Annotated in this window: 85 protein-coding genes, 7 tRNA genes, 8 pseudogenes and 1 riboswitch; of the genes and pseudogenes, 48 read left to right on the top strand and 52 right to left on the bottom strand. The window is 52.1% G+C overall.

Annotation, left to right across the window (positions count from 1 at the left end):
• Positions 1–415 precede the first annotated feature (415 nt).
• The 8 genes from Q3O12_RS00770 to tldD all read right to left on the bottom strand — a co-directional run bounded on the left by Q3O12_RS00770 (position 416) and on the right by tldD (position 7,857).
• On the bottom strand, positions 416–640 hold the full coding sequence (locus Q3O12_RS00770; protein WP_002218191.1) for a SlyX family protein: 225 nt from the start codon (positions 638–640) through the stop codon (positions 416–418).
• Positions 641–2,029 (bottom strand): Na+/H+ antiporter family protein, encoded by a 1,389-nt coding sequence (locus tag Q3O12_RS00765; protein WP_002218192.1) that lies wholly within the window; start codon positions 2,027–2,029, stop codon positions 641–643.
• Between the two features lie 85 nt (positions 2,030–2,114).
• Positions 2,115–2,936 carry a peptide chain release factor N(5)-glutamine methyltransferase gene (gene prmC, locus Q3O12_RS00760; RefSeq protein ID WP_301668878.1) on the bottom strand — a complete coding sequence of 274 codons (822 nt, stop codon included), beginning with the start codon at positions 2,934–2,936 and terminating at the stop codon, positions 2,115–2,117.
• Positions 2,937–3,246: 310 nt separating this feature from the next.
• Positions 3,247–4,101: an amino acid ABC transporter substrate-binding protein gene (locus Q3O12_RS00755; protein WP_118812300.1), complete on the bottom strand. Its 855-nt coding sequence runs from the start codon at positions 4,099–4,101 to the stop codon at positions 3,247–3,249.
• Positions 4,102–4,174: 73 nt separating this feature from the next.
• The gene (locus Q3O12_RS00750) at positions 4,175–4,906 is read right to left on the bottom strand and encodes an amino acid ABC transporter ATP-binding protein (protein WP_096108957.1); all 732 of its coding nucleotides are present in this window, start codon (positions 4,904–4,906) and stop codon (positions 4,175–4,177) included.
• A 1-nt stretch (position 4,907) separates the two neighbouring features.
• Positions 4,908–5,576, bottom strand: coding sequence for an amino acid ABC transporter permease (locus Q3O12_RS00745; RefSeq protein WP_301668877.1), 669 nt, complete (start codon positions 5,574–5,576; stop codon positions 4,908–4,910).
• On the bottom strand, positions 5,566–6,225 hold the full coding sequence (locus Q3O12_RS00740) for an amino acid ABC transporter permease (RefSeq protein ID WP_301668876.1): 660 nt from the start codon (positions 6,223–6,225) through the stop codon (positions 5,566–5,568). Before Q3O12_RS00740 ends, Q3O12_RS00745 begins: the two co-directional genes overlap by 11 nt.
• A 147-nt stretch (positions 6,226–6,372) precedes the next feature.
• Entirely contained in the window at positions 6,373–7,857 is a 1,485-nt protein-coding gene (gene tldD / locus Q3O12_RS00735) for a metalloprotease TldD (RefSeq protein WP_301668875.1), read from the bottom strand.
• Between the two features lie 74 nt (positions 7,858–7,931).
• Positions 7,932–8,036, top strand: a riboswitch (TPP riboswitch).
• 158 nt (positions 8,037–8,194) lie between these two features.
• Here tldD and Q3O12_RS00730 point away from each other — a divergent pair.
• From Q3O12_RS00730 to Q3O12_RS00705, 6 genes are all read left to right on the top strand, one after another.
• Positions 8,195–9,295, top strand: a complete 1,101-nt coding sequence (locus tag Q3O12_RS00730) for an FAD-dependent oxidoreductase (protein ID WP_301668874.1) — start codon at positions 8,195–8,197, stop codon at positions 9,293–9,295.
• A 20-nt stretch (positions 9,296–9,315) separates the two neighbouring features.
• The gene (gene thiE / locus Q3O12_RS00725) at positions 9,316–9,939 is read left to right on the top strand and encodes a thiamine phosphate synthase (protein ID WP_301668873.1); all 624 of its coding nucleotides are present in this window, start codon (positions 9,316–9,318) and stop codon (positions 9,937–9,939) included.
• 135 nt (positions 9,940–10,074) lie between these two features.
• Positions 10,075–10,722, top strand: coding sequence for a DUF4304 domain-containing protein (locus Q3O12_RS00720; protein ID WP_301668872.1), 648 nt, complete (start codon positions 10,075–10,077; stop codon positions 10,720–10,722).
• A 114-nt stretch (positions 10,723–10,836) separates the two neighbouring features.
• A complete protein-coding gene (gene thiS, locus Q3O12_RS00715) occupies positions 10,837–11,031 on the top strand; it encodes a sulfur carrier protein ThiS (RefSeq protein ID WP_003684673.1) in 195 nt (64 codons plus the stop codon).
• A 78-nt stretch (positions 11,032–11,109) separates the two neighbouring features.
• Positions 11,110–11,907: a thiazole synthase gene (locus Q3O12_RS00710; RefSeq protein WP_301668882.1), complete on the top strand. Its 798-nt coding sequence runs from the start codon at positions 11,110–11,112 to the stop codon at positions 11,905–11,907.
• Complete coding sequence (locus Q3O12_RS00705) at positions 11,895–12,338, top strand: hypothetical protein (protein WP_301668869.1); 444 nt, start codon at positions 11,895–11,897, stop codon at positions 12,336–12,338. The genes Q3O12_RS00710 and Q3O12_RS00705 overlap by 13 nt, the downstream gene beginning before the upstream one ends.
• Before the next feature lie 300 nt (positions 12,339–12,638).
• Here Q3O12_RS00705 and Q3O12_RS00700 read toward each other — a convergent pair whose 3' ends face one another.
• From Q3O12_RS00700 to Q3O12_RS00675, 6 genes are all read right to left on the bottom strand, one after another.
• Complete coding sequence (locus Q3O12_RS00700; RefSeq protein ID WP_301668868.1) at positions 12,639–13,472, bottom strand: SPOR domain-containing protein; 834 nt, start codon at positions 13,470–13,472, stop codon at positions 12,639–12,641.
• Between the two features lie 112 nt (positions 13,473–13,584).
• Complete coding sequence (locus Q3O12_RS00695; protein WP_301668867.1) at positions 13,585–15,363, bottom strand: bifunctional biotin--[acetyl-CoA-carboxylase] ligase/type III pantothenate kinase; 1,779 nt, start codon at positions 15,361–15,363, stop codon at positions 13,585–13,587.
• Positions 15,360–15,866 carry a D-glycero-beta-D-manno-heptose 1-phosphate adenylyltransferase gene (gene rfaE2 / locus Q3O12_RS00690; RefSeq protein WP_301668866.1) on the bottom strand — a complete coding sequence of 169 codons (507 nt, stop codon included), beginning with the start codon at positions 15,864–15,866 and terminating at the stop codon, positions 15,360–15,362. Before rfaE2 ends, Q3O12_RS00695 begins: the two co-directional genes overlap by 4 nt.
• 212 nt (positions 15,867–16,078) lie before the next feature.
• Positions 16,079–16,154: transfer RNA gene (locus Q3O12_RS00685), tRNA-His, on the bottom strand.
• Between the two features lie 27 nt (positions 16,155–16,181).
• Positions 16,182–16,258 (bottom strand) — tRNA-Arg (locus tag Q3O12_RS00680).
• A 24-nt stretch (positions 16,259–16,282) separates the two neighbouring features.
• Positions 16,283–16,360, bottom strand: a tRNA-Pro gene (locus Q3O12_RS00675).
• Between the two features lie 222 nt (positions 16,361–16,582).
• Here Q3O12_RS00675 and folD point away from each other — a divergent pair.
• The gene (folD, locus tag Q3O12_RS00670; RefSeq protein WP_301668865.1) at positions 16,583–17,437 is read left to right on the top strand and encodes a bifunctional methylenetetrahydrofolate dehydrogenase/methenyltetrahydrofolate cyclohydrolase FolD; all 855 of its coding nucleotides are present in this window, start codon (positions 16,583–16,585) and stop codon (positions 17,435–17,437) included.
• Between the two features lie 61 nt (positions 17,438–17,498).
• Here folD and Q3O12_RS00665 read toward each other — a convergent pair whose 3' ends face one another.
• Positions 17,499–18,080, bottom strand: a complete 582-nt coding sequence (locus tag Q3O12_RS00665) for an RDD family protein (RefSeq protein ID WP_301668864.1) — start codon at positions 18,078–18,080, stop codon at positions 17,499–17,501.
• 176 nt (positions 18,081–18,256) lie between these two features.
• Here Q3O12_RS00665 and asd point away from each other — a divergent pair, with 176 nt between their 5' ends.
• On the top strand, positions 18,257–19,372 hold the full coding sequence (asd, locus tag Q3O12_RS00660) for an aspartate-semialdehyde dehydrogenase (protein WP_301668863.1): 1,116 nt from the start codon (positions 18,257–18,259) through the stop codon (positions 19,370–19,372).
• Positions 19,373–19,465: 93 nt separating this feature from the next.
• On the opposite strand, the gene Q3O12_RS00655 is transcribed toward asd, so the two are convergent.
• From Q3O12_RS00655 to obgE, 9 genes are read right to left on the bottom strand one after another with little or no spacing between them, the layout of a single operon-like run.
• Positions 19,466–19,996, bottom strand: a complete 531-nt coding sequence (locus tag Q3O12_RS00655; RefSeq protein WP_114935822.1) for an alpha/beta hydrolase — start codon at positions 19,994–19,996, stop codon at positions 19,466–19,468.
• A 10-nt stretch (positions 19,997–20,006) separates the two neighbouring features.
• Positions 20,007–20,351, bottom strand: a complete 345-nt coding sequence (locus Q3O12_RS00650; RefSeq protein ID WP_301668862.1) for a hypothetical protein — start codon at positions 20,349–20,351, stop codon at positions 20,007–20,009.
• Entirely contained in the window at positions 20,338–21,117 is a 780-nt protein-coding gene (locus tag Q3O12_RS00645) for an exodeoxyribonuclease III (protein ID WP_002219971.1), read from the bottom strand. Before Q3O12_RS00645 ends, Q3O12_RS00650 begins: the two co-directional genes overlap by 14 nt.
• Positions 21,118–21,132: 15 nt before the next feature.
• Positions 21,133–21,285, bottom strand: a complete 153-nt coding sequence (locus Q3O12_RS00640; RefSeq protein WP_301668861.1) for a hypothetical protein — start codon at positions 21,283–21,285, stop codon at positions 21,133–21,135.
• Between the two features lie 16 nt (positions 21,286–21,301).
• Positions 21,302–21,520, bottom strand: a complete 219-nt coding sequence (locus Q3O12_RS00635; protein WP_070583538.1) for a hypothetical protein — start codon at positions 21,518–21,520, stop codon at positions 21,302–21,304.
• Between the two features lie 30 nt (positions 21,521–21,550).
• Positions 21,551–22,972 (bottom strand): cysteine--tRNA ligase, encoded by a 1,422-nt coding sequence (cysS, locus tag Q3O12_RS00630; RefSeq protein ID WP_301668860.1) that lies wholly within the window; start codon positions 22,970–22,972, stop codon positions 21,551–21,553.
• A gap of 15 nt (positions 22,973–22,987) precedes the next feature.
• Entirely contained in the window at positions 22,988–24,040 is a 1,053-nt protein-coding gene (locus tag Q3O12_RS00625) for a HaeII family restriction endonuclease (protein WP_301668858.1), read from the bottom strand.
• Positions 24,037–24,984 carry a DNA cytosine methyltransferase gene (locus tag Q3O12_RS00620; protein ID WP_301668856.1) on the bottom strand — a complete coding sequence of 316 codons (948 nt, stop codon included), beginning with the start codon at positions 24,982–24,984 and terminating at the stop codon, positions 24,037–24,039. Before Q3O12_RS00620 ends, Q3O12_RS00625 begins: the two co-directional genes overlap by 4 nt.
• A gap of 53 nt (positions 24,985–25,037) precedes the next feature.
• Complete coding sequence (gene obgE / locus Q3O12_RS00615; protein ID WP_301668855.1) at positions 25,038–26,192, bottom strand: GTPase ObgE; 1,155 nt, start codon at positions 26,190–26,192, stop codon at positions 25,038–25,040.
• A gap of 279 nt (positions 26,193–26,471) precedes the next feature.
• On the opposite strand from obgE, the gene Q3O12_RS00610 reads away from it, so the two are divergent.
• A complete protein-coding gene (locus Q3O12_RS00610) occupies positions 26,472–27,002 on the top strand; it encodes a cytochrome b (protein WP_118792993.1) in 531 nt (176 codons plus the stop codon).
• A 34-nt stretch (positions 27,003–27,036) separates the two neighbouring features.
• Here the strand turns inward: Q3O12_RS00610 and rsmI are convergent, their stop codons facing one another.
• Positions 27,037–27,912 carry a 16S rRNA (cytidine(1402)-2'-O)-methyltransferase gene (rsmI, locus tag Q3O12_RS00605; protein WP_118792992.1) on the bottom strand — a complete coding sequence of 292 codons (876 nt, stop codon included), beginning with the start codon at positions 27,910–27,912 and terminating at the stop codon, positions 27,037–27,039.
• Positions 27,913–27,958: 46 nt separating this feature from the next.
• Here rsmI and Q3O12_RS00600 point away from each other — a divergent pair, with 46 nt between their 5' ends.
• The 7 genes and pseudogenes from Q3O12_RS00600 to Q3O12_RS00570 all read left to right on the top strand — a co-directional run bounded on the left by Q3O12_RS00600 (position 27,959) and on the right by Q3O12_RS00570 (position 32,076).
• Positions 27,959–28,306 carry a YraN family protein gene (locus tag Q3O12_RS00600; protein ID WP_118792991.1) on the top strand — a complete coding sequence of 116 codons (348 nt, stop codon included), beginning with the start codon at positions 27,959–27,961 and terminating at the stop codon, positions 28,304–28,306.
• Positions 28,307–28,310: 4 nt separating this feature from the next.
• Positions 28,311–28,904 (top strand): phosphoheptose isomerase, encoded by a 594-nt coding sequence (locus tag Q3O12_RS00595; RefSeq protein WP_301668853.1) that lies wholly within the window; start codon positions 28,311–28,313, stop codon positions 28,902–28,904.
• Positions 28,905–28,967: 63 nt separating this feature from the next.
• Entirely contained in the window at positions 28,968–29,576 is a 609-nt protein-coding gene (locus tag Q3O12_RS00590) for a BON domain-containing protein (RefSeq protein ID WP_301668852.1), read from the top strand.
• A 5-nt stretch (positions 29,577–29,581) separates the two neighbouring features.
• A pseudogene (locus Q3O12_RS00585) lies at positions 29,582–30,201 on the top strand (hypothetical protein).
• Between the two features lie 39 nt (positions 30,202–30,240).
• On the top strand, positions 30,241–31,020 hold the full coding sequence (gene map / locus Q3O12_RS00580; protein ID WP_118792988.1) for a type I methionyl aminopeptidase: 780 nt from the start codon (positions 30,241–30,243) through the stop codon (positions 31,018–31,020).
• A gap of 144 nt (positions 31,021–31,164) precedes the next feature.
• Positions 31,165–31,464 carry a helix-turn-helix domain-containing protein gene (locus tag Q3O12_RS00575; protein ID WP_247838838.1) on the top strand — a complete coding sequence of 100 codons (300 nt, stop codon included), beginning with the start codon at positions 31,165–31,167 and terminating at the stop codon, positions 31,462–31,464.
• A 237-nt stretch (positions 31,465–31,701) separates the two neighbouring features.
• Positions 31,702–32,076, top strand: a complete 375-nt coding sequence (locus Q3O12_RS00570; protein WP_002225721.1) for an ACP-like domain-containing protein — start codon at positions 31,702–31,704, stop codon at positions 32,074–32,076.
• Positions 32,077–32,264: 188 nt separating this feature from the next.
• Here Q3O12_RS00570 and Q3O12_RS00565 read toward each other — a convergent pair whose 3' ends face one another.
• The 3 genes from Q3O12_RS00565 to Q3O12_RS00555 all read right to left on the bottom strand — a co-directional run bounded on the left by Q3O12_RS00565 (position 32,265) and on the right by Q3O12_RS00555 (position 35,348).
• Complete coding sequence (locus tag Q3O12_RS00565; protein ID WP_118792987.1) at positions 32,265–33,731, bottom strand: malate:quinone oxidoreductase; 1,467 nt, start codon at positions 33,729–33,731, stop codon at positions 32,265–32,267.
• 384 nt (positions 33,732–34,115) lie between these two features.
• Complete coding sequence (locus tag Q3O12_RS00560; protein ID WP_301668849.1) at positions 34,116–34,706, bottom strand: GNAT family N-acetyltransferase; 591 nt, start codon at positions 34,704–34,706, stop codon at positions 34,116–34,118.
• Between the two features lie 60 nt (positions 34,707–34,766).
• The gene (locus Q3O12_RS00555; protein WP_301668848.1) at positions 34,767–35,348 is read right to left on the bottom strand and encodes a 5-formyltetrahydrofolate cyclo-ligase; all 582 of its coding nucleotides are present in this window, start codon (positions 35,346–35,348) and stop codon (positions 34,767–34,769) included.
• Positions 35,349–35,425: 77 nt separating this feature from the next.
• Between Q3O12_RS00555 and Q3O12_RS00550 the strand changes: the two genes are divergently transcribed.
• From Q3O12_RS00550 to tsf, 3 genes are all read left to right on the top strand, one after another.
• On the top strand, positions 35,426–35,659 hold the full coding sequence (locus tag Q3O12_RS00550; protein ID WP_101066498.1) for a hypothetical protein: 234 nt from the start codon (positions 35,426–35,428) through the stop codon (positions 35,657–35,659).
• Between the two features lie 175 nt (positions 35,660–35,834).
• Positions 35,835–36,563 carry a 30S ribosomal protein S2 gene (rpsB, locus tag Q3O12_RS00545; protein ID WP_002230071.1) on the top strand — a complete coding sequence of 243 codons (729 nt, stop codon included), beginning with the start codon at positions 35,835–35,837 and terminating at the stop codon, positions 36,561–36,563.
• 128 nt (positions 36,564–36,691) lie between these two features.
• Complete coding sequence (tsf, locus tag Q3O12_RS00540; RefSeq protein WP_003753294.1) at positions 36,692–37,546, top strand: translation elongation factor Ts; 855 nt, start codon at positions 36,692–36,694, stop codon at positions 37,544–37,546.
• 126 nt (positions 37,547–37,672) lie between these two features.
• Here the strand turns inward: tsf and Q3O12_RS00535 are convergent.
• A pseudogene (locus Q3O12_RS00535) lies at positions 37,673–37,780 on the bottom strand (IS5/IS1182 family transposase); the annotation flags it as partial.
• Between the two features lie 95 nt (positions 37,781–37,875).
• On the opposite strand from Q3O12_RS00535, the gene pyrH reads away from it, so the two are divergent.
• The 11 genes and pseudogenes from pyrH to Q3O12_RS00475 all read left to right on the top strand — a co-directional run bounded on the left by pyrH (position 37,876) and on the right by Q3O12_RS00475 (position 44,560).
• Positions 37,876–38,595: a UMP kinase gene (gene pyrH, locus Q3O12_RS00530; RefSeq protein ID WP_002233257.1), complete on the top strand. Its 720-nt coding sequence runs from the start codon at positions 37,876–37,878 to the stop codon at positions 38,593–38,595.
• Between the two features lie 232 nt (positions 38,596–38,827).
• Positions 38,828–38,986, top strand: a pseudogene (locus Q3O12_RS00525) (IS5/IS1182 family transposase); the annotation flags it as partial.
• Positions 38,987–39,243: 257 nt separating this feature from the next.
• Positions 39,244–40,206: an adhesin MafA gene (gene mafA / locus Q3O12_RS00515; protein WP_301668847.1), complete on the top strand. Its 963-nt coding sequence runs from the start codon at positions 39,244–39,246 to the stop codon at positions 40,204–40,206.
• A gap of 39 nt (positions 40,207–40,245) precedes the next feature.
• Positions 40,246–41,781, top strand: a complete 1,536-nt coding sequence (locus Q3O12_RS00510; protein WP_301668845.1) for a MafB family polymorphic toxin — start codon at positions 40,246–40,248, stop codon at positions 41,779–41,781.
• Between the two features lie 3 nt (positions 41,782–41,784).
• Positions 41,785–42,195 carry a hypothetical protein gene (locus Q3O12_RS00505; RefSeq protein WP_002224186.1) on the top strand — a complete coding sequence of 137 codons (411 nt, stop codon included), beginning with the start codon at positions 41,785–41,787 and terminating at the stop codon, positions 42,193–42,195.
• A 339-nt stretch (positions 42,196–42,534) separates the two neighbouring features.
• A pseudogene (locus Q3O12_RS00500) lies at positions 42,535–42,873 on the top strand (MafB family polymorphic toxin); the annotation flags it as partial.
• On the top strand, positions 42,853–43,146 hold the full coding sequence (locus Q3O12_RS00495) for a hypothetical protein (RefSeq protein WP_002254397.1): 294 nt from the start codon (positions 42,853–42,855) through the stop codon (positions 43,144–43,146). The pseudogene Q3O12_RS00500 and the gene Q3O12_RS00495, both read left to right, overlap by 21 nt.
• Positions 43,147–43,148: 2 nt before the next feature.
• Positions 43,149–43,466, top strand: coding sequence for a hypothetical protein (locus Q3O12_RS00490; RefSeq protein WP_002215112.1), 318 nt, complete (start codon positions 43,149–43,151; stop codon positions 43,464–43,466).
• Between the two features lie 69 nt (positions 43,467–43,535).
• Positions 43,536–43,871: pseudogene (locus Q3O12_RS00485) on the top strand (MafB family polymorphic toxin); the annotation flags it as partial.
• Positions 43,845–44,207 carry a MafB protein gene (locus tag Q3O12_RS00480; RefSeq protein WP_250314972.1) on the top strand — a complete coding sequence of 121 codons (363 nt, stop codon included), beginning with the start codon at positions 43,845–43,847 and terminating at the stop codon, positions 44,205–44,207. The pseudogene Q3O12_RS00485 and the gene Q3O12_RS00480, both read left to right, overlap by 27 nt.
• A complete protein-coding gene (locus Q3O12_RS00475; RefSeq protein ID WP_002257027.1) occupies positions 44,204–44,560 on the top strand; it encodes a DNA mimic protein DMP12 in 357 nt (118 codons plus the stop codon). Before Q3O12_RS00480 ends, Q3O12_RS00475 begins: the two co-directional genes overlap by 4 nt.
• Before the next feature lie 154 nt (positions 44,561–44,714).
• On the opposite strand, the gene Q3O12_RS00470 is transcribed toward Q3O12_RS00475, so the two are convergent.
• The 3 genes from Q3O12_RS00470 to Q3O12_RS00460 all read right to left on the bottom strand — a co-directional run bounded on the left by Q3O12_RS00470 (position 44,715) and on the right by Q3O12_RS00460 (position 48,360).
• Entirely contained in the window at positions 44,715–45,254 is a 540-nt protein-coding gene (locus Q3O12_RS00470; protein ID WP_301668834.1) for an SMI1/KNR4 family protein, read from the bottom strand.
• A gap of 532 nt (positions 45,255–45,786) precedes the next feature.
• Positions 45,787–47,994 (bottom strand): DNA helicase II, encoded by a 2,208-nt coding sequence (gene uvrD / locus Q3O12_RS00465; RefSeq protein ID WP_301668833.1) that lies wholly within the window; start codon positions 47,992–47,994, stop codon positions 45,787–45,789.
• Between the two features lie 120 nt (positions 47,995–48,114).
• Positions 48,115–48,360 carry a helix-turn-helix domain-containing protein gene (locus Q3O12_RS00460; RefSeq protein ID WP_003753308.1) on the bottom strand — a complete coding sequence of 82 codons (246 nt, stop codon included), beginning with the start codon at positions 48,358–48,360 and terminating at the stop codon, positions 48,115–48,117.
• A 146-nt stretch (positions 48,361–48,506) separates the two neighbouring features.
• On the opposite strand from Q3O12_RS00460, the gene Q3O12_RS00455 reads away from it, so the two are divergent.
• Positions 48,507–48,740: a YgdI/YgdR family lipoprotein gene (locus Q3O12_RS00455; protein WP_301666837.1), complete on the top strand. Its 234-nt coding sequence runs from the start codon at positions 48,507–48,509 to the stop codon at positions 48,738–48,740.
• 627 nt (positions 48,741–49,367) lie between these two features.
• Here the strand turns inward: Q3O12_RS00455 and Q3O12_RS00450 are convergent.
• The 4 genes from Q3O12_RS00450 to Q3O12_RS00435 all read right to left on the bottom strand — a co-directional run bounded on the left by Q3O12_RS00450 (position 49,368) and on the right by Q3O12_RS00435 (position 54,035).
• The gene (locus Q3O12_RS00450; protein ID WP_301668832.1) at positions 49,368–49,787 is read right to left on the bottom strand and encodes a hypothetical protein; all 420 of its coding nucleotides are present in this window, start codon (positions 49,785–49,787) and stop codon (positions 49,368–49,370) included.
• A gap of 329 nt (positions 49,788–50,116) precedes the next feature.
• Positions 50,117–52,909, bottom strand: a complete 2,793-nt coding sequence (gene polA, locus Q3O12_RS00445; protein ID WP_301668831.1) for a DNA polymerase I — start codon at positions 52,907–52,909, stop codon at positions 50,117–50,119.
• Positions 52,910–53,013: 104 nt separating this feature from the next.
• On the bottom strand, positions 53,014–53,472 hold the full coding sequence (locus tag Q3O12_RS00440; RefSeq protein WP_301668830.1) for a DUF2247 family protein: 459 nt from the start codon (positions 53,470–53,472) through the stop codon (positions 53,014–53,016).
• A gap of 209 nt (positions 53,473–53,681) precedes the next feature.
• A complete protein-coding gene (locus Q3O12_RS00435; RefSeq protein WP_301668829.1) occupies positions 53,682–54,035 on the bottom strand; it encodes a hypothetical protein in 354 nt (117 codons plus the stop codon).
• 121 nt (positions 54,036–54,156) lie between these two features.
• Here Q3O12_RS00435 and Q3O12_RS00430 point away from each other — a divergent pair.
• From Q3O12_RS00430 to Q3O12_RS00420, 3 genes and pseudogenes are all read left to right on the top strand, one after another.
• Positions 54,157–54,261, top strand: a pseudogene (locus Q3O12_RS00430) (IS1595 family transposase); the annotation flags it as partial.
• Positions 54,262–54,348: 87 nt separating this feature from the next.
• A complete protein-coding gene (locus tag Q3O12_RS00425) occupies positions 54,349–55,182 on the top strand; it encodes a DUF4198 domain-containing protein (RefSeq protein ID WP_301668828.1) in 834 nt (277 codons plus the stop codon).
• A 153-nt stretch (positions 55,183–55,335) separates the two neighbouring features.
• Positions 55,336–55,887 (top strand): annotated as a pseudogene (locus Q3O12_RS00420) (IS1595 family transposase); the annotation flags it as partial.
• Between the two features lie 330 nt (positions 55,888–56,217).
• Here Q3O12_RS00420 and Q3O12_RS00415 read toward each other — a convergent pair.
• Positions 56,218–57,222 (bottom strand): quinone-dependent dihydroorotate dehydrogenase, encoded by a 1,005-nt coding sequence (locus Q3O12_RS00415; protein ID WP_301668827.1) that lies wholly within the window; start codon positions 57,220–57,222, stop codon positions 56,218–56,220.
• A gap of 230 nt (positions 57,223–57,452) precedes the next feature.
• On the opposite strand from Q3O12_RS00415, the gene acpP reads away from it, so the two are divergent.
• The 4 genes from acpP to Q3O12_RS00395 all read left to right on the top strand — a co-directional run bounded on the left by acpP (position 57,453) and on the right by Q3O12_RS00395 (position 60,601).
• Positions 57,453–57,689 (top strand): acyl carrier protein, encoded by a 237-nt coding sequence (gene acpP, locus Q3O12_RS00410; protein WP_002215574.1) that lies wholly within the window; start codon positions 57,453–57,455, stop codon positions 57,687–57,689.
• A 155-nt stretch (positions 57,690–57,844) separates the two neighbouring features.
• Complete coding sequence (fabF, locus tag Q3O12_RS00405) at positions 57,845–59,092, top strand: beta-ketoacyl-ACP synthase II (protein ID WP_301668826.1); 1,248 nt, start codon at positions 57,845–57,847, stop codon at positions 59,090–59,092.
• Positions 59,093–59,119: 27 nt separating this feature from the next.
• Entirely contained in the window at positions 59,120–59,335 is a 216-nt protein-coding gene (locus tag Q3O12_RS00400; protein WP_003753348.1) for a hypothetical protein, read from the top strand.
• Positions 59,336–59,473: 138 nt separating this feature from the next.
• Positions 59,474–60,601 carry a glycosyltransferase family 4 protein gene (locus Q3O12_RS00395; RefSeq protein ID WP_301668825.1) on the top strand — a complete coding sequence of 376 codons (1,128 nt, stop codon included), beginning with the start codon at positions 59,474–59,476 and terminating at the stop codon, positions 60,599–60,601.
• A 637-nt stretch (positions 60,602–61,238) separates the two neighbouring features.
• On the opposite strand, the pseudogene Q3O12_RS00390 reads toward Q3O12_RS00395, so the two are convergent.
• A pseudogene (locus tag Q3O12_RS00390) lies at positions 61,239–61,754 on the bottom strand (bile acid:sodium symporter family protein); the annotation flags it as partial.
• A gap of 277 nt (positions 61,755–62,031) precedes the next feature.
• On the opposite strand from Q3O12_RS00390, the gene Q3O12_RS00385 reads away from it, so the two are divergent.
• Positions 62,032–63,246, top strand: a complete 1,215-nt coding sequence (locus tag Q3O12_RS00385; RefSeq protein WP_301668823.1) for an MFS transporter — start codon at positions 62,032–62,034, stop codon at positions 63,244–63,246.
• 22 nt (positions 63,247–63,268) lie between these two features.
• Here the strand turns inward: Q3O12_RS00385 and Q3O12_RS00380 are convergent, their stop codons facing one another.
• The 6 genes from Q3O12_RS00380 to Q3O12_RS00355 form a co-directional block, all read right to left on the bottom strand.
• The gene (locus Q3O12_RS00380) at positions 63,269–63,553 is read right to left on the bottom strand and encodes a hypothetical protein (RefSeq protein ID WP_301668821.1); all 285 of its coding nucleotides are present in this window, start codon (positions 63,551–63,553) and stop codon (positions 63,269–63,271) included.
• A 4-nt stretch (positions 63,554–63,557) separates the two neighbouring features.
• Positions 63,558–63,634, bottom strand: a tRNA-Asp gene (locus tag Q3O12_RS00375).
• A 32-nt stretch (positions 63,635–63,666) separates the two neighbouring features.
• Positions 63,667–63,742 (bottom strand) — tRNA-Val (locus Q3O12_RS00370).
• Between the two features lie 39 nt (positions 63,743–63,781).
• A tRNA-Asp gene (locus Q3O12_RS00365) sits at positions 63,782–63,858 on the bottom strand.
• 32 nt (positions 63,859–63,890) lie between these two features.
• Positions 63,891–63,966: transfer RNA gene (locus Q3O12_RS00360), tRNA-Val, on the bottom strand.
• 69 nt (positions 63,967–64,035) lie between these two features.
• Positions 64,036–66,015: a monovalent cation:proton antiporter family protein gene (locus tag Q3O12_RS00355; RefSeq protein ID WP_301668820.1), complete on the bottom strand. Its 1,980-nt coding sequence runs from the start codon at positions 66,013–66,015 to the stop codon at positions 64,036–64,038.
• A gap of 148 nt (positions 66,016–66,163) precedes the next feature.
• On the opposite strand from Q3O12_RS00355, the gene Q3O12_RS00350 reads away from it, so the two are divergent.
• A complete protein-coding gene (locus Q3O12_RS00350) occupies positions 66,164–67,003 on the top strand; it encodes an RnfABCDGE type electron transport complex subunit B (protein WP_301668819.1) in 840 nt (279 codons plus the stop codon).
• A gap of 199 nt (positions 67,004–67,202) precedes the next feature.
• On the top strand, positions 67,203–68,234 hold the full coding sequence (gap, locus tag Q3O12_RS00345) for a type I glyceraldehyde-3-phosphate dehydrogenase (RefSeq protein ID WP_002226927.1): 1,032 nt from the start codon (positions 67,203–67,205) through the stop codon (positions 68,232–68,234).
• Positions 68,235–68,377: 143 nt separating this feature from the next.
• Here the strand turns inward: gap and aat are convergent, their stop codons facing one another.
• The gene (aat, locus tag Q3O12_RS00340; protein ID WP_301668817.1) at positions 68,378–69,103 is read right to left on the bottom strand and encodes a leucyl/phenylalanyl-tRNA--protein transferase; all 726 of its coding nucleotides are present in this window, start codon (positions 69,101–69,103) and stop codon (positions 68,378–68,380) included.
• Between the two features lie 69 nt (positions 69,104–69,172).
• Positions 69,173–69,607 (bottom strand): ferric iron uptake transcriptional regulator, encoded by a 435-nt coding sequence (fur, locus tag Q3O12_RS00335; RefSeq protein WP_002218609.1) that lies wholly within the window; start codon positions 69,605–69,607, stop codon positions 69,173–69,175.
• A gap of 218 nt (positions 69,608–69,825) precedes the next feature.
• Between fur and Q3O12_RS00330 the strand changes: the two genes are divergently transcribed.
• On the top strand, positions 69,826–70,203 hold the full coding sequence (locus Q3O12_RS00330; protein ID WP_301668816.1) for an outer membrane protein assembly factor BamE: 378 nt from the start codon (positions 69,826–69,828) through the stop codon (positions 70,201–70,203).
• Positions 70,204–70,212: 9 nt separating this feature from the next.
• Positions 70,213–71,025 carry a 4-hydroxy-tetrahydrodipicolinate reductase gene (gene dapB, locus Q3O12_RS00325; protein ID WP_301668815.1) on the top strand — a complete coding sequence of 271 codons (813 nt, stop codon included), beginning with the start codon at positions 70,213–70,215 and terminating at the stop codon, positions 71,023–71,025.
• A gap of 113 nt (positions 71,026–71,138) precedes the next feature.
• On the opposite strand, the gene Q3O12_RS00320 is transcribed toward dapB, so the two are convergent.
• Positions 71,139–71,549 (bottom strand): hypothetical protein, encoded by a 411-nt coding sequence (locus tag Q3O12_RS00320; protein WP_301668813.1) that lies wholly within the window; start codon positions 71,547–71,549, stop codon positions 71,139–71,141.
• Between the two features lie 223 nt (positions 71,550–71,772).
• Between Q3O12_RS00320 and Q3O12_RS00315 the strand changes: the two genes are divergently transcribed.
• Positions 71,773–72,162, top strand: coding sequence for a DUF596 domain-containing protein (locus Q3O12_RS00315; RefSeq protein WP_301668812.1), 390 nt, complete (start codon positions 71,773–71,775; stop codon positions 72,160–72,162).
• A gap of 43 nt (positions 72,163–72,205) precedes the next feature.
• On the opposite strand, the gene Q3O12_RS00310 is transcribed toward Q3O12_RS00315, so the two are convergent.
• The 3 genes from Q3O12_RS00310 to Q3O12_RS00300 all read right to left on the bottom strand — a co-directional run bounded on the left by Q3O12_RS00310 (position 72,206) and on the right by Q3O12_RS00300 (position 74,584).
• Complete coding sequence (locus Q3O12_RS00310) at positions 72,206–72,364, bottom strand: hypothetical protein (RefSeq protein WP_301668810.1); 159 nt, start codon at positions 72,362–72,364, stop codon at positions 72,206–72,208.
• 7 nt (positions 72,365–72,371) lie between these two features.
• Positions 72,372–73,526: a lipid-A-disaccharide synthase gene (gene lpxB / locus Q3O12_RS00305; protein WP_301668809.1), complete on the bottom strand. Its 1,155-nt coding sequence runs from the start codon at positions 73,524–73,526 to the stop codon at positions 72,372–72,374.
• 65 nt (positions 73,527–73,591) lie between these two features.
• A complete protein-coding gene (locus Q3O12_RS00300) occupies positions 73,592–74,584 on the bottom strand; it encodes an RluA family pseudouridine synthase (protein WP_301668808.1) in 993 nt (330 codons plus the stop codon).
• A gap of 492 nt (positions 74,585–75,076) precedes the next feature.
• On the opposite strand from Q3O12_RS00300, the gene Q3O12_RS00295 reads away from it, so the two are divergent.
• A complete protein-coding gene (locus tag Q3O12_RS00295; RefSeq protein WP_301668807.1) occupies positions 75,077–77,824 on the top strand; it encodes an Rne/Rng family ribonuclease in 2,748 nt (915 codons plus the stop codon).
• Positions 77,825–78,431: 607 nt separating this feature from the next.
• Here the strand turns inward: Q3O12_RS00295 and pdxA are convergent.
• Positions 78,432–79,424, bottom strand: coding sequence for a 4-hydroxythreonine-4-phosphate dehydrogenase PdxA (pdxA, locus tag Q3O12_RS00290; RefSeq protein WP_301668806.1), 993 nt, complete (start codon positions 79,422–79,424; stop codon positions 78,432–78,434).
• A gap of 159 nt (positions 79,425–79,583) precedes the next feature.
• On the opposite strand from pdxA, the gene Q3O12_RS00285 reads away from it, so the two are divergent.
• From Q3O12_RS00285 to rnhB, 3 genes are all read left to right on the top strand, one after another.
• Entirely contained in the window at positions 79,584–81,011 is a 1,428-nt protein-coding gene (locus tag Q3O12_RS00285) for an alanine/glycine:cation symporter family protein (RefSeq protein WP_301668805.1), read from the top strand.
• A gap of 239 nt (positions 81,012–81,250) precedes the next feature.
• Complete coding sequence (mnmG, locus tag Q3O12_RS00280; protein ID WP_301668879.1) at positions 81,251–83,146, top strand: tRNA uridine-5-carboxymethylaminomethyl(34) synthesis enzyme MnmG; 1,896 nt, start codon at positions 81,251–81,253, stop codon at positions 83,144–83,146.
• A 68-nt stretch (positions 83,147–83,214) separates the two neighbouring features.
• Positions 83,215–83,799, top strand: coding sequence for a ribonuclease HII (gene rnhB / locus Q3O12_RS00275; protein WP_301668804.1), 585 nt, complete (start codon positions 83,215–83,217; stop codon positions 83,797–83,799).
• Positions 83,800–84,161: 362 nt separating this feature from the next.
• On the opposite strand, the gene Q3O12_RS00270 is transcribed toward rnhB, so the two are convergent.
• Positions 84,162–84,533 carry a hypothetical protein gene (locus Q3O12_RS00270; RefSeq protein ID WP_301668802.1) on the bottom strand — a complete coding sequence of 124 codons (372 nt, stop codon included), beginning with the start codon at positions 84,531–84,533 and terminating at the stop codon, positions 84,162–84,164.
• Positions 84,534–84,772 lie beyond the last annotated feature (239 nt).

Raw genomic sequence — 84,772 nt, 5'->3', positions numbered from 1 at the left:
CATTGAGTAAGACGTTTTCCCCGTAATGTGTTTGGCCGTCTGTCCCCTTTGGGTTCGGACGGCTTTTTTTTTGGCTGTGTTTGAATACCCGGTTGGTTTTATCTGTTTGCAGCGGGGGAAGCCGCTTATTTCCGTTCGGGCGGAAAACGGTTCCATCGGATAAAAGGCATTTTGTCCGACTGATTAAAGTTATAGTGGATTAACAAAAACCAGTACAGCTTTGGCTCGCCTTAGCTCAAAAAGAACGATTCTCTAAGGTGCTGAAGCACCAAGTGAATCGGTTCCGTACTATCTGTACTGTCTGCGGCTTTGTCGCCTTGTCCTGATTTTTGTTAATCCACTATATATCTTAGGTTTGCATCGTCGGAATATTCAAACACAGCTTTTTTTAAGGAAATCCGGATACGGCGGCGCATCAATAATGCGGCGGAATCTCGTCGCGCAGGGAATACGGCTCTTGCGCGTCGGGATTCCTGTCCTGCATTTTTTGATACAGCAGCCTCAACTGAGCCTGCTGCAAATCCAGCGTCTGCCGCAATTCCGCCACCATCGCGTTCAGGCCGGCGATTACGTCCTCCTGAAGCGCGGATTGGATTTCCAGCTCTGTGATGCGGTGTTCCAACTCTTGAACCGCGTCCATTTACAGCACCATCGCGGCAATCCAGCCGGCAATCAGCAGCGGGATGTTGTAGTGGATGAAGGTCGGGATAACGGAATCGCGGATGTGGTCGTGCTGCCCGTCGGCGTTCAGCCCCATCGTCGGACCCAGCGTGGAATCGGACGCAGGCGAACCGGCATCGCCCAACGCCCCCGCCGTGCCGACAATGGCGACGGTGGCAAGCGGCGAAAAGCCCAAACCGACACACAAAGGCACATAAATCGCGGCAATAATCGGCAAAGTGGAAAAGGACGAACCGATACCCATCGTTACCAAAAGCCCCACCACCAGCATCGCCAATGCCGCCATACCTTTGCTGTTGCCGAATATCGCCATACTGCTTTCCACCAGCGGCTGAATATGCCCGGTCGCATTCATCACGGCGGCAAAACCCTGCGCGGCAATCATAATGAAGCCGACCATCGCCATCATCTTGATGCCTTCGCCGAACACGTCGTTTGCCTTGTCGCGGTTGATGACGCCCAACATCATAAATACGGCGAAACCGAGCATCGCGCCCAATACCAGCGAGTCTTCATACATCAACTGTATGGCAAAGCATACGGCAATGGCGGCGGCAGCGGCCAGGCTGCGGTAGGCGGACGGCTGCGGACGGTTTGCCGCATCGGCGTTGCCCGCCGTATCGGCATTGTTGCTTTGGTACAGGCGCGGTTTGCGGTAGTGGACAAACGCCAGCAGGAGTCCGGCCAGCATTCCCAACGCGGGAATCGCCATTGCCGCCATTACGTTGATGTTTTTCACATCAAGCTGCGGCGCGGCGGAATGAATGTTGCCCAACAGGATTTCGTTCAAAAAAATCGCACCGAAGCCGTAAGGCAGGAACATATAAGTCGTAACCAGCCCGAAAGTGATGACGCACGCAATCAGGCGGCGGTCGATTTTCAGGCGGTTGAACACCAAAAGCAGCGGCGGAACAATCATCGGGATAAAGGCGATGTGGATAGGTATGATGTTCTGACTCATAATGCCCATCACAAGGATGATGGAAAGCAGCAGCCACTTGACCGCGCCCTCGCCCGAACGCACGCTGTCGGGCATACCGCCCCGGTTCAGCTTGCGGACGACCGCGCCGGCAAGCTGCTGCGGCAGGCCGGAATGGGTAATCGCCATTGCAAACGCGCCGAGCATCGCATAAGAAAGCGCAATCTTCGCACCGCCTTCCAAACCTTTGTTGAACACGGGGATAATCCCCGCCTGACTGACCTGTCCCGCCGCATCGGCAATGTTTTGCAGCGGCATACCCGCCACCGCGCCGCCGACAAACGCGCCGACCGTCAGGCTCAATACCACGTGCACGCGCGACAGCGACAGCACCAGCATAACGATTACGGCAACTACGACTGCATTCATTGTTTATCGCTCCAAACCTATAAATGTTTACATATCGAAACACATCATAACCCAATAACGGGAAACCCGCCAATTTTGCAAACAATTATTTCAAATGCTTCATATACTTCCCCAGCGTAACCCTGTCCAAACCCGCCAAGTCCGGCAGGGTTTCCACTCCTGAAAAACCATTCTCCGCCAACACGCCGCGCACCGCCGCGCCCTGATCGAAACCGTGTTCCAACAACAAAAAACCGCCCTCCGCCAAACGGTCGGGCGCGCCTTGCGCCAAGGTGCGGATGCAGCTTAGGCCGTCTGAAAAGTCGGTCAGCGCGATTTGCGGCTCAAACCGCAAATCGCCTTGCGACAAATGTTTATCGCCGTTTTCGATATAGGGCGGGTTGGACACGATGATGTCCCATTTCCCTTCAGACGGCATATCGGTGTCGAACCACGAACCGTATGCAAATTCGACCCGCGCGCCCAAATCTGCCGCATTTTTCCGCGCCGTTTCAAGGGCGGGCGGGCTGATGTCGGATGCGCGCACAAACGCATCGGGGCGTTCGAGCGCGACGGTTACGGCAACCGCGCCGCTGCCCGTCCCAAAATCCCACACGCGCCCGTTTTCGGGCAGGCGCGCCAATACGGCTTCGACCAAGTGTTCGGTTTCGGGGCGCGGAATCAGCACGCTCGGATTGACTGTAAAGCGTCTGCCATAAAATTCGCGCACACCTAAAATATAGGCAACCGGCTCGCCGTTCAGACGGCGTTGCGCCAGCCTGTCCGCCCGCTGTCGGACTTCGTCCGGCATTTCTTCCCCGCCCCGCGTCAACAACTGCACGCGCGTATATTCCGAAGCATATTGCAGCAGCATTCTTGCTTCATTTTTGGGCAGTTTTGACAAGCCCAACCATTTATCAAACGTCATTTTTCGTCCCGTCTGCCGCTGATGCGGCTCGAACATTTTTTCCGGCTTTGCGGCACGCTGATTCAAAAAATATCATTTTGCATTGAAATTATATAATAAAGAAAAACACCTTATCGCCGTTTCAATACCGTAGGAATTTATCCGAATCACAAAAGCCCGTCCGCCGTCATTCCGCGCAAGCGGCAACAACGGAATAAATAAAAAACAATGACATAGTTGGTTTTCCTTTGAATTTGCGATATTTGCGGCGGCTGAAAAAAAATCCGCACCCGCCTTCAAATGCGGATACGGATTTTCTTGTCAGACAAACTTATTCGGCCAACAATGCTTCCGGTTTGACTTTTTCGCCATACACGGGCAACAGGGTTTTTTCATAGGCGGCTTTCAGACGGCCGTCTTTTTTCATGGCGGCGATTTCGCCGTTGACCCAGTTCAAGAGATCAGCGTTGCCTTTTTGAACGGCGGGTGCGATAAATTCGGCAGGGCCGAGGTTGCCGATGGCAACTTCAAAGTTCGGGTTTTCTTTTGCCCATGCCCACAGCAGGGCGTTGTCGTGGGCGAGTGCCGCGCCGCGTCCGTCTTTCAGCGCGTCGAAGGTTTCGGTGTTTTGGTCGAATTTCAATAATTTGACTTCGGGATGGTTTTTGGTGAAGAAAGCGTCGGCGGTCGTGCCTTTATTGACCAGCAAGGTTTGGTCTTTCAGTTGCGCGATGTCGGTAATCGGTTTGCCTTTGGGGGAAACCACGCCCAACGCCACTTTCATATAGGGGTCGGCGAAATCGACGGCTTCAGCGCGTTCGGGGGTTTTGGTGAAGTTGGCGAGGATGAGGTCGACTTTACCGGAACGGACGTATTCAACGCGGTTTGCGGCCTCGGTTAAGACAAATTCGACTTTGTCAGGGCTGCCGAGCAGGTCTTTTGCCAGGTCTTTGGCGATTTCAACGTCAAAGCCTTGGTTTTTGCCGTTGGCATCAACATAGCCGAACGGGGGCTTGTCGCCGAATACGCCGATGCGGATTACGCCTTTTTCTTTGATGGCGGCAACGGTTGCCGCACCGCTGCTTTGTGAAGATTGGGCATCGCCGGAGCCGCCCCCGCAGGCGGTCAGTCCGACGGCGATGGCGGCGGAAGCCAAAAGGGCTTTGAGTTTGGCGTTCAGTTTCATTGGGAATCTCCTTTTTGAATGTTTGCTTGGGATGAAATGCCGTCTGAAAGGGGTTCGGACGGTTTGCGGTAAATCAGTAGTCCATACCTGCCAGAAATTGGCGGGCGCGTTCGCTTTTTGGTGCGGAGAAGAAGGTTTCGGGGTCGGACGATTCAACGATGCCGCCTTTGTCCATAAAGACGATGCGGTCGGCAACTTTGCGGGCGAACCCCATTTCGTGGGTTACGATGAGCATACTCATCCCTTCGCGGGCGAGTTCCAAAACCACTTCCAAGACTTCGCGCACCATTTCGGGATCGAGTGCGGCGGTGATTTCGTCCAGCAGGATGACTTCCGGATTCAGACACAGGGCGCGGACAATAGCGATGCGTTGTTTCTGGCCGCCGGAGAGTTCGCGCGGATAGGCGTTTTTGCGGTCGGACAAACCGACGCGTTCCAATAATTTGTCGGCTTGAGCCTCTGCTTCGGCGCGGTTGCGGTTTTGTACTTTTACCGGACCTAAGAGGATGTTTTCGATGACGGTCATATGGGCAAACAGTTCGTAGCTTTGAAAGACCATACCGACTTTTTGCCGGGCGGTTTGCCAGGAAACGTCTTTGCCGAATTCGCCGACGCCGTCCATCACGATGCTGCCGCCCTGGTGCGGCTCCAAACCGTTGACGCAGCGCAGGAGGGTGGATTTGCCGCAGCCGGACGGGCCCAACAACACAATCACTTCGCCTTTTTCCAAGTCCAAGTCTAAGGATTGGATGGCGGTTACGCCGCCGTATTGTTTGTGCAGCTTGCGGATGCTCAGTAAAGCCATATCAGTGTTCCCATTTTTGTTCCAGCTTTGCCGCCAGCAGCGACAGTGGCCAACAGCATAAAAAATACAGCATAAAAATCAGTCCATAAACCCAAAATGAAGCATTGGGCTGCGTCAGCAGCGAGTTTTCAATAATTTGCTGCCCCACTTTGACCACTTCAATCACGCCGATAAGCGAGGCGAGCGAGCTGGTTTTGATCATGCGCGTAAACAGATTGACGGCGCCGGGTAATACGCGGCGGATACTTTGCGGCAGCTCGATGTAGCGGAATACCTGCCCGCGGCTCAAGCCGAGCGCAAGACCCGATTCGACCTGGTGTTTTTCAATCGATTCCAGTGCGCCGCGCACCAAGTCGCCCATTTCGGCAACGCCCCACAGGGAAAATACCCAGACGCAGACCCAAAATCCGCCGATGTGGATGCCCGTCCAGGCGGACAGTCCGAAATACAGTCCGAACAGCCACACCAAAATCGGCACGATGCGGATGGTTTCGAGATAAAACCGTCCGATAAAGCGGATGAGCCGGTTGCGCGAACGCAAAACCAAGCCGAACAGCGTACCCAATACGCAGGAAGCGGCAACGGAGGCCAGGGAAATCTGCGCCGTCAGCAACAGGCCTTCGCCCAAGCGTACCGCGTTTTGTCCTTCAAACAGCCAGTCAAACACCATATTTTGCACTCCGTACGCGGTTTTCGGCCCAGCGCGCCAGAAGCGAAACGGGCAGAAGGATGATCAGGTAGCTGGCAAACAGCAGGAACAAGGCTTCGTTGGTTTTGTAGTCCATGCCGATGATGTCTTTGGTAACGAACAACAATTCCGCAATGCCGACCGCGCTGACGATAGATGTTTCTTTCATCAAAAACAATACGTTTGCGCCGATAGCGGGAACGGCGACCGCCCATGCCTGAGGCAATTCGACATAGCGGAACACTTGAAAGCGGCTCAAACCGATGGCCTTGCCCGCTTCGATCTGCCCTTTGGGGACGGCCAGAATACCGGCGCGGATGGCTTCCGCCATGTAGCTTGCGCCCAAGAAAACCAGTGCGATTACGCCGCAGGTGAAACCATCCCATTTAATGCCCATTTTCGGCAGGCCGTAATACAGGAAAAACAATTGGATCAGCAAGGGCGTATTGCGCGACAGCTCGATATAGGCGCGCGCCAATGCGTAGAAGGGGCGGATGCGGTATGCCGTTACCACGGCAACGGGCAGGCCGAACAGCAACGACAAAACAACGCCGTAAACGGACAATTCCAACGTCAGCTTTGCCGCATCGGCGAATTTGGGTACGGCATCGATTAAATAAGGCCAGTTCATCAGAATCAGAAATCAGCTTAACGAAAGGCGGTATTTTAATGAACTTGTAAGATAATGTTAAAGAATGCTTAGGAATATCAAACATCGGAAAAAAGAATAAGGCGATGCCGTCTGAAGCCTTCAGACGGCATCGTGCCGGATTCCGCGTCAGATTGCGCTGCCGCCGACGGTCAGTCCGGCATCAATCCGCAAAGTCGGCTGCCCCACGCCGACAGGGACGCTCTGGCCTTCTTTGCCGCACACGCCGACACCGCTGTCCAACGCGGTATCGTTGCCTATCATCGAAACGTGTTTCAGCACTTCGGGGCCGTTGCCGATAATGGTCGCGCCTTTGACAGGATATTGCAGCCTGCCGCCTTCGACCCACCACGCTTCGGACGCGCTGAAGACAAATTTGCCGCTGGTAATGTCCACCTGTCCGCCGCCGAAGTTGACGGCGTAAATGCCCTTGTCGATGGACGCGATGATTTCGTCGGGTTCGTAGCCGCCGTTTTCCATAAAGGTGTTGGTCATGCGCGGCATCGGGACGGAGGCGTAGCTTTCGCGGCGGCCGTTGCCGGTCGATTGCGTACCTGTCAGGCGGGCGTTGGTTTCGTCCTGCATATAGCCGACCAAGATACCGTCTTCAATCAATATGGTACGGCGTGTTTCGTTGCCTTCGTCGTCGATATTGAGCGAACCGCGTCTGTCGGCAATGTCTCCTTGGTCAACGACGGTAACGCCTTTGGCGGCAACGCGCTCGCCGATTCTGCCTGAAAAGACGCTGGTTCCCTTGCGGTTGAAATCGCCTTCCAAACCGTGTCCGACCGCTTCGTGCAGCAACACGCCCGGCCAGCCGTTGCCCAAAACGACGGTCATTTCTCCGGCGGGTGCGGGGCGGGATTCGAGGTTGGTGAGTGCCTGTTTGACGGCGGCATCGACAAACTGCCGCACCAAGTTTTCATCGAAATAAGCCAAATCGTAGCGTCCGCCGCCGCCCGCGCTGCCCTGTTCGCGGCGTTCGCCCTGTTTGGCGATGACGGTAACGTTCAGGCGCACCATCGGGCGGATGTCCGCGGCGTGTTTGCCATCGAGTCGGGCGATGTACACCATGTCGTATTCGCAGGTCAAACCGGCCATCACTTGCACGATGCGCGGATCGGCGGCTTTGGCGATTGCTTCCACTTTGTTCAACAGCGCGACTTTGGCGGCGGAATCAAGGCTGGCAATAGGATCCATCGCCATATGTACAGGCTTGCCGTAGGCAGGTGTCGGCACTTTGACGCTGGCCTCGCCACCGGCCGCACCAATCACGCGCACGGCTTTGGCAGAGCGGTTGATCGAATCGATACACAGGCTGTCGGCGTAGGCAAAAGCAGTTTTATCGCCCGAAACGGCGCGCACGCCCACGCCCTGATCGATTTGGAAGCTGCCCGATTTGACGATGCCCTCTTCCAAATGCCAGCTTTCATAAGCAGTGCGCTGGCAGTAGATGTCGGCATAATCGACGTGGTGCGCGCCGATGATGCACAGGCTTTTGGCGAGCAGTTCGGGGGAAAGGCGGTTGGCTTCGAGCAGCCGTGCCTGTACGGCGGAATAGGTCGGATGCATAGTGTCGGCGCATAAAAAATCAGGGGCTTGATTATACGGCATTTGTTATGGAAATGCGCCGTGCCGCCGAAAATGTAAGAATTTTGCCAACGCACGTTGCTTTGTGTAAACTTAAAGCTTTCTTGTCGGAGTGCCGCCCATCGGGCGGCTGAGATTGCGAAAGCAGAATCCGTAGAACCTGTCGGGGTAATGCCTGCGTAGGAAACAAAATCTCCCCGCCCTTTCGGGCTTCCGTTCCCTTTTCCGCACTTCCCCGCCCCATTTTCATGTTTTTTTAAGGACTTGATATGTCGGGCAATGCCTCACAACAACCCTCACCCACCGCAACGGCGGCACGCCTTTTTTCCGACAAATCGCGATACCTGCAAAGGAACCCGTCATGACCCGTATCGCCGTCCTCGGCGGCGGCCTTTCCGGAAGGCTGACCGCATTGCAGCTTGCAGAACAAGGTTACCAGATTGCACTTTTCGACAAAGGCAGCCGCCGGGGCGAACACGCCGCCGCCTATGTTGCCGCCGCGATGCTCGCGCCTGCTGCGGAAGCGGTTGAGGCAACGCCCGAAGTCATCAAACTGGGCAGGCAGAGCATTCCGCTTTGGCGCAACATCAGAGGCCGTCTGAAAACGCCTGCCATGATGCAGGAAAACGGCAGCCTGATTGTGTGGCACGGGCAGGACAAACCTTTATCCAGCGAGTTCGTCCGCCATCTCAAACGCGGCGGCGTGGCGGATGACGAAATCGTCCGTTGGCGCGTAGATGAAATCGCCGAACGCGAACCGCAACTCGGCGGACGTTTTTCAGACGGCATCTACCTGCCGACCGAAGGCCAGCTCGACGGGCGGCAAATATTGTCTGCACTTGCCGACGCTTTGGACGAACTGAACGTCCCTTGCCATTGGGAACACGAATGCGCCCCCGAAGACCTGCAAGCCCAATACGACTGGCTGATCGACTGCCGCGGCTACGGCGCAAAAACCGCGTGGAACCAATCCCCCGAACACACCAGCACCTTGCGCGGCATACGCGGCGAAGTGGCGCGGGTTTACACACCCGAAATCACGCTCAACCGCCCCGTGCGTCTGCTGCACCCGCGTTATCCGCTTTACATCGCCCCGAAAGAAAACCACGTCTTCGTCATCGGCGCGACCCAAATCGAAAGCGAAAGCCAAGCTCCTGCCAGCGTGCGTTCAGGGTTGGAACTTTTATCCGCACTCTATGCCGTCCACCCCGCCTTCGGCGAAGCCGACATCCTCGAAATCGCCACCGGCCTGCGCCCCACGCTCAATCACCACAACCCCGAAATCCGTTACAGCCGCGAACGCCGCCTCATCGAAATCAACGGTCTGTTCCGCCACGGCTTTATGATTTCCCCGGCCGTAACCGCCGCCGCTGTCAGATTGGCGGTGGCACTGTTTGACGGAAAAGACGCGCCCGAACGTGATGAAGAAAGCGGTTTGGCGTATATCCGAAGACAAGATTAAAGCCGTCTGAAAGGAACCCCATGACCTTCCCACCCGTGAAATCTCCGCTCAAATTCTACACCGTTGTTCCCACCGCCGATTGGGTGGAGCGCATGGTCAAAGCAGGTGCCGATACCGTGCAACTGCGCTGCAAAACCCTGCACGGCGATGAATTGAAACGTGAAATCGCCCGCTGCGTCGCCGCCTGTCAGGGCAGCCGTACGCAGCTTTTCATCAACGACCACTGGCGCGAGGCAATCGAAGCGGGCGCATACGGCGTGCATCTCGGGCAGGAAGATATGGACACCGCCGACCTTGCCGCCATCGCCGCCGCCGGTTTGCGCTTGGGTTTGAGTACGCACTCCGTCGCCGAACTCGACCGCGCCCTGTCCGTACACCCCAGCTACGTCGCCAGCGGCGCGATTTTCCCGACCACGACCAAGCAAATGCCCACCGCCCCGCAAGGCTTGGACAAACTGCGCGAATATGTGAAACAGGCAGGCGGCACGCCCGTCGTCGCCATTGGCGGCATCGATTTGAACAATGCTGAAGAGGTATTGGCAACCGGCGTTTCCTCACTCGCCGTCGTCCGTGCCGTGACCGAAGCGGCAAATCCCGAAGCGGTGGTTAAAGCATTTCAGGCTTTGTGGAATAAAAATAAATAAGATCGTCTGAAAATAATAAAGTCTAAAACCAGACGTACCAGATAATATATTTACAGAGGAATTTATTTTTTATTTTATTCATTTTTATCATATTTTAAAATTTTAAAAAGATACATAAGGAGCAATTTGATAACAATGAAACCAAGAGAGTTATGTGAAAAAGCATGGCAAGAAATAGCAAGTAAATTTCCTGATTTTAAGATAATTTCTAAAGGGCAGAAATTAAAGAGAGTATCTAAAAACAGGGATATTACATTTGAAATCTATTTTCAGGCTGATAGGCACAATTATCAATGTAGCGTGCAATTTATTCCACATATCGCCATTTACTCAAAAGATATGAAAAAGGCAAATATCAATAATGGTTTTATATATGGCGGAGAGTTGGGGAGCTTGATAAATAGAAAACCTTGGATTTGGTGGCAGTTAGCAGGAGCAAGCTATAAATATACGGTAGAGGATGTTAGCAAACTTATAAGGGAGCATATAATACCGTTATTTGACGATTTTGAGGACACAGAAACCAATATTGAAAAAATTATAAATGAGGATATGAATGACTATAATTTATTGTATTACATCTATTATTTTAGCGAAAAAGCTAAGGCGCAGCAGTATTTTAATAAAATAATCAAAAAAGACAAATTAAGAAAAAAGTATATTGGTTTTTATAATTCTTTGAATGAATTACCAAAGGAAAGCATTTCATTAGACATATGTGAATTTAATGGAGCTACTATGATTAAATTTGCCTATATTAATGGGATTGAAATAGAAAAATAATAAATAATTGAACATAAAAATATTAATGGACACAAATGTTGCAGGTTCGCTTGCAACCTAACATTTACAAAGGTCGTCTGAAAACCTCTATAAACACCGAAATATCGAGAAACCATGAACATCATCTTAAACGGCGAACCCGCCGAACTTCACGGCACGACCGTTGCCGACCTCATCGCCCAAACCGCGCCGCAAAAGCCTTTTGCCGTGGCGGTGAATACCGGATTTGTCGCCAAAGGCGCGTATGCGGAAACGGTTTTGAACGAAAACGACAAAGTCGACATCGTCCGCCCCGTCGTCGGCGGCTGAATGCCGTCTGAAACCCCAAAGGCACGCCTCCGGCTTTCAGACGGCATCGCGCCCGACAACCATATCAAGGAACCCATTATGCTCACCCTGTACGGCGAAACTTTCCCTTCACGGCTGCTGCTCGGTACGGCTGCCTACCCGACCCCCGAAATCCTCAAACAATCCATCCAAACCGCCCAGCCTGCGATGATTACCGTCTCGCTGCGCCGCGCGGGAAGCGGCGGCGAGGCGCACGGTCAGGGGTTTTGGTCGCTGCTTCAAGAAACCGGCGTTCCCGTCCTGCCGAACACGGCAGGCTGCCAAAGCGTGCAGGAAGCGGTAACGACGGCGCAGATGGCGCGCGAAGTGTTTGAAACCGATTGGATTAAGCTCGAACTCATCGGCGACGACGACACCTTGCAGCCGGATGTGTTCCAGCTTGTCGAAGCGGCGGAAATCCTGATTAAAGACGGCTTCAAAGTGCTGCCTTATTGCACCGAAGACCTGATTGCCTGCCGCCGCCTGCTTGACGCGGGCTGTCAGGCGTTGATGCCGTGGGCGGCCCCGATCGGCACGGGTTTGGGCGCGGTTCACTCCTACGCGCTGAAAGTCCTGCGCGAACGCCTGCCCGACACGCCGCTGATTATCGATGCGGGCTTGGGTTTGCCCTCGCAGGCGGCGCAAGTGATGGAATGGGGTTTTGACGGCGTATTGTTAAACACCGCCGTTTCCCGTAGCGGCGATCCGGTCAATATGGCGCGCGCCTTCGCACTCGCCGTCGAATCCGGACGGCTGGCATTTGAAGCCGAACCGGTCGAGGCTCGCACCAAAGCGCAAGCCAGCACGCCGACAGTCGGACAGCCGTTTTGGCATTCGGCGGAATATTGGAAAGGGTAGCGAAATGCCGTCTGAAGGCTTCAGACGGCATCGCGGCCCAAAACGGCGGCGGCCTGAAACGGACAAACCGCCATTCCCCGGCATCACGGCTTTATCGTGAAGAACAGGGAAACCGGCCGGAAAACCTTGCCGCCCACCCCGACACCGCAACCAACGAAACACCCGGCCTCCACGGTGTGCAGGCTGCCACGCAAGCCCCAAGTACAACAACAGAAGAAGCGTTTTGTCGTTTGAATACATTTAAAGCATCCGTAAGCCTTTATCCGCAACAGTTTCACCGCTTTTGCATCCCCGAATCCACGCTCAAACATCCCCGAATGACAACCCTGTCCGCGCCAAATCGGACGGATGTTCAAACACGGGCAACCTTATTTCCGTCAGGCACGAAGCCCCCGGCTATGCCTGCACCCCCGATTTGTCCGGCACAATGAAAGTTTGCCGACCCGAATCACAAACATCGGTAAATAGTTTAATTTGTTTATTTTTCATCGCATTACAAAAAATCCGCATTTATTTTTAAATTTTTATTGATAATTATTATTATTAGCGTATAATTAAAACCACTCGGAAGTCGTCAATTCCGAACCATTAAACACTGTATTCCCTCATCATTCACTTTCACACTTGGAGTCGGCATATACGAGACATACATTCCCTTTTTATATATCAGATACTCAAAACCGAAACGCCAAACCCACCTTTACGGTGGGTTTGGCGTTTTTGGTCTGCACTTATTTGCAGGATTTGAGGTTCAGTTTGCCGTATGGGGACGTGATTTTACGGATTTCGTCCGCATCGGCGGCATTCACGCCGGTAAACAAAACCGTCATACGCGACACGCTCAAAGAATCGTCCTGCCGGCCGGTTTCCGCAGCGCGTTCGACAATATGCGCCCCACCGAATCCTGCGCCGGCAAGCCGGTTTTGCAGGGCTTGGGCATTTTCCCGGCTGTTGCCGACACCCAAACTCAATGCGCCGTCAAACGGTATGGGGTTGAAACCTTTGGCAGACAGCTCCGCCGCCTGTTCTTCGGCATTGCCGGAAATGGGCAGGACGACGCGGTAGGTTTTATAGGTTTTATCGGCAGGTTTGGCTTTGGCGGTACGTTTTTCGACGCTCCTGCTGGCGACGTGCGACCATTTGCCCAAAAGCCCTTTGATGCGGTGGTAGTCGTCTTCGTCCATCGTGAGGCTTGCCTGCGCAGCGCATGAGGTATCCGCCGTACTGTTTTCACGTTCCGCCTGCGCCTTTTCGGCGGCGAGTTTTTCGCGGCGGGCTTTTTCCTCGCGCTGTTTTTTCTCCTTCAGTTTTTTCTGTTCCGCTTCTTTTTGCAGGCGCAACTGTTCCGCCTGTTCTTCGGTCAGGATGTCGCCCGGTTTGAGCAGTGCGGCCGTATCCTCCCCGGATGCCGCCGCATTGCCGGCGGCGGGCGTTGCAGGGGGTGTGTTTTCGGTAGCCCGGTTCTCCGGCACGCCGCCCGCCGCTTTAACGGCCAATTTATAGCCCACCGTGCCGCCGAATACGGCAATATTGAGTACCGCCAAAAGGGTGAAGAGCCATTTCATCAGAATTTCCTCAATGTTTGAAACCCCGCCCGCCCGGGCGGCAGTCTGTCGGGCGGCAGAATCCGGATGGATTCGGACGGATGCCGCCCCGTGTTGAAAAAGGGCATATTTTCTAAGCGTGTTCCGATTCCCCGCCTTCGGCGGCAATCAGGTTCAGCAGCCCGTGGATGACGAGGTTGTCCGCCACGCGCACGGTATTTTCCGCCAAAAATGCAGGCGGCAGGGCTTCTGCAACTTTCGCCGCGCCGCCGCCGGTAATGATGACATCGACAGGCTTGTCCTCGCCGTTTTTTTCTTTCAGACGGCAGTGCATCATCATAACCGAACCGCAAACCGCGTCCATCATACCGCTTGCAATGGCGTTGCTTGTGGTGGTCGGGAAAGGGTAACGCTTGCCGGCGGGGCGGTTGAGGTTGGCGGTTCGGACGGCGAGCGATTCTTTCATCAGGTGGAAGCCGGGCATGATGGTTCCGCCGAGATAATGTCCGTCATCGGTGAGCGCGTCAACCGTTACCGCAGTGCCGCAGCTGACGACGACGCAGGCGTTGCGGCTGAAGCGGCGGCTGCCCAATGCGTTAAACCAACGGTCGGAACCGTGTTCTTCGGGATGACGGTAGTGGTTGCGTATGCCTAAAGCCTGAGCGGAAGACGGCAGCCATTCGATTTTTCGGGCGAGCTGTTCCTGAACCTGTGCCTTTTTGGATTCTCCGCACACGGCGCAACCGACGATGCGGACATTTCCATCCGCCTTTTCCGCCCACTCCGCGCCCAAAGGCGACAAATCGCGGTACGGCGCGCTGCCGACGGTTGCGAACGTGCCGTTTTCCACCCACGCCCACTTGAGCCGGCTGTTCCCTCCGTCCAACAGCAAAAAACGTTCCGGTTCCCGCTTCCTCGGAACAGAGACCGGCCTATCGTCGGGCCGCAGGCTGATTTCGCCGCTGACTACGGTTTGCCTGCCGTCTCCGGTATCCAGATGCAATATACCCTTCTCGTCCACACCGCTGACCGTACCTTCGCAAACGGTTTCGCCGTTGCGCAAAAGCAATACTGCCTTGCCGTGATCGCGGTTGGCAGCCTGATATTCCGCCACAAAAGGCGCAAATCCATCCCGCGCATATTGCACCAACACCGCGTCCAGTTCCGCCAACAACGTTTCCAGCAGCACGGCGGCATCGGCATTGCCCCGCCGCGATGCCGTCTGAAACAGCGATTGCACCGACGCGGCGTTTTCCACTTCCTTGGGCAGCACGAAATTGATGCCGATACCGACCACGGCAACCGTTTTGCCGCCCGTCCTGACCGTTTCAATCAGAATGCCGCCCAATTTGTCGCGTCCGACGACCAAATCGTTTGGCCACTTGATTTGCGTTTCCAAACCCAAACGCAACAAGGCGCGCCGGCACGCCACTGCCGCAACAGGCGACAGCGAACCCAACTCATACTGCGGCCGGTCAAACACCCAGCCGAAACTGAACATCAGACACTCGCCCAAACGGTGCGACCACTTCCGCCCCTGCCGCCCCCTGCCCTTACTTTGCAGGTGGGTCACGCATACGGTTTTGTGCGCCTTGTCCGGCGCAATCCGCGCCAATTCCAGTATCTCGTCGTTGCTGGACGCGCACTCATGTTTCAATGCCGTCTGAAAACCCGACCGTTCCCCCAACGCGCGCAAACCTTCGGCATCGAAAACCGCCAAGGGGCGCACCAACCGCCAATAGCCGTCGTGTTGGCGCAATAGCCCCCGTATATGCGCCGGCATCTGCTGCCAAAAACCGTTCAACTGCTGCGGCTTCATATCCGCCACACGCGCCAGTTGCGAGACGTGTTGCGGCAAACCGTCGGCAAGCTCCGCTAACACCCGCCAGTGCGAAGGCTTCAAAACCGTCATTTTCCACCCTCGGCAGCACGGATTTTCGCCAAAGTCTTCGTCGTCGAAGTCTGGTGCAGAAACGGAATTGAAAACACCTGACCGCCGCGTGCCAACGTTTCTGCCGCACCGACAATCTTATCCACGGCCCAATCGCCGCCCTTGACCAAAATCTCAGGTTTGACCGCCTCGATCAACGCCGCCGGCGTATCCTCGTCAAACCAAGTAACCAAATCCACACTTTCCAAAGCGGCGGCAACGGCGGCACGGTTCTCCAAAGGATTGACCGGGCGGTCGCCGCCCTTGCCCAAACGCCGCACCGAAGCATCGGTATTCAACGCCAGCACCAACGCCGCCCCCGCCGAACGCGCCTGCGCCAGATAAGTAACATGACCGCGATGGAGGATGTCGAAACAGCCGTTGGTAAACACCAGCGGGCGCGGCAACAACGCCAAACGCGCCGCCAACGCCTCGGGCGGACAGATTTTCGATTCAAAATCAGGGACAGACCAACCGTCAACCATCAAAGCCTCCGACAAAAACCATAAAAGACAGAAAAACCCACATGATACAGAAGCATATGCGAAAGGCAAAGCCGGCGGCGCAAATGCCGTCTGAAGCGGTTTCCGTATGACCGGCCCGGCTTTCAGACGGCATACCGCCGCACCAATATGACTGATGCAAATAATAAGCACAAATGGAAAAAGACCTGTACCGAAAAGTACAGGTCTTTATCTGGGGTGGCTGATGGGGCTCGAACCCACGACAACCGGAATCACAATCCGGGGCTCTACCAACTGAGCTACAGCCACCATAAAAACGGCTTTCAATCAAATTCTTGGCACGCCCGACAGGAATCGAACCTGTAACCCCCGACTTAGAAGGTCGGTGCTCTATCCGGTTGAGCTACGGGCGCTCATGCCGATTCGTGCTGATTGATTGGTCGGGGCGGTGGGATTCGAACTCACGACCCTCTGCTCCCAAAGCAGATGCGCTAACCGGGCTGCGCTACGCCCCGACTTGAAGTATTGAATTGTACATACGGACGAAAAACACGTCAACGCTTATTTTTAAAATCCTAATAAAACCTATGTAGTATTTTGATTTGTAAAAATATTTAACCAGATTCAAAACCCAAGTCCTATTTCCAGATAAATTTATTTTCGGCATCCTGCTGTAAAAATATACGGAAAATGCGATAATTTTTAGCAATTTCTACCTGTTTAATAAAAGGACGGACATGTCGGCACAATTAATCAACGGTAAAGAAGTTTCACAAAAGCGTTTGGAAGCTGTAGCCGAAGCTGTGGCGAAACGCCAACGCGACAGCCTGCATACGCCTTGCCTGGCCGTGGTTTTGGTCGGCGGCGACCCTGCCAGCGCGGTTTATGTCCGCAACAAGAAAACCGCCTGCCAAAAATGCGGCATCAAATCGCTGTCTTACGAGCTGCCCGAATCAACATCGCAGGAAGAACTGCTGGCACTGGTCGACCGCCTGAATGCCGATTCCGAAGTGGACGGTATTCTGGTTCAGCTGCCCCTGCCGAAACACCTCGACAGCCAGGCGGTTTTGGAACGTATTTCGCCGGATAAGGACGTGGACGGCTTCCATCCTTACAATGTCGGCAGGCTGGCGGTCAAAATGCCGCTGATGCGCCCGTGTACGCCCAAGGGCGTGATGACGCTTTTGGAAGCTTACGGCATCGATCCGAAGGGAAAAAAAGCGGTCGTGGTCGGCGCGTCGAATATCGTCGGCCGCCCGCAGGCTTTGGAACTGCTGCTGGCGCGCGCAACGGTAACGGTCTGCCACAGTGCGACCGAAAATCTTGCCGATGAAATTGCCGCCGCCGATATTTTGGTAGTCGGCGTGGGCATTCCGAACTTTGTCAAAGGCGGGTGGATCAAACCCGGCGCGGTCGTTATCGATGTGGGCATCAACCGTTTGGACGACGGCAGCCTGTGCGGCGACGTGGAATTTGAAACGGCAAAAGAACGGGCGGCAATGATTACGCCCGTTCCCGGCGGCGTGGGTCCGATGACGATTGCCACATTGATGGAAAACACTTTGCACGCGGCTTCGCTGCACGATGCTTGAGCGGTTCTGAAGATAAAAATGCCGTCTGAAAGGCTTTCAGACGGCATTTTGCCGTGTCCGTTTATTTGGGCAGCTTGACGACAACCGTATCCGCCATCATGTCATAAAGCGTGCGGCGGTCGCGTTTGACCATAAAGAGCAGGACAAAGTTGGCAAGGAATGCCAGCAGGTTGATGGCGTTTTCCCCGTTGTCACCTACTGCAAGACCGATAACGACGGCAATAATGGCAACCAAAACCGACCACGCGATTTCGCGTACCAAAACCGTACCGACAAAACCCGGATTGCGGCCGTCGGTTTTCAACACGCGGATTCTCATGATTTTCTTACCCAATGACTGCCCGTCCCTGCTCATATAGTAGATTTGAACGACGGTATAAACCAAAATGCCTGCCAGTCCGACCCAAAAGGAAGTCATACCCAAAAGCAGCCCGAATATTTCCTCACTACCGACAATCCTGCCTTCATTCTTGATGGCGAAGACAATCAGACCGGCAAACGGCACCAGCAGAATCAAAAAGGTAAACAATTGGTTCAGCAGCGCGGCAAGTATCCGGTCGCCTGCGCCGGCAATTCCGACTTCAATTTCCTGCCCGTTGCGGTTGTCGGATACCGCGTCGGTGTAATCGTTTTTTTCTTCCATATCCGTTCCTGATAATCGTTCTTAAACAGATGGCATTCTACCGCCCTACTGCTGCAAACGCCAATCCCAAAAAGAAAATTCGATAAAGAACTTTACATTTTCCCAATACGGCGTTAAAACGCTTCCTTTACGCCATACATAATTTTATTAACGATTTTTCCTCAAGGAGCAACACAATGAAAGTAGGTTTCGTCGGCTGGCGCGGTATGGTCGGTTCGGTTTTGATGCAGCGTATGAAAGAAGAAAACGACTTCGCCCACATTCCCGAAGCGTTTTTCTTTACCACTTCCAACGTCGGCGGCGCGGCACCCGATTTCGGTCAGGCGGCTAAAACATTATTGGATGCCAACAATGTTGCCGAACTCGCCAAAATGGACATCATCGTAACCTGCCAAGGCGGCGATTACACCAAATCCGTGTTCCAAGCCCTGCGCGACAGCGGCTGGAACGGCTACTGGGTTGACGCGGCATCTTCTCTGCGCATGAAAGACGACGCGATTATCGTCCTCGACCCTGTCAACCGCAACGTCATCGACAACGGCCTCAAAAACGGCGTGAAAAACTACATCGGCGGCAACTGCACCGTCTCCCTGATGCTGATGGCACTGGGCGGCCTGTTCCAAAACGATTTGGTCGAATGGGCAACCAGCATGACCTATCAAGCCGCTTCCGGCGCGGGCGCGAAAAACATGCGCGAACTCATCAGCGGTATGGGCGCGGTTCACGCCCAAGTGGCGGACGAGCTTGCCGATCCTGCCGGCTCGATTCTCGACATCGACCGCAAAGTATCCGATTTCCTGCGCAGCGAAGACTATCCGAAAGCCAATTTCGGCGTACCGCTCGCCGGCAGCCTGATTCCGTGGATCGACGTGGACTTGGGCAACGGCCAGTCCAAAGAAGAATGGAAAGGCGGCGCGGAAACCAACAAAATCCTCGGCCGCAGCGGCAATCCGACCGTAATCGACGGCTTGTGCGTCCGCATCGGCTCTATGCGCTGCCACAGCCAAGCCATCACCCTGAAGCTGAAAAGAGACCTGCCCGTTTCCGAAATCGAAGCGATTTTGGCAGGCGCGAACGACTGGGTGAAAGTCATCCCCAACGAAAAAGAAGCCAGCATCCACGAGCTGACTCCTGCAAAAGTTACCGGCACGCTGTCCGTCCCCGTCGGACGCATCCGCAAACTGGGTATGGGCGGCGAATACATCAGCGCGTTCACCGTCGGCGACCAACTTTTGTGGGGCGCGGCCGAACCGCTGCGCCGCGTGCTGCGTATCGTGTTGGGCAGCCTGTAAGCCGGATTTGAATAAAAAATGCCGTCTGAAGCCTGTTTCAGACGGCATTTTCCTTGCAACCCCGGTTGACCGAAATTCCGATAAGGCAAGCGTTCACGCCAGCAACATTTCCTGCATCAGCTTCATACCCCACTGCCAGCCGCCGAGCATACCGTTCAAGCTGCCCGAATGCGGGGAAACCAACAGGCGCGCGTTCCACAAATCTGCCTGTTTTTGCGCCCAACCGTGCGGCACGCCGCCGTGTTCGGACACCACCAATGCGGCACGGCAAGGACAGCGGACGCGCCGGAAGGTGTGTTCCGCATCGTCGGAGAAAATATCGGGACGCTGCGGTACAAGGATGATGTTGGCAATTTTCTTCCGGGTCAGGATATCTGCCCGATACAGCCACGCCAAGAATGCGGCCGCGCCCGCTCCGTGTGCGACAACGGCGATATGCCTGCCCTGTATCCGTTCGAATGCCGTCTGAAGCGCGGTTTGCCACGCTTCCGTGCTGCTGTTTGCGGATGCTTCGGACATCTGCACGACGGGATAACTGACCGCCCAACGGTCTATCCACATCTGATCTTCTCCGGCATCGCGTATCAGCCAAAGCGTCAAATCTTCGAGTTCAAAACCCTGCATACCGCCCCGCCTATTTGAGCAGGTCCCGGAGGGTAAAGGCGATGAGCAGCGAAGCGGGTACGCTCAATATGGCGCACACGGCAAGGCAGGCAAGAACGTTTGCCAACAGCCGCCAGCCTTTCCAACTCAAACATTTGGCCGCAATCAGCAGGCAGGGCAGGCAGATCAGCAGCCATACCAACGCCCATATCGGGTTTGCCTTGGTCGGCGCAAGCCAGCCCTGCATCCGCGCCAGCATAAATATCGCCCACACCAACATGGGCAGGATAAACGCAGCGACAACCCATGCCGCGCCTATTCCCGTGTTTCCGTCCACATTCCAATCATATTTACCCAAAACTTTATTCGGCAGCATAGTCATACTCCACGACCAGCGGCGCATGGTCGGAAAATTTTTCGTCTTTATAAACGTGTGCGGACACGGCTTTGGCGGCAAGTTCGGGCGTAACCATCTGATAATCGATGCGCCACCCGACATCTTTCGCATACGCCTGCCCGCGGTTGCTCCACCATGTATAACCCGGATTATCGGGATAGAGCGTACGCCACATATCCGTCCAGCCCAGCGTATGGATAACCTTGCCTATCCACTCGCGCTCTTCGGGCAGGAAGCCCGAATTTTTCTGATTGCCTTTCCAGTTTTTCAGGTCGATGTTTTGGTGGGCGATGTTCCAGTCGCCGCAAACGACAATGTCGCGTCCTTCGTTTTTCATCGCTTCGAGCATAGGGTAAAACGCATCGAGGAAACGGTATTTCACCTGCTGGCGTTCTTCCGCGCTGCTGCCGCTGGGCAAATAAAGCGAAATGACGCTCAACCTGCCGAAATCGCAACGCACAAACCGCCCTTCCCTGTCGAATTCTTCAATGCCCATGCCGATTTGCACATTGTCGGGTTTGCGTTTGCTGTACACCGCCACACCGCTGTAACCGCGCTTCTCGGCACAATGCCAATAGCCGTGCATCCCGTGCGGATTTTTCATATCGGCAGACAAATCAGCCTCCTGCGCTTTGAGTTCCTGCACGCAGACAATGTCCGCGCCCGATGCGGCGATATATTCATAAAATCCCTTTTTGTAGGCGGAGCGGATGCCGTTGACGTTGGCGGAAATGATTTTAAGCATAATAAAAATAAGTTCTCACAATGTTCCCATACACAAAGCGACACCTGGTGCGGCACCTGGTGCGCCGCCCGGCATTTCCCATTCAACCCTGCCTGCTGAAAACGGTGGGGCTTCAAGCGGGAAATGCCGTCTGAAAACGGAAAAAGGGCAAAAGGCGGTACTTTTCACAAAAACACCTCTTATCTTATTCTCCATAATCTAGTAATTTATTTAATAAGTCATCCAATTCTTTATCATTTAATCCAATTTCATAGAGTACTCTATGCAAACTATAAATCCATCTATTAAAATTATTTTGCTTATTATTGATAATATTAGATATTTTTTTTATTTCCAGAAAGTCTTCCGGGTTAAATCCAAGATCTTTTAATCTGATTTTAATATTATTAATAATATCTTCCATGTTTATTACTTTTGCCCTTTCCGATACAGTTCAACCGCGCCGCCAAGTCGTGCCGCCGGCGTTGTCTTCCAAAATGATTTTGTGTTCGTTCAGAAGGTCGCGGATGCGGTCGGACTCCGCCCAGTTTTTATCCGCGCGCGCCTGTTTGCGGCGGGCGATCAAGTCTTCGATTTCTTCGTTGGAGAGGCCGTCTGAAACCGCCCCGCCTTGCAGGAACTCGGTCGGATCGCGTTGCAGCAGGCCGATGATACCGCCCAAGGCTTTCAGGCAACCGGCGAGGTGCGCATCATTGGTTTTGTTCACCTCACCTGCCAGTTCGAACAACACGGCAACCGCTTCGACCGTGCCGAAATCGTCGTTCATGGCGGCGTAGAAGCGGCGGGTGTAGTCGTTGGCGTTTTCGGACAAATCAAACTCAGCCGCCGGTGTGTTTTTCAAGGTGGTGTACAGACGGGTCAACGCGCCTTTTGCGTCGTCCAGATGCGCGTCGGAGTAATTCAGCGGGCTGCGGTAGTGGGCGCGCAGGATGAAGAAGCGCACGACTTCCGGGTCGTATTGTTTCAACACTTCGCGGATGGTGAAGAAGTTGCCCAACGATTTGGACATTTTTTCGCCGTCCACACGGATGAAGCCGTTGTGCAGCCAGTATTTGACGTGGCTGGCGATGCTTTGCCCGTGGTGGGTTTGCGCGTAGTCGTGGCCGCAGGTATGCCCCGTCGCGCCGACGCTTTGGGCGATTTCGTTTTCATGGTGCGGAAATTGCAAGTCCGCTCCGCCGCCGTGGATATCGAAAGTATCGCCGAACAGGTTTTCGCTCATCGCGGAACATTCGATGTGCCAACCCGGACGGCCGTTACCCCAAGGGCTTTCCCATGCAGGTTCGCCTGCTTTGGCTGCTTTCCACAACACAAAATCAAGCGGATCGCGTTTGAAACCATCGACTTCCACACGCTCGCCTGCACGCAGGTCATCCAACGATTTGCCCGACAATTGTCCGTAAGCGGTAAACTCGCGCACGGCATAGTAAACGTCGCCGTTGGCGGCAGGATAAGCCTTGCCGTTTTGAATCAGGGTTTCAATCATGGCAATCATTTGCGGGATATTTTCCGTTGCCTTCGGCTCGATGTCGGGACGCAACACGCCCAAAGCATCGGCATCTTCGTGCATAGCCTGAATGAAACGCGCGGTCAGTTCGCCGATGGTTTCGCCGTTTTCAGCCGCACGCGCGATGATTTTGTCGTCGATGTCGGTAATGTTGCGCACATAAGTGAGCGGATAACCGCACTCGCGCAGCCAACGGGCAATCATGTCGAACACAACCATCACGCGGGCATGGCCCAAGTGGCAATAGTCATAAACGGTCATACCGCAAACGTACATACGCACGTTTTTAGGGTCGATGGGAGTGAAGGGTTCTTTTTGACGGGTAAGGGTGTTGTAGATGGTGGTCATATTCATCAAGTAAGTTTAGAAATGAGTAACAGTAATGTCATATCCGCGATTTTGGGCGAAATCTAAAAATTCATTGGCTTCATTAACAGCAGGAAATTCACGCATAATTTCAGTTTTAATATTTTCCAACAACGCTTCTGCAATCGGATATTGGCCTCTCAATGCTTTTTCGTACCAACTTATCAAATCATCCTCGGTTACGATGTTTTGAATTCGGCTTTTCCAGCCTATTTGCGTCAGTAATGAAACAATCACCGATTGTTCTGCCTTTTTGCAGACAATGACAATTCTATCTGCGCTAATGGAGGATACAATATCTTCTGCCAACTCTTCGTCTAAAGAGAGATGTTTGACCTGTATGGCCAATCCGAAGTTAGACCACATATCCAACCCTCTATCGGCAGCATTGGTTACGCCTACACGATGGATTTTTGCAGGAAGTTTTAAATGCCCATTTTTCGGCATAGTGATGATTTTTTCGGCAAAATCTTGATATTCCTCCCATAAAAACAGGTTTTCCTTAGCAAAATCAATTGAAACCGTTATGCCTAATTCTGAAACCAATGCATCAAACAACGCATAAACAACGATTTCATATATCTTGTCTATACTTCTTTTCAATCCCGGCTCGAGCCAAAATAAATTTAGAAATTCAGACAGTTGGAAGGAGTATCTGTCTGTATTGCCGACATAAGCCAATGCTTCGCTCATTTGGGAAAAACGATTGAAAAACTGTTGATAAATGTACGATTCTACCCCGCCGTCCGACTGTCTGTTTAATGTTCCCAATACCGCTAGTTTTTCAGGCGGCATTGCATTTTTTTCAAACAGATTATCTTGGAATTTTGCCGATGAAGTAGAAATCCGCCCTAAAAACCGACGGCAGATTTCATCCCTCCAGCGTTTAGATTGGTTGCGGTAAGTATCTAAATTTAAAAAATCCAACTGTTTTATACAACGGTCATGATATAAAATTTCTGCAATTTGAATGGGTTTATAAAGGTGGATACGGGATTTTTTGATAATGCCGTCCAATGCTTCTTTAGCTTGTTGTTCTTCAAACGTCATCCCGCCTCCAATAAATCCAATTGCCCTTTTTGTTCGACCTTGCCGGAAAGAGAAGCGAGCATATTTTCCGCGATGGCTTCTATTACAGGGACGGATACAGAATTTCCGGCGACTTTCCTGACTTGCGAGTAGGGGATATTGATTTCAAAATCATCGGGAAAACCTTGTAATCTTAACATTTCCCTTCCTGTTAGCCTTCTTACTCCGTTTACCACCAAATAATTGTAACTCCCCCCGGCCCTTAAGGCACAGGAATATGGAAGTGCGGAAACATTCCCGCCAATATTTTCATGCCAAATTGATGGAGTGGGAGGGGCTTTTTTTAAGGCTGCCAAACGTTTTTGTTTCAAGGCATCTGATAAAAAATAGTTTGGTTCAACATCTCGGTCGTTTTCCAACAGTTCGCCCAATGGCCGATATTGGTTTATGGGTTCGGGAAAGTAAAAAGGGATGCCGTCTGAAAAACCCACAATATAAATTCTCTCGCGTTTTTGCGGCAATCCGAAATCCAAAGTATTTAAAACCTTAAAATAAACCGTATAACCAAGCTGTTTAAGGGTTTCTAAAATAATACGGAAAGTCCTGCCCGAATCGTGCGTAGTCAGCCGCTTAACGTTTTCCAGAAGAAAAGCCTTCGGCTGTTTGGTTTTCAGGATTTCGGCAATATTGAAAAACAATGTTCCGCGCGTATCTTCAAATCCCAATCCCTTACCTGCGATACTGAAAGGTTGGCACGGAAATCCCGCAAGCAGAATATCATGATCGGGAATATCTGAAGGATCGATGCTGTTAATGTCGCCAAAAGGTTTTTCTCCAAAGTTTGCTTCATACATTTGTCGGGCATATTTGTCCCATTCCGATGAGAATACATTGGTGCACCCGTATTTTTCAAAGCCTAGGCGTATTCCGCCAATGCCTGAAAATAAATCTATTGTTTTATACATAGCACATCTCTGCAGAATGAGCCGCCTGAAAACTTTCAGACGGCATTGTCCTTTTACTCCGGCTTAAACACGCCCGTATCCGTTTTCGGCTGCTGTTCGATAATTTCAACATTTGCCGCCGCTTTCTCCGCTTCGGCTTTCTCGGCTTCAATGCGTTTTTTCTCAGTCAGGTATTGGTTGATTTGGTGTACCAATTCCTGCGTGCCTTGGTGGGTCAGTGCGCTGATTTGGAAAAGGCGCGGGGTTTCCATATCGAATTGGAAACGGTCGTCCGGTTCGGGGTAGTCCCAGCCGACGGCTTCGAGGAAGGCGGCTGTTCGCGCCCGGGCTTCTTCTTCGTCGAGCATATCAAGTTTGTTCAGCACCAGCCAGCGCGGTTTGCCGTAGAGTTCTTCGTCGTATTTGCGCAATTCGTTGATGATGGCGAGGGCTTCTTCGGCGGGGCTGACGGTTTCGTCGAAAGGGGCCAAATCGACAACGTGCAACAATAATCCTGTGCGCGACAGGTGTTTGAGGAAGCGGTGTCCCAAGCCTGCGCCTTCTGCCGCGCCTTCAATCAGGCCGGGGATGTCGGCCATGACGAAGCTGTGGTTTTCGTCGATGCGCACGACGCCCAAGTTTGGATGCAGGGTGGTGAAGGGGTAGTTGGCGATTTTGGGACGTGCGGCGGATACGGCGGTAATCAGGGTGGATTTACCGGCGTTGGGCATGCCTAACAAGCCGACGTCGGCGAGGACTTTAAGCTCGAGTTGCAGGGAACGGGTTTCACCTTCTTCGCCGGGTGTGGATTGTTTGGGTGCGCGGTTGACGGACGATTTAAAGTGGATGTTGCCCAATCCGCCTTTGCCGCCTTTGGCAAGGCAAACGCGCTGTCCGTGGTAGGTGAGATCGGCGACGATTTCATCGGTATCGAGGTCGCGGATGAGGGTGCCGACGGGCATTTTGAGGACGATGTCGTCCGCACCTGCGCCGTAACGGTCGGAACCGTGGCCTTTTTCGCCGTTTTTGGCCTGGTAGCGTTTGACGAAGCGGTATTCGACGAGGGTGTTGGTGTTTTCGTCGGCTTCTGCCCAGACGCTGCCGCCTTTGCCGCCGTCGCCGCCGTCGGGACCGCCGCGCGGTACGAATTTTTCGCGGCGGAAACTGGTTGCACCATTACCGCCTTTGCCTGCGGCGACTTCGATTTTTGCTTCGTCGATAAATTTCATTCAATGCTCTTGTTTGTTGGTTTCAAATAAGGTTCCAGACGGATTGCCGTGTGTTTTGATGCCGTCTGAACAGAATTTCGGACGCTATTATAAGGGATAAGCGGTATTTCAACACGCCGTACCAAAACTATTTGTTCCGCCCATCTTAATGAATTTTTAAGCAAATCTTCAGCCTGCAAACAAAATATATCCAACTTCTTTGGTACAATCGCGCCTTTTTGACATTCCGACCCGACGGAATGTCCGTTCAAACCGTTACATTATGATAAGGATTTTTTTATGAATACAAACCAACCTGCCGTTTACGACCCGTTGACACGAGCGCTGCACTGGCTGACCGTTGCCGGTTTCATCGGCATTCTGACCACCATTGTCCTGTGGACGATTTACGAAGAGGCGGAATGGGCGGGCAGCCTGTTCGGCCTGCACAAATCTTTCGGCTTCCTCACGCTGACGGTGATTGCATTGCGCATCGTGTGGGCGGTTGCCAACCGCGCCAAGCGTCCGCAAAGCGACAGCAAGGCTGCGGCGGCAGGACACGGCATTCTGTACCTGCTCATGCTTGCCGTTCCCGTTATCGGCATGATCCGCCAATACGGCAGCGGCCGCGGCCCGTTGAAAGTGTTCGGCGTTGAAGTGATACAGGGTTCGTCGGAAAAAATCGAGTGGATGGCAAACTTGGGCAACACGTTCCACGGCAATTTGGGCTGGCTGCTGTTTGCCGCCGTCGTCGGACACGTCGCCATGGTCGTCGTCCACCGTATTCAGGGCAGAGATGTTCTGTACCGTATGACGGGACGCGTACGCTGATTGCCTCCCTCTTACGATGCCGGCTTGTCCGGCATCATTTGTTTTTCCATGACAGAGCCAGATCGTACAAAGCTTTTTTTCCCTCGCCCGTGATTTTGGCAGCAAGCTCCGCCGCCTGCTTAGTCGGTAGTTCGGCAGCAAGGATGTTCATCACATTTTGCGCGGATTCGGACAAGCCTTCGTGTTTTTCATCCTGCGCCGGATAAAGCACCAACACCATTTCGCCGCGCGATTGGTTGCCGTCTGCCGCCAATGCCGTCTGAAGCTCCCCGGGCGTGCCGCTCAAAAACGTTTCAAACGTTTTCGTGATTTCGCGCGCCAGCATTAATCGGCGTTCGGGGAACAATTCCGCCATATCGGCAAGCGTCGCCCCGATGCGGTGCGGCGTTTCAAACATGACGATAGGAAATGCCGCCCGCACCCATTTGGCAAACAGTTTCCTACGTTCGCCCGATTTCGGCGGTACAAAACCGTTGAAATAAAAATCGGATTCCGCCACACCAGCCACACTCAAAGCCGCCATCACCGCGCTTGCGCCGACAACAGGGACAACTTTAAACCCGGCCTCGCGCACGCGGCGGGCGAGTTTCGCGCCCGGGTCGCACACGGCCGGCGTACCCGCATCGGAAACCTGCGCCACAACCATGCCGTCTGAAAGATAGCCGATAATCTTGTCTGCCATCTGCCGTTCGTTGTGTTCGCGCACGCTGACGAGTTTGCCCTGAATGCCGTACGCGCTCAAAAGCTGCGCGGTAACGCGCGTATCTTCGGCACAGATGATATCCGCCTTTTGCAATACCGCCAAAGCGCGCAGGGTAATGTCCGCCAAATTGCCGATGGGCGTGGCAACCACGTATAATGTCCCTCCGACGACGCTGTCGGAGGCTTTCTGCAAGTGTTTCTGAAACATAAAAAATGCCGTCTGAAAAACAGACATTATAAAGGTTAAACCGATTATGCGCTTAAACCATAAACAGGGTGCGGCAGGGGAAGATGCCGCGCTTGCCTTTCTCCAATCCCAAGGCTGCACGCTGCTTGCCCGCAACTGGCACTGCGCCTACGGAGAAATCGACCTGATTGTCAAAAACGGCGGCATGGTTCTGTTTGTTGAAGTAAAATACCGCAAAAATCGGCAATTCGGCGGTGCCGCATACAGCATTTCCCCATCCAAATTATTGAAACTGCAACGAAGTGTAGAGTATTATCTGCAACAGAACAGGTTGACAAACGTACCGTGCCGCCTCGATGCGGTACTCATCGAAGGAAACCGCCCGCCCGAGTGGATAAAGAATATTACAGGTTGACGATATGACGACATTACCAGAACGCGTTGCCGCCCATTTTGCCGAAAGCATCCGTGCCAAGCAAGAAGCCGAAAAAGTACTGGTCGAGCCGACCGTACAGGCTGCCGAGCTGATGCTGCAATGTCTGATGAATGACGGCAAAATCCTGGCCTGCGGCAACGGCGGTTCGGCTGCCGACGCGCAGCACTTCGCCGCCGAAATGACCGGCCGTTTTGAAAAAGAACGTATGGAACTCGCCGCCGTCGCCCTGACCACAGACACCTCCGCGCTGACCGCCATCGGCAACGACTACGGCTTCGACCACGTCTTCAGCAAACAGGTACGCGCCCTCGGACGCGCCGGCGACGTATTGGTCGGCATCTCCACTTCCGGCAATTCCGCCAACGTCATCGAAGCCGTCAAAGCCGCACACGAACGCGATATGCACGTCATCGCCCTGACCGGCCGCGACGGCGGCAAAATCGCCGCGATGCTCAAAGACACCGACGTACTGCTCAACGTCCCCTATCCGCGCACCGCCCGCATTCAGGAAAACCACATCCTGCTGATACACGCCATATGCGACTGTATCGACTCCGTACTGCTGGAAGGAATGTAACCCTTTTCAGACGGCATGGCGCAAAGCAATGCCGTCTGAAACGCCCAAGAAAGGAAGCCCCCGATGAAACCCAAACCGCACACCGTCCGCATCCTGACCGCCGCCATTTTCAGCCTTGCCCTTAGCGGCTGCGTCAGCGCAGTAATCGGCGGGGCGGCGGTCGGCGCGAAATCCGCCGTCGACCGCCGAACCACCGGCGCGCAAACCGACGACAACGTTATGGCGTTGCGTATCGAAACCACCGCCCGTTCCTACCTGCGCCAAAACAACCAAACCAAAGGCTACACGCCCCAAATCTCCGTCGTCGGCTACAACCGCCACCTGCTGCTGCTCGGACAAGTCGCCACCGAAGGCGAAAAACAGTTCGTCGGTCAGATTGCGCGTGCCGAACAGGCAGCCGAAGGCGTGTACAACTACATTACCGTCGCCTCCCTGCCGCGCACCGTCGGCGACATCGCCGGCGACACTTGGAACACGTCCAAAGTCCGTGCCACGCTGCTGGGCATCAGCCCCGCCACACAGGCGCGCGTCAAAATCGTTACCTACGGCAACGTAACCTACATCATGGGCATCCTTACCCCCGAAGAACAGGCTCTGGTTACCCAAAAAGTCAGCACCACCGTCGGTGTACAAAAAGTCATCACCCTCTACCAAAACTACGTCCAACGCTGATACCCATGCCGTCTGAACCGCCTTCAGACGGCATTGTCCGACACCACGCACAAGCAAAATGACAAAAAAACCGAACAAACCCTTCAGGCTGACCCCCAAACTCCTGATACGCGCCGTATTGCTCATCTGTATTACCGCCATCGGCGCATTGGCAGTAGGTATCGTCAGCACATTCAACCCGAACGGCGACAAAACCCTCCAAACCGAACCGCAACACACCGACAGCCCCCACGAAACCGAATTCTGGCTGCCAAACGGCGCAGTCGGACAAGGCGCAGCCCGTCCCGAACCGGCTCCGTCCGAACCCGAAAGTGCGGACGGCGAAAACGAAAGCGGCGGCAAACCGCCCCTTCCCGCCCCTGCCAAAAAAAACCGTGCCAAACCGCGCCCTTCGGATGCGTCCCGGGCAGCCGATCCGTTAACCGGCACCGGAACACAAGCCGAAAACACACTCAAAGAAACCCCCGTACTGCCCACAAACGTCCCTCGTCCCGAACCCCGAAAAGAAACACCCGAAAAACAGGCGCAGCCCAAAGAAACACCCAAAGAAAACCATACCAAACCGGACACCCCGAAAAACACGCCGGCCAAACCCCATAAAGAGATTCTCGACAACCTCTTCTGACCCGGCACGGCAGGCACACCCGCAATCCAAGGAAGCATTATGAACGGCATCATCATCAAAACCCCCGAAGAAATCGAAAAAATGCGCGAACTCGGCCGCCTCGTTGCCGAAGCCCTCGACTACATCGGACAATTCGTCAAACCCGGCGTAACCACTAACGAAATCGACAAACTCGTTTACGACTACCACGTCAACGTCCAAGGCGGCTACCCCGCCCCCCTGCACTACGGCAACCCGCCCTACCCCAAATCCTGCTGCACCTCCGTCAACCACGTCATCTGCCACGGCATTCCCGACGACAAGCCGCTCAAAGAAGGCGACATCATCAACATCGACCTGACCATCAAAAAAGACGGTTTCCACGGCGACTCCAGCCGTATGTTTACCGTCGGCAAAGTCTCCCCCATCGCCCAACGGCTGATCGACGTAACCCACGCCTCTATGATGGCGGGCATCGAAGCCGTCAAACCCGGCGCGACGCTGGGCGACGTAGGCTACGCCTGCCAACAGGTTGCCGAAAACGCCGGCTATTCCGTCGTACAGGAATTTTGCGGCCACGGCATCGGGCGCGGTTTCCACGAAGCCCCGCAAGTCCTGCACTACGGAAAAAAAGGACAGGGCCCCGTTCTAAAACCGGGTATGATTTTCACCGTCGAACCGATGATCAACCAAGGCAAACGCCACCTGCGTATCCTCAACGACGGCTGGACGGTCGTAACCAAAGACCGCTCCCTCTCCGCCCAATGGGAACACGAAGTTTTGGTTACCGAAACCGGCTACGAAATCCTCACCGTCAGCCCCACCTCCGGCAAACCCTAACCCCCCTATAAAAACAAACAATGTCGTCTGAAAGAAACGGCAGATATAATATGCAATATAAAAACAGGCTTGACTCGACACATTACAAAAATAAAGCAAATTAAAATTTACGTGGCAACCAAACAAACTTTAAAAGGAATTCCCATGAAAGTATTTGAAGAGATTGAAGACATTAAAGAAATCCGCAAAAAAACCGGTCTTAACCAGATAGACTTCTGGGGCAAGGTCGGCGTTACCCAATCCGGAGGCTCGCGCTACGAAACCGGCCGCAAGATGCCCAAACCCGTACGCGAACTGCTCCGCCTCGTCCATATCGAATGCCTCGATTTAGCAAAAGTCAACAAAAAAGATATGGAAATCGCCGCCCTGTTGAAAAAACACCATCCCGACCTGTATGCCGAATTGTCCAAACAGACCAAGTCTGAAAGAAAAAAACAAGGTTAAACCGCAACCTCCGGATGTCCGGAGGTTTTTTATTTCCGAAGAACGCAAACAATGCCGTCTGAAACACCGGACAGGCTGCCGTACCCCGCCTGCCGCCCCTGCATCAAACCGCCGAACCGCCCGAACCTGCCTTTTTACAAACTTTATCCAATTTCCTGTTTATTTCAAGATACGCCGACATTAAAATGTCAAATAGCCCGAAACGGGCAAACTCCACATCTATCCAAAGGAATAAAAATGAAACTTCTGACCACCGCAATCCTGTCTTCCGCAATCGCGCTCAGCAGTATGGCTGCCGCCGCCGGCACGGACAACCCCACCGTTGCCAAAAAAACCGTCAGCTACGTCTGCCAGCAAGGTAAAAAAGTCAAAGTAACCTACGGCTTCAACAAACAGGGTCTGACCACATACGCCTCCGCCGTCATCAACGGCAAACGCGTGCAAATGCCTGTCAATTTGGACAAATCCGACAATGTGGAAACATTCTACGGCAAAGAAGGCGGTTATGTTTTGGGTACCGGCGTGATGGATGGCAAATCCTACCGCAAACAGCCCATTATGATTACCGCACCTGACAACCAAATCGTCTTCAAAGACTGTTCCCCACGTTAATCAGGCAACAAAAAACAGCGTTTTCAGAAATGAAAACGCTGTTTTTTTGACCCTTTCCCCATTACTCGCAAAGGGGAAAACGATTACCTGCCCCGTGTATCAAAACCTGCCCCGCCGGATGAAGGGCATAACCGGCAGGGGCGACACCAACACCATATGGGGATACGGCTTTTCTTGAAAGATTCGGCTTAAATATCCAACACTTTCGCGGTATAGGCGATAATTTCATCCGCCCTTTCAGGATTTTCATTCAACTTGATGCCGTAACCCGGTACCAGCTCTTTCAGACGGCCTTCCCAAGACGGGGCGCGCTCGGGGAAGCATTGGTGCATAAGGCGGATCATCAGCGGCACGGCGGTCGATGCGCCCGGTGAGGCACCCAACAGTGCGGCAAGCGAGCCGTCGGCGTGGGCGACAATCTCCGTACCAAACTGGAGCACACCGCCTTTTTCGGAGTCTTTTTTAATGATTTGGACGCGTTGCCCTGCGGTGATGAGTTCCCAGTCGTCGGGGTTTGCCTCGGGGTAGTATTCCAGTAGGGAGGCGAAGCGTTCTTCTTTGGTTTTACGCAATTCGCCCAGCAGGTATTTGGTCAGCGGCATATTCGCCCAGCCGGCGCGCAGCATAGGATAGAGGTTGTCCATATGGATGGACAGCGGCAAATCCATAAGCGAGCCTTGCTTGAGGAAGTTGGAACGGAAGCCTGCGTAAGGGCCGAACATAAGGTGGCGTTTGCCGTCCACGTTGCGTGTGTCGAGGTGCGGGACGGACATCGGCGGCGCACCGACGGAAGCCTGCCCGTACACTTTGGCGTTGTGTTGTTCGGCGGTTTCGGGGTTGCTGTTGCGGAAGAACAGGCCGGACACGGGGAAGCCGCCGTAGCCTTTGCCTTCGGGGATGCCGGATTTTTGCAGCAGGGTCAGCGCGCCGCCGCCCGCGCCGAGGAAGAGGAAGCGGGTGCGGAGGGTGAGCTGCCCGTCGGGGTTGCGGGTATCGGCGGTTTTGAGCACCCACGCGCCGTCGGATTCGCGTTTGATGTCTTCGACGTGGCGGTTGAACTCTGTTTTTACGCCCTTGCCCTGCAAATATTTCACCATCTGGCGCGTCAGCCGTCCGAAATCGACATCCGTGCCTTCGGCGGAGTAGTTGGCGGCGACGGGTTGGTTTTCGTCCCGTCCGCGCATAATCAGCGGAGCCCAATCGGAAATTTTGTTCCGATCGGTGGAAAATTCCATATTTTCAAAAAGTTTCTGCGTTTTAAACACATCATAGCGTTTTTGCAGGTAACGGCAGTGGTCTTCATTCATCACCAAAGACATATGCGGCACGGCATTGATGAAGGAATTGTCTTCCAACTTGCCTTCCGCGACCAGCGTCGCCCAAAACTGGCGGCTGACATGAAACTGTTCGGCAATATTGAGGGCGCGCGCCGGATCGATAATCCCATTTGCACCCAGCGGCGCATAGTTCAATTCGCACAGCGCGGAATGCCCCGTGCCTGCGTTGTTCCACGCGTTTGACGATTCCAACGCCACGTCTTCCAAGCGTTCAATCAGGGTGATTTCCCAAGACGGTTCGAGTTCTTTGAGCAAAACGCCCAAAGTCGCGCTCATAATGCCGCCGCCCACCAAGACAACGTCTGTCGCTTCAGCCATGGTTTACTCCTAAAAAAACAGGCATCTTCTGCCCTTATGGTTATTTGCCGTACTACAAACGCCTGAATCGCAAAAGCAGGGGAAACCGGCAATGGTGTGTGTCCGAGTACGCCGTTTCGGGGTTGGAATGCGTTGCAGGTATGGCTTCCGACACCGCTTCAGGGGCTTGTAATATGTTATCGTGAATGTAGTGGATTTTACTGGGAAATGCAAAGATTTTCTGTCGCCCGCCAAGCCGGAGAACTGCGAAATGAAAAATAAAAATAGTTATTTATCCATATATATCAAATTTTTAATAGATAAAAAATCAAAATTGTTTATATATTAATTTTTAAAAGATTGTCAGCATATTGCGTTAAGTTTTTTAAATTTGAAAATACTGCCTCACACCTGCACGCCATACCCTGCCAACCTGCCGGTCAGGATTTCCCTGTTTTTGCACCAATCTTCCCTCAGCATGCTGTATACAACCGTATCGCGCACACTGCCGTCTTTGCGGAGCATGTGCATACGCAGCACGCCGTCTTTTTCCGCACCCAACCGTTCGATGGCACGTTGCGAGGCAAGGTTCAGAATATCCGTGCGCCATCCCACGCAACAGCAAGCCAAAACATCGAATGCATAATCCAACAACATGATTTTGCAACAGGTGTTTATCCGTGTCCGCCGTGCCGATGCCGCATACCATGTGAATCCGATATCCAAACGCGGAATCTGCGGTTCAAAATGATAATACGCCGTTGTCCCGACCACCCTGCCTGCCTCTTCATCGACAACAGCAAACGCCAAACGCGTTGCCAATGCTGTCCCGATATAGTCTGCCACCCTATCCGGATGAGGCGCGGACGTTACCCCCGACTTCCAAACCTCCCCATCGCAAACCGCCTCGCGCAAACCCGTTTCATGATGCACATCCAACGGTTCGAGACGAACGCCGCCCAACGACAAGACCGGCAGTATTATCCTTTCCGACATCCTTTTCTCCCAATATTCCGCCTTCAGACGGCATTTCCGTTCAAAATGCCGTCTGAACGGCTAAAAACACAATATCCCCGCCTCCGACACAAAACCGTCCAGCGGCAGGTCGTGCGCCTCGCGCGGCAGCGTGCCGACCAGTTGGCAGGCAAAGCCTACGCCCACGGTTTTTGCCTGCAAACGGTATTTCATCGCCGCAAGCGTCGCATCATAATAGCCGCCTGCCTGCCCCAAGCGGTAGCCTTCGCGGTCTATGCCGACAAGCGGGACGAGCAATACCGACAAACCGTGCACGCGGATTTTGCGCCCTGCAAACTGCGGCACGTTCAACTTCGCCCTGCCCCGTATGCGCTCCCGTTCCATTCCGCTTTCAGGATACGGCGTAAACCACATCCGCCGCGAACGCGGTTCGATATAAGGCAGATAAAGTTTTACACCGCGTTTTTGCGCGACACGGACAAAGCCGTCCAAACGCAATTCCTTGCCCATCGGCCAATACACGCCGATTTTCCGCCCTTTTTTAATATAACGTTTGAGCAGGCGGTTGATTTTTACCGTTGCCGCCGCCCGCACGTCCCGCCCCATTTGCGAACGCCGCCCGCGCAATTCGCGGCGCAGGGCGCGTTTTTCCTCATTCCTCATTTCAGACGGCCTTTCAGGATTACGGTAGAATGTTGCGATTATAACGATTTTGTTAACATTCAAACAGGACGCACACAATGTGGCACATCGTCGCCATCGGCTATCTTTTTGTTGCCGTTATGTATTCCGCCGCGCAGCCGAGTATTGCGCGCGCCTTGATTTATTTGGTTTTTTGGGCAGTGTTGCCCACCGTATTCACGGTCTTCGTTGTAACCGTCCGCCGCCGCAACCGCCTGATGAGACAGCAGGAACAGGCAGAATTCGAACAGCAGCGCGCACAACGGCAAAAAGACAGTGGCACAAAACCCTGAATCCCTTTTCAGACGGCATCTTATCCGCTATAATTCGTTAGTTTTCCATTTCGGAAACACGCTTTTATTTTTTAAACTTATGCCCACTTTCGCCGAAGGGTGCTTGACAATAGGCTCCGCCTATCAAGTTCTATGCGATTGAATGTGTGCTCTTTAACCCTTTCAAGGAAATAACATGTCTCAAATTACTATGCGTCAGATGATTGAAGCCGGTGTCCACTTCGGTCACCAAACCCGTTTCTGGAACCCGAAAATGGCTCAATACATTTTCGGTGCGCGCAACAAAATCCATATCGTAAACTTGGAAAAAACCCTGCCGATGTTCCAAGAGGCGCAAGAAGCCGTACGCCGTCTGGTTGCCAACAAAGGTACAGTATTGTTCGTAGGTACCAAACGCCAAGCCCGCGACATCATCCGCGAAGAAGCTACCCGTGCCGGTATGCCTTTCGTTGATTACCGTTGGTTGGGTGGTATGCTGACTAACTACAAAACCGTTAAGCAATCCATCAAACGCCTGGAAGAAAAAACTGCTGCCTTGGAAAACGCTGCCGAAGGCGGTTTCAACAAAAAAGAAATTCTGGAAATGCAACGCGACGTTGAAAAACTGGAACGTTCTTTGGGCGGTATCAAAAACATGAAAGGCCTGCCTGACGCGATTTTCGTTATCGATACCGGCTACCAAAAAGGTACTCTGGTTGAGGCTGAAAAACTGGGCATCCCTGTTATCGCCGTAGTCGATACCAACAACAGCCCTGACGGCGTGAAATACGTTATCCCTGGTAACGATGACTCCGCCAAAGCCATCCGCCTGTACTGCCGCGGCATCGCTGACGCAGTTTTGGAAGGCAAAAACCAAGCACTGCAAGAAACTGTAGCCGCTGCCCAAGAAGCTGCTGCCGAGTAATTCGGTATACAGAAGAGGGGCGTTATGCCCCTTTTCTCAAATATGCCGTCTGAACGTCCGTTCGCGGCACACGATTCCCGAATGCGGAAAATCCTTTCCGTATTTCCCAAAAATCTAGGAGATTCAAAATGGCAGAAATTACTGCAAAAATGGTCGCCGATCTGCGCGCCGCTACCGGCTTGGGCATGATGGAATGCAAAAAAGCCTTGGTTGAAGCTGAAGGCAACTTCGACAAAGCCGAAGAAATCCTGCGTATTAAATCTGGTGCGAAAGCCGGTAAACTGGCTGGCCGTACTGCTGCCGAAGGCGTATTGGCTTACGCGATCAACGGCAATGTCGGCGCATTGGTCGAAGTAAACTGCGAAACCGACTTCGTTGCTAAAGACGCGGGCTTCGTAGAATTTGCCAACTTCGTTGCTAAAACCGCTGCCGAGAAAAAACCGGCTTCTGTTGAAGAACTGAGCGCACTGGTTGAAGCAGAACGTAAAGCCATCATCGCTAAATTGGGCGAGAACATGTCTGTTCGCCGCTTCCAAGTGATCGACACTGCCAACCAACTGGTTGCCTACATCCACGGTGCTTTGGCTACCGAAGGCGTATTGGTTGAGTACAAAGGCTCTGAAGACGTAGCACGCAAAATCGGTATGCACATCGTTGCCGCTAAACCACAATGCGTAAGCGAAGCCGAAGTAGATGCTGAAACTGTTGAAAAAGAACGCCACATCTACACCGAGCAAGCTATCGCTTCCGGCAAACCTGCCGACATCGCCGCTAAAATGGTTGAAGGCCGTATCCGCAAATTCTTGGCCGAAATCACTCTGAACGGCCAAGCATTCGTGATGAACCCTGACCAAACTGTTGCCCAATTCGCTAAAGAAAACGGCACTGAAGTGATCAGCTTCGTACGCTACAAAGTAGGCGACGGTATCGAGAAAGCCGTTGTTGACTACGCAGCCGAAGTTGCTGCCGCTGCTAAAGTGTAATGTAAGGCACTTATGAAAAAGAAAGCACCTGGATTCCAAACGAATCAGGGTGCTTTTTTTTGAGAAAACCGTTTACGGTACCTATTTTAAGACGACCGAATATTCAGGCCGTCTGAAAACAAAACAATATAGTGGATTAAATTTAAACCAGTACAGCGTTGCCTCGCCTTGCCGTACTATTTGTACTGTCTGCGGCTTCGTCGCCTTGTCCTGATTTAAATTTAATCCACTATAACAGAACGACACACCATATCATTGTAATTCCGACCGTTTGAAAATTCAGACGGCCCAAACTCCGACCGACGACATTCAAGAAAGCAAGGTATCCCATGACACAGCAAATCAAATACAAACGCGTATTACTGAAACTCTCCGGCGAATCCCTGATGGGTTCCGATCCGTTCGGCATCAATCACGACACCATCGTTCAAACTGTCGGCGAAATTGCCGAAGTCGTTAAAATGGGCGTGCAAGTCGGCATCGTTGTCGGCGGCGGTAACATTTTCCGCGGCGTATCTGCACAAGCAGGCAGCATGGACCGCGCCACTGCCGACTACATGGGCATGATGGCAACCGTGATGAACGCGTTGGCACTCAAAGACGCATTTGAAACCTTGGGCATCAAAGCGCGCGTACAATCCGCACTGTCTATGCAGCAAATCGCTGAAACTTACGCCCGCCCTAAAGCCATCCAATACCTTGAAGAAGGCAAAGTTGTGATTTTCGCCGCCGGTACCGGTAACCCGTTCTTTACGACCGACACTGCCGCCGCATTGCGCGGCGCAGAAATGAACTGCGACGTGATGCTCAAAGCCACCAACGTCGACGGCGTGTACACCGCAGACCCAAAAAAAGACCCGTCCGCAACACGCTACGAAACCATTACTTTTGACGAAGCCTTGAACAAAAATCTCAAAGTCATGGACGCCACCGCTTTCGCCCTTTGCCGCGAACGCAAACTCAATATTGTCGTCTTCGGCATCGCCAAAGAAGGCTCGCTCAAACGTGTAGTAACCGGTGAAAACGAAGGCACGCTGGTTCACTGCTGATTGCCCATAAGGCCGGCAGATATAGTCGCATATGGGCTTCAGACGGCCATTTATTATATGGAGATTAACAAGCCTAGAGCCATCCTGCCTTATACATCAATTTTTCATATGCCGACTATATTGCCTTCCATTTGAAAATGCCGTCTGAACAATGTTCAGACGGCATTTTTCCTTTCAGTGGGCAAACCGCCTTGCAGCAGGCGGACAAAATCGGCATAAGGGCAACGCCGTACTCATTACCCGCACCGATTTCAACCTGTTTTGCCGTTTTGACGAACCAAGCATCCCCGATTACAGCACCTTATGCCGTTACCGCAACCGGTTGGCGCAAGGCGACACCCTGTCCGAACTGCCGGGACTGATTAACCGGCAACTGACCGAAAAAAGCCTATAGTGGATTAAATTTAAACCAGTACAGCGTTGCCTCGCCTTGCCGTACTATTTGTACTGTCTGCGGCTTCGTCGCCTTGTCCTGATTTAAATTTAATCCACTATAAAATACACCGCCGCCATTGCAACCGCAAATCCCGCTATGTGCGGGCAGCCTATTGAAAACCAAACCACAAAACCAGTAAAGAAATATTTTATTTAATTTATGATTTATTTACAATCTTGATACAATTTGTCTTTCATCAAAGGAGAAAATCTATGCAAGCACGGCTGCTGATACCTATTCTTTTTTCAGTTTTTATTTTATCCGCCTGCGGGACACTGACAGGTATTCCATCGCATGGCGGAGGTAAACGCTTCGCGGTTGAACAAGAACTTGTGGCCGCTTCTGCCAGAGCTGCTGTTAAAGACATGGATTTACAGGCATTACACGGACGAAAAGTTGCATTGTACATTGCCACTATGGGCGACCAAGGTTCAGGCAGTTTGACAGGGGGTCGCTACTCCATTGATGCACTGCTTCGCGGCGAATACATAAACAGCCCTGCCGTCCGTACCGATTACACCTATCCACGTTACGAAACCACCGCTGAAACAACATCAGGCGGTTTGACAGGTTTAACCACTTCTTTATCTACACTTAATGCCCCTGCACTCTCGCGCACCCAATCAGACGGTAGCGGAAGTAGGAGCAGTCTGGGCTTAAATATTGGCGGGATGGGGGATTATCGAAATGAAACCTTGACGACTAACCCGCGCGATACTGCCTTTCTTTCCCACTTGGTACAGACCGTATTTTTCCTGCGCGGCATAGACGTTGTTTCTCCTGCCAATGCCGATACAGATGTGTTTATTAACATCGACGTATTCGGAACGATACGCAACAGAACCGAAATGCACCTATACAATGCCGAAACACTGAAAGCCCAAACAAAACTGGAATATTTCGCAGTAGACAGAACCAATAAAAAATTGCTCATCAAACCAAAAACCAATGCGTTTGAAGCTGCCTATAAAGAAAATTACGCATTGTGGATGGGACCGTATAAAGTAAGCAAAGGAATTAAACCGACAGAAGGATTAATGGTCGATTTCTCCGATATCCAACCATACGGCAATCATACGGGTAACTCTGCCCCATCCGTAGAGACTGATAACAGTCATGAGGGGTATGGATACAGCGATGAAGTAGTGCGACAACATAGACAAGGGCAACCTTAATTCACACTACCATAACCGCTTGCTACCAAGGAAAACAAAATGAAATTGCCTATTCAAAAATTCATGATGCTGTTTGCAGCAGCAATATCGTTGCTGCAAATCCCCATTAGTCATGCGAACGGTTTGGATGCCCGTTTACGCGATGATATGCAGGCAAAACACTACGAACCGGGTGGTAAATACCATCTGTTTGGTAATGGTCGCGGCAGTGTTAAAAATCGGGTTTACGCCGTCCAAACATTTGATGCAACTGCGGTCGGCCCCATACTGCCTATTACACACGAACGGACAGGATTTGAAGGTGTTATCGGCTATGAAACCCATTTTTCAGGACACGGACACGAAGTACACAGTCCGTTCGATCATCATGATTCAAAAAGCACTTCTGATTTCAGCGGCGGTGTAGACGGCGGTTTTACTGTTTACCAACTTCATCGAACAGGGTCGGAAATTCATCCCGTAGACGGATATGACGGGCCTCAAGGCGGCGATTATCCGGAACCACAAGGGGCAAGGGATATATACAGCTACTATGTCAAAGGAACTTCAACAAAAACAAAGATTAATATTGTTCCTCAAGCCCCATTTTCAGACCGTTGGCTAAAAGAAAATGCCGGTGCCGCCTCTGGTTTTCTCAGCCGTGTGGATGAAGCAGGAAAACTGATATGGGAAAGCGACCCCAATAAAAATTGGTGGGCTAACCGTATGGATGATGTTCGCGGCATCGTCCAAGGTGCGGTTAATCCTTTTTTAATGGGTTTTCAAGGAGTAGGGATTGGGGCAATTACAGACAGTGCGGTAAGCCCGGTCACAGATACAGCCGCGCAGCAGACTCTACAAGGTATTAATCATTTAGGAAATTTAAGTCCCGAAGCACAACTTGCTGCCGCAAGCCTATTACAGGACAGTGCTTTTGCGGTAAAAGACGGCATCAATTCCGCCAGACAATGGGCTGATGCCCATCCGAATATAACTGCAACAGCCCAAACTGCCCTTGCCGTAGCAGAGGCCGCAGGTACGGTTTGGAGAGGTAAAAAAGTAGAACTTAACCCGACTAAATGGGATTGGGTTAAAAATACTGGTTATAAAAAACCTGCTGCCCGCCATATGCAGACTTTAGATGGGGAGATGGCTGGTGGGAATAAGCCAGCGAAGCAAGCTACTCCTAATGGCAAAGCTGGCGTTTCTACACAACAATCTTTGCAAAATAGTCTCGTTCCACAAAAAAATTATACGCATACTACCTATAATGGTGGATCAGCTATTACAGATGGCAAATATATTACTGACCCTCTCAGTATGGTACGACACAAACCTGATGCATCTAGTCTAGACAAGATAGATAGCAAAAGTTTATTTAAATCAGATGTTGATGCGGAAAAAGCTACATTAGATGCTGCTAGATATGCAGATAAACATAATTTATGGGATAGTCAAAATAAGGCAAAAGTTCCAACGAACGACGTAGTTGGCTATACAGACGGAAAACCGACACATATAATTAACATTTATCGTAGAAAGCCGAATAAAGATGGGATTAGACCTGTGCATGGAACACCAGGTAAGGAACGTTGATTTATGAAAATTTATAATTTAGATAATATTATAACTTCATCAGCATTGAGTCTGTATAAATCCACTTGGGTTAAGTTAGATTTAATATCTTGTGCTAAATTTATCATAGAAGGAACGGATTTTACTTTTGATTGGGATGAAGGAATTGAAAATTGGATAGTTTTTTTTCATAAAAACAAAGTTATTGGTTATTTGTGTGCAAAATTACCTTTTGCTATATTAGACAACGAACAATTAAAAAATCAGCTATATCACAAATATCCTCATGTATTAACCTTACAAATTAAAAATATTGAAACTGAAAAAATATCTTTAAATGTAAACATTTGTAGATTAACGTTATGCCCATCATTTCATGATGAACATGATACGCTTGTTTGTTCAGTGCAAGATTTTTATGTAAATACTGTTTAACTAGCAAGCGCAGGCTGGATTAAAACCTAATTCATTGATAAAAAACATAAAACAAGCATCCTGAAATTTTTCAGGCTGCTTTTTTGTTGGGTTTAGTAACCCAATCTACTCGCTGAAAATTAGCAGAGGACGTAAATGGCTATTTATGACTTAAACGAAATCGTAACCCGTGCTGCATTAGGTACATATAAAGGAAAATGGCGAAACATGGATTTTGAGCAAGTTCTACAAAACATTGTTCAGCAACCGTAGGTCGGATTCTCGAATCCGACATTTTTCAACAGCGTTTTTTCGGAAACGATAAACGCGTCAAATATTTTTGTCGGATACAAATATCCGACCTACATCTCTGCGCAGCAAACTTTACAAGATATTAATGAATTAGGAAATTTAAGTCCGGAAGCACAACTTGCTGCCGCGAGCCTATTACAGGACAGTGCTTTTGCGGTAAAAGACGGTATCAATTCCGCCAGACAATGGGCTGATGCCCATCCGAATATAACTGCAACAGCCCAAACTGCTCTTGCCGTAGCAGAGGCCGCAGGTACGGTTTGGAGAGGTAAAAAAGTAGAACTTAACCCGACCAAATGGGATTGGGTTAAAAATACCGGCTATAAAAAACCTGCTGCCCGCCATATGCAGACGTTGGACGGTGAGATGGCAGGAGGAAACAAGCCAGTTGTTAAATCTATCAGACCAACTACGCGAGATGAATTACGTCAAGCATTGCAAGAACAAGGTTTTAGACGTACTGGTTCAGATGCGGCTCAATATGAAACATGGAAAGGTCCTGATGGCGTGAAAATAGATATTCGTCCAAATGGAGAGGTTATAAGAACCCAAAGAGTGCCGCGAACCGATGGTGTACAGGGAAAATATCCGCAACGACAAGATTATGAAGGCAATCCATTGCCAAATAATCATCATCATTCTGGATACTTTGTCAAATGAAAATGAAAAAAAATATTTTTCACAATGTAAGCCTTTATGAAATAATCTTTTCCGATAATGGAAATACCCTTACATTATCTTTTACAGATACAATTGAAGGTAATTATTTCGGATATATCAAATGCAGTAATATTTTGAATTTTAAATTAGATACAAATAATTTCGTAGATTATGAGGATAAGGAAGATAGCTTGTTTCCCTTGTTTATACCCGAAATAGAGCTATATAAATACCAATTTTATAGTGAAATTATTATTGATGTAGGGATTATTATAAAAATATCTGCTGAAACAATTAATTTTGAGCCACTGGGAAAATAGTAACTGCTTTCCCAGCAGCCGTAGCAACTGTATTTTTACCCGACGGGGTAAAAATACAGTTGCTACATCTCTGCGCAGCAGACTCTACAAGGTATTAATAATTCAGGAAAATTAAGCCCGGAAGCACAGCTTGCTGCCGCGAGCCTATTACAGGACAGTGCTTTTGCGGTAAAAGACGGTATCAATTCCGCCAGACAATGGGCTGATGCCCATCCGAATATAACTGCAACAGCCCAAACTGCTCTTGCCGTAGCAGAGGCCGCAGGTACGGTTTGGAGAGGTAAAAAAGTAGAACTTAACCCGACCAAATGGGATTGGGTTAAAAATACCGGCTATAAAAAACCTGCTGCCCGCCATATGCAGACTGTAGATGGGGAGATGGCAGGTGGGAATAAACCTATTAAATCTTTACCAAACAGCACCGCTGAAAAAAGAAAACAAAGTTTTGAGAAGTTTAGTAGTAACTGGAGTTCAGCAAGTTTTGATTCAGTGCACAAAACACTAACTCCCAATACACCTGGTATTTTAAGTCCTGATAAAGTTAAAACTCGATACACTAGTTTAGATGGAAAAATTACAATTATAAAAGATAACGAAAACAACTATTTTAGAATCTATGATAGTTCACGAAAACAGTATCTCGATTCAAATGGTAATGTTGTGAAAACCGGTAATTTACAAGGTAAGCAAGCAAAAGATTATTTACAACAACAAACTCATATCAGGAACTTAGACAAATGAATGAACACAACCTGTTAATTTTCTGTTTAAAAGACAATGTTTCAATTAGTGAATATACTGAAATGGTTGATTGGGCTTATAAAAACATTCAATCTGAAACAGTTGTAGAAATCACGGAAAATCAAATTATTGAATATCAAAATCGTGGATTATGGGGGCTTGTTTCTGAAATTACCGATAATTGGTTATTTGGACCAAGTGAGGGGGATTGGCTAATAGATAAGGAAAGTATTTTGGCTGTAAAAGAAAAATTACAAAATTCAGATTTTTCTACAGAGCCCTTAGTGAAAAATATTATTCATGTACTTGAATATGCTATAAAAAATGAAAAAACAGTAATTTTTCATTTTTGAAACTAAATAATAATGTCAATGCTGTCGGGGACAGTTTTTCTTTGCAAAGGTCTTGGATGGCACGTTCCTACAAACCGTTTTCCTTACAGATTCAACCGGTTATCTGTTATTCCGCCCGTTTTCCTTTGATGATTCCGGTTTTTCAACCGCCGTTTTATATTTCTTCGTCAATAAACTCATCTTCATGCCGCAAGTTGCGGATAAAGGTTTCAAAATCAGGGGCAAGTTCGACTATTTCAAAATCCGATTCTTGTTCGACAAACACCACTTTCGGCTCGCCGTCTTTGCCGCACGCCCGATAGTCTAAGGCAAACAGGGCATGACCGCCTGACGGGTCGTTGGCAAAATACACACCGATGGGCGGATATTCCCATTCTTCCAGCCAAAGTTTTTGCCCTGTTTCGCCGCACAAACTCCCTTCTTTTTCAAAACCGATTCCCGATACCTCGCAAATTTGCACATGATTTTCCGCCCACGAATTTCTCTGCGTGGTCGAAAAGCAGTTTTTGACAAATATCCCGCCGTTTTGTACTGCCATCAATTCAATAAAACTTTGCGGCAATTTATAGCCTAGCTCACTTTCTACGGCAGCCAAAATTTCAGGGGTAAACGGGGCTTCTTTGTAATTTTCATCCGCCCAACTGTCGGATTCCCATACGGAGGACAAATCAAAATCTTTAAAAACTTGGGACATAATGTTCTTCCTTATTGATTTCAGCTATAAACAGGGGGTTGGGTATTCATACCCGGCTTTTACCGTCCGTCATTCCCACGCAGGTGGGAATCTAGGACGTGGAATCTAAAGAAACCTTTTATCCGATAAGTTTCCGTGCCGAAAGGTCTGGATTCCCGCCTGTGCGGGAATGACGGCGGAGGTTTCGGCAAAATTTGTTGTTACCGGATTCAGACGGTCTTTTGCCTTGTCCTTGCTACAGTTTTTTTCCGTAGGTCGAATTCTCGAATCCGACATTTTCCAACAGCGGTTTTTCGGAAACGATAGACGTGTCAAATGTTTTTTTGTCGGATACGAATATCCGACCTACATCTCTATTTGCTCCGTATGTGTACATTGTAGCGTGGGCTTCATCCACGATAATGACGGCTAAAAATGCCGTCTGAAATTTTGGGCTTGATTCATAGGAAAAGCCCACGCTACGGGTTTCTATTCTCTCCTGCTAAGGTTTTTGCCGTAGGTCGGATACGAATATCCGGCCTGCATTTCAAATTTACATCGCTTCCAATTTTGCAAACTTGGTATCCAACTCTTTCACGCCTTGTTTGCCGAAGTTGATGGTCAGTCGGGCGGATTCGCCTTTGTCCACGGCATCGATGATGACGCCGGTGCCGAATTTGGCGTGGCGGACGTTTTGTCCGATACGGAAGCCTGCGTAGGTTTGCGGCTGTTTGTAGTCGTCGATGATTTTGTCTTTGAACGTGGCGGTTTGGCGCGTGTTGCCGTAGCTATCGTAGGCCGGTTTTTTGACGGACAGGTAGTGCAATACTTCGGGCGGGATTTCTTCGACGAAGCGGGAGACGATGCCGAATTGGGTTTGCCCGTGCAGCATGCGTTGTTGCGCCATGGTGATGTAGAGGCGTTTGCGGGCGCGGGTGATGGCGACGTACATGAGGCGGCGTTCTTCTTCGAGGCCACCGCGTTCGGCGAGGCTCATTTCGCTGGGGAAGCGGCCTTCTTCCATGCCGGTGAGGAAGACGGCGTTGAATTCCAAGCCTTTGGCGGCGTGGACGGTCATGAGTTGGACGGCTTTTTCGCCCGCGCCTGCTTGGTTTTCGCCGGATTCGAGGGCGGCGTTGCTTAGGAAAGCGAGGATGGGGAAGGCGGGGTCGTCTGAAATGTTTTCGGGCAGGATTTCGAAGTTGCTGTCTTCGGGTTTGAACTCGATGGCGGCGTTGACGAGTTCGTCGAGGTTGTCGAGACGGTCTTGGTTGTCGCCTTTTTGGGTTTTGTAGTGTTCGGTCAGGCCGCTGTCTTTGAGGATGCCGACGATGATTTCGGGCAGGGGCAGTTGTCCGACTTGGTTGCGCAGGGCTTCAATCAGGCGGATGAAGGCGGCAACTTTGGCGGCTTTTGCGCCGGCATTGCAGGCTGCCTGCCAGAGGGTGATGCCTTGTTCGTTTGAGGCTGTCTGAAGGTTTTCGACGGTGCGTGCGCCGATGCCGCGCGGCGGGAAGTTGATGACGCGCAAAAGGGCGTTGTCGTCGTCGGGATTGACGGCGAGGCGCAGGTAGGCGAGCGCGTGTTTGATTTCTTGGCGTTCGTAAAAGCGCAAGCCGCCGTAGATTTTGTAGGGAATGCCGCTGCGGAACAGGCTTTGTTCGATAACGCGGGATTGGGCGTTGCTGCGGTAGAGGACGGCGATTTCGTCCAAATCCCAGCCTTCGCGTTCGAGTGCTTTGGTTTCGTCAACGATGAATTGGGCTTCTTCGAGGTCGGTAAAGGCGGAGTAGTAGCGGATTTTGTCGCCTGCTTCGGCGTCGGTGCGCAGTTTTTTGCCGAGGCGTTCGTCGTTGTTTTCGATAACAGCGTTGGCGGCGGCGAGGATGTTGCCGACGGAGCGGTAGTTTTGTTCGAGCTTGACGGGCGCATCGATGTGGAATTCTTCCATCAGCGCGGTCATGTTGCCGACGTTTGCGCCGCGGAACCGGTAGATGCTTTGGTCATCGTCGCCGACGGCAAAGACGGCGGCGTGGTTGCCGGCAATCAGTTTCAGCCAGGCGTATTGCAGTTTGTTGGTGTCTTGGAACTCGTCGACCAGAATGTGGTTGAAGCGGTTTTGGTAATGTTGGCGCAGGATTTCGTTGCTTTGCAGCATTTCGTAGCTGCGGAGCATGAGTTCGGCGAAATCGACCACGCCTTCGCGTTGGCAGATTTTGTCGTATTCGGCGTAGCATTCAATCATGCGGCGTGTGTGCGGATCGGGCGTACTCAAGACGGAAGCGCGCAAACCGGATTCTTTTTGCGCGTTGATAAAGCCTTGCAGCGAACGCGGCGCGATGATTTCTTCGGCGATATTGAGGCTTTTGAGCAAGCGTTTAATCAGGGAAAGCTGGTCGCCGCTGTCGAGGATTTGAAAGGAAGACGGCAGACCGGCATCTCGGTGGTGCAGCCGTAGAAAGCGGTGGCACAAGCCATGAAACGTGCCGAGCCACATGGCGCGGACGTTGATAGGAATCATCGCGCCGAGACGTGTTTGCATCTCTTTGGCGGCTTTGTTGGTAAACGTTACCGCCATAATGCTGTGCACACTGGCTTGTCCGCTTTGCAGAAGCCATGCGATACGCGTGGTCAGTACGCGCGTTTTGCCGCTGCCCGCGCCTGCCAACACAAGGGCGGATTGTGGCGGCCAGGTTACGGCGGAAAGTTGTTCAGGGTTCAAGCCTTGCAGCAGGTTGGGGGCGGATTGGTCGGGAAACATAGGGATGCCGTCTGAAAAGTGGAATGCGCTATTTTAATAGAAACGGAAGGATGCCGTTTGAAAACGAAATAAAAACTGTACGATAGCGGCCGGCGGCGGCATAGGGCGGGTGCGCCGACATTATCTGAGTTGCAGCAGGTCTTTTCTAACCAGTTCTTCCAAAGGCATACCCAGCGCATCGGCAATCTGACCCATCACATCAATGGAAACCGAACGGCTGCCGCGTTCTATTTCACTGATATAGGTTTTGCTTACGCGCGCACTGAAAGCCAACTCTTCTTGAGAAAGCTCTTTCAAACGCCTGACCTGCCTCATATTTTGGGCGAAGATAAGGCGGTAGGGGTTTGGGGTGGTCGGTTTTTCCATGCAGGGAGTATGGAAAAATCCTAATATTCAAACAATAAACTATAGCTTGTTAAAATAAAACTATAGTTGAATAAATTTGTAAAATAGAATAATATTTCAAATGCAACACATCAAAATTTTTTAAATTTTATTCAGAAGGGTAAAAAATGAGAGTAAACCGTATTGCTTTGATGTCGGTATCGGCAGCCCTCTTGGCTGCCTGCGCCACACCGTATGTATATTGGCATAAGGACGGGGGCTCCAAGCAAGAGGCACTCGACCAATTGGGCTACTGCCGCAAAGATGTCGATGCAAACCGTTTGGAAAAACAGAAAGCCGCCAAGCTGGTTTTCTACTGCATGAAAGCCAACGGTTACAGCCTGATGAGGGGATACCGTTAAGCAGGCTCAAGACCGCCCGGCGACGGTTGGCACGCGGCCGGGCGCGGGGAAGCCTTATATATTGCACCCAGCCAAAGGGGCGCATTACTTTTTTTCCCGCAAATCCTGAAAACAAGGCGGTATCCGGATGGGTTTCAATCCCGCAACGGCGAGGAAAATATTTTGTATCCGATAGGGCGGTTTGCCGCCCGAACTTAGGAATAACCGCCTTGCAACAGCCGGAATCGTACCGATTGTTCAAACACCGCCGGAACAAACGGCTGGGTTTCAAAATAGTGCCGCGAAACAGGCTGGGGCGGATAAAGTTGTTTTAGTCCGAAAAATTAACAGACCATATTTTAATATAGTGTTGATAGATATAATTATCTTCAATGTATTCAATATGATAACTTTCTTCCCAACCGAAAAATAATTGTCTTTTCCCTTGCAGATAATTGAAATCGACAGATTACTAAAACACAACCAGTTAAAATAGCTTCAAATGATGGCAAAATGCGTATCCGGCATTTCAGACCGGCAAATCCGCACCATCTGAAAACACAGCCGGAGCCCGATGCCGTCTGAAACCCGAATTGTCGGGCTTCAGACAGCATGGGTCGGGTTTTGGGTTTCAACCGTCGCGCGCAACTAAATAGGTATCCAGGCTACGGCTTGCCGGTACCGATTTTGTGATAGCGCAAAAACAATTGAAAAAACAGTTAAAATTAAGACATTTTCCAATGCCTGCAAAAATTCCGTATCAAAAAATAACCACTGCACACAAGCTGATATAAATAATGATTTCAAAGCAATAAAAATGAGAAATCCAACCTTATCCAAATTTTCGTTATCGTCCCAAAATATGTTTGTCAACGGACACCATAAATACTTTGTCATTAACTTAGACATCCCAAAAATTGGAACATATAAGGTAAGCGTAATGAACCATACAAAAATATTAGCGTATCTTCCAGTCATTGAGATTTCAGGAAAATACATTCCAATATATTTGGCCTGACTCAAATAAAGCCGATTTGTACCAAAAGGGTCGTAGAATAAAATCGGCATAGGAAAAGATACCAAAATAATCAAATAAGTAAGTGTATAAAAAGACACTTCGCCAATAAATTTTTTTACTTCATACCTCCTCTTGGCTTTTATATCATTAGGATAAAACAACGTATCTTGAACAGGTATCCGATCAGAATTTCCAGATACCCATTCTTGACATTTATATCTGGATTTTTTCCATAAACCGGTAAATATACCTACAATAATAGCTGTAACAATACCGCAAACAATATTTAATACTATTGATTTCCAATCATTTGAATCAAGTATTTTACTTCCTTAAATTTTGATAAATCAAAACGTAACAGTTCAATACTTGTGCATTCTCAATGCGCCTCTTCCCAATTCTCCCCTACGCCAACCTCAGCCACCAGCGGTACATCCAATAATCCGCCGTCCACTTTCGCCATAATCTGCGGCAGTTTTTCTTTGACAAAATCCAGTTCGGTTTCAATGACTTCCAGCACCAGTTCGTCATGCACCTGCATGACCAGTTTGCTGCCGATGCCGTCTGAAAGCCAGTTTCGCACGTCTATCATGGCGCGTTTGATGAGGTCGGAGGCGGTGCCCTGCATGGGGGCGTTGATGGCAGCGCGTTCGGCTCCTGCGCGGGCGTTGGCGTTTTTGTTGCGGATGTCGGGCAAATAGAGCCTTCTGCCGAACAGGGTTTCGACGTAGCCTTGGGCGGCGGCTTGTTCTTTGGTGCGCTGCATGTATTCGGCGACGCCGGGGTAGCGGGCGAAGTAGCGGTCGATAAAGTTTTTGGCGGAAAGGTTGTCGATGCCCAATGATTTTGCCAAACCGTATTGCCCCATACCGTAGATTAAGCCGAAGTTGATGGTTTTGGCGTAGCGGCGTTGCTCGGGCGAGACGTTTTCGGGCGCAGTGCCGAACACTTCGGCGGCGGTGCGGCGGTGTACGTCTTCGCCGTTTTGGAACGCGGCAATGAGGGTTTTGTCGCCGGAGAGGTGCGCCATGATGCGCAGTTCGATTTGGGAATAGTCGGCGGAAACGATGACGCTGCCTTGCGGTGCGGTGAAGGCGCGGCGCACGCGTCGGCCTTCGGCGGTGCGGATGGGGATGTTTTGCAGGTTGGGGTTGTTGCTGGCGAGGCGGCCGGTAATGGCGACGGCTTGGGCGTAGGTGGTGTGCACGCGGCCGTCTTTGGGGGAAATCATTTCGGGCAGTTTGTCGGTGTAGGTGGATTTGAGCTTCGCCAGGCTGCGGTTTTGCAGGATGATTTTGGGCAGGGGGTAGTCGGGCGCGAGCTGTTCGAGCACGGCTTCGTTGGTGGAAATGCCGCCTTTGGTGGTTTTTTTCAGGCCTTTGGTGGGAATGCCCATTTTGTCAAACAGGATTTCTTGAAGCTGTTTCGGCGAATTGAGGTTGAACGGCTGGCCTGCAGCGGCATAGGCTTCTTGTTCGAGCTTCATCAGCTCTGCGCCGAGTTCGGCGCTTTGGCGGGCGAGCTCGGCGCGGTCGATTTGTACGCCGTTTCGTTCCATTTCAAACAATACTTGCGCGACGGGCAGCTCCATTTTTTCATACATTTCAAGCTGTTTGGCGTCCATTTGCACGCGCAGGTGCGCTTCGAGCCGCAGGGCGAAATCGGCGTCTTGTGCGGCGTATTCGGTCGCCTGCCCGATGGCGACGTCGGCAAAACCGATTTGCTTCGCGCCTTTGCCGCACAGCGATTCGTAGGTAATGGTTTCCAAGCCCAGCCAACGTTCGGACAATTCGTCCAAGCCGTGTCCGAGATGGCTCTCGATGATGTAGGAAGCGAGCATGGAATCGCCGGCAATGCCGTTCAGGGCGATACCGTAATTGGCGAAAACATGTTGGTCGTATTTGAGGTTTTGCCCGATTTTTTTCAGGGCGGGGTTTTCCAAATGCGGTTTCAGACGGCCTAATACGTCTTGCAAATCAAGTTGTTCGGGCGCTGCGGTCAGGCTGTGTCCTACGGGGATGTAAACCGCTTCGCCTGCTTGGAACGCGATGCTGATGCCGACCAGCGAGGCGTTCATCGCGTCTAATGACGTGGTTTCCGTATCGATGCCGATTGTGTTCGCCCGCGACAGTTTGTCCAACAAAGCGGCAAACTGCGCTTCGGTGGTAACGGCTTGATAATCCAGCCTTTCGGGGGCGGTGGCTTTTTCAGCTTGTTTTTCAGACGGCATTTCCGCATTCAAAGCCGCCTGCTCGCCGATGCTGTCGCTGCCGAACACATCATCGGTCGAGCCGGTATTCATGTTTGATTCCGCTTCTTTCAGCCAGGTGCGGAAGCCCCAGCGTTTGAAATCGACCGCAAGCTGCGACCATTTCGGCGAAGTGCGGCGCAGGCTTTCGATGCCGTCTGAAAGCTCGGTGTGCAAGTCCACATCGGTTTTAATCGTCACCAAATCATACGACAGCGGCAGTTGGGGCAGCGCAGCTTGCAGGTTTTCGCCGACCTTGCCCTTGATTTCCGCAGCGTGTTCCACCACACCGGCCAGCGAGCCGTAGGCTTCCAGCCACTTCACCGCTGTTTTAGGGCCGCACTTCTCCACGCCCGGCACGTTGTCCACCTTATCGCCCATCAGCGCAAGATAATCGCGGATTTGGTCGGGGCGCACGCCGAATTTTGCCTTCACGCCTTCAATATCCAGCGTTTCTCCGCTCATCGTGTTCACCAGCGTAACGCGCTCGTTCACCAACTGCGCCATGTCCTTATCGCCGGTAGATACCACCACGTTCCACCCTGCTTCGCTAGCCATCTTAGCCAAAGTGCCGATAACGTCGTCCGCTTCCACTTGCGGAATCACCAGCACCGGCCAGCCCATCAAGCGCACCAAATCCGGCAGTGCTTCCGCCTGCGGGCGCAAATCGTCCGGCATCGGCGGTCGCGTCGCTTTGTATTCTTCAAACATTTGATGGCGGAAATTTTTGCCTTTCGCATCAAAAACCACCGCGCAATAATCGTGCGGATATTCCGACCGCAAACGGCGCAACATATTCAATACGCCATACAGCGCGCCCGTCGGCGCGCCGTTGGGGGCGGTCAGGTTTTGCCCCATCGCGTGATACGCGCGGTAGAGATAGGAAGAGCCGTCAACAAGGAGGAGGGTCGGGATAGTGGTCATGATGGTGTCGATGCCGTCTGAAAAATAAAGATGGGGCGATTATAAGGGATAATCAAAATGCCGTCTGAAACAGGTTTTCAGACGGCATTTGAATCCGGCCTGCCTTATTTGCCCAAATATTTTGCCCAATTCAGATACAGCCGGGCAATATTTTCTTCATCACGATGATGGGAAGGGGTATAACCGTCTTTAGGCGGTATATACCTGACAAATGATTCTATTTCTTCCGGATAATCGAAATCTGCATAAATTTTTTCAACTTCCCCCAAAGGATCCTCAAATTCTTCTTTTCTATGGAATACATCGCTTAAGAGGACGTACAGCCAATTTTTAGGGGAATAACCCCTCATTTCCGAAGCCAAATCTTCCAAAACAGGCTTTAATTCAAAAATATTGGATTTGTTGGTTAAAGATAGTTTGAACACGCGTCCGTCGCAATCTGAAAGCGTCATTTTTCGGGCATAAGCTGCCACATCGGCCCAACCCAAGTATTTATTCTCATACCCCCACAGAATATCCTTCCAAGAAAGGCGGACTTTTTGAGCGGTTAAATCAAGGTTCATTTTTTACTCCGGTTGCCTGCTTCGTGTTCACACGTCGGTTTTCCTGCCCCGTCGTTCCGCCCCTTTCGATTGATGCCTGTTACGAAAAGTCTTCCAAATGACGGCTGATTGCCTCTTCAACAGTCGGATACCAATCCATAAATGAAGCCCGCAATTCCTCTAAAACCAACTCATTGAATAAATCATCCAAATTCCGCCAATCCGTTTTTTCATCCGGATAAAGAAAGTTTGCCATAACGACAGTTGAATATCCGTTTGACCATATTTATCAGATAACTATCTTCTTTATATAAATCAATCAGCAAAGGCACGATACCCAGCTCATAAAATAATTCTGTCGTATCAGATGTTTCTTTTAACGCGGAAATTATCTCCAACAGTTCATACCCGTGTTGGGGATAAGCAAACAAATAGGGGACTGCTTCACGCAAACATGAAAATGCTTCGTAACTTTGCATTTTCCATATATGTTCATCTTTAAAATCACTCAAATACCATTCATCCAATTCACTTTCCGGGTCAGATATGAGTCGGATAAATTCATTTAGTTCGTCCTTAAACATATCGAATCCTTAAACTTAAAATCTATTTGGGGCTGTCCTAGATAACTAGGGAAATTCAAATTAAGTTAGAATTATCCCTATGAGAAAAAGTCGTCTAAGCCAGTATAAATAAAATAAATTCATTGAGCTATTTGTCGCAGGTGTAACTGCAAGAACAGCAGCAGAGTTAGTAGGCGTTAATAAAAATACCGCAGCCTATTATTTTCATCGTTTACGATTACTTATTATTTACAAAAAATGCAAATAAGAGTAATGTTTCTACTCGCCAAAATACAAGGCCTTTCATTCAACAACAAAATGGAGTGTAGGAACTATGAAACAATGGATGCTTTTAGGATTGCTGGGATTGGGCGCAGTGGCGCAGGCGCACGATGTTTGGGTGGCTGCACCGACACATCAGCCTGCCGGCCAAATCCTGCATGCGGATTTGGGTTACAGCCATGACTTCCCCAATGTCGAAAAAATCGCCGACGACCGCGTACATATTTTCAAACCGCTGCAATTGACCGGCAGCTCAAAGAAAACCGTTGATTTGGTAAATAAAGGCGAAAACTATCAATACGTTTCCAAAGCCGCTTTGCCTGAAGGCTCCTACTGGGTCAGCGCAACCTACAAACCGACTTTCTGGTCGAAAAACCAAGATGGCTGGAAACAGCAAACCTTGAAACAGCTGGTCGGTTCAACCTATTGCGAACAATCGCAAATGTTCGGAAAGAGCTTTGTCCAAGTGGGCAACGGCGCAGTTGATGAAGCTGTATTGACCCGCCCTATCGGCCAAGAGCTGGAACTGGTTCCGCTGAAAAATCCGAACGAAGTCAAAGCCGGCGGTATTTTGCCGGTCAAAGTCCTGTACAAAGGCGAGCCTTTGGTTAAAGCCACCGTTACCGCCAGCTCGGACACTTTGGCGGAAATGGACTTGGAATCAACCCATGACCACCGCGAACCTCAAGGCTTCTCCGGCAAAACCGATAAAAACGGCGTGGTCAATGTGATTACTCTGATTGATGGTTTGTGGAAAATCAAAGTCGTGAACGAGACCGATTACGGCGATAAAAGCGTATGTCAGAAAGATAATACTTACGCAACGCTGATTGTGCCTGTCGGTACCAAACGCGCAGCCGCACGCCATGCCCACCATCATCATTAACAACCATTAAAAAAGGCCGTCTGAACTTTCAGACGGCCTTCATTTATTCTAATTCATAACCCAAATTTCTAAAAAAACGGGAGAATGTTTCCAACTCATCACCATTTAATTGGGCAAAACGGACACGGTTGCAGCCGATCAAAACCACACTTTTATCAAAACAGTCCACATTTAGAAATGTTTGATGGTGAAGTAGAAGCAGATGAAAGTTATTTTGGTGGACAACGCAAAGGTAAACGCGGTCGCGGTGCTGCCGGTAAAGTCGCCGTATTCGGTCTTTTGAAGCGAAATGGTAAGAAAAGTAATGCGCCCCTCTTATGGGACGCAATATATAAGGTTTATACGGTTACTGTACCGAATACTCAAACCGCTACTTTATTTCCTATTATCCGTGAACAAGTGAAACCTGACAGTATTGTTTATAGTAGCTATGATGTATTAGATGTGAGCGAATTTAGCTATTTTAGCTTCGCTGAAACTTCGTTTTCGTATCAATCACAGCACACATTTTACTGAACGACAAAACTATATCAATGGAATTGAGAACTTTTGGAACCGGGCAAAACGTCATTTACGCAAGTTTAACAGCATTCCCAAAGAGCATTTTGAGCTGTATTTAAAGGAGTGCGAATGGCGTTTTAACAACAGTGGGATAAAAGTTCTTGTTCTATCTTAAAACAATTAGTAAATTCAAGTTTATCCTAGTTATCTAGGACAGTCCCATCTATTTTTATCCCCATATCCTTATTTTCCACATCATGAATTTCAACGCCGTTCATATTTTGCGGTTTCCCAAGCCGTCCACCACGGCATAAAATTATTTTTTATATCAATTATTTGTATGTTTAACAACTTACCGCCGGGCTTGCTTTGGCTGCGTATCAAGATTGTCCGGTTCGCGGCGGGCGTTTGCTTTGTTTCAAACAGGGCGGCGCGTAAGGGATTTTCAAGGGGCGGCAGGCGGAAAAAGGAAACGAAAATGCCGTCTGAACGGCAAAACGTGCGTTCAGACGGCATTTTGGGCGGGACGCGTCATCACGCCAAAGCCTTCAAACATTCTTTGACCAATGCCGGACCTTTGTATATCAATCCGCTGTACACCTGGACGGCAGTTGCACCCAAGCGGATTTTCTCTGCCGCATCCTTGCCTTCCATAATGCCGCCTACGCCGATAATCGGCAGCTTGCCGTCGATATGGTCTGCCAACAGCTTCAACACCCGATTACTTTTTTCATGAACGGGCAGCCCGCTCAAACCGCCCTGCTCACCTGCGAGCGGATGGCTGCCGAGGCTTGATTTGTCGATGGTGGTGTTGGTAGCGATGATGCCGTCCATTTCGACGGATTTGACAACGTGGGCGATGTCTTCGATTTGTGCTTCATCCAAATCGGGGGCAATTTTGACGGCGAGCGGAACATATTTCCCGTGTGCAGAGGCAAGCTGTGCCTGTTTGTTTTTCAAAGCCTCAAGCAATGCGCTCAACTCGTCGCCACCTTGCAGCGCGCGGAGGTTTTTGGTGTTGGGCGAGGAAATATTGACGGTAATGTAACTTGCGTGTGCGTAGGCTTTTTCGAGGCAGATTAAATAATCATCGGCAGCGTTTTCGATAGGTGTTACGGCGTTTTTGCCGATGTTGATGCCCAATACGCCACTGAATTTACTTTTTTCGATGTTGCGTATCATGGTGTCGATACCGTGGTTGTTGAAACCCATGCGGTTGATGATGCCTTGGTGTTCGGAAACGCGGAAGAGGCGCGGCTGCGGGTTGCCGGGCTGCGGGTTGGGCGTAACCGTGCCGATTTCGATGAAACCGAAACCGAGCGCACCCAAAGCGTCGATGTATTCACCGTTTTTGTCGAGACCTGCGGCAAGTCCGACAGGGTTGGGCAAATCCATACCCATCAGTTTTACAGGTTTGGTACGGTTGCCGGTTACGGGAATCAGACCGAGCTTATAAGCCGTGTTGAGGGCATTGAGCGTGAAATGGTGTGCCTTTTCGGCATCGAGCGCAAACAGGATACGGCGGGCAAGCGGATACATAGCGGGCTTTCTGTTCCAAATAAAAATGTCGCCATTTTAACCGAAATCGCCGGCCGGACACGGCACATACATCAAATTTGAACGGCAAAACCGGTACCGCCCGAAAATGTACAAATCAGCAAATATTGATATAATAGGCATTAGATAGAAAACTCTATTAAAAGTCGGTACAATACCACCGATTTATTTCCCTTAAACAACCTGCCGCAAGGCATAAAGGAACGACTGATATGTCAAACATCGAACAACAAGTTAAGAAAATTGTTGCTGAACAACTGGGCGTAAACGAAGCCGACGTGAAAAACGAATCTTCTTTCCAAGACGACTTGGGCGCGGATTCTTTGGACACCGTGGAGCTGGTTATGGCTTTGGAAGAAGCATTCGGTTGCGAAATCCCCGACGAAGATGCCGAAAAAATCACCACCGTCCAACTGGCTATCGACTACATCAATGCCCACAACGGCTAACCGGTCGTCGCCCGACACAACAGCCTCTGCTGCACCGCGCAATAGAGGCTTTTCCCTTATATGGCAAACTGTTTGAACCCCTGCCGCAAATTTCAGATGGCATCTGCACGACAGCCGCATATGCCCCCATTCCGACAACCAACAGCGAGGTTATCATGAGTCAGAGAAGAGTAGTCATTACAGGCTTAGGTCAGGTTTCCCCTGTCGGCAACACTGTCGCAGAGGCTTGGGACAACCTGCTCGCCGGCAAAAGCGGCATCGGCGCGATTACCCGCTTTGACGCATCCGACATCAACAGCCGTGTCGCCGGCGAAGTGCGCGGTTTCGACATCGGACAATACATCAGCGCGAAAGAAGCGCGCCGGATGGACGTGTTCATCCACTACGGCATCGCCGCCGCATTGCAGGCGATTGCCGATTCGGGCTTGGACGATGTGGAAAACCTCGACAAAGACCGCATCGGCGTGAACATCGGTTCCGGCATCGGCGGACTGCCCAGCATCGAGGCCACCGGCAAAGCCGTAATCGAAGGCGGCGCGCGCAAAATCAACCCTTTCTTCATCCCCGGTTCGCTGATCAACCTGATTTCCGGACACGTTACCATCCTCAAAGGCTACCGCGGCCCCAGCTATGGGATGGTTTCCGCCTGTACCACCGGCGCGCACGCCATCGGCGATTCCGCCCGACTGATCAAATACGGCGACGCGGACATAATGGTTGCCGGCGGCGCGGAAGGCGCAATCAGCACTTTGGGCGTAGGCGGTTTTGCTGCTATGAAAGCCCTCTCCACCCGCAACGACGATCCCGCCACCGCTTCCCGTCCGTGGGACAAAGGCCGTGACGGCTTCGTCATCGGCGAAGGCGCGGGCGTATTGGTGTTGGAAGAATTGGAACACGCCAAAAAACGCGGCGCGAAAATCTACGCCGAAATCGTCGGCTTCGGCATGAGTTCCGATGCCTACCACATTACCGCGCCGAACGAAGAAGGCCCTGCGCTCGCCGTTACCCGCGCACTGAAAGATGCCGGACTGAATCCCGAAGACGTGGATTACGTCAACGCACACGGCACGTCCACCCCCTTGGGCGATGCCAACGAAACCAAAGCCCTCAAACGCGCTTTGGGAGAACACGCCTACAAAACCATCGTCAGCTCGACCAAATCCATGACCGGTCACCTGCTCGGTGCGGCGGGCGGCGTGGAGGCCGTGTACAGCATTTTGGCAATACATGACGGCAAAGTTCCACCGACCATCAACCTTGTCGAACAAGACATCGAAGCCGGTTGCGATTTGGACTACTGCGCCAACGAAGCGCGCGACGCGGAAATCGACGTTGCCATTTCCAACTCCTTCGGCTTTGGCGGTACCAACGGCACGCTGGTGTTCAAACGCTTCAAAGGCTGATTCCGCAAAGCTGCCGCCGACATCGAAATGCCGTCTGAAACCGTTTCAGACGGCATTTTCAAAACACCCCGCTCGTTGCCGGCACTTCGCGGCACGCAAATCAGCCTTATCAAACCGCAAACAACCGCCTTATATAGTGGATTAAATTTAAATCAGGACAAGGCGACGAAGCCTCAGACAGTACAAATAGTACGGAACCGATTCACTTGGTGCTTCAGCACCCTAGAGAATCGTTCTCTTTGAGCTAAGGCGAGGCAACGCCGTACTGGTTTAAATTTAATCCACTATAATACGCAGGCAAACCCAAGCCTTGCCGGATTGCAGGATGAAACCCTGCCGTAGCAGACCGCATTTCCAATCCATATTCAAGGTGTCCGCCTTATGAAAATCGTTTTTATCACAACAGTCGCATCCAGCATTTACGGTTTCCGCGCCCCCGTCATTAAAAAATTAATCGGCAAAAACCATCAGGTGTATGCCTTTGTATCGGAGTTTTCCGACAATGAATTGGATATTATCAGGGAAATGGGGGTTACACCCGTTACCTACCGTTCAAACCGCAGCGGGCTGAACCCGTTTTCCGATATAAAATCCACCTTCCTCATATTTAAAGAACTCAAAAAAATATCGCCGGATTTGGTTTTCCCTTATTTCGCAAAACCCGTGATTTTCGGCACTTTTGCCGCAAAACTGGCAGGCGTGCCCAGAATCGTCGGGATGCTGGAAGGTTTGGGATTCGCATTTACCCCGCAGCCGGAAGGCATACCGTTAAAAACAAAAATCATAAAGGGGATTTTGATTGCCTTATACCGCATTGCCCTGCCGATGTTGGAAAGCCTGATTGTATTAAACCCCGACGACAAAGACGAACTGACGGACAAATACGGCATCAAAATAAAAAACATCCATATTTTGGGCGGAATCGGTCTGGATTTGCGGCAATATCCTTATTCCGAGGCGGATATTCCCGATGAAAAAGAACCCGTAAAATTTCTCTTTATCGGCAGATTTCTGAAAGAAAAAGGGATTGATGATTTTATTCGGGCGGCGGAACAGGTTAAGGACAAATACCCCGATACGGTTTTTACCGCTTTGGGCGCAATCGACAAATCACGCGGGGGGGGGGGCGATTTGGAACGCCTTGCCGCCCGCGATATTATCCGTTTCCCCGGTTTTGTAAACAATGTTTCCGAAGTGATAAAGGCGCATCATATATTCGTATTGCCGTCTTATAGGGAAGGCGTTCCCCGAAGCACTCAGGAGGCAATGGCCGTCGGCAGGGCAGTGATTACGACGGATGTCCCCGGATGCAGGGAAACGGTCGCCGACAAGGTCAACGGCTTCCTGATCGAACCTTGGAATCCCCGCATCTTGACCGAAAAAATGATTTATTTTATCGAAAACAGGGAAGCCGTCCGCCTGATGGGGAATGCAAGTTATGCGATTGCCAAAGATAAATTCGATGCCGAAAAAGTCGATTTGAAATTACTCGATATTTTGAAGGCGTAAACAAGGCTGCCCGCTTTTGAGTTTCGGTCATTTCTGATAAACCCCCGTCATTCCCGCCACACCCCCGTCATTCCCTCGAAAGCGGGAATCCAGGTTCGTTGAGTTTCAGATGTGTAGGGCGGGCTGTAGGGTGGGCTTCAGCCCACCAAAACCAATCCAAACCACCAAACCACCCCCGCCGTCATTCCCGCTAAATCCCGTCATTCCCGCGCAGGCGGGAATCTAGCCCGCTGAGTTTCAGCCGTCTCCGACAAATTGCCGCAGCGTTAAGTTTCCGGATTCCCGCTTTCGCTGGAATGACGGCGGAGGGGTTGCCGCCTTCCCAGCAAATTCCCGCCATCTAAAATCTCGTTATCCATACAAGAACCGAAAATCTTGCCATTCTCATAAAAACAGAAATTCAAAAACAGAAATCCCAAACCCTCGTCATTCCCGCGCAGGCGGGAATCTAGCCCGTTGAGTTTCAGCCGTCTCCGACAAATTGCCGCAGCGTTAAGTTTCCGGATTCCCGCTTTCGCGGGAACAACGGGATATTTTTGCATTTGGCAAAAATGCCGCCTGAAATTTTTTCAGCGGTCGTAAGATGTTGTGCAGGGGAAGATGTAGCAACTGTATTTTTCACCCCCTCGGGCAAAAATACAGTTGCTACGGCACTGAACCGGAACATCCCACAACCGTCCATATCCACCGTCTGACCGGCCAGGCAGGTCATCCACAAAGGCTTGACGGCCGGAGCCGGCACCGTGGACACCGTCGTCATCCCGACTGAAAACGCCACATCGCCTTTGGCAAGGAAGCTCATAATATTGGACGACACGCCGCCCGGATACGCCCCCACCAACACCAGCCCCAAAGTCAGCCCCGGCGAAAGATCGAACAGCTTGGCAATACCGATGGCGAGCAGCGGCATCACGGTATATTGCGCCGCCGCACCGATAAACACATCCAAAGGACGCTGCGCCAAAATCCGGTAGTCCTCCCTGCCCAAAGTCATCCCTATACCCAGCATAATGATGCCCGGCACCAAAGCCTGAACATCGCCCTTGACCCATACAAACGAAGCCGGTTCGATAAACGCAACCGCCGACGCAAGCAAAATGACCAAAGCCGTAAACCGCGTCAGGTTTCGGCTCAAACCAATCAGAAAACCCATCACACACGCCTCCCGAAACGGCGCACCTTGCGCCGGGCATCATTGCCGCCCGTGCAAAACCGGCCGGCGGCTCGCACCGTCCCTGCCCGACCTGTTGTACTAACCGGAATTAACAAATACGGCACAAATATTAACCCGAACCGCAAACGCCCATCAGGCCCTTTCAGACGGCATCGGCAGGCATACCGTTGGCTATATCCAAAGAATCAGGAATTATTTAGCCCGAATCATCCGGGTTGTTAAAATTCGCAAACTTAACCGACTCAAAATACACATTATGACGCACACCGCATCGAAAACACCCAAGCTCTGGGCGGTCATTGCCGCCGCCGCATTCATCCTGCTGATTACCATCGGCATGAGGATGACGCTCGGACTGTTCGTCCAACCCGTCGTCAACACCACCGAATTGAGCATTGCCCAATTCAGCCTCATCATCGCCGTTTTCCAACTGATGTGGGGCATATCGCAACCATTGTCCGGCGCGCTTGCCGACCGTTTCGGCGCGTTCAGGGTATTAAGCGGCGGCGCCGTCCTGCTCGTCTGCGCCTGCCTGATTGCCCCCAACATCCCGACTTATTGGGGGCTGATGATTGCCGTCGGGCTACTGCTCGCATTCGGCACAGGCTCAGGCGGTTTCTCCATCATTATGGGGCAGGTTGCCGCCCAAGTCCCCGCACACAAACGCGGCTTGGCATCCGGACTGGTCAACGCAGGCGGTTCGGCAGGACAATTCCTGTTCGCACCGCTGGTTCAAGGACTCGTCGTCCTGCCCGAAGTCGGCTGGACGGGTACATTTTACGTTTGGGGCGCAATCGCCCTGCTGATTCTGCCCGTCTCATGGTGGCTTGCCGGCGGCAACAACACCGCCCACACCCAACACGCCCAAGCCACACACGGACAAAGCCTCGGAGAAGCAGTCAAAACCGCCTTCAAAACCCCAAGCTACATCCTACTGCACCTGAGCTTTTTCGCCTGCGGCTTCCACATCGCCTTTCTCGTAACGCACCTACCCACGGAAGTCGCCCTATGCGGACTGCCCGCCACCGTCGCCTCGACATCCATCGCCATCATCGGACTGGCAAACATCGCCGGTTGCGTGTTCTCAGGCTGGTGCACAAGCCGCGTTCGGGGCAAATACGTCCTGTTCGGACTGTACACCTCACGCGCCGCAATGATACTCATCTACATTTTTTCACCCAAAACCGACCTCAACTTCTACATTTTCGCCGCCGCACTCGGATTCACATGGCTCGCCACCGTCGCCCCGACCGCCGCCGTTACCGGCAAACTCTTCGGCACACGCTACCTCGCCACCCTGTTCGGACTGGTGATGCTCACCCACCAAATCGGCGGCTTCCTCGGCTCGTACATCGGCGGTATCGTGATTACACGATTCGGCGACTACGGCTGGATGTGGTACGCCGATGCCGTACTCGCCGGCACGGCAGCCCTGCTTGTCCTCCCCATCCGCGAACCCGAAACCGCCTGACAAAAATGCCGTCTGAAAACCTTCAGACGGCATTTTCAAAAACATCCGACATATCCGCCGACATTTCAACCCACAAAACGGCAAGAAAGAAAGCCATAAAATCCGCAAGCATCCTCCTGCCCATTGATACGACAGTAAGCAACATCAGAACAGCACGCAACAACTGTCCGAATCCGTATCGAAAATACCATCCAATGATAAAAAACCGGATTAAAACGGCAATATCCGGGCAAAACAGACCCAAAACAGACAAACCCATCAAATCGGGCAGACGAAAAAATACCGACCCTAAGGTCGGTATTTTCAATACTTGGCGCGGCGGACGGGGCTCGAACCCGCGACCCCCGGCGTGACAGGCCGGTACTCTAACCAACTGAGCTACCACCGCGCATCCATTGTTTGCAACAATGAAAGGAAACTTGGTGGGTGATGACGGAGTCGAACCGCCGACATTCTGCTTGTAAGGCAGACGCTCTACCAACTGAGCTAATCACCCGTGTATAAAAAATACCGACAGAGTCAGTATTGTGAAACTTGGCGCGGCGGACGGGGCTCGAACCCGCGACCCCCGGCGTGACAGGCCGGTACTCTAACCAACTGAGCTACCACCGCGCATCCATTGTTTGCAACAATGAAAGGAAACTTGGTGGGTGATGACGGAGTCGAACCGCCGACATTCTGCTTGTAAGGCAGACGCTCTACCAACTGAGCTAATCACCCCTGCGATTTGCGAAAACGCTATTAGACCAAATAATCGGCCTTCATGCAAGCATTATTTGACCGCCCCATTCAATCGCCTTGCAAACTCCAGTTTTCAAACGAAATAATTTCATCCTTTTTGCCGACGACGACTAATATGTCTCCGCCTTCCAAAACGAAGGAAGGAACGGGATTTTCAATCCTCGCGGTACGGCGGCGGACGAACAGCAGTTTGATGCCGTGCCTGTCCAAAGGCAGTGCGCCGATTGTTTTTCCGACGGCATAAGCCTCTTGCACCAAAGAAAAAGCATGGCGGCAAACCGTTTTTCCGTTTTCCCCGAATCCCGCTTCGTCGTCGCTGCCGACAAACAGCCCCTCCAACGCGGCATAACGGCTGTGGCGGATATTTGCCATCGTCTGATAGACGTGCCGGTACGACGCGCCGTTGCCCAACATCGCATAGCCTGCCAGCACGAGTCCGGTTTCTTTAGTGTCGGACACAGCCTCTTCCGCGCCCATATCGGTAAACGTTTTCACATAATCGTCGTCGGTGGCGCGCGCATACACAGGCATATTGGGATACATGGACAGCACATTGTCTAAAACGTGTTGCGTTTCGTGCATATTGTTGAGCGTAACCACCACCATTTTCGCCCGTCCCAGACCGGCAGCTTCCAATACTTCCCTGCGTTTCGCATCGCCGAACGACACCGGCTCGCCCGCACTTCTGGCTACCTGCACGCGCGCAATGTCCAAGTCGAGCGCGAAATACGGAATATCCTCTTGGGCGAGGACGCGCCCGACCGTCTGCCCGCCCCTGCCGAAACCGACAATCAGCACATGGTCGGACTTGCTCATGGTTTCTACCAGCATACTGTGCAGATCGAGCGATTTCATGTCCCAGCTCGACTTGATCAAACGTCCGACCAGCGCATCGCTGCTGCCCAAGAGGAAGGGCGCGATAATCATCGACAGCAGAACCGCCGCCGTCGCCGCCTGTTCCAATTCGGGCGAAACCATATCAAGCTGCCCGGCAATGGCCAGCATCACGAAGCCGAACTCGCCGCCTTGCGCGAGATACAAAGCCGTTTTGAGGCTGTCGCTGACCGAATGTTTCATTTTGAAGGCAATGGCAAACACAACCAGTGCCTTCAACACCAGCAGCATTGCCAACAGCATCAATACCTGCCGCCAGCCGCCGATCAATGCCTGAATGTCCAGCTTCATGCCGACCGTGATAAAGAAAAAGCCGAGCAAAATATCGCGGAACGGGCGGATGTCGTCTTCGACTTGGAAACGGTATTCCGTTTCCGAAAGCAGCATCCCCGCCACAAACGCGCCCAACGCCATCGACAGCCCTTCCAACGCCGTCAGATAAGACACGCCCAGCGTTACCAGCAGCACATTGATCATAAAGAGTTCGGACGATTTGCGTTTTGCCACCATCCTGAACCATCGCGACATAATTTTGCTGCCGACGAAAAACAGCAGCCCCAGCGTCAGCAGCATTTTTGCAAACGCCAAACCCAAGGCCGCCCAAATATTTCCGTCCCCTCCGCCAGCCAGCGCGGGAATCAGAATCATCAGCGGCACGACGGCGATGTCCTGCATCAGCAGCACGCCCATCGCCATCTGACCGTGCGGCTGCCCCAATTCCGTCTTTTCCGACAAAATCCGGCTCACAATCGCCGTGGACGACATCGCCAACGCGCCCGACACGGCAAACGCCCAATTGAACGGCACGCCCGTCAGCATCAGTATGCCCATTACCGACAGCATCGTAATGCCGACCTGCAAACCGCCCAGCCCGAACACCAGCCGCCTCATCGCCCTCAACTTGGGCAGCGAGAACTCCAAACCGATGCTGAACATCAGGAACACAATCCCGATTTCGCCCAAATAATCCGTCGCATGGCTTTTCGGAATCAGGCTGAGCATACCGGGCCCCGCCAAAAAGCCCACCAGCAGGTAGCCCAGCATGGAGGGAATGTTGAACTTGCGGCACAGGATCACCGTAATGACCGACACCAGCAAAACAACCACAATAGGGGCAAGCGAAAATTCGTTCATAGACCGTCCGAACAGGAAAATACAGAAAAATGCCGTCTGAAACGGCATACGCCGCTGTATTATAACAAAACACCGCGCATCATCCGAAACGGGCGCGGCATACAATTCTGCTAAAATACGCCCTTTCGATTTTGAGCCGCACACCGACATGACCGCCACAGCCGCCGCCATAGACCGCCTGCTTCCCCAAACACAATGCCGCGAATGCGGCTACGACGGCTGCCTGCCCTACGCACAGGCAGTCGCAACAGGCGAAGCGTACAACCTCTGTGCCCCGGGCGGCGCAACCGTCGTCCGCGACCTTGCCGCCCTGCTCGGCAAACCCTTTGTCGCACCCGCCAAAACCCAAGCCAAAGCACTCGCCCGGATAGACGAAACCGCCTGTATCGGCTGCACCGCCTGCATCCGCGCCTGCCCTGCCGATGCCATTATGGGCGCGGGCAAACTTATGCACACCGTCATCGCCGACGAATGCACCGGCTGCGGACTCTGCGTCGCCCCCTGCCCCGTCGACTGCATCCATATGCAGCCCGTTGCCGATACCGTCCTGCCCCGCGCGCGCCGCTTCAGCCTGTCCGCCGACAGCCGTTTTGCCGCCGCCGAACACGCGCGCGCGCGCTACCTCAAACGCAACGAACGCAAACAGCGCGAAGCCGACGAACGCAAGGCCATGCTTGCCGAACGCGAAGCCGCCGTCCGCAACGCGCGTCCGCAAACCCCCGACACACCGAAAAAACCGGCGTTTAACCCTGCCGACCTCATCGTCAAAGCCATGGCAAAAGCGCAAACCCAACAAGACCGCCTCGCCGCCGCCGACAACCGCAAAGACTATCAGGCAAAACAGATAGCCGAAGCCCGCGAACGCGCCGAGTTGCGCCGCGCCCAACGCGATATGAAATACGGCAGCGACAGCGAAAAAGCCGCCGCCCTCGAATATCTCAAACAATACAAAGCCAAACAGGAAGCCGCACAGAATACCGCCTCCTGACCCTTCCCCGACATGCCGTCTGAAGCCGCTTCAGACGGCATTTTATCAAGCTCTCCGTCCGCCGCACCCGTGCCGTCCGCATCTTACCGCCCACCCTTCCGGCAGCGCCGTTTTCAATAAAATATTAATTACACGCCACTACAAATTTGCTATAATCCGCCCCGAAAATCTACCCAACCCCTCGACAAAGGAACAAACCATGGGCATCAAAGTCGCCATCAACGGCTACGGACGCATCGGCCGCCAGGTTTTGCGCGCCATCTACGATTATCAGATTCAAGACCAACTCCAAATCGTCGCCGTCAACGCCAGCGGCAGCCTTGAAACCAACGCCCATCTGACCAAATTTGACACCGTGCACGGACGCTTTGAAGCCGACGTATCCCACGACGGCGGCAACCTCATCGTCAACGGCGACAAAATCCCCTTCTTCTCGACCCGCAACCCTGCCGAACTGCCGTGGAAAGAACTCGGTGTCGATTTGGTCATGGAATGCACCGGCGCGTTCACCAGCAAAGAAAAAGCCAAAGTTCATCTGGAAAGCGGCGCGAAAAAAGTCCTCATTTCCGCACCGGGCGGCGACGATGTCGATGCAACCGTCGTGTACGGCGTGAACGACAGCGTCCTGACCGCCGACATGACCGTCGTTTCCAACGCTTCCTGCACCACCAACTGCCTCTCGCCGGTTGCCAAAGTGTTGAGCGAAAGCGTCGGCATCGTCAAAGGCGCGATGACCACCATCCACGCGCTGACCAACGACCAAACCGTTACCGACGTGCGCCACAAAGATCTGCGCCGCGCCCGCAGCGGCGTGGAAAACATGATTCCGACCAAAACCGGCGCGGCAAAAGCCGTCGGTTTGGTACTGCCCGAATTGAAAGGCAGACTCGACGGGCTTGCCATCCGCGTGCCGACCGTCAACGTATCATTGGTAGATTTGAGCTTCCAAGCCGCGCGCGACACCACAGTCGAAGAAATCAACGCACTGATGAAAGCCGCCTCGGAAGCAGGCGCGCTCAAAGGCGTTTTAGGCTACAACACCCTGCCCTTGGTTTCCATGGACTTCAACCACACCACCGAAGCCAGCCACTTCGACGCAACGCTGACCAAAGTTGTTGACGGCAACATGGTCAAAGTGTTCGCTTGGTATGACAACGAATGGGGCTTCAGCTGCCAAATGCTGAACACCGCACGCCGTATGTTCGGACTTGAAGTGCGCCCGCTCAAATAAGCAACAAACCGTCAAACAAAATGCCGTCTGAAACCCGATGTTTTCAAGTTTCAGACGGCATTTTTCACCGTGATTTTACCCGGCTGCCGTCATTTCCAATTTTAATCCGCCATATTTGAACCTGACCAGAGCATAAGCCGCCATCAAAGCCCCTTGCACACTACTTCGCGCCGCCCGATTTCCTCTTTCAACGGCACGGCGTTCAACATCCGCAGACGTTCGGCAAAATCCGCAAACGGCAGCAGCTCCGAACCGAAACGGCGCATATGTTCCGTGTCCTGCTGGCAGTCTATCAGTCCCACGCCCAAATCCGCCAAAAACGGCACGGCGCAGGCAAACGCGATTTTCGACGCATCCGGCTGCAACGCAAACATCGACTCGCCATAAAACACGCTGCCGATCTGCACGCCGTAAAAGCCGCCCGCCAACCTCGTTTCACCGCTTTCATCGGGATAATGGCACTCGAAAGAATGCGCGTGTCCCATTTCGTGCAGCTTCAAATATGCCGTCTGAAACTCGGGCGCAATCCAAGTCCCGTCCTGATTCGGGCGCGCCGCTGCCGCACAATGCGCGACCACCTCCGCAAAACAGCCGTTGACCGCAACCCGATAGCTGCCGTTGCGCAAGGTTTTCGCCAGCGAGCGCGGAACGTGCAGACGTTCGGGGACAATCACCGCACGCGGGCCGACCGCATACCAAAAAAACCAACCGTCCCGCGAAAACCACGGAAACACGCCGTTCCGATACGCCTCAAGCAGCCTCCCCGCATCCAAATCCCTGCTCACGCCGACCAGCCCGTCGCACCGGGCCAAAGTATAGGCAGGATCGGGAAAGGCATAATCGTCAGGGGCAAGCAGCGGAATACGCATGGCAGTTCTCCAAAAACACAGACGGCATCCAAAATCATGAATGCCGTCTGAACAACAAACCGTCCGGATTTAACGTTTGCCCTTGGCCTGACAGTCGCTGCACACGCCGTACATATAAAGCGCGTGATCGACGATGCGATAGCCGTTTTCCTCGGCGATTTTGTCCTGCAGGGCTTCGATTTCGGGATTGTGGAACTCCGTAACCTCGCCGCATTTCACACAGACGATATGGTCGTGGTGGTCGCCCTTGTCCAACTCATAAACCGCCTTGCCCGTTTCAAAATGGTGGCGTTGCAGAATGCCCGCCTGCTCAAACTGGGTCAGCACGCGGTAAATCGTCGCCACACCGATTTCCACGCCCTCTTCCAGCAGAATGCGGTACACATCTTCCGCACTCAAATGCTCTTCCGCGTGCGTCTCGAACAAATCCAAAATCTTCAAACGCGGACCGGTAACCTTCAGACCGCTGTCTTTCAGTTGTGCAATATTGTTGAATTTTTCCATAATATTCAATATCCCTGTAAAACAATAGACGTTATAATACGCAATTTCGGCCTGTTTGCCCACTATCGCACCATAGCAGTTTGCAATAGTAAAACCGCACCGGCGGCCGATGCGCGGACAGGGCGGATACCGCTCGGGCGCATGATTATCGTTTGCTTTTATAAAATATTCAAGCAGTGCTACACTAGACATCCCGATTTGCACAGAAAGGTACTCCCGTGAACAAAACCCTCATCCTCGCCCTTTCCGCCCTGCTCAGTCTGACCGCGTGCAGCGTCGAACGCGTCTCGCTGTTTCCCTCCTACAAACTCAAAATCATCCAAGGTAACGAACTCGAACCGCGCGCCGTCGCCTCCCTCCGCGCCGGCATGACCAAAGACCAAGTCCTGCTCCTGCTCGGCAGCCCCATACTGCGCGACGCATTCCATACCGACCGCTGGGACTATACTTTCAACACCTCCCGCAACGGCATCATCAAAGAACGCAGCAATCTGACCGTCTATTTTGAAAACGGCGTGCTCGTCCGCACCGAAGGCGATGCCCTCCAAAATGCCGCCGAAGCCCTCAAAGACCGCCAAAACACAGACAAACCATAAGGAACACACATGACACCACCGCTCAAAATCGCCATCGCCGGCGCAAACGGCCGCATGGGGCGCGTATTGGTTGAAGCCGTCAACAACCATCCCGACACCGTCCTTTCCGGCGCGCTCGAACACTCAGGCTCCGAAGCCCTCGGGCTGGACGCAGGCTACGCCGTCGGACTCAAAACCGGCATCGCCATTTCAGACGACGTTGATGCCGTTCTCGCACAAAGCGACGTACTCATCGACTTTACCCGCCCCGAGCCGACCCTCAAACACCTGCAAAAATGCGTTGAAAAACAAGTCAACATCATCATCGGCACAACAGGCTTCGATGATGCGGGCAAAGCCGCCATCCAAGCCGCAGGCGAAAAAACAGGCATCGTTTTTGCCGCCAACTTCAGCGTCGGCGTCAACCTCACCTTCCACATCCTCGACACCGTCGCCCGCGTATTAAACGAAGGCTATGACATCGAAATCATCGAAGACCACCACCGCCACAAAGTCGATGCCCCCAGCGGCACAGCATTACGAATGGGCGAAGTCATCGCCGGCGCGCTCGGCCGCGACCTCAAACAATGCGCCGTTTACGGCCGCGAAGGCCACACCGGTCCGCGCGATCCTTCCACCATCGGCTTTGCCACCGTCCGCGCAGGCGACATCGTCGGCGACCACACCGCCCTCTTCGCCACCGACGGCGAGCGCGTGGAAATCACCCACAAAGCCAGCAGCCGCATGACCTTTGCCGCCGGTGCCGTCCGCGCCGCAGTTTGGGTAAACGGCAAAACGGGTTTGTACGATATGCAGGACGTACTCGGGCTGAACAACCGTTAACCCCCATACAAAATGCCGTCTGAAAAGATATTGTTCAGACGGCATTTTGCCGACAGGCTCCGTATCGGCATATCAATAAAGTTGCTTGCGCAGCATGACAAGCTACGGCTCGTTTAATTGAAACTCTCCTGATCTAAAAATTCCAACTCTATTTCCCGGCAAACTATATATATGCTAAAACCGGTCGGAAGATCATACCTACCGCCTATCACTTCCAGCGCACCTCCATAATCCAAGATTTCATCATCCTGCTTTAATTCGCCAAGTTCCAATGTATTATCGATATCTTTATCTTGGCTCTTTGTAGCGTATCCATAGACAAATTTCAGATAGCTGAACTGTTTGAATTTAATTTTTACCCAGTCTGAATAATTAGGCATAGGGATTTCTTGAGGTAAATCTGGATAATCCACACAATTGACGATGATATGAAATTCATCGTTTTTTAAAGTATAGTTTAATAGAGTGCCCTCATATATATACAGAAATTGATAATCTTTTTTTGGAATAATATAAGTTATCATATTATTTTACCATTTTCAAAAACAATGGTTTTAAGATTTTTTGAGTCCAAGTTGGTTCCACTACTCTTATGAAATTTCAGTTGTTTAAACTCTTCCTTCATTTTAAGGAATTTTTCAACTAGCCGAGAACAAACTGGAGCAAAATGGGTGATTGAGTTTAGGAATCAACCTGATTCAGTACGTGGGCAAAGATTAGAATTAAAATTTAGATAAAGGTTACGTTATGAATGTGAAGATAAAATATAATCTTTTAGAATATTGTGAATATTTAGGTGGTATTTTTGGTGTTTATAAAAATTATTTAAATATGGATATCAAAGATCCAAATTTAAAAATTAGATTTTTTGATTTTTTGGAAGAACTTTTATCAGATGGTGTTATTGAATTATGTGATTATCGTGAAAACCCTCCAAAAATATTAACCGGTTCGCCAAAAACACAGGTAGATGAATTAAGAAGAATTTGGCCGGATATGGGAGAGATGTTGCTATATTTTCCAGATAATCCTTGGTTTTATGTAGAACATTTTTGGTGGGGAGCAACTTGCCCTATTGAACTGACACAATTGCCTAAAATAGAAATTTACGAAGAACAAATGAAACAAGGTAAGTAAGCGTATTAGTATAAGCTATAATCATAAATCATATATAACAAAATTAATCAGTTAACAGACCATTATATTTTAACCTTAATCCCATTCGGGCCAGTTCTGTTTCATTTGGAATTCCTCTTAAATATTTATTGGTTGCTGTGCCATTAATCACAATCTCTCCCCCTTTTTTTGTAATACGTGCTGCTTCGGGAAAATAATCCATTAACCGCTCAACATCCCGCCTCTTCCAAAACCGCGCGCGCGGCCAAATCCGCCGTATCTTTTTTCAACAGCAGGTGCAACGCCATGAAATCCTGTTGCAGCGCGGCAACCTTATCGGGGTGTTCGTACCAGTCCGCCAACGCCGCCGCCAGTTTTTCCGGTTTTGCTTCAGATTGCAATAATTCCGGCACAGCCTCCTTACCCAACAGGATATTCGGCAGGCCGACATGCGGCACTTTGATTTTGCGTTTCACATAAGCATAGGTCAGCGGCGAAATCTTGTAGCTGATGACCATCGGGCGCTTGCACAGCGCCACCTCCAAAGTTGCCGTACCGCTCGTTACCAGCACCGCATCCGCCGCCCTGCACACCGTTTCAGACTGTCTGTCGGTTACCGTCAGCGGCAATCCGGCAAACTCCGGCCGCTGCAAAACTTCCGCCAAACGCCGCTTCGTCGCCTCAGTTGCGGCAGGCAGCAGGAAGCGTGCGGCAGGATAGCGTTTCAACAACAATAATGCCGTCTGAAAAAACACCGGCGCCATATAGTCGATTTCGCTGACGCGGCTGCCGGGCAGCAGGGCGAATACGGGGATGCCGGCATCCACGCCCAAAGTTTGCCGCGCCGTTTCACGGTCGTCTTCCAAGGGCATAAGCTGCGCCATCGGATGACCGACAAACTCCGCACGTCCACCCGCATCGAGATAAAGCTGCGGCTCCATCGGGAACAGGCACAGCACGCGGTTGACCTGATGCACGATTTTGCCCACGCGTTCGCGCCGCCACGCCCACACCGACGGGCTGACATAATGCACGGTCGGAATCCCCGACCGTTTGAGCCGCTCCGCCACACCCAAATTAAAATCGGGCGCATCGATACCGACAAACACATCAGGTTTCAACGACAGCAAATCCCGTACCAGCCCCCTGCGTATCCGTAAAATTTCCGGCAGCCGCCTGACCACTTCGACAAAGCCGCGCACCGCCAGCCGCTCCTGATCATAAAGGCTCTCGAAACCTTCCGCCTTCATCAGTTCCCCGCCGATGCCGGTAAACCGCGCCTGCGGGCAACGCTTTCGGATGGCGCGTATCAGGTGCGCCCCCAACAGGTCGCCCGACGCTTCGCCGACACTGACGGCAATCAAAGGGCTTTTTTTATCAACCATATTCGTTCTTCTTCACATACTTTCACGTCCCGATGCCGTCTGAAGGCTTCAGACGGCATCGGGGTTCACATTTTCGTCCCGTTTTCCAACATCACCGCAAACTGCGCCAAGTCCGGCGGCAGCTCCGCCTTCAACACCAGCGGCTCACCCGTGAGCGGATGGTTCAGGTGCAGCTCGGACGCGTGCAAAAACATCCGCTTCAAACCCAACTTCTGCAAACGCCGGTTCGCCTGATAATCACCGTAGCGTTCGTCGCCCGCAATCGGACAGCCTTGAGATTGCAGGTGGACGCGGATTTGGTGCGTACGACCCGTTTTCAGCGTTGCCCGCACCAAAGTCAGGTGCGACAGCCCGACACCGTGCAAAATGCCGTCTGAAAAACGGCTTAACACACGGAACACCGTATGCGCAGCCTGCCCGTCCCCGCTGACACGCACCATCTTTTCGCCTTGTGCGCCCGTGTATTTGAACAGCGGCAGCCTGACGTGGAAATTGTCGTCCGGCAGCTTGCCCACGCCCAATGCGAGATAGATTTTTTTGGGGTGGTCGTTGCGGATGGCTTCGTGAAGTTTGACGAGCGCGCTGCGTTTCTTCGCCACCATCAACAAGCCGCTCGTATCCTTGTCCAAACGGTGGACCAACTCCAAATACTTCGCCTCCGGACGGGCGCGGCGCAACTGTTCGATAACGCCGAAACTCACGCCGCTGCCGCCGTGTACCGCCACGCCGGAAGGCTTATCGATCACCAACAGCGCGTCGTCTTCGTAAACAATGTCAAATTCGCGCGCCGGCACGGCGGCACGCCTTTCAGACGGCATTTCCTTCTCCGCCGCGCGCACAGGCGGAATCCGCACCGTATCCCCCTCCGCAATACGGCTGTCGGGTTTGCAGCGTTTCTTGTTCAAGCGCACCTCGCCGGCGCGGATAATGCGGTGGATATGGCTCTTGGGCACGCCCTTGAGGATTTTTATCAGATAGTTATCAAGGCGTTGCCCCGCCTCGTGTTCGGCAACCGCTATCAGGCTGACCGAACCTTTGCTTATTTCGTGCGTTTTCATCTATAATCCGAACATCCGTTTCAGCAGAAAGCGCGCCCGCCGCGCCCCCTGAAACGGTTTACTTTAAAACGGAATTTTATATTAAAAAAGCACTCCGCAAAGCATTTTCCCTGCGCCTGTTCCCAGCCGGCAGGCGCAGAACGTAGTCAAGTTTGAATTGATTTTGCCGTTTCGGTGCGGAAGTAAGACGGCAGCCGGACCCCAAGTCCCAAACGCAAACCGCCCAAAACACAGGCATCACGATAACAAGAAGAAGCCGGCACCCATTTTTCCGACCGCAGCGTTCGGAACGCGGCAGACAAACCGCCGCATCGATCTTTATAGCCTTCTGTATCCGACCCTTCCGCACACGGTTCTCCGGAACGTGCATCCCTGCGGATTTTCAACTCAAAAACTGATTACCGGTTTTATCCGAAAACATCGGAAAACCCAGCCTTACGGAATGCCGAACCGGACCGGCGCGCCCGAATGCCGCCCGTCCACGAGGTGATCATGAAAAGAATGTTATTCAACGCAACGCAGGCTGAAGAGCTGCGCGTTGCCATCGTCGACGGACAAAACCTGCTGGATTTGGACATCGAAACGCTGGGCAAAGAACAGCGCAAAGGCAATATCTACAAAGGCATCATTACCCGCATCGAGCCGTCGCTGGAAGCGTGTTTCGTCGATTACGGAACCGACCGCCACGGCTTCTTACCGTTTAAAGAAGTCTCCCGCTCATACTTCCAAGACTACGAAGGCGGGCGCGCGCGCATTCAGGACGTGCTCAAAGAAGGCATGGAAGTCATCGTCCAAGTCGAAAAAGACGAGCGCGGCAACAAAGGCGCGGCGCTGACCACCTTCATCAGCCTCGCAGGACGCTATCTCGTACTGATGCCCAACAATCCGCGCGGCGGCGGCGTATCCCGCCGTATCGAAGGCGAAGAGCGTCAAGAACTCAAAGCCGCGATGGCGGAACTCGACATTCCGAACGGCATGAGCATCATCGCCCGCACCGCAGGCATCGGCCGCAGCGCGGAAGAGTTGGAATGGGACTTGAACTACCTCAAACAACTCTGGCAGGCGATCGAAGAAGCAGGAAAAGCACATCACGACCCCTACCTGCTCTTTATGGAAAGCTCGCTGCTGATCCGAGCCATCCGCGACTATTTCCGTCCCGACATCGGCGAGATTTTGGTGGACAATCAAGAAGTTTACGACCAAGTTGCCGAGTTCATGAGCTACGTCATGCCGGGCAATATAGGCCGTCTGAAACTCTACGAAGACCACACGCCGCTGTTTTCCCGCTTCCAAATCGAACATCAAATCGAAAGCGCGTTTTCGCGCAGTGTCAGCCTGCCTTCCGGCGGTGCGATCGTCATCGATCACACCGAAGCCCTCGTCTCCATCGATGTGAACTCCGCACGCGCCACACGCGGCGCGGACATCGAAGACACCGCCTTCAAAACCAATATGGAAGCCGCCGAAGAAGTCGCCCGCCAAATGCGCCTGCGCGACTTAGGCGGCTTGGTCGTCATCGACTTCATCGATATGGAAAACCCCAAACACCAGCGCGATGTGGAAAACGTCCTGCGCGACGCGCTCAAAAAAGACCGCGCCCGCGTACAGATGGGCAAACTCTCCCGTTTCGGACTTTTGGAATTGAGCCGCCAACGTTTGAAACCGGCTTTGGGCGAAAGCAGCCATGTTGCGTGTCCGCGCTGTGCCGGCACCGGTGTCATCCGCGGCATCGAATCGACCGCCCTGCACGTTTTGCGCATGGTTCAGGAAGAAGCGATGAAGGACAACACCGGCGAAGTGCGCGCCCAAGTGCCCGTCGATGTCGCCACCTTCCTGCTGAACGAAAAACGCGCCGAGCTGTTTGCGATGGAAGAACGCTTGGATGTGAACGTCGTCCTGATTCCAAACATCCACCTCGAAAACCCGCACTACGAAATCAACCGCATCCGCACCGACGACGTAGAAGAAGACGGCGAACCGAGCTACAAGCGCGTTGCCGAGCCTGAAAAAGACGAATCCGCCAAACCGTTCGGCGGCGAAAAAGCCAAAGCCGCCCGCCCCGAACCCGCCGTCAAAGGCGTGCACCACACCAGCCCCGCCCCGACTGCCGCCCCCGAGAAAAAAACCTCCTGGTGGGACAGCTTCAAAGCATGGCTCAAACGCATTTTCGGCGGCAGCGAAACCCAAGCCGCACCCGCTGCCGAAACCTCCGAAAAACGCAGCACGGCAAACCGCAGCGGCAGCCGCGCCAACAACCGCCGCCAAAACCCGCGCCGCAGCAAACGCGAAGGCAGCAAAGTAGAAGTCCGCGAAGTGGCAGGCAAAACTGCCGGACAGGAAGCGCGTGCCGACAAAGCCGAAACGCGCAACAACGGCAACCGCCGCCGCAACGAACGCAGCGACCGCGCCGACGAAGCGGAAATCCAAGGCCGCAACGTACAGCCTGCCGCAACCGTTGCAGATGCCGCACCGTCCGAAACCGAAGTTCAGACCGGCAAACGCCGCCGCAACAGCAACCGCAACGAACGCGGCCAAACCGCGCCGGAAACCGCCGCCGTTGCCGAAACAGCCGTTCAGACAGCGGAAAACACGCCGTCCGAACCGCATACCGCAGAAGACAAAGGCAGCAAGCCCAAATCCGAACGCAACCGCCGCGAACGCGACAGCCGCGATGCCAAAGAACGCCGCGAACGCAACAATCAGCGCGACCGCCGTCAAAACGGCAAAAAACGCAATATCCCGTCTGCCGCCAAAATCGAGCAGTACCTGAATATTCACGACACCGCCGACAAAGTCCGTTCCGCCGCCGCACACGTTTTCGGCGAAACCGACGCAAACGCGCCGATTACCGTCAGCATTGCCGAACCGCTCATCGCCACACCCGTTCAGACGGCATCTCCCGCCGTTTCAAACGGCGACGCACTGGTTTATGATGCGGCAGAAAAAATCCGCCGTGCCGCTGCCGCCATCCTGCCCGAAGGCGCGACACCGAAAGCCGCAACACAGGAAATGCCGTCTGAAACCGCAACCTTTACGGCTGCGGCGGAACAGGCACGGGAAACCGCACAAACCGGCGGACTCGTCCTGATCGAAACCGACCCTGCCGCATTGAAGGCGTGGGCGGCACAACCCGAAGTCCAAGCCGTACGCGGTTTGCGCCGTTCCGAACAGCCCAAGCCGGAAGAAGCCGCAACCGTCCCTGCCGAAGAAATGATCCAAGTCGAAACCCGGCAAGGCTGAACCGACGGCGGCAAAAAGAGGTTCTGTTCCGCAGAACCTCTTTTTTACATAGATTCGGATACCTGCAATGCCGTCTGAAACTTCACCATTCCCGTGATTACCGAAACATTCCGCCATTCCCGCAACCTTTCGTCATTCCCGTGAAAACGGGAATCTAGAACCTCAAACTTTCGGATAATCTTTGAATATTGCCGTCGCCCAAAGGCCTGGATTCCCGCCTACGCGGGAATGACGGTTTAGAAGTTGCCCGAAACCTCAAAAAAACCGAAACCGAACAAGCCGGATTCCCGCAACATTTCGTCATTCCCGTGAAAACGGGAATCTAGAACCTCAAACTTTCAGATAATCTTTAAATATTGCCGCTGCCCGAAGGTCTGGATTCCCGCCTGCGCGGGAATGACGGCGGAGGATGGACGATGCCGTCTGAAACTTCGCCATTCCCGTCATTCCCGCAACCTTCCGCCATTCCCATAATTACCGCAACATTCCGTCATTCCCGTGAAAACGGGAATCTAGAACCTCAAACTTTCAGATAATCTTTGAATATTGCCGCTGCCTGAAGGTCTAGATTCCCGCCTGCGCGGGAATGACGGGTCTTTTATCATCTTTAAAGGCTGCCGCGCGCCATCTCGACGGCGGTCTCCACGGCAGTTATCAGGCTGCCGGAATCCGCCCTGCCGGTTGCCGCCAGATCGAGCGCGGTGCCGTGATCGACAGAGGTGCGGATAAAGGGCAGGCCGAGCGTGATGTTCACGCCCTGCCCGAAACTGTGGTATTTCAACACGGGCAGCCCTTGGTCGTGGTACATCGCCAATACGGCATCCGCACCTTCGAGCATAAACGGTTGGAACAAGGTATCCGCCGGATACGGACCGGCAAGGTTTATCCCTTCGCGGCGCAGGTTTTCAAGCGTGGGGATAATGGTGTCGGTTTCTTCGTGTCCGAGGTGTCCGCCCTCGCCGGCGTGGGGGTTGAGTCCGGCAACGAGGATTTTGGGATTTTTGATGCCGAATTTGTGTTTTAAGTCGTGATGCAAAATGCGTGCGACGCTTTCAATCAACGGCCGCGTGATGGCGGCGGCAACGTCTTTCAGCGGCAGGTGGGTCGTTACGAGGGCGACGCGCAGGCCTTTGCCGGCAAGCATCATCACGACCTGCCCCGTGCCGCTTTTTTCCGCCAGATATTCGGTGTGTCCGCTGAAAAAACCTGTGCTTGCGCGCGCGTCGTTGATGATGCCTTTGTGCAGCGGCGCGGTAACGATGCCGTCGAAAATGCCGTCTGAAATGCCTGCGAGCGCGGTGTCTAGAAGTTGCAGCACATAGGCGGCGTTGGCGGGATTGAGTTTGCCCGCCTCAACCGCTTCGGCGGCAGGGATGTGCAGCACTTCCAGCTCGCCTTCTTCGGGCGCGCCGCCTGATTCCGGATCAAAGTCGCGCAAGACGACGCTTTTGCCCAAGGCTTCGGCGCGCGCGCGCAACAGGTTTTTGTCGCCCAATACCGCGCAGCGGCAGGGCAGGCGTGCAAATGCCAAGTCCAAACAAATATCGGGGCCGATGCCGGCGGGCTCGCCCGAGGTAACGGCAAAAACAGGCTGTTTCATCGTGTCTGCTCCAAACAAAATGCGATTCTAACGCCGCAGGCGCGCGGCGATGTAAATTTTTCTGATTTTGTTGACAATCTGCTAGAATAGGCGTTTACAAAATTTAAAGCCTGCTTACATACCGCCATATGTGTGGATTTCAACTTTAAAGGAAGCAATATGAACGGAAACTTTACCGAATGGCTGCACGGCTGGGTCGGCGCCATCAACGATCCGATGTGGTCGTACTTGGTCTATATGCTTTTGGGCACGGGGATTTTCTTCACCGTCGCCACGGGTTTTGTCCAATTCCGCCTGCTCGGACGCAGCATCAAAGAAATGCTCGGCGGCCGCAAACGGGGGGACGACCCTCACGGCATCACGCCGTTTCAGGCATTTGTAACCGGACTCGCCAGCCGCGTGGGCGTGGGCAACATCGCGGGCGTGGCCATCGCCATCAAGCTCGGCGGGCCGGGCGCGGTGTTTTGGATGTGGGTAACCGCCTTAATCGGTATGAGTTCGGCGTTTGTCGAATCTTCGCTGGCGCAGCTGTTTAAAGTCCGCGACTACGACAACCACCATTTCCGGGGCGGCCCCGCCTACTACATCACGCAAGGCCTGGGTCAGAAATGGCTGGGCGTGTTGTTCGCCTTGAGCCTGATTTTCTGCTTCGGCTTTGTGTTTGAAGCGGTTCAGACCAATACCATCGCCGATACCGTCAAAGCGGCGTGGGGCTGGGAGCCTCATTATGTCGGCGTCGCCTTGGTCATTTTAACCGCGCCGATTATCTTCGGCGGCATCAGGCGCGTATCTAAAGCGGCGGAAATCGTCGTGCCCCTGATGGCGGTTTTGTACCTCCTGATGGCATTCTTCATCATCGTTGCCAATATTTCCCTGATTCCCGACGTATTCGGTCAGATTTTCGGCAACGCGTTTAATGTCGAAGCGGCGGGCGGCGGCTTCCTCGGCGGTCTGATTTCGCAAACGATGATGATGGGCATCAAACGCGGCCTGTATTCCAACGAGGCGGGTATGGGTTCCGCGCCGAACGCCGCCGCCGCCGCCGAAGTGAAACACCCTGTTTCGCAAGGTATGATTCAAATGCTGGGCGTGTTCGTCGATACCATCATCGTCTGCTCATGCACCGCCTTTATCGTCCTGATTTACCAACAGCCTTACGGCGATTTGAGCGGTGCGGCACTGACGCAGGCGGCGATTGTCAGCCAGGTGGGGCAATGGGGCGCGGGCTTCCTCGCCGTCATCCTGTTTATGTTTGCCTTTTCCACCGTTATCGGCAACTATGCCTATGCCGAGTCCAACGTCCAATTCATCAAAAGCCATTGGCTGATTACCGCCGTTTTCCGTATGCTGGTTTTGGCGTGGGTCTATTTCGGAGCGGTTGCCAATGTGCCTCTGGTCTGGGATATGGCGGATATGGCAATGGGCATTATGGCGTGGATCAACCTTGTTGCCATCCTGCTGCTCTCGCCCTTGGCGTTTATGCTGCTGCGCGATTACACCGCCAAGCTGAAAATGGGCAAAGACCCCGAGTTCAAACTTTCCGAACATCCGGGTCTGAAACGCCGCATCAAATCCGACGTTTGGTAAATCCCGCCCTTACCGGAGCCGCTTCTTCACGAAGCGGCTTTTCTCTTCCCGCGCGCACTGTAAAAACAGGGCGAACAAGCGTACAATCCCAAACCTTTACTTTTGAATCCATTTCGTTTTTCAGACGGCATATTGAATATAGTGGTTTAACAAAAATCAGGACAAGGCGAGGCAACGCTGTACTGGTTTTTGTTAAACCACTATAAATGCCGTCTGAAACACCGTCAGGCAATACACACATGACCCACATGATTTACCCCAAAACCTACGACGTTATCGTCGTCGGCGGCGGCCACGCAGGCACGGAAGCCGCACTCGCCGCCGCCCGTATGGGCGCGCAGACGCTTTTGCTCTCACACAATATCGAAACGCTCGGACAAATGTCGTGCAACCCCTCTATCGGCGGCATCGGCAAAGGGCATTTGGTACGCGAACTCGACGCGCTCGGCGGCGCAATGGCGTTGGCAACCGACAAATCCGGCATCCAGTTCCGCCGCCTGAACGCCAGCAAAGGCGCGGCCGTCCGTGCCACGCGCGCGCAGGCAGACCGTATCCTATATAAAGCCGCCATCCGCGAAATGCTGGAAAACCAAGAAAATCTGGAGCTTTTCCAACAAGCCGTCGAAGACGTAACGCTCGAAGGCGAACGCATCGGCGGCGTAATCACCGCGATGGGCGTGGAATTTAAAGCACGCGCCGTCGTGTTGACCGCCGGCACGTTTTTGTCCGGCAAAATCCACATCGGTTTGGAAAACTACGAAGGCGGCCGCGCCGGCGACCCCGCCGCCAAATCCTTGGGCGGTCGTTTGCGCAAATTGAACCTGCCTCAAGGCCGTCTGAAAACCGGCACGCCGCCGCGTATCGACGGGCGCACGATTGATTTCTCCCAACTGACCGAACAGCCCGGCGACACGCCCGTTCCCGTCATGTCCGTACGCGGCAGCGCCGATATGCACCCGCGCCAAGTGTCCTGCTGGATTACGCATACCAACACGCAAACCCACGACATCATCCGTTCAGGCTTCGACCGTAGCCCCATGTTCACCGGCAAAATCGAAGGTGTCGGCCCGCGCTACTGTCCGTCTATCGAAGACAAAATCAACCGCTTCGCCGACAAAGACAGCCACCAGATTTTCCTCGAACCCGAAGGCCTGACCACGCACGAATACTATCCTAACGGTATCTCCACCAGCCTGCCGTTCGACATCCAAATCGCGCTCGTCCGCAGTATGAAAGGTTTGGAAAACGCCCATATCCTGCGCCCCGGCTACGCCATCGAATACGACTACTTCGATCCGCGCAACCTCAAAGCCAGCCTCGAAACCAAAACCATTGCCGGATTGTTTTTCGCCGGGCAAATCAACGGTACGACAGGTTATGAAGAAGCCGCCGCGCAAGGACTGCTAGCGGGCGCGAACGCCGTGCAATACGTCCGCGAACAAGACCCGCTCCTGCTGCGCCGCGAACAAGCCTATCTCGGCGTATTGGTGGACGACCTCATCACCAAAGGCGTGAACGAACCCTACCGCATGTTCACCAGCCGCGCCGAATACCGCCTGCAACTCAGGGAAGACAACGCCGACATGCGCCTGACCGAAGACGGCTACAAAATCGGCTTGGTGTCCGAAGCGCAATGGCGCATGTTCAACGAAAAACGCGAAGCCGTCGAACGCGAAATCCAACGTTTGAAAACAACGTGGTACACACCGCAAAAACTCGCCGAAGACGAACAAATCCGCGTATTCGGACAAAAACTCAGCCGCGAAGCCAACCTGCACGATTTGTTACGCCGCCCGAACCTCGACTACGCCGCGCTGATGACGCTCGAAGGCGCAAGGTCGTCTGAAAACCTGTCTGCCGAAGTCATCGAACAAGTCGAAATCCAAGTCAAATACCAAGGCTATATCGACCGCCAAAACGAAGAAATCGACAGCCGCCGCGACATCGAAACATTAAAACTGCCAGACGACATCGATTACAGCAAAGTCAAAGGCTTATCCGCCGAAGTGCAGCAAAAGCTCAACCAGCACAAACCCGAAACCGTCGGTCAAGCCAGCCGCATTTCCGGCGTAACACCTGCCGCCGTCGCACTGCTGATGGTGCATTTGAAGCGCGGGTTTAAAGACGCGAAATAAACACATCGGTACGATGCCGTCTGAAACCATTTTCAGACGGCATTCCTACTATCCCAACAGGAAACATCATGCACATACTGACCGCCGGCGTGGACGAGGCAGGACGCGGACCTTTAGTCGGCAGCGTGTTTGCCGCCGCCGTCATCCTTCCGGAAACATTCGACCTGCCCGGACTGACCGACTCCAAAAAACTCAGCGAGAAAAAACGCGACGCACTTGCCGAAATGATAAAAAATCAGGCGGCCGCGTGGCACGTCGCCGCCGCCTCGCCCGAAGAAATCGCCAGCCTCAACATCCTGCACGCCACCATGCTCGCGATGAAACGCGCCGTTGACGGTTTGGCTGTGCGTCCCGAAAAAATATTCATCGACGGCAACCGCACTCCCAAACATTTGAACATCCCTGCCGAAGCCGTCGTCAAAGGCGACAGCAAAATCATCGAAATCTCCGCCGCATCCGTTTTGGCAAAGACCGCCCGCGATGCGGAAATGTACGCACTGGCGCAACGCCACCCCCAATACGGTTTCGACAAACACAAAGGTTACGGCACGAAGCAGCATTTGGAAGCCCTCAAACAATACGGCGTGCTGCCCGAACACCGCCGAGACTTCGCCCCCGTCAGAAACCTGCTCGCGCAACAGACGTTGTTTTAAACCGGCATAAAAATGCCGTCTGAAGCCTTCAGACGGCATTTCCAGCATCGCAACTTCAAAGAGAAAGAACCCAAACCGTCATTCCCGCGCAGGCGGTAATTTATAGTGGATTAACGAAAATCAGGACAAGGCAACGAAGCCGCAGACAGTACAGATAGTACGGAACCGATTCACTTGGTGCTTCAGCACCTTAGAGAATCGTTCTCTTTGAGCTAAAGCGAGGCAACGCCGTACTGGTTTTTGTTAATCCACTATAGTTTTTTGGGTTTCAGTTGTTTTTAAGTTTTGGGAAACTTCCCAACCGCCATTCCCGCGAAAAACAGAAAATCAAAAGCGTGGGCAACAAGTTGCGTACGCTACGCTCACTGCCAAGAAACAATTTTACCGTTTTCAATTTTTGGTAAATTATCTTGTAACGCACAAAAACCAAAACATTTTTGTGTGAATTTCGTCCTGAATTCTGTTAATTTATCAATGAACTCTTGTTCATTTTCCTTTGTTTGAAACGAAAATTCATCTTGTAACTTTTCATAATCGAAATGACCCATTTCATCACAATATAATTTATCAAATTCATCTGCTAGCCAAATGCACAATTCTTTCAGATGATTGTCTGATAAAATTTCCTGTGGTAATAATTCTTCACACCAATCGTTTTCAATAATTTCATCATTTTCATCATAAAACCATACTGGAAAACAGTGAAATTCAAGTAACAATCTTATTTTTTTCATTTAACTACTCTTTTGGGGTTGGCACCAACAATAAACCCATTATTGCCTATATCAATAGCCACACGGTGTTTTGTGCCGTTATAGGTGAATTCATATATAGGTCTTGTGCGTTGCATTCCTACAATTTGTCCATTTTTAACCGCAGTCATCAAATAATTAGGAATTTCAGATAAAGAAACCTAAAATCCGTCATTCCCGTGAAAACGGGAATCCAGTCCGGTTTCCGTTTTTTTTTTTTT

This window comes from Neisseria benedictiae, from assembly GCF_958267435.1.
Lineage (GTDB): Bacteria > Pseudomonadota > Gammaproteobacteria > Burkholderiales > Neisseriaceae > Neisseria > Neisseria bergeri.
This window is presented reverse-complemented; position numbering and strand designations above follow the sequence as displayed.

Coding starts and splice junctions, on each gene's coding strand:
- Q3O12_RS00770 (WP_002218191.1), bottom strand. CDS start 640: ATGGACGCGGTTCAAGAGTTGGAACACCGCATCACAGAGCTGGAAATC.
- Q3O12_RS00765 (WP_002218192.1), bottom strand. CDS start 2,029: ATGAATGCAGTCGTAGTTGCCGTAATCGTTATGCTGGTGCTGTCGCTG.
- prmC (WP_301668878.1), bottom strand. CDS start 2,936: ATGACGTTTGATAAATGGTTGGGCTTGTCAAAACTGCCCAAAAATGAA.
- Q3O12_RS00755 (WP_118812300.1), bottom strand. CDS start 4,101: ATGAAACTGAACGCCAAACTCAAAGCCCTTTTGGCTTCCGCCGCCATC.
- Q3O12_RS00750 (WP_096108957.1), bottom strand. CDS start 4,906: ATGGCTTTACTGAGCATCCGCAAGCTGCACAAACAATACGGCGGCGTA.
- Q3O12_RS00745 (WP_301668877.1), bottom strand. CDS start 5,576: ATGGTGTTTGACTGGCTGTTTGAAGGACAAAACGCGGTACGCTTGGGC.
- Q3O12_RS00740 (WP_301668876.1), bottom strand. CDS start 6,225: ATGAACTGGCCTTATTTAATCGATGCCGTACCCAAATTCGCCGATGCG.
- tldD (WP_301668875.1), bottom strand. CDS start 7,857: ATGCCGTATAATCAAGCCCCTGATTTTTTATGCGCCGACACTATGCAT.
- Q3O12_RS00730 (WP_301668874.1), top strand. CDS start 8,195: ATGACCCGTATCGCCGTCCTCGGCGGCGGCCTTTCCGGAAGGCTGACC.
- thiE (WP_301668873.1), top strand. CDS start 9,316: ATGACCTTCCCACCCGTGAAATCTCCGCTCAAATTCTACACCGTTGTT.
- Q3O12_RS00720 (WP_301668872.1), top strand. CDS start 10,075: ATGAAACCAAGAGAGTTATGTGAAAAAGCATGGCAAGAAATAGCAAGT.
- thiS (WP_003684673.1), top strand. CDS start 10,837: ATGAACATCATCTTAAACGGCGAACCCGCCGAACTTCACGGCACGACC.
- Q3O12_RS00710 (WP_301668882.1), top strand. CDS start 11,110: ATGCTCACCCTGTACGGCGAAACTTTCCCTTCACGGCTGCTGCTCGGT.
- Q3O12_RS00700 (WP_301668868.1), bottom strand. CDS start 13,472: ATGAAATGGCTCTTCACCCTTTTGGCGGTACTCAATATTGCCGTATTC.
- Q3O12_RS00695 (WP_301668867.1), bottom strand. CDS start 15,363: ATGACGGTTTTGAAGCCTTCGCACTGGCGGGTGTTAGCGGAGCTTGCC.
- rfaE2 (WP_301668866.1), bottom strand. CDS start 15,866: ATGGTTGACGGTTGGTCTGTCCCTGATTTTGAATCGAAAATCTGTCCG.
- folD (WP_301668865.1), top strand. CDS start 16,583: ATGTCGGCACAATTAATCAACGGTAAAGAAGTTTCACAAAAGCGTTTG.
- Q3O12_RS00665 (WP_301668864.1), bottom strand. CDS start 18,080: ATGGAAGAAAAAAACGATTACACCGACGCGGTATCCGACAACCGCAAC.
- asd (WP_301668863.1), top strand. CDS start 18,257: ATGAAAGTAGGTTTCGTCGGCTGGCGCGGTATGGTCGGTTCGGTTTTG.
- Q3O12_RS00655 (WP_114935822.1), bottom strand. CDS start 19,996: ATGCAGGGTTTTGAACTCGAAGATTTGACGCTTTGGCTGATACGCGAT.
- Q3O12_RS00650 (WP_301668862.1), bottom strand. CDS start 20,351: ATGCTGCCGAATAAAGTTTTGGGTAAATATGATTGGAATGTGGACGGA.
- Q3O12_RS00645 (WP_002219971.1), bottom strand. CDS start 21,117: ATGCTTAAAATCATTTCCGCCAACGTCAACGGCATCCGCTCCGCCTAC.
- Q3O12_RS00635 (WP_070583538.1), bottom strand. CDS start 21,520: ATGGAAGATATTATTAATAATATTAAAATCAGATTAAAAGATCTTGGA.
- cysS (WP_301668860.1), bottom strand. CDS start 22,972: ATGACCACCATCTACAACACCCTTACCCGTCAAAAAGAACCCTTCACT.
- Q3O12_RS00625 (WP_301668858.1), bottom strand. CDS start 24,040: ATGACGTTTGAAGAACAACAAGCTAAAGAAGCATTGGACGGCATTATC.
- Q3O12_RS00620 (WP_301668856.1), bottom strand. CDS start 24,984: ATGTATAAAACAATAGATTTATTTTCAGGCATTGGCGGAATACGCCTA.
- obgE (WP_301668855.1), bottom strand. CDS start 26,192: ATGAAATTTATCGACGAAGCAAAAATCGAAGTCGCCGCAGGCAAAGGC.
- Q3O12_RS00610 (WP_118792993.1), top strand. CDS start 26,472: ATGAATACAAACCAACCTGCCGTTTACGACCCGTTGACACGAGCGCTG.
- rsmI (WP_118792992.1), bottom strand. CDS start 27,912: ATGTTTCAGAAACACTTGCAGAAAGCCTCCGACAGCGTCGTCGGAGGG.
- Q3O12_RS00600 (WP_118792991.1), top strand. CDS start 27,959: ATGCGCTTAAACCATAAACAGGGTGCGGCAGGGGAAGATGCCGCGCTT.
- Q3O12_RS00595 (WP_301668853.1), top strand. CDS start 28,311: ATGACGACATTACCAGAACGCGTTGCCGCCCATTTTGCCGAAAGCATC.
- Q3O12_RS00590 (WP_301668852.1), top strand. CDS start 28,968: ATGAAACCCAAACCGCACACCGTCCGCATCCTGACCGCCGCCATTTTC.
- map (WP_118792988.1), top strand. CDS start 30,241: ATGAACGGCATCATCATCAAAACCCCCGAAGAAATCGAAAAAATGCGC.
- Q3O12_RS00575 (WP_247838838.1), top strand. CDS start 31,165: ATGAAAGTATTTGAAGAGATTGAAGACATTAAAGAAATCCGCAAAAAA.
- Q3O12_RS00570 (WP_002225721.1), top strand. CDS start 31,702: ATGAAACTTCTGACCACCGCAATCCTGTCTTCCGCAATCGCGCTCAGC.
- Q3O12_RS00565 (WP_118792987.1), bottom strand. CDS start 33,731: ATGGCTGAAGCGACAGACGTTGTCTTGGTGGGCGGCGGCATTATGAGC.
- Q3O12_RS00560 (WP_301668849.1), bottom strand. CDS start 34,706: ATGTCGGAAAGGATAATACTGCCGGTCTTGTCGTTGGGCGGCGTTCGT.
- Q3O12_RS00555 (WP_301668848.1), bottom strand. CDS start 35,348: ATGAGGAATGAGGAAAAACGCGCCCTGCGCCGCGAATTGCGCGGGCGG.
- Q3O12_RS00550 (WP_101066498.1), top strand. CDS start 35,426: ATGTGGCACATCGTCGCCATCGGCTATCTTTTTGTTGCCGTTATGTAT.
- rpsB (WP_002230071.1), top strand. CDS start 35,835: ATGTCTCAAATTACTATGCGTCAGATGATTGAAGCCGGTGTCCACTTC.
- tsf (WP_003753294.1), top strand. CDS start 36,692: ATGGCAGAAATTACTGCAAAAATGGTCGCCGATCTGCGCGCCGCTACC.
- pyrH (WP_002233257.1), top strand. CDS start 37,876: ATGACACAGCAAATCAAATACAAACGCGTATTACTGAAACTCTCCGGC.
- mafA (WP_301668847.1), top strand. CDS start 39,244: ATGCAAGCACGGCTGCTGATACCTATTCTTTTTTCAGTTTTTATTTTA.
- Q3O12_RS00510 (WP_301668845.1), top strand. CDS start 40,246: ATGAAATTGCCTATTCAAAAATTCATGATGCTGTTTGCAGCAGCAATA.
- Q3O12_RS00505 (WP_002224186.1), top strand. CDS start 41,785: ATGAAAATTTATAATTTAGATAATATTATAACTTCATCAGCATTGAGT.
- Q3O12_RS00495 (WP_002254397.1), top strand. CDS start 42,853: ATGGCAGGAGGAAACAAGCCAGTTGTTAAATCTATCAGACCAACTACG.
- Q3O12_RS00490 (WP_002215112.1), top strand. CDS start 43,149: ATGAAAAAAAATATTTTTCACAATGTAAGCCTTTATGAAATAATCTTT.
- Q3O12_RS00480 (WP_250314972.1), top strand. CDS start 43,845: ATGGCAGGTGGGAATAAACCTATTAAATCTTTACCAAACAGCACCGCT.
- Q3O12_RS00475 (WP_002257027.1), top strand. CDS start 44,204: ATGAATGAACACAACCTGTTAATTTTCTGTTTAAAAGACAATGTTTCA.
- Q3O12_RS00470 (WP_301668834.1), bottom strand. CDS start 45,254: ATGTCCCAAGTTTTTAAAGATTTTGATTTGTCCTCCGTATGGGAATCC.
- uvrD (WP_301668833.1), bottom strand. CDS start 47,994: ATGTTTCCCGACCAATCCGCCCCCAACCTGCTGCAAGGCTTGAACCCT.
- Q3O12_RS00460 (WP_003753308.1), bottom strand. CDS start 48,360: ATGGAAAAACCGACCACCCCAAACCCCTACCGCCTTATCTTCGCCCAA.
- Q3O12_RS00455 (WP_301666837.1), top strand. CDS start 48,507: ATGAGAGTAAACCGTATTGCTTTGATGTCGGTATCGGCAGCCCTCTTG.
- Q3O12_RS00450 (WP_301668832.1), bottom strand. CDS start 49,787: ATGCCGATTTTATTCTACGACCCTTTTGGTACAAATCGGCTTTATTTG.
- polA (WP_301668831.1), bottom strand. CDS start 52,909: ATGACCACTATCCCGACCCTCCTCCTTGTTGACGGCTCTTCCTATCTC.
- Q3O12_RS00440 (WP_301668830.1), bottom strand. CDS start 53,472: ATGAACCTTGATTTAACCGCTCAAAAAGTCCGCCTTTCTTGGAAGGAT.
- Q3O12_RS00435 (WP_301668829.1), bottom strand. CDS start 54,035: ATGTTTAAGGACGAACTAAATGAATTTATCCGACTCATATCTGACCCG.
- Q3O12_RS00425 (WP_301668828.1), top strand. CDS start 54,349: ATGAAACAATGGATGCTTTTAGGATTGCTGGGATTGGGCGCAGTGGCG.
- Q3O12_RS00415 (WP_301668827.1), bottom strand. CDS start 57,222: ATGTATCCGCTTGCCCGCCGTATCCTGTTTGCGCTCGATGCCGAAAAG.
- acpP (WP_002215574.1), top strand. CDS start 57,453: ATGTCAAACATCGAACAACAAGTTAAGAAAATTGTTGCTGAACAACTG.
- fabF (WP_301668826.1), top strand. CDS start 57,845: ATGAGTCAGAGAAGAGTAGTCATTACAGGCTTAGGTCAGGTTTCCCCT.
- Q3O12_RS00400 (WP_003753348.1), top strand. CDS start 59,120: ATGCCGTCTGAAACCGTTTCAGACGGCATTTTCAAAACACCCCGCTCG.
- Q3O12_RS00395 (WP_301668825.1), top strand. CDS start 59,474: ATGAAAATCGTTTTTATCACAACAGTCGCATCCAGCATTTACGGTTTC.
- Q3O12_RS00385 (WP_301668823.1), top strand. CDS start 62,032: ATGACGCACACCGCATCGAAAACACCCAAGCTCTGGGCGGTCATTGCC.
- Q3O12_RS00355 (WP_301668820.1), bottom strand. CDS start 66,015: ATGAACGAATTTTCGCTTGCCCCTATTGTGGTTGTTTTGCTGGTGTCG.
- Q3O12_RS00350 (WP_301668819.1), top strand. CDS start 66,164: ATGACCGCCACAGCCGCCGCCATAGACCGCCTGCTTCCCCAAACACAA.
- gap (WP_002226927.1), top strand. CDS start 67,203: ATGGGCATCAAAGTCGCCATCAACGGCTACGGACGCATCGGCCGCCAG.
- aat (WP_301668817.1), bottom strand. CDS start 69,103: ATGCGTATTCCGCTGCTTGCCCCTGACGATTATGCCTTTCCCGATCCT.
- fur (WP_002218609.1), bottom strand. CDS start 69,607: ATGGAAAAATTCAACAATATTGCACAACTGAAAGACAGCGGTCTGAAG.
- dapB (WP_301668815.1), top strand. CDS start 70,213: ATGACACCACCGCTCAAAATCGCCATCGCCGGCGCAAACGGCCGCATG.
- Q3O12_RS00320 (WP_301668813.1), bottom strand. CDS start 71,549: ATGATAACTTATATTATTCCAAAAAAAGATTATCAATTTCTGTATATA.
- Q3O12_RS00315 (WP_301668812.1), top strand. CDS start 71,773: ATGAATGTGAAGATAAAATATAATCTTTTAGAATATTGTGAATATTTA.
- Q3O12_RS00310 (WP_301668810.1), bottom strand. CDS start 72,364: ATGGATTATTTTCCCGAAGCAGCACGTATTACAAAAAAAGGGGGAGAG.
- lpxB (WP_301668809.1), bottom strand. CDS start 73,526: ATGGTTGATAAAAAAAGCCCTTTGATTGCCGTCAGTGTCGGCGAAGCG.
- Q3O12_RS00300 (WP_301668808.1), bottom strand. CDS start 74,584: ATGAAAACGCACGAAATAAGCAAAGGTTCGGTCAGCCTGATAGCGGTT.
- Q3O12_RS00295 (WP_301668807.1), top strand. CDS start 75,077: ATGAAAAGAATGTTATTCAACGCAACGCAGGCTGAAGAGCTGCGCGTT.
- pdxA (WP_301668806.1), bottom strand. CDS start 79,424: ATGAAACAGCCTGTTTTTGCCGTTACCTCGGGCGAGCCCGCCGGCATC.
- Q3O12_RS00285 (WP_301668805.1), top strand. CDS start 79,584: ATGAACGGAAACTTTACCGAATGGCTGCACGGCTGGGTCGGCGCCATC.
- mnmG (WP_301668879.1), top strand. CDS start 81,251: ATGACCCACATGATTTACCCCAAAACCTACGACGTTATCGTCGTCGGC.
- rnhB (WP_301668804.1), top strand. CDS start 83,215: ATGCACATACTGACCGCCGGCGTGGACGAGGCAGGACGCGGACCTTTA.
- Q3O12_RS00270 (WP_301668802.1), bottom strand. CDS start 84,533: ATGAAAAAAATAAGATTGTTACTTGAATTTCACTGTTTTCCAGTATGG.